The organism is Shinella zoogloeoides (assembly GCF_022682305.1).
Taxonomy (GTDB): Bacteria; Pseudomonadota; Alphaproteobacteria; order Rhizobiales; family Rhizobiaceae; genus Shinella; species Shinella zoogloeoides_B.
In genome coordinates this window covers 4,134,875-4,244,045 of record NZ_CP093528.1, presented here as the reverse complement: position 1 = coordinate 4,244,045, position 109,171 = coordinate 4,134,875, and the positions used below count along the sequence as shown (strand labels likewise).

The window sequence follows — 109,171 nt, the reverse complement described above, 5'->3', positions numbered from 1 at the left end:
GCGCCGCTTGGTGAGCATCTGGTGTTCAAGGGCGGCACATCGCTGTCGAAAGCCTATCAGGTCATCCATCGGTTTTCCGAAGATGTCGATCTGACCTACGACATCCGAGCGATTGCGCCCGACCTGGTCGGGGACAATGGCGAGGCCCTGCCGAAAACGCGAAGCGAGGAAAAGCGCTGGTCCAGCGAGGTTCGTCGCCGGCTGCCGGAATGGGTCGCCGCTGTCGTGCAGCCGGTGATCGCTGACGCCCTGGCAACGGAAGGTTTGGCTGCGGCGATCCGCGTCGAAGGTGATCGGCTCTTTATCGACTACGAACCGACCGCAACCGGATCAGGCTATGTCGCCCCCAGTGTCATGCTGGAGTTCGGCGCGCGGTCGACGGGCGAGCCGGCCAGTTTGCGCGATGTCGTCTGCGATGCCTCTGGCCTGATCGATGGCCTGATATTCCCGACAGCGCGTCCGCGCGTCATGCACGCCGAGCGGACGTTCTGGGAGAAGGCGACCGCCATCCATGTCTTCTGCCACCAGGACCGGCTGCGTGGGGACCGCTTCGCCCGGCACTGGCATGATGTCGCCCGGCTCGATGAAGCCGGTCTTGCGGACGCTGCCTTCGCGGATCGCGAACTGGCGAACGCGGTTGCCCGCCACAAGTCGATGTTCTTCGCTGAAAAGGCCGCTGACCGCACGTCGATCGACTATGGCGCAGCCGTCAATGGCGGCTTGCAACTGGTCCCCGCCGGCGATGGCGCCAAGGCGCTGGAGGAAGACTATGTGCGCATGGTCGAGGATGGGCTGCTCTTCGATGATGCCGAGCCGTTCGAGGTTTTGATCGAGCGATGCGCGGACATCGCCGAACGCGCAAATCGCTCGGCGACATAAGGAATGCAGGGGAAAGTATGGGGCTGTCTCACGACACCAAGGTGAGCGCCGCCCCGCCCGTGGCCGCCAATAGTACGACAACCCATGGCGGAGCTTTCCAGACCATCAGCGCCACAAAGCAAATCAGGGCCAGTGCGAAGTCCGGCATGCCGCCGATCGCGCTGGTGAAGACGGGCGAATAGAGCGCCGCTCCGAGAATGCCGACGACGGCGGCATTCGCGCCCTGCATGGCCGATTGCGCCCATATCGTGCGGCGCAACTGATCCCAGAAGGGCAGCGCGCCGATCAGGATCAGGAAGCCCGGCAGGAAGAGGGCAACCAGAGCGATTGCCGCACCGGCAGCACCATTGGGGGCGGGCCCCATGATCGCCCCGAGCCAGGCGGCGAAGGTGAAGAGCGGTCCTGGCACCGCCTGCGCCACGCCATAGCCTGCGAGAAAGGCGCCATTGGAGACCCATCCTGGTGTGACGGTTTCGGCCTGCAACAACGGCAGCACCACGTGACCGCCACCAAAGACCAGTGAACCGGCGCGATAGAAGCTGTCGGCGAGCGCCCATCCTTGCGCTTGCCCCGCCAGGACCGGCAGGCCAATCAGCAAGGCGACGAACAGCGCGAAGGCCGCCAGGCCAGCTTTGCGTGAGACCGGGACCGGCAGATGGTCGCCGATCGTGACCTGTCCCTTGCCGAGGGCCAACCCCGCGATTACGCCCAGCAGTATGGCGGCCATCATTCCGATGGCGCTTGGCGCCCAGGCAAGCAGAAGCACGGCCACGACCGCGATGGTGGCGCGCTCCTTGTCGGGGCAGAGGTTTTTCGCCATGCCCCACACGGCTTGCGCCACGATAGCGACGGCGACGATCTTGAGTCCATGCAGGACGCCTAGCGCAAGCGGGCTTTCCAGCCGCGTTGCCGTCATGGCGAGCGCGAGGAGGATCAGAGCCGATGGCAGGGTGAAGGCGAGGAAAGCGGCAAACGCGCCGCCCCAACCCGCCCGTGTCAGGCCGAGCGCAAAGCCGACCTGGCTGGAGGCGGGTCCGGGCAGGAACTGACATAGCGCCACCAGATCGGCATAGGCGCTTTCGCTCAGCCACTTTCGCCGCGTCACCAGCTCGTCGCGGAAATAGCCCAGATGCGCGATCGGGCCTCCGAAGGAGGTGAGCCCTAGCTTCAGGAAGACGCGGAATACCTCGGAGACGCTTGCCTTTGACTGCTCTGGGCTGTGATCCATTCAGGAGACCTCATTGGCTGGGTCATTTCGCGGGCGATGACGCCAGATCGTTAGATGGTTCAGGTCGCGGCGGTCAGATTGACCCGCCGCATCAGGGCTTCGCCGCTCTCCTTGCGTTCGGAATAGCGGTCGGTGAGGTAGGTAGAGACATCGCGCGTCAGCAGCGTGAACTTGATCAGTTCCTCCATCACGTCGACCACCCGGTCATAGAAGGCGGAGGGTTTCATCCGACCAGCCTCGTTGAACTCTTGGAACGCTTTGGCGACAGAGGACTGGTTGGGGATCGTCACCATGCGCATCCAGCGGCCGAGCACCCGCATCTGGTTGACGGCATTGAAGCTCTGCGAGCCGCCCGACACCTGCATGACGGCGAGTGTGCGGCCCTGCGTCGGCCGCACCGCGCCGACCGAGAGTGGAATCCAGTCGATCTGCGCCTTCATCACTCCGCTCATCGCGCCGTGTCGCTCCGGGCTGGTCCAGACCTGACCTTCCGACCAGAGGGAGAGCTCGCGTAATTCCTGGACCTTCGGATGGTTGACCTCGGCGCCGTCCGGCAGTGGCAGGCCCTGCGGATTGAAGATGCGCGTTTCAGCGCCGAAGTGATTGAGCAGGCGCTCGGCTTCTTGCGTGAGGAAGCGGCTGTAGGAGCGCTCGCGCAGGGAGCCGTAGAGCAAGAGGATACGCGGCGGATGGGTCGAAGGCGCAGCCCGGAGCCGGTCGATTGTCGGCACGTCTAGGCATGCGCCATCGATGTTGGGCAGATCGCGCAGCATCAGCGCTTCGCCTCGGCCACGGCCCTGGGCTTCTCTCCGCGCTCATACCAGCCTTTCGAGCGGTTCACGATCCAGACGACGGAGAGCATCACCGGCACCTCGATCAGCACGCCGACCACGGTGGCGAGCGCCGCGCCCGACTGAAAGCCGAACAGGCTGATGGCGGCCGCGACCGCCAGCTCGAAGAAGTTCGATGCCCCGATCAAAGCCGACGGTCCCGCGACGCAATGCTGTTCGCCGGCCAGCCGGTTGAGGAGATAGGCGAGACCAGAGTTGAAATAGACCTGGATCAGGATCGGCACGGCGAGCAGCGCGATCACGAGCGGCTGGGCAAGAATCTGTTCGCCCTGAAAGCCGAACAGCAACACGAGCGTGGCGAGCAGCGCCACCAGCGAAAGCGGCTGAAGGAGATCGAGGAAGCGCTTCAGCGCCGGTTCGCCTCCATTGGCGAGTATCCGGCGGCGCAGTACCTGCGCGGCGATCACCGGCACGACGATATAGAGCGCGACGGACAGGACCAGCGTATCCCACGGCACGGAGATGGCTGAGAGACCCAGCAACAGCCCGACGACGGGCGCGAAGGCGAACACCATGATGGTGTCGTTGAGCGCAACCTGGCTGAGCGTGAAATGCGGCTCGCCCTTGGTCAGGTTCGACCAGACGAAGACCATCGCCGTACAAGGTGCGGCGGCAAGAATGATGAGGCCGGCGATATAGGAGCCGATTTGCTCGGCCGGCAGGTAGGGTCGGAAGAGATAGCCGACGAACAGCCAGCCGAGCGCCGCCATCGAGAAGGGCTTCACCGCCCAGTTGACGAAGAGCGTGACGCCGATGCCGCGCCAATGCTCCTTGACCTGACCGAGCGCGGCGAAGTCGATCTTGACCAGCATCGGCACGATCATGAGCCAGATCAGCGCTGCGACAGACAGATTGACCTTGGCGATTTCGGCCGCGCCGATGGCGTGGAAGACGCCCGGTATGAGGTGGCCGAGCGCAATGCCGGCTACGATGCACAGGGCGACCCAAAGGGTGAGATAGCGTTCGAAGGTGGACATAGTCTTCCTCAAGCCGCCGCGACGCGGCGGCCGTGTTCGTCGATCACCCGCTCGCCGTCTTCCTTGACGAAGGCCCCGCGCTGCGGCGGCAGCAGGTCCAGCACTTCCTCGGATGGCCGGCACAGCCTCACCCCTTCTGGCGTGACCACGATCGGACGATTGATGAGGATGGGATGCGCCATCATAGCGTCGAGAAGCTGACCGTCAGTCAGAGCCGCGTCGCCAAGGCCAAGCTCGGCATAGGGTGTGCCCTTCTCGCGTAGCAAAGCACGAGCGGAGATACCCATGCGTGCGATGAGCTGCTCAAGCATGGTCCGGCTCGGCGGCGTCTTGAGATATTCGATGACATGCGGCTCGACACCGGCATTGCGGATCAAGCCAAGCGTGTTGCGCGAGGTGCCGCAATCGGGGTTGTGATAGATGATGACGTCCATGACTGGCCTCACGCGACGTCAGGGCGTGGAGACGTTGCGCCTTCGCTGCGGCCGATCTCGCGCAGCTTGGTGCCAAGCGCGGCCTTGTCGAGGCTTGCCACGGGCAGAGCCGTAAAGACGGCAATCCGGTTTCGCATGTAGCGGAAGGCGGCGACGAACGCCTTTTCCTTTTCGATGTCCGGCCCCTCAACGGCAGCGGGGTCTTCGATGCCCCAATGCGCGGTCATCGGCTGGCCCGGCCAGACCGGGCAGGCCTCGCCGGCGGCGCTGTCGCAGACGGTGAAGACGAAATCCATGATAGGCGCGTCGGGCTGGGCGAATTCCTCCCAGCTCTTCGAACGAAAGCCTTCGGTCGGATACTCGAAGCTTCCGAGCACCTTCAGGGCGAACGGGTTGACCGCGCCCTTCGGCTGGCTCCCGGCCGAGAAGGCGCGGAAGCGGCCTGCGCCGTCTTTGGTCAGGATGCTCTCGGCGAGAATCGAGCGGGCCGAATTCCCCGTGCAGAGGAAGAGGACGTTGTAGATGCGGTCAGTCATGGGCGGCCTCCTTGGCGGCGAGGGATTGCGGCGGGCAACAGGGGGAAAGGTCAGCGATCAGCGGCGCGCAGAGTTCGGGGCGACCGCCGCAGCAATCCTTGACCAGGAAGCTGGTGAGCGCATGCACGGCCTCGAGCCTTGCCCGATAGATGATCGACCGGCTGTGGCGCTCGGCGTCGATCAGGCCGGCGCGCGTCAGCGTCGCCAGATGCGTGGACATGGTGTTGTGCGGGACATCCAGCCTACGGGCAATCTCGCCTGCGGGTACTCCGTCCGGTCCGTGCTCCATCAGGAGACGGAACACGTCGAGACGGGTCGATTGCGCGAGCGCGGCGAAAGCGAGGATGGCGGCATCTGATTCCATGTGTCGAGACTAATCGACATGTTGGCCGTAGTCTAGCCCGGTGCGACCCAAGGGTTCCGCCTTGGCGCACAACCGCGTCCCCAAAATGAGAATATGTCGCGGACGCAAGGTGCGCTTTTGGTAGGCGATAGGAGACGGAATAAGCGCCCGGTGAGCCATTCCTGAAACGGGCTGCAAGTTCGGCCAGCGTCACCGGCACTGGTTCATTGGAAGGCTCGGAGGTGACAGTCGGCCTTCACGATGATAGGGTCACAGCGCGAGATCGGCGGAATGCACGGATCGAGTCGGATTGTTTCCTGCGTTCCTCGCTTGACGATAGATCCCGAAAGTACGGTTTTTCGGGGTATCCCGGAAAAATCCAATAATTTCAAAAGCCAGCCGTTTTGGCGGAATGGCTGACGGTATATTGCCGCGAAAAATATTTTTAATGACGATATTTCAAGGCGTTATGATCCCAATCAATAATCGAGTGGGAGTGAGCGCGCTGCGCTCCCCATGAAGCAATCCGAAAGCCCCGGTGCCCGCACCGGGGCTTTTGCGTTTCCGGGACCCGAAGCGCAGTGTACTTTCGGCACGTGAGCACCGGATGTCCGGAAGAGTGCCATTTGCAGGTCGGCATGGGCTGAACGGCGGTCGGTCCTAAAATCCGAACGATTGCTGCGCCGGTTCCGGCGGGGCGAAGGAGATGCCTTCGAGCGCCAGCATCCTCACCTTCGAGGACGCCCCGCCCGGCGCGGAGAAGCCGCCGACCTTGTTGCCGGCCGCAAGCACGCGGTGGCAGGGGATGATGAGGGCGACGGGGTTCTTCGCCATGGCCTGCCCCACCTCGCGGGCCATTTCCGGGCCGGCGCCGAGATCGCGCGCGAGCGTGCCGTAGGTCGTCGTCTCACCCCAATGCACGCGCCGCGCCGCATCGTAAACCGACAGGAAGAAATCGCTCTGGCCGGCAAGGTCGAGCGGGATATCGGTGAAATCGGCCTCCTCGCCCGCGAAATAGCGTTGCGCAGCCTGGACAGCGCGCACGACCGGCGGCGGCGGCTCGGCCGCTTCCGCCTCTGGCAGATGGCGCAGCAGCAGGCGGCGCGTGGTGGCGGCGTCCTCGCCGGGGAGCTGGAAGCGCACGACGCCGGCCGCCGTCCAGGCGATGCCGCAGGGGCCGCCCACGGTGTCGAAGATCAGATAATGGGTCTTGCCGGTCATTTTCGGCTCCTGTTCCCGTTTCGTCACAAGATCGGGCTTTGCCCGCGCGCTTTCAACCCGTTTCTTGCCGGGGCTTGCGCCTTGCCCCGCCAATTCGCATAAACGCCGCAAACCACCTGAGGAGAAGCGACGTGGAGCGTTCCGAGATCATCATCAGCGGCGATACGGCAGGCAGCGAATGGCGCGTGCCGGTCTTCCGCTTCGCGGGCAGTGACAAGGCGGCGCCCTCGGTCTATATCCAGGCCGCGCTGCATGCCAACGAGCTGCCCGGCACGGCGCTCCTCCACTTCCTCCTCGAGCGGCTGCGCAAGGCGGATGCCGAGGGTGCGATCCGCGGCGACATCACCGTCGTGCCGCAGGCCAATGCCATCGGTCTCGCCCAGTACCATTTCGGCGAGATGGGTGGCCGGTTCGACCTTGCCTCGCGCACCAATTTCAACCGTGATTTCCCGCTGGTCGCCCTTGCCGGGCGGGAAACGCTGCTGGAAAACCTCGACCGCCGCAGCGCCGCCGACCAGTTGAAGCGCTCTCTGCTGCACATGGCGCTCGGCGCGGATCTCATGCTGGACCTGCACTGCGACGACGAATCCCTGCAATATGCCTATATCGACGAGGCCTTCTGGCCGGAGGCCGCCGACCTTGCGGGCGAACTCAACATGGAGGCCGTGTTCCTCTCGGATGGCGAAAGCACCGCCTTCGAAGAGGCGGTCGGCCATGCCTTCAAGCACCAGGGCGGCGAGAAGCTGAAGAGCGTGCCGGGCCGTCTTGCCGTCACCGTCGAGCTGCGCGGCCGTCGCGACGTCTATCCCGCGATGGCAGAGCGCGACGCAGGCGGCCTCTGGGCCTTCCTCGCCGGGCGCGGCGTCGTTTCCGACCCGGCGCACAAGGCGAAGGCCTATACCGGTCCCGCCGTGCCGCTCGACAATATCGAGATGGTGAGGGCGCCCGCGCCGGGTGTCGTGCTCTTCCACCGCGATATCGGCGAGACCGTGAAGGCGGGCGATCTTCTGGCGACACTCATCGCCCGGCCGGGCGAGCCGGACGGTGCAATAGAGGTCAAGGCCGGCCATGACGGGCTGATCGCCACCCGCGCCTCCGCCCGCTATGCGCGGCGCGGCGAGGACCTGATGAAACTTGCCTGCCACGAGGCGACGCGCAAGGACCGCAAGCCCGGCACGCTGGAAGATTAAAATCTTTCGCGAGGGGGACTATCCTCCCCCTCGCATTCGTATCATCCAGAGCAATATATAAAGGCAGCAAAAGCGTTTGCCGCCTTGGGATGGTCCGCACACATCATGTTTGAGACGCTCTCCACCTATTGGCCGCATATCCTCGTCGCCCTGTCGATCGTCCTCGGCGTGCCGGCCGCCATCCACGCGACCATGACGAAGGAGGAGGTGCGGGCCGCCATCGGCTGGGTCGGCGTCATCATGCTGTCGCCGGTCGTCGGCCCCCTCATCTATGCCGTCGGTGGCGTGAACCGCATCCGCCGCAAGACGCTGAACCTCAGCCGCGAGGGCTTGCTTGCCGCCGGCTGGCACCATATGGCGGAATACGACGTCTCCAACGAGCATGTGCAGGTTGCCTATGGCGGGGCGCTCGCTGCCATGCAGCGCCTCGGCGATGCCGTCGGCCGCTGCAAGCTCACCTCCGGCAACCGCATCGCGCTGCTTTCGACCGGCGACGAAGCCTATGCCGCCATGCTCGCCGCCATCGACACGGCCGAGCGCTCCATTCTCATGGAGACCTACATCTTCGACCGCGACGGCGCGGGCGAGCGCTTCGTGGCGGCGCTTTCGGCAGCCGTCGCGCGCGGCGTGGCGGTGCGCGTGCTGATCGATGCGGTCGGCGCGCGCTATTCCATTCCGTCCATCGTCTCGGACCTCAGGCAGGCAAACGTGCCCGTCGACGTCTTCAACGGCAATATCGTCATGGGTCTGCGCCTGCCCTATGCGAACCTGCGCACCCACCGCAAGATCCTCATCGTCGACGGCAGCGTCGCCTTTACCGGCGGCCTCAATATCCGTGCCGGCTTCTGCACGGAGTTCTCCGGCGAGGCGGCGGCGCTCGACACGCATTTCCGCCTCACAGGCCCCGTCGTCAGCGATCTCTTCCGCATCGCCTGCGAGGACTGGCGCTTTTCCGGCGGCGACAACCTCTCCGGCGAGACCTGGCAGATCGCCCCGCCGCCGGACGCGCCCGACAGCGGCATGCTCGCCCGCGTCGTGCCCTCCGGGCCGGACAAGAGCCTTGAGACGAACCACCGCATGCTGATGGGCGCGGTCTCCGTCGCCAAGCGGCATATCCGCATCATGTCGCCCTATTTCCTGCCCGACCGCGAGCTGATCAGCGCCATCGTCACCGCCGCGCGGCGCGGGGTGGAGATCGACATCGTCGTACCCTCCGCCAATAACCTCAAGCTCGTCGATCTCGCCATGACGGCGCAGTTCGACCAGCTTCTGAAATACGGCTGCCGCATCTGGCGGGCCTCCGGCGCCTTCAACCATTCCAAGCTCACGGTCGTCGATGGCGCCTGGTCCTATGTCGGCTCGTCGAACATCGACCCGCGTTCGCTGCGGCTGAATTTCGAGGTGGATATCGAGGTGGTGGATCCGGACTTCGCCGACCTCATCGGCAATCGCATCGACGCCGCCCTTTCGCAGGCGAGGGAAGTGAAGCTCGAAGACCTCACGGCGCGGCCCTTCGCCCAGCGCCTCGTCGAGCGCATCACATGGCTTGGCTCACCCTATCTATAGAACGCTCGGAAGCGACCTTGAGATCGATATGCGCCTTGATCGGCAGGTGATCGGAGGCGATGCGGGCGAGCGGCGTGTCGTGCACCTCGACGGAGGTGACAAGATCGTGCGGATGGCCGAGCGCCCGGTCGAGCGCCAGAACCGGAAAGCGGGACGGGAAGCTCGGCACCGCGCCGGAGGCCGGATCGAAGGTCGGCTGGAGGCGCGATAGCGAGGAGCGGCGGCCGACCCGCCATTCATTGAGATCGCCGACGAGCAGCGTCGGCATGTCCTCTTCCTCCGCGACAGAGGCGAGGATCGCCATCGCCTGCTGCTCGCGCGAACGCTTCAGGAGGCCGAAATGCGCGGCGACGAGCCGCAGCTTGCCAAGCGGCAGGTCGAGCGTCACGACCAGCGCGCCGCGCGGCTCGACGCCCGGCAGCTTGAGCTGCCGCACGCCGCCGACGGCGCCCTTGCGGATCATGATCATGTTGCCGTGCCAGCCGTGGCCGGTGGAGGACAGCGCGGTGATGGGCACCGGCACGAGGCCGCAGTCGCGCTCCAGCACATCGAGATTGAGGAGGCCGGAGCGTTCGCCGAAGCGCTTGTCCGCTTCCTGGATGGCGATGATGTCGGCGTCTATCTCCGCGATCACGCTTGCCGTGCGTTCGGGATCGAAACGCCGGTCGACGCCCACGCATTTGTGCACGTTGTAGGACGCGATGACGGTGTCGCCCGGGCGATTGTTCTCCGGCGGCCGGTGGCCGCGGCGGTTGCGGATGGCCGCCAGCAGCGCGGCCGACATGACCTTGTCGTTCAGCTTCCTGTCCACTTGCCCTTCCTTCGTGGCGCAGCCCATCATATGGGCGCTTTACCTCCATCGGCAACCTCCGGCCGCCAAGAAAGGTTCCGCGAATATCTCAGGGAAGCGGGCTGTCCTGCATCTTCGGACTGTCGAGCAGGATGGTCGAGCGCAGCGTCTTGATCTCGCCCATGCGCTCGAATTCGCTCCACAGCAGCCGTCGGTAATCCGCGACGTCCTTCACCGCGATCTTGAGGAGGAAATCGAAATCGCCGGCGACCGTATGGCACTCCACCACCTCCGGCATGCGCCGCACGAGATCGATGAAGCGCTCGCCCACCTTCGGCGCCGTGCGCTCCAGCGTCACCTCCAGAAACGCCTGGAAACCGATGCCGGCCGCGCGCGGATCGACGATGACCGTGTGGCGGATCACGCCGCTCGCCTCCAGCCGCGCCAGCCGGCGCGAGAGCGGCGCGGGCGAGAGGCCGACCTTCTCCGCGAGCTGGTTGTTGGAGAGTCCGGCATCCTCGACGAGCAGGCGGATGATGCGCCGATCCGTCTGGTCCAGCACCGGCTCGCCGCCCGCTCTTTTCTCCATATTGTCCTCCACGCAAAAACCCATATCAATCTATCGATATGCAGCAATAAGACAAAAGCTTCTTGCGCTTTCCTCGCAATATCATAGTCGATTTTGCGAGCACTTTGTCCTACACCGCTGTCACACTCCACCCACACAGGAAACCGGCCATGTTCGACGCCCTCACCCGCCAGCCTGACGATCCGCTACTCGCCCTCATCGGCCTTTTCCGGGCGGACGAGCGCGCCGGCAAGGTGGACCTCGGTGTCGGCGTCTATCGCGACGAGACGGGCGCGACACCGATCTTCCGCGCGGTGAAGGAAGCCGAGCGCCGCCTCGTCGAAACGCAGCCGACCAAGGCCTATGTCGGCCCGGAAGGCGACCCGGTCTTCCTCGACCGCCTCTGGGCGCTGACGACGGGCGAGGCCGGCAAGGGCCGCGCCACCGCCGCTCTCCAGACGCCGGGCGGCTCCGGCGCGCTGCGCCTTGCCGCCGACCTGATGGCGCGCATGGGCACCAAGGGCATCTGGCTCGGCCTGCCGAGCTGGCCGAACCATGCCAGCATCTTCAAGGCCGCCGGCCTGGAGGTCATCACCTATCCCTTCTTCGACATCCCCTCGCAGGCCGTTCTCTTCGACCGCATGATGGAAGCGCTCGCGGGCGCGGCACCGGGCGATGCCGTGCTGCTGCATGCCAGCTGCCACAACCCGACGGGCGCAAACCTTTCGGCCGACCAGTGGCGCGCCGTTTCCGACCTCATCGCGGAAAAGGGCCTGCTGCCGCTGGTCGACATCGCCTATCAGGGCTACGGTCGCGGCCTCGACGAGGACGCCGCGGGCCTGCGCACGCTGCTCTCCACCGTGCCGGAAGCGCTCGTGTCCGTCTCCTGCTCGAAGTCCTTCGGACTCTACCGCGAGCGCACCGGCGCGATCTATGCCGTCTGCGGCAATCCCGACACCGCTCTTTCCGTGCGCAGCAACCTCGCCGCGCTCGCCCGCACCAGCTATTCCATGCCGCCGGACCATGGCGCGGCAATCGTCAGCACGATCCTCGGCGATGCGGCGCTCGCGGCCGACTGGAAGGCCGAAATTGAGACCATGCGCCTGCGCATCACCGCGATCCGCGAACGCCTTGCCGCTGGCCTTTCCGCCCGCTGGCAGGTGCTGACCGCCATCCGCGAGCAGGAGGGCATGTTCTCGCTGCTGCCGCTGGAAGAGGCCGACGTCCTGAAGCTGCGTGCCGAGCACGCCATCTACATGCCGACCTCCGGCCGCATCAACATTGCCGGTCTCAAGACGGCGGAAGTCGATGCCGTCATCGAGAAATTCCTGAGCCTCTGAGGGAAAGATGAGCGTCGAGACAGCAACCCAGCCCGAGCGCCATTCCGCCTACGAGGATATCATCGCCATCCTCGTCGGCACGATGTTCATGGCGCTCGGCGTGGTGATCTACACCAAGGCCGTGCTGCTCGCCGGCAGCACGGCGGGCCTCGCCCTGCTCCTGCAATATGCGACCGGTATCGGCTTCTGGTGGCTGTTCTTCGCCATCAACCTGCCCTTCTACATCCTTGCCGTGAAAAAGCTCGGCTGGGCCTTCACGCTGCGCACCTTTGCGGCGGTCACGCTGGTCTCGATCTTTAGCCGGCTCACATCAGAATTGATCTCGTTTTCCCATCTCGACCCGCTCTATGCGGCGATCATGGGTGGCGCGTTGTCGGGCACCGGCCTTCTCATCCTCTTCCGCCACCGCACGGGTCTCGGGGGCATCAATGTCGTGGCGATCTACCTGCAGGACCGTTTCGGCCTGCGCGCCGGCTATTTCCAGCTCGCCGTAGACCTTGCCATTCTCTCGGCCGCCTTCTTCGTCATTCCGCTCGACCGCCTCGCCCTGTCCGTGCTCGGCGCGGTCGTCGTCAACATGACGCTCGCCATCAACCATCGCCCCGGCCGCTATCTCGGGGTGACGTAAGGACGCCGGCGCTCTATGAAGGCGCTGGCAAAGCATGAGGAGACAGACGTGACGGTCACGCTCTACGGCATCAAGAACTGCGACACGATGAAGAAGGCCCGGACCTGGCTCGACGCAAGGGGCGTTGCCTACCGCCTCCATGACTACAAGGCGGAAGGCATCGACACGGAGAGCCTTGCGCGCTGGGTCGAGGCGCTCGGTTGGGAAACCGTGCTCAACCGCTCCGGCACCACCTTCCGCGCCCTTCCGGACGCCGACAAGCAGGACATCGACGCCGCGAAAGCCATCGCGCTGATGCACGCCCAGCCCTCGATGATCAAGCGCCCGATCCTCGACCGCGACGGCACGCTGACCGCCGGATTCAAGCCCGACACCTACGAGACGCTGTTTTAAACAGGACGGCGATAGCCCGTCGGCTGCTGGTAAAGGTAGCCGGTGCGCTCGATGGCGTCGGCGAGCGGCTCGCGCGCCACGCTCATCGTATGGCCGTTGGCGTGAATGATGGTCGCCTCGTCTTCCATGATGGCGACATGGCCCTTCCAGAACACCAGATCGCCGCGCCGCAGTTCTTCCCGCTCAATGGGCGTGCCGAGGCCGGCTGCCTGCATGTCGGAATCGCGCGGCGCGCTCTTTCCTGCCAGCATCATCGAGAGCTGCACGAGGGCCGAACAGTCGAGCCCGAAGCCGGAGCGGCCGCCCCACAGATAGGGCGTTTCAAGGAAACGGCCGGCAATGGCGACATAGTCGTCGCTCGCCGTCCCGCCGACCGGCAGGCAATGGCCGGCAACGACGGACTGCCCGCCTTCCAATGTGAAATAGCGCGTCCCGCGCGTCTCGCTATCGCCGACAACCGTTAGCCGGCTTCCGATAGAGAGCGCAAAGGCCGTGGGCGTGCGCAGGTCCGGGCCGGTATAGGCGAAGGTGCGCGGAACGGCGACCACGTGGGTCGCCGGGGTCACCGTGGCATCCAGCGCCGTTTCCGGCAGATAGCCGACATAACCGTCGAAATCCGATTTCACCCAGGCCCAGCCGTCCGCCCGGTCGAGCACGCGGACGCCCTCGCCGAACAGCACCTGCGTATCGATGCCGGCCGTCTCGTCCGGTCGGGGTCGAAGGGAGGCGACGGGGGCGGAAAGGCGCGCCGGCGTGCCGGCGACATAGTGTCCGGCCGTGACGGAGCCGCGCAGGGCCTCCTCGGCAAGATCGGGACGATAGGCGTGGAGGCGACGGTCTGGCTGGGCGTTCATGATCTTCTCGCGGAAACCTTCAGGAAGTCTGGCTGCGGCCTGTGGCGATTATAAGATCGCCGAGGCGTTCGAGGAAGAGGGCGCCTTCCACCGTGCGCTTGATGACGACGTTGCGCTTGTCGCGCTCGTCGCGCTGGCGGGTGACGAGGCCCTGTTCGCCCATCGTGTCGAGCGCCCGCGTGATGACCGGCTTGGTGACGCCGAGCTTGGCGGCGAGCCCCCGCACGGTATGCGGCGGCGGCACGAGATAGATTTCGAGCAGGATGGCAAGCTGGCGCAGCGTCAGGTCGCGCCCGTCGTGATGCACCTGCTGCAAGGTGACCGCGTGCCAGAGGCCGAGGGCCTGCGATGGGGACAGATCTACCGGCACGGCGGTTTCTCCCGGGCGAATGATTTCGTTACGCTACCGTATCATTCGCCCGAAGGGAAGCTTCGGGCTTACGCGGTGACGTTGCGCAGGTGATGGTAGAGCGCGCGGATCGCCTGCGCCTCGCCGCCGATAGGCGAATGCGGCCGCTCGGCCTGCGCCCAGCCGTAGATGTCGAAATGCGCCCAGCGCTTGTTGCGCGTCACGAAGCGCTTGAGGAAGAGCGCCGCCGTGATCGAGCCCGCCATGCCGCCCGAGGGAGCATTGGTGAGGTCGGCGATGCGGGCGGAGACATCCTTGTCGTAGCCCATGTAGAGCGGCATGCGCCACATCGGATCGTCCACCGCAAGGCTCGCCTCGGTGAGGTCGTGGGCAAGGTCCTCGTCGTCGGTGAAGAAGGGCGGAAGATCCGGGCCGAGCGCGACGCGGGCGGCGCCCGTCAGCGTCGCCATATCGATGATGAGATCGGCATCCTCCTCGTCCGCATAGGCGAGCGCATCGGCAAGGATCAGCCGGCCCTCGGCGTCCGTGTTGTCAATTTGCACCGTCAGGCCCTTGCGGCTCCTGTAGATGTCGCCGGGGCGGAAGGCATTGGCCGAGATGGAATTCTCCACCACCGGCAGCAGCACGCGCAGGTCCACCTTCAGCTTGGCATCCATGATCATCAGGGCAAGGCCCATGACATTCGCCGCGCCGCCCATGTCCTTCTTCATCAGCAGCATGGAGGAGGCCGGCTTGATGTCGAGGCCGCCGGTGTCGAAGCAGACGCCCTTGCCGACCAGCGTCACCCGCTTGCCGCCCTTCTTGCCCCAGCGCAGTTCGAGCAGGCGCGGGGCCTGCGCGGCGGCGCGCCCGACCGTGTGGATGAGCGGGAAGTTCTCCTTGAGGAGATCGTCGCCGGTGATGACCGAGACCTTCGCCTTGTAGTGCTCGCCCAGCGCGCGGAAGACATCCTCCATCACTTCCGGACCCATGTCGTTGGTCGGCGTGTTGATGAGGTCGCGGGCAAGGAAGACGCCGGCGAGCTGGCGCTTGATGTCCGTCGCGTCGGCATCGGTCGGAATGAGCAGGGTCGGCGCTTCTGAGGCGGACGCCTTGTAGCGCTCGAAGCGGTAGCTGCCGAGGCCGTAGCCGAGGGAGAGACGGTTCGCCGTCAGCGGCGCGGTCTCGATATGCCAGTCGCCAGCCGGGAGTGCGCGGGCGAGCTTGCCCGTCAGGAAGGGTGCGTCCGACGGGTTCTTGCCGAGGCCGAACAACGCGCCGCCGAGATGCCCGTCCTCCGTCGGCACCATCAGGAGCGCACCCGCTTCCGCCTTGAAACCGGCCTTCTTCGCCCAATCGAGCGCGATCGGATCGATCGTCCCGGTCTCGATATGGGCCGGGGTGATGGCGAAGATCGGCAGGGTCCTGCCGCCTTTCGTATTGAAAGGAGAGGGCCTGTCGATGAACTGGAAGGGGGCCATGGCGGAACCTTTGAAGCGAATCTCTGAACGAGGGCAATTAACACTCTGTTAGGGTTAACAGATTATTGCTGGAGCGGAGATTGCGGCGTGATTCCTTAACCGCCGCGGGATGCGGAAATCGCTTCGGGGACTGATCATGGCCGCTTGCCCTCCTTCATTTCGCTCGACGCTCCTGACCGGCGCGGCCCTCCTTGCCATCGGCATCACGGTCGCGGGCTGCGCCGGCAAGAGCAACATGACCACCGGCTCCATCCCGAACAGCGGAAAGCCGGTCGGCACGATGACCGCGACGGAGCTGCGCAGCGCCGCCGACAGCATCGGCCAGGCCTATGAGAAAAACCCCAAGGACCCGCAGGTCGGCATGAACTATGCCAGCGTCCTGCGCATGAACGGGCGCAACGACCAGGCGCTCGCCGTCATGCAGCAGGTCGCTATCAACAATCCCAACAACCGCGAGGTGCTCGCCGCCTACGGCAAGGCGCAGGCCGCCGCCGGCCAGCTCCAGCAGGCGCTGGACACGATCCTGCGCGCCCAGACCCCGGATCGGCCGGACTGGAAGCTGAAATCCGCCGAGGGCGCGATCCTCGACCAGCTCGGCCGCTCGGGCGAAGCGCGCCAGCGCTACCGCGAAGCGCTCGATATCCAGCCGAACGAGCCTTCGGTCCTGTCCAATCTCGGCATGTCCTATGTGCTCGCCCGCGACCTGAAGACTGCCGAGACCTATCTGCGCTCGGCCGCCCAGCAACCCGGCGCCGACAGCGGCGTGCGCCAGAACCTCGCGCTCGCCGTCGGCCTGCAGGGCCGCTTCCAGGAGGCCGAGACCATCGCCCGCCAGGAGCTGACCGCCGCGCAGGCCGAGGCCAATGTCGCGTATCTGCGCGCCATGCTGACCCAGCAGAACGCCTGGAAGAAGCTGGCGGCCGACGACAGCGGCGGCACGAACTGACAACCAAGCGTCCCTCCCAAGACGCAAACGCCCCGGCCGACAGAACGTCGACCGGGGCGTTTTCATGTCCGGAGGGTTAGAAGCGGTCGGAAACCTGGATGCCGGCGGGGCCGAGGATGACGGCGATCAGCACGGGCAGGAAGAACAGGATCATCGGCACGGTCAGCTTCGGCGGCAGGGCGGCGGCCTTCTTTTCCGCTTCGTTCATGCGCTGGTCGCGGCATTCCTGCGCCAGCACGCGCAGCGCCTGGGCGAGCGGCGTGCCGTAGCGCTCGGCCTGGATGAGGGCCTGCGTTACCGCTTTCACCGTGTCGAGACCGACGCGCGTGCCGAGATTCTCGTAGGCCTGCCGCCGTTCCTGCAGGAAGGAAAGCTCGGCCGTTGTGAGCACCAGCTCCTCGGCCAGCGCCGGCGAGGCCATGGCGATCTCGTCGGCGACGCGCTTGAAGGCCACTTCGATGGAAATGCCCGATTCCACGCAGATCAGCATGAGGTCGAGCGCATCCGGCCAGGCCCGGCGGATCGATTGCTGGCGCTTCGACACCTGGTTGGAAACGAATATATTCGGCGCATAGAAGCCGAGATAAGCGATCCCGATCGTTGCGAAAAGGCGCATAGGCAGCGGCTTGTCGCCGAGAAAGCCGAGATAGAAGATGTAGAAGACGGCGAGCGCCAGGAAAACGAAAGGCAGGATGAAGCGCGCGAAGAGGAAAACGTTGAGTGCGTTCTGGGAGCGGTAGCCCGCCTGCCGCAGACGGTTCATCGTATTGGCATCGACCAGCGCCTCACGCAGGTTCAGCCGCTCGACGACCTGACGGACCGAGGTGTTGTGCTGGGCGCGCAGCGAGGCCTTGTTCTGCACGGCTTCCGCATTGAGGCGGGCGCGCTCGCGCGCGCGCATCTGCTCGCGCTCCAGCGCCACCGACTTCATGCGCTTGTCGAGGTCGCCGCGTTCGAAATAGGGCGCAGCAAGCGTATAGAAGGTCGCCAGAATGGCGATCACCACGAAGGCCGGGAGAAGGAACGCTGGATCGGTGAGCAGGGCGACCATGACCGGATATCCTAGATGTCGAAATTGATCATGTTGCGCATCACGAAGATACCGATGGACATCCAGACCCCGGAAATGCCGAGGATGATATGGCCGCGCGGATCCGTGAACAGGACCATGATGTATTCCGGCGAGGTTAAGTAGACGAGCAGCGTCACGATAAACGGCAGGGCGCCGATGATGACCGCCGAGGCCTTGGCCTCCATCGAGAGCGCGCCGACCTTTTCGCGCATCTTGCGGCGTTCGCGCAGCACGCGGGAAAGATTGCCGAGCGCTTCGGAAAGGTTACCGCCCGCCTGACTCTGGATGGCGATGACGATGGCGAAGAAGTTGACTTCCGGCAGCGGGATGCTGGTGAACATGCGCGCGCAGGCCTCCGGCACACTGAGGCCCACCTGCTGGGATTCGACGACCTTGCGGAACTCCGTGCGCACCGGTTCCTGTCCCTCGGACGCGATGAGCCGAAGGGCGTCGGTAAGCGGCAGGCCCGACTTGATCGAGCGCACCATGACATCGAGCGAATTGGGGAATTCCTGAAGGAATTTTTTCAGCCGGCGCTTGATGAGGAAACCGACGAACCAGCGGGGAAAGCCCACTGCGGCGATGAAGGCAACACCGAGCGATATCAGAAGACCGGCGCCCGCCAGGAGCGTCAGCACGAAGGCGAAGAGACCGAAAACGGCGCTGAGCACGTAGAATTTCGTGGGCGTGGCCGATAGGCCCGCCTGCGCGAGCTTCGCCTTCAGCGTCGTCGCGACGCGCTTGGTCTGTTCCCGCTGCTTCTTCTCGAGATCCTTTAGGGATTCCTGTACCGACCGGCGGCGCTTGGAAAGCTCCTGCATGCGGTCGCGCGCGACCTTCGCGCGGGCCTGGTCCGTCTCGCTGGCCTGTACGCGGCGAACGCGGCTTTCCGCCTTCTTCTGCGCCTCGATGCGCGAGAAGAGCAGCCCGTAGGCGAGGCCCGCGGTGGAGAGCGCGGCCAACGCGAAAATCGCGACGATGGTGATATCCAGTCCGAACATCCCTGCCCCTTACGGCTTTTCCATCGCGTCGAGCGTCGCCGCCAGGCGCTTGTCCTCGTTGAAGTAGCGGGCGCGATCCCAGAAGTGCGGCTTGCCGATGCCCGTGCCCATATGCTGGCCGATGATCCGGCCGTTGGCGTCCTCGCCCTGCATCTCGAAGCGCATCAGGTCCTGCGTGACGATGACGTCGCCTTCCATGCCGACCACTTCGGTGATGTGGGTGATGCGGCGCGAGCCGTCGCGCAGGCGCGAGGCCTGGATGATGACGTCGATGGAGCCGGCGATGATCTCGCGCACGGTCTTGGCCGGCAGGGTATAGCCGCCCATGGCGATCATCGATTCCATACGGGAAAGGCATTCGCGCGGCGTGTTGGCGTGGATCGTGCCCATGGAGCCGTCGTGGCCAGTGTTCATCGCCTGCAGCAGGTCGAAGACCTCCGGGCCGCGCACTTCGCCGACGATGATACGTTCGGGACGCATGCGCAGGCAGTTCTTGATGAGGTCGCGCATGGTGATCTCGCCCTCGCCCTCGATGTTCGGCGGGCGGGTTTCGAGGCGCACGACATGCGGCTGCTGGAGCTGGAGTTCGGCCGAGTCCTCGCAGGTGATCACCCGCTCGTCCCGGTCGATATAGTTGGTGAGGCAGTTGAGCAGCGTCGTCTTGCCCGAGCCGGTACCGCCGGAGATGACGAGGTTGCAGCGCACGCGGCCGATGATCTGGAGGAGCGCCGCGCCTTCCGGCGTGATCGAGCCGAAGCGCACGAGCTGGTCGAGCGTCAGCTTGTCCTTCTTGAACTTGCGGATGGTGAGCGCGGTGCCGTCGATGGCGAGCGGCGGGGCGATGACGTTGACGCGCGAGCCATCGGGAAGGCGCGCGTCGCAGATCGGGCTGGATTCGTCGACGCGGCGGCCGACCTGGCTGACGATGCGCTGGCAGATCGAGAGAAGCTGGGCATTGTCGCGGAAGCGGATCTCCGATTCCTGCACCTTGCCGGCCACTTCGATATAGGTCTTGCCGGCGCCGTTCACCATGATATCGGCAATGTCGTCGCGCGCCAGCAGCGGCTCCAGCGGACCGTAGCCGAGAACGTCGTTGCAGATGTCGTCGAGCAGTTCCTCCTGCTCGGAGATCGACATCGCGAAGTTCTTGATCGTGATGATATCGTTAACGATATCGCGGATTTCCTCGCGCGCGCTTTCCGTGTCGAGCTTGGCGAGCTGCGACAGGTCGATCGTGTCGATGAGCGCGGAGAAGACCTGGCTTTTGGTGTCGTAGTAATCTTCCGTGCGCGCCACGCGGCGGCGCGTGGCCGCGGCCGGCGGCGGCGGCGCCGGCTCGAAGACGGGCTGCGCGGGCGCGGCGGCGACCGGCCGCTCGGCCGTTACCGTCGTGGCGGCCGCGGGCACGGCATGGGCTGCCTGACCCATCGTGCCGCTCTTGCCGGAACCTTCATTGCCGCGCTTGCCGAACATGCCGCTTCATCCAGTCTGTTGCATCGCCCCTATGGGCTACTTCCGTCCGAGCAGGCCGAGCATCTTGCCGAGGCCGGCCTTCTTTGGTTTCTTCACCGTCGCGCGTCCCGTCACCAGATGAGCGATCTGCGAGAAGGTCTCCGCCGTCGGCGACTTGCGATCCATCTCCGCGATCATCCGGCCGCTATTGGCCGCCGTACCGAAAAGCTGTGCGTCGAAGGGGATGATCGCAACCGGCTCGATGCCGAGCGGCTCGCAGAAATCCGCCGGGGCGATTTCCGGGCGCTTCGGCATGCCGACCTGGTTGAGGATCAGGTGCGGCGGCTTGTCGTTCGGCCGGAGCTTCTTCAGCGCGTCGATCATGTTCTTGGTGTTGCGCAGGTTCGCGAGGTCGGGCACGGCCGTTATGACCAGCTCGTCGACCTCCGACAGCAGGGTGCGCGTCCATTCCGACCAGGCGTGCGGCACGTCAAGCACCGTCACCGGCGCGCTGCGCTGGAGCACCTCGAGGACCGGCTGGAAGGCGCCGCGCTCGAGATCGTAGGCGCGGTCGAGCATGGAGGGGGCGGCGAGCAGCGAAAGATGCTCGGAGCACTTCGCCAGCAGGCGGTCGAGGAAGACCTCGTCGAGCCGTTCCGGCGCGAAGATCGCCTCGGAAAGGCCCTGCGGCGGATCCTGGTCGAAATCGATATTGGCCGTGCCGTAGGGCAGGTCCAGATCGGCGAGGATCACCTCGGTCTGGAACAGGCTGGAAATGTCGAAGGCGCAGTTATGCGCGATGGTCGAGGACCCGACCCCGCCCTTGGCGCCGATGAAGGCGATGGAGCGGCCAAGCGGCTCGGCGTCCGGGTCGATGAAGATCGCCGCCATGGCGTTCAGCACCTCGGCCATGCCGACCGGGCCGACCATATATTCGGAAATGCCGTTGCGGATCAGCTCGCGGTAGAGCGGGATATCGTTGTAGCGCCCGACGATGATCACCTTGGTGCTGGGGTCGCACACCTCGGCGAGCGGGGCCAGCTCGTCCATGATGTCGCCCGGCTGCGCCGAGGTTTCGAGGATCAGGAGATTGGGCGTCGGCGCGGAAGCGAACATGCTGGCCGCCGCCGCGATGCTGGCGCTGGAAACCTTCAGGCTCACCTTCGCCATGCGGCGGTCCTGCCCGCAGCGCTCCATCATGCGCAGCATCGCCTCGCTCTCGCAGAAGGCGTGCACGGAGATGCGCGGCAGCGGACGCAGGGCCTCGAGGTCCGCGGCGCGAACCGTCTCGTCCGCCGCGTCCTGCATACGCCCGTTGTCGAAGTCGTAATCAACCGTGCTCATGGCGTTACCCTGGCTTTGCTCGGGGAGTGGGAAGGCATCGTCACGATCCTCCCATGCTGGTATAGGCTTCGCGGTAACGCTCCAGCGCCTTGCCGCGCTGTGTGGCGTCTGCCGGCGTCATGCGGCGGGGGCCGAGAAGGTCGTTCGGATCGGCGATCTGGGCTGCGAGGTTGCTCTGCGTGGCGCAGCCGAAATTATAGTAATTCTTGTTCTCGAAGGTGTTGAACACCATATCCTCCGGCCACTGGCCGCAGGGCGCCGTCGAAGCGGCGATGGCGAAATAGCTGAGCCGGATCGGCGAGGCCTCCTCCGGATCGGGGGCGGAATAGCTTTCGATCAGCACCCGATTGGCCGGCACGCCCTGACGGGCGAGGACCTTACGGATCTGGCGGGCGGCCACCGTGGTCGCCGCGTCGTTGCGCGAGCCCTGCGGCACGACGATGCGGAACATGCCGGAGGATTCGTTGGAATAGCGGTCCGCGAAGCCGGCGATCACCTCGCTCTGGCCGCGGGTCAGCCGCGTCGCGCCCGTGGCGATCGGGATGTCGATCGTCCGCTCCTGCTCGCCGACGACGATCGGGTGGCGGGTGCGGTAGTCGTCCGGCAAGGCGCCGGTCGTCGTGCGGTCGGCATTGGCGCAACCGGAGGCGAGCGCGATGACGGCGGCCATGGCCAGGAGCGCGGCGTTGCGCCTCGGATTGCGGTTCATGCGGTCGTTCTTTCCGGTGCTGTGCATTTCGTTTGCCATTGGCTGGGCCCGTCCCTTCGTCACGTCGCACCCGATCATTTGTAGATGAACCCGACGCTGCCTTCGTAGCGCTGGGCCGGCAGCCCGTTCTTCCGGCCGTAGAGCCGGTTCACCTGGCCGAGGAAGACACTCGCCGCGTCGTTGGCCGCGCTGAAATTGTCATCCGGCCGCGAAAGCGCGTTGCGGTTGACCGGCTTGACCAGATAGGGCGTGGCGATGATCACCAGTTCCGTCTCGTTGCGCTCGATGGCCTTGTGGCGGAACAGCGCGCCGAGCACCGGAACCTTGGAGGCGACCGGCGTGCCGGATACGGATTGCTGCGTCTCGTCGCGGATGAGGCCCGCCAGCGCGATGGAACCGCCCGACGGAAGCTCGACGACGGTTTCGGCGTCGCGGCGGCGGTATTCGCCGACCGCGCCCTTCGAGTCCAGAACGGGTTCAGAAACCTTGGTCTTGATGCGCAGGCCGATACGGCCCGAGGAGAGCACCGTGGGCGTGAAGCCGAGCGAGATGCCGTACTGATAGGTCTCGATGCGGGTGCCGCCATCGCCGTCCGAGACGGAGTAAAGCCGCTCGCCACCGGAGTTGAAGGTGGCGGACTGGCCGGAAACCGCGGTCAGGGTCGGCTCGGCCAGCGTGCGGATGGCCTTTGCCTGTTCGAGCGCGCTGAGAGCGGTGTCTATGCCGAGCTTGCCGATATTGCCGACGACATTGCCAGCGACGCCGTTGCTGGCCGTATCGAAGATCAGTGTCTCGAGGCCGGAGCCGGAGGCGCCGGGAAGACGCTGGAACGTGTTGTCGAAACCGAGCTGCTTGAGGACTTCACGGCGGATTTCCGCGACGGTCACCTTCAGCGTGACCTGATCCTCGCCCTCGACGCGCAGCATGTTGACCACCTGGGATTCGCGGGAACCGCCCCTGATGGTGTTCTCACCGGACTTGTAGTCGAGCTTGCGGGTCGCCGCCTCGCCGCCCTTGAGGAAGATTTCCGCCAGATCGACCGCCTGGGTCGCGTCCTGCGGCGTGCGCACGGTGCCGCTGAGGACGATGTTGTCGGAGATGATCTCGACCTGGATGTCGGAATCGGGAATGAAGCGGCGCAGGTTCGCCTGAAGGCCGTCGACGTCGCGCTCCACATTCAGGTCGATGCTGACGATCTCCTCGCCATTCGGGCCGAAGACGAAGATGTTGGTCTGTCCGACTTCCTTGCCGAAGAGATAGATGCGGCGCGAGGTGCGCGTCACGGCGTCCGCCTTCACCGGGTCGGCGACGAGAATGTCGTGCGCGTCGCTCGGCAGGTCGATGACGATGGCCTTGTTGAGGCCGAGCCGGATCGCCTTGCGCGCGCCGGGGCCACTGTCCTGGATGCGGATGACCGACGACGTCGCCGCCGAGGCGGCGAGGCCGCCGTCATAAACGGCCGGCAGGCCGGAAAACGCCAGGCAGAAACTCAGTCCGCCTGCGACAGAAGCTCTAAAAGTCCTGGCAATACCAAACACGGGTCAGCTCCTGATCGTTTCTTACTCTGCGGCCGGCTTGGAGGAGCCGACGATTTCACCGGTCTTGATTATCTGGACCTGCGGCGCGCCGTCTTTTCCGCTAAGCAGGTAGTCGGCCGCGCTGTTGTCCGGCTCCTGCGCATCCGCAACGGAACGCAGCGCCAGCGACAGTCGCTCGGCCATTTCCTGGGCGACCATGATCACCCTGGTCTGGTCCGGGTTGAGTTCCAGCGTGGCCGTGTTGCCGACGACCGATTTCGAGCCGTCGGGCTTTTCCTGGATCTGCTGGTCGATCGCGAGGACCCGCACGTTGGACAGTACGGTCTCGGTCACGTAGCCGCCGGTATCACCCTTGCGCACCATGATGACGTCGACGCGGTCGTTCGGCAGCACGAAGCCGCCCGCGCCCGTCGCCACGGTAATCTCCGTCGCCACGGCGCGTTTGCCGGAGGGCAGCAGCGAGGACATGATCCGGTTCGACGAATCGGCGATCTTCTCCTGGCGGATCGGCTCGCCGTTGAAGATCGGCAGGCGCGTGATGGCTCCGTTCAGCGCTTCCACCGCGTCCGGCCGGTTCTGGTCGGTGATGAAGCCTTCGACGAGCGACCCCTTCGGCCAGGCCGCCCAGGCGACCGTGCTCGGGTTGAGGCGCGCGCCGACCGGCAGGCTTTCCTTGGCGACCAGCACGTTGATCGTCGGCTCGCGCTCGACGACGGTTTCGGTCCGCGACACCACGCGCCCGCCGCGGGCGACCTGCAGGGCAAGCAGCCCCGCGACGCCCGCCGAAACGACGGCTACTGCCAGAATGATGATTCGCGCCGGTTTCATGTGGTTGTTCCTGAGCTGCGGAGTCGCCTATCCGCCCACATTGACCGGCAATGGTGTAATTATGGTTAACAGTCGCCTTACATGTATGGTTAACGCCCGGTTGACGGCGCGATCCGCCGAAACGCGTTCAGGGCGGCCTTCCTGCCACCCGCCGGACGCGTAGCCGTTCGGAAAGAGTGCGTCAGCCGCCGAGAGCGGCGAGCATCAGCGGCGAGCCTGGATAGGCCATGAAGGCCGCGATACCGATGGCGATGCCGTAGGGAACCTTCTTCTCCAGCACGAGATGGCTCGGAATGGGCAGGCCGGAGGCGAGGATCGTGTTCGTATGGGCACGCAGCCTTATGATCGCAAGGCTCAGCACGCCACCGAAGAACGATACGAGGACGAGAAACTCGAAAAGCGAGAAGGTCAGCCCGAACCAGACGGCGCTCGCCGTCAGGAGCTTCGCATCGCCCCCGCCCATGACGTTAAGGGCGAAGAGCGCGAAGCAGACCGAAAAGACGATGAGGCCCGCACCCACATGCATGGCGATGTCGGTCAGGCCGAGGCCGGCGAGCGGCGCGACGATGAAGAAAGCGGCCAGCAGGATCGCCGGGACCCGGTTGGGAATGCGCATCGTGAAGAAATCGGAACAGGCTGCGACCGCGAGGCAGAGCGGAAATACGACGAAGATGATGGCCTGGGTCACGATGATCTCCTTTTATCGGACCGGATGATGCGCCAGATCCGTTTCGGAAAAGATAATGCCGGAAAGCAGAAAGCCGCCCGTGAGGGCGGCTTTCGCGTCGAGCTTGGCTCGAATTACTGGGTGCCGCCGCTAGCGGCGGGCATCGCTTCGTCAGCCACCAGTGGCGGGCATCGCGTCGTCAGCCGCATCCATCTGCTCCGAAAGACCCGTGAAGATGTTGTCCAGCGAGCCGCCGAGGGCGGTGGCGCCGGTGATCAGCGCGACGGAGATCAGGGCTGCGATCAGGCCGTATTCGATGGCGGTTGCGCCAGACTCATCCTTAAGAAGGCGAGCGAAAATCTTGGTCATGGTATTCTCCTAGCTCCACGATGTTGGTTCAGCACGTCCGCCAACTGTTGCCGTTGTTCGGATGACTGCAACCTACAGGCCGGCCATTTCCATCCGCTTAAGGAGTTCGGTTAACACAACCTTGCCACACCGTTGTCCGATTTATGGTTTCCCGTCGGTTAAAACCCTCGTAAAGCGCACTTGCGCACGCTTTTCCATTTTTTGGTCATCGATTCCGCGCGGCGCATGCGACAAGCGCCAGGGTTGAAACGAGACTGCCGCCCCTTCGGCTTAAAGCTTCATTCACCATTCCAGGCGATGCTGTCACCCAGTTACTTGCCGGGATGACTGTTTATGGGACGCGACTGGACCCTCGCTGCGGATGCAGCAAAGCTTGCGACGACCGCCTTCGTCCTGTTGGCGACGACTGTTGCCGCGAGTGCGGAGGAACCCTATCTGCGCGTTTATATGGACCACGCCCGCGTGCTGCGGCTCGACCGGCCCGTCAGCAAGGTGATCGTCGGCAACGCCAAGGTGGCCGATGCCACGGTGGCGGACGCCCAGACCATCGTGCTGACCGGCCGCAATTTCGGAACGACCAACCTCGTCCTCCTCGATGTCGACGGCAATGCGATTGTCGACGAGCGCATCCTCGTGTCCATCGACGAGGGCAATACCGTGCGCGTCTTCCGGCAGACGGACCGCTCCGTGCTGTCCTGCACGCCGAATTGCGAAGTGCACGCCCCCAAGGTCAACGGCGACTGACATCGGCCGCCGTAAACGGGAAACCCCTCGGCTTCCCGCAGTCGCGCACACGAAATATAAACGCTCTGTCCGCTACTGTCGGGACTTCCAGTATCCTCGGAACGGATCGCGATGTCGCCCGATCATGATGCAGCAAACCGCCGACGGCCGATGAACGGACTGTTCAGGCGTTTCCTCACCCGCCGCGATGGCGCGACGGCGATCGAATTCGCCCTGCTCGCCCTGCCCTTCTTCCTCATCGTCTTCGCCTCGCTCGAGACCTTCCTGGCATTCTCGGCGGAACAGCTCTTCGCCAACGCCAACGAGACCATGGCGCGCAGGATACGGACCGGCGTCATCAACTCCACCAATACGGACAGGGTCGCCTACCGTGAGGCCTTCTGCGAGGAGATCAAGCTCCTCATGCCCTGCTCGAATACCGAGGCGCAGACCGAGGACAGGCTCTTCATCCATGTGGAGAGCTTCGCGAGCTACGCCGACATCACCCCGGCGGTTTCCATCGTCGAGGACAATCTCGACACCGCCGCCTTCAAATTCGCACCGGGCGGCAAGAACTCCATCAACATCGTGCGCGCCTATTATCGCTGGGACATCATCACGGATATCGTGCGCCCCCTGCTCTCCAGCGTCACGGCGGCCGACGGCACGACCCGCAACTACCTGATGGTCGCAACGACCATCGTGCAGACTGAGGACTACAAATGATGTCCCGGCATGCCTCCAGCCCGCAGACCGGCAAGGGTCTCCTCCAGACGCTGCGCCGCTTCATCGCCGACCGCAGCGGTGTGGGCGCCATCGAATTCGTGATCGTCGCGCCGCTTCTCATCATGACCTATATCGGCGCCTTCGAGATCACCGTCGGCATTACGGTCGCGCGCAAGGTCGCCCGCGCCTCCAGCAACGTCTCCGACCTCCTCACGCGGGTCGAGAAGACGAACACGACGATGCTCTCCGCCATGAAGGAAGTCACCCGGAGCGTCGTCGCGCCGTTCGCGCAGAACGCCTACAGCCTGAAGATGACCGGCATCGCCATCGACGCTGGCGGCAACGCAAAGGTCGCCTGGTCGCGCGAATGGTCGCGCGCAAGCGGCGCGACCAACGAAAGCGAGGGGACGCCCTATACCAAGGGCGATGCCGTGACCCTGCCTGCGAACACCGTGGCGAAGGAAGGCTTCATCGTGCGCACGGAGTTCGAGATGCAACACCCGCTCCTGCTGATGGCGCCCAACCTGTCCTCGCGCGTCAATGAGATCACGCTGGGCAAGACGAGCTATTTCCGCGCGCGCATCGGCAAGAACATCACCTGCAGCAATTGCTGACGGAGCGCGATTTCGCTTGAACCCCTCGCCGCCGCCATGCCATTCCCTTGGGATGCGGACAGACGGCAGGTGATCCATGGCGCGAGCCTTTCTCTTCGTTCTCGATTCCTTCGGCATCGGCGGCGGGCCTGATGCGGAGAAATTCGGCGATCTTGGCGCCGATACGCTCGGCCATATTGCCGAATTCTGCGCGGCTGGCGCCGCCGACAGGCCTGGTCTGCGACAGGGGCCGCTGAAGCTTCCCAACATGTCGGCACTCGGCCTTCTGCATGCCGCCCGCGCCGCGACAGGGCATTTTCCGCAAGGCATGGATGTGCCGCAGCGCGTCTTCGGCTATCACGGCGCAGCGAGCGAGGTCTCGAACGGCAAGGACACACCGTCCGGTCACTGGGAGATAGCCGGCACGCCGGTTTCCTTCGACTGGGGCTATTTCCCCGCCGATGGCGACGCCTTCGAGCCGGAACTGGTGGAAGCAATCCGCAGCGCCGGCAACGTGCCCGGCATTCTCGGCAATTGCCACGCCTCCGGCACCGATATCATCGCCCGCCATGGCCTGGAGCATATCCGCACCGGCAAGCCCATCTGCTACACCTCTTCCGACTCCGTCTTCCAGATCGCCGCACACGAGGCGCATTTCGGCCTCGCCCGCCTCCTGGCCTTCTGCGAGACCGTGCGGAAAATCCTCGACGAGCGGCCGGGCGGGCGCATCGGCCGGGTCATCGCGCGACCCTTCCTCGGCGAAACACCCGAGACCTTCGAGCGCACCGGCAACCGCCGCGACTATTCCGTCCTGCCGCCCGAACCCACGCTGCTCGACCGGCTGGCGGAAGCCGGGCGCACCGTGCATGCCGTCGGCAAGATCGGCGATATCTTTGCCCATCAGGGAATAGGCACGCTCACCAAGGCAAACGGCAACATGGCGCTGTTCGACGCGACGCTGCGCGTGATGGACGAGGCCAGGGACGGCGATCTCGTCTTCACCAATTTCGTCGATTTCGACATGCTCTACGGCCACCGGCGCGACGTGCCCGGCTATGCCGCCGCGCTCGAAGCCTTCGACCGCCGCCTGCCGGAGGTGGACCGCAAGCTGAAGCCCGGCGATATCGTCATCCTCACCGCCGACCACGGCTGCGACCCCACCTGGCGCGGCACAGACCATACACGCGAGCGCGTGCCCATCCTCAGCTTCGGCCCGGGCCTGCGCTCGCGCCTCATCGAAACCCGCAATACCTTCGCCGATATCGGCGAGAGCATCGCCCGTCATCTCGGCATCCCGCAGGGGCCGCACGGAAGGAGTTTTTTGTGACGAAAACCATGCCCAAGGCGGAACTGCACTGCCATATTGAAGGTGCGACGCCCCCTGCCCTCGCCGCCGCCCAGGCAAAGCGCTACGGCATCGACACATCCGGCTTCATCAAGGACGGCGAATATTGCTGGCAGGACTTCACCAGCTTCGTGCAGAGCTATGACGCCACCGCCAACCTCTTCCGCACGGAGGAGGACTATGCGCTGCTCGCCGAAACGTACCTCACCGAGATCGCCGAGGCGGGCGTGATCTACAGCGAGCTGATCGCCTCGCCCGACCAGGGCGACGCGGTCGGCATCGGCGCGGACGCCTATATGCGCGGTCTTGCGGAAGGCGCCGAGCGCGCCAAGGCGAAGACCGGCATCGAGACGCGTCTTCTCGTCGTCGGCATTCGCCATTTCGGCCCGGAGCGCGTGGTAAGGGCAGCGGAATATGCCGCGCGCCGGCCGCATCCCCTGATCACCGGCTTCAACCTTGCCGGCGAGGAGCGCATGCACCGCGTTGCCGATTTCACCCGCGCTTTCGACATCGCCCGCGATGCCGGCCTCGGCATCACCATCCATGCCGGCGAGCTCTCCGGTGCCTTCAGCGTGCGCGATGCGCTCGACCATGTCCGCCCCGCGCGCATCAGCCATGGCGTGCGCGCCATCGAGGACGCGGACCTCGTCAAACGGCTGGCGGACGAGGGCGTGGTGCTGGAGGTCTGCCCCGGCTCGAATATCGCCCTCGGCGTCTTCCCGGATTTCCAGAGCCACCCGCTGCGGGCGCTGCATGAAGCCGGCGTGCGCGTCACGCTCAACTCCGACGACCCGCCCTTTTTTCACACCTCGCTCGCCCGCGAATACGAGATCGCCTCGACCGTCATGGGCTTCAGCGACGAAGACATCCTCGGCATGACGCGCACCGCCATCGAGGCCGCCTTCGTGGACGAGCCGACGCGCCAGCGGCTGCTTTCACGCCTCTAGAAACCGCAGCCGGCTGGGGATGTTGCCCTCCGCCGGCTCTCTTCTCTTGCGGCGGGCCGCCGTTCCGTGGAAAAAGAAGTCATCACTTACTTTCGGAAGGTTGGCCATGGACGGCGTTACAGTCATCGATCACCCGCTCGTGCAGCACAAGCTGACCATCATGCGCAAGAAGGAGACCTCCACGGGCAGCTTCCGCCGCCTGCTGCGGGAAATCTCCACGCTGCTCTGCTATGAAGTCACGCGTGACCTGGAACTTACCACGGCGCGCATCGAGACGCCGCTGGAAGTAATCGACGCACCTGTCCTCGAGGGCAAGAAGCTGGTCTTCGCCTCGATCCTGCGCGCCGGCAACGGCCTGCTCGAGGGCATGCTGGAGCTGGTGCCGTCGGCCCGCGTCTCCCATATCGGCGTCTACCGCGATCACGAGACGCTGGAAGCGGTCGAATATTTCTTCAAGGCCCCCGACAGCATCGACGAGCGCCTCGTCATCGTCGTCGACCCGATGCTGGCGACCGGCAATTCCGCCATCGCCGCCATCGACACGCTGAAGGCCCGCGGCGCGACCAATATCCGCTTCCTCTGCCTGCTCGCCGCGCCGGAAGGCATCAAGAGTTTCCGCGCCCACCACCCTGATGTGCCGGTCTACACCGCCTCCATCGACCGCCAGCTCAACGAGAAGGGCTATATCGTGCCCGGCCTCGGCGATGCCGGCGACCGCATGTACGGCACGAAGTGACGGGTTAACCCCGCCTTTACCAAGCGAAGCAAAGATCGTGGAGAGGGGCGCCTGAAAGCGCCCCTTTTGCCGTCCGTTAGCGAGGACCGTGCTATTTCGGGACAAATCCTCCCGGAGACCACCCCATGTTCGTTCGCAGCCTCGTCCTCGTCGTCGGTTCCGTCATCGCGGCCGCCACCTTCGTGCCGAATCTTGCGACCCGCTATCTTGCCGCAACCGGCAAGGCACCCGAAGAGGTCAAGGTCGAGAAGGTTTCCGTTCCGGCCGGTCAGGATGCGGCGCGCTACACCGGCAATCGCAGCGCCGTGATCGGCGGCGACGCCAGCGGCCATTTCACCGGCCTCTTCTCCATCAACGGCCGCAAGGAAGAGGGCATGGTGGATACGGGCGCCAGCATGGTCGCGCTCAATGTCTCGACGGCCCAGCGTATCGGCATCGACAAGGCCGACCTCGATTTCCGCTATGCGGTCGATACCGCCAACGGCAAGGCCCGCGCCGCCTATATCCGCCTCGACAGGATCGAGATCGGCCCGGTGCGCATCGAGAATGTCGGGGCCATGGTGCTTGAAGACAAGGCGCTCTCGGGCACGCTGATCGGCATGAGCTTCCTGAAGGCCCTCTCCTCCTACAAGGTCGAAGAGGGCAAGCTGCACCTCACGCGCTGATGCGCGTCAGGATATCCGCCGCAGCCGCCGGCGCTTCCGCACGCACGCGGTAAAGCGCGCCGAGCCGTTCCATCGCGCGGGCGGCATCGGCCTCGTTCACCGCATGCACGCGACCTATCTCCATGCCCTTCTCGACCCGGGTGCCGAGCGGCAGAAGGCGGTCGAAGCCGACGCGGTGGTCGATGACATCGTCCGGCCGGCTGCGTCCGCCGCCAAGCTCGATGACGGCAAGGCCGACGCCCCGCGTGTCGCAGGAGGCGAGGTAGCCACTTTCCGCCGCGAGGATGGGACGAATGACCGGGGCGGCGGCGAGATAGGCATCCGCCCGCTCGACGATATCGGCAGGCCCGCCGAGCGCATGCACCATGCGGCCGAAGACCTCGGCCGCCGCACCGCTTGCCAGCGCCCGCGCCGCCTTTGCCTCGGCGGCAGAAAGATCACTTTCCAGCCCCGACGAAACCAGCATTTCCGCCGCGAAGGCGAGCACGATGCGCTCCAGCCGCGTCCCGGCCTTATCGCCCTTGAGGAAGGCAATGCAATTGGCGATCTCGACGGCGTTGCCGGCCGCGTCCGCGAGCGGCTGGTTCATGTCGGTGATGAGGGCGGAGGTCTTCACGCCCGCGCCGTTCGCCACCTCGACCAGCGAGCGGGCCAGCATCTCGGCTTCGGCCGCATCCACCATGAAGGCGCCGTTGCCAACCTTAACGTCCAGCACCAGCGACTGGAGGCCCGCGGCGAGTTTCTTGGAGAGAATGGAAGCGGTGATCAGCGGCACCGAATCGACCGTCGCCGTGACGTCGCGGATGGCATAGATGCGCTTGTCGGCCGGCGCGAGCGCCGCCGTCTGGCCGATGATCGCGCAGCCGACATCCTTCACCGTGCGGCGGAAGAGGTCGGCGGACGGCATGATCGTATAGCCGGGGATCGATTCCAGCTTGTCCAGCGTGCCGCCGGTATGGCCGAGGCCGCGTCCGGAGATCATCGGCACGGCAAGGCCGCAGGCCGCGGCGATCGGCGCCAGCATCAGCGAGACATTGTCGCCGACGCCGCCGGTGGAGTGCTTGTCGGCGATCGGCCGGTCGATATCGGACCAGTCGAGAACGTCGCCCGAATCGCGCATCGCCAGCGTCAGCGCGACGGTCTCCTCGCGTGCCATGCCCTTGAACCAGATCGCCATGGCGAACGCCGCTACCTGCCCTTCGGAAACACTGCCATCGGTGATGCCGGCGATGAAGCGGGCGATCTCCTCGCGGGAAAGCGGTTCGCCGTTCCGCTTGCGGCGGATCGTCTCCTGCGGCAGCATTTCAGTAGCTCGCGGGCGCGGAGGGTGCCGCCTGGCCGCCGAGCACGGAAAGGATATCGCCAAGCAGGCCGGACGCGCCGAAACGGAAGGTCCTGGGCGTCGCCCAGCCCTCACCGAGGATCGAGGCGGCAAGGGCGAGATATTCGCCCGCATCGCCCACCGTGCGCACGCCGCCTGCCGGCTTGAAGCCGACCGGCTTGCCGCTCTCCTTGATCGCCGCCAGCATGACCCCGGCGGCTTCGAGCGTCGCGTTGACGGCGACCTTGCCCGTCGAGGTCTTGATGAAATCGCTACCGGCGGCGATGGCGAGGTCGGATGCCCGGCGGATCAGCGCCGCGTCCTTGATCTCGCCGGTCTCCAGAATGGTTTTCAGGATGACGGGCGGCGTGCAGGCGGCCTTCACCGCCGTCACCATCGCCGTCACCGCCGCTTCGTCGCCGGCCATGAAGGCGTGGTAGGGAATGACAAGGTCGATCTCGTCCGCGCCATCGGCAATCGCCTTGCGCGTTTCGGCAAGCACGTCCGCGACGGCAAGGTCACCGGAGGGGAAGTTGACGACCGTGGCGATCTTCACCGCATGGCCCGCACCGAGGATGCCGCGCGCCTGCGCGACGAAACGCGGCCAGATGCAGATGGCGGCGGTCGTGCCGAAGGGCGTCTGCGCCTGCCGGCAGAGTTTTTCGATGGCAGCCGCGTCGCAAGTGTCGGTCAGGTCCGTCAGGTCGAGCAGCGAGAGCGCCTTCTTTGCCGTTTCCTCAAGCATGGTCATTGCCTCCGCCCGCGATCATCTCGGCGAGGATCGCGGCAAGCCGCTTTCCGCCGATCGGGGCCATATCCTTCGTTTCGTGATGGCTGAGTTCGGCGCCCGTCATGCCGGCGCCGTAGTTGGTGATGACGGAGACCGCCGCGACCTTGAGGCCGAGATGGCGGGCGATCAGCACTTCCGGCACCGTCGACATGCCCACGGCATCCGCGCCGAAGACGCGCGCCATGCGGATTTCCGCCGGCGTTTCGAAGCTCGGACCGGAGAACCACATATAGACGCCGTTCGACAGGGGGATATCGAGCTTTGCCGCTGCCGCCTCCATGCGCGCGGCAAGGTCCGCGTCATAGGCGTTCGTCATGCCGACGAAGCGGTCGTCGCTCTCAAGGCCGATCAGCGGGTTCGTGCCGGAGAAATTGATGTGGTCGGAAATGCGCATCACCGAGCCGGGCGGCATGTCCTCGCGCAGCGAGCCCGCCGAATTGGTGAGGATCAGCGAGGTGACGCCGAGACCCTTCAGCACCTCGATGGGCGTGCGCATGGCGTTTGCATCGCCACGCTCGTAGAAATGCACGCGGCCGGAGAGCATGATGACGGGTACGCCGCCGAGCGTGCCGATGACCATCTCGCCGGCATGGCCGGAGACGGAACTGACCGGAAAGCTCGGCAGGTCCGAATAGGGAATGCGCAAGGGGTTCTCGACCGCCTCAACCAGCGTGCCGAGGCCGGAGCCGAGCACGATGCCGTAGCGCGGCGCAACGCCGCCGAGGCGCGAGAGCAGCAGGTCCGTGGTCGCGCCGCTCATCCGAGGATGTCCGTCGCGAAGCTGTGCGGCAGCAGCTCTTCCATGGTCATGGTCTTCTTCACGCCGGTCTCGTCGCAAAGATAGATCGGCGTCTTCGCCGTGGCGAATTCCGCGATCTTCTGCCGGCAGCCGCCGCAGGGCGGGCAGAGCGGCAGCTTTTCGGCGATGACGGCCATTTCGATGATCTTCTTGTTGCCGGCCATGATCATATGGCTGATCGCGGTCGGCTCGGCGCACCAGCCCTGCGGGAAGGACAGGTTCTCGATATTGGCGCCGGCATAGATCTTGCCGTCCTCGGCGCGGATGGCCGCGCCGACGGGGAACTTTGAATAGGGTGCATGCGCGAAGCTCATCGCCGCGCGTGCCGCCTCGAAGAGGTCGTGGGACATTCTATCGTTCCTTCACATAGGGCACGCCGCCGGCCTTCGGCGGGATGGCCTTGCCGATGAAGCCTGCAAGCAGGATCACCGTGAGGATATAGGGCAGCGCCTGCATGAGCTGTACCGGCACCTTGCCGATCAGCGGGAAGGCATAACCCTGGTAGCGGATCGCGAAGGCATCGAGGAAGCCGAAGAGCAGGCAGGCGAAGAGGATGTTCTTCGGCCGCCACTTGGCGAAGATCAGCGCGGCGAGCGCGATATAGCCCTTGCCGGCCGTCATGCCCTTGGTGAAGCCGGCATTGGCCGCCAGCGACAGATAGGCGCCGGCGATGCCGCACAGGATGCCGCAGCAGATGACGGCGCGGTAGCGCAGCCAGATGACCGAGATGCCGGCCGTGTCGACCGCGCCGGGATTCTCGCCGACGGCGCGAAGGCGAAGGCCGAAGCGCGTGCGGTAGAGGATCCACCAGCTCGCCGGCACCATCAGGAAGGCGAGATAGGTGAGCGGCGAATGGCCTGACAGCAGTCCCGAATAGATCTGGCCGAGGATCGGCACCTCGCGCACCGCATCGGCGAAGGGCAGCTTGATCGTGCCGAAGCGGCCATCGGCCGAAAGCGCGGGCGTGCGGCCGCCCTGGCGGAACCAGGCCTCGCCGAGGATGACCGTGGAGCCGGCGACGACGAAGTTGATGGCCACGCCCGAGACGATCTGGCTGCCGCGCTGGGTGATCGAGGCATAGCCGTGCACCAGCGCCAGCAACACCGAAACGAGGATGGCGGCGCCAAGGCCCATATAGACCGACTGGGTGATATAGGCGACCGAGCCGGCGGCGAAGGCCGCGCCCAGCATCTTGCCCTCGAGGCCGATGTCGAAGACGCCGGCCCGCTCGGTGAAGAGGCCGGCAAGGGCGGCGAGGATCAGCGGCGTCGAAAGGCGGACGGTCGACTGCGCGAGCTCGATGAAGACCTGAAAGAACTCCATGGATCAGGCTCCCTTGGTGGCGGCGACGTCGCGGGTCTTCGGCGATAGGCCGAGGATGATGCGCGTGATGGCGGGGCGGAACATGTGTTCGAGCGCACCGGCAAAGAGGATCACGAGACCCTGGATGATGACGATCATGTCGCGGGAGATGGAGGGCATCTCGAAGGAGATTTCCGCCCCGCCCTGGTAGAGCATGCCGAAGAGCAGCGCGGCGGGAATGATGCCCGCCGGATGCGAGCGGCCCATCAGCGCCACGGCGATGCCGACGAAGCCGGCGCCCTGCACGAAATCGAGCTGCATGCGGAACTGCTCGCCCATGATCGGGTTCAGCGCCATCATGCCGGCAAGGCCGCCCGAGATCATCATGGCGATGACGATGATGCGGGCTTCCTTGATGCCGGCGTAGCGCGCGGCGGCCGGGCTGTGGCCCATGGTGCGCATCTCGTAGCCGAGCTTCGTGCGCCAGATCAGCACCCAGACGCCGAAGGCGGCCAGAAGCGCCAGCAGGAAGGAGATGTTGAACGGCGCCGAGCCGACGGAAAGGCCGAAGATCGACATCAGCCAGTCGAGCTTGGGAAGCTGGCCACCCGTATCGAAGGTGCGGGTTTCCAGCGACATGTTGCCGAGCGGTTTGAATACCTTGTTGAGCAGGTAGTTCATCAGGCTCGCGGCGATGAAGTTGAACATAATCGTCGTGATGACGATATGGCTGCCGCGCTTGGCCTGCAGCCAGCCGGGAATCATCGCCCAGAGTGCGCCGAAGAAGGCGGCGCCCACGATGGCGATCGGGAAGACCAGATACCAGGGCAAGGTGCGGTCGAAGGCAAGGCAGGCCAGCGCCACGCCGATGCCGCCGATATAGGCCTGCCCCTCGCCGCCGATATTGAAGAGGCCGCAATGGAAGGCGACCGCCACGGCAAGGCCGGTGAAGATGAAGGTCGTCGTGTAGTAGAGCGTGAAGCCGATATATTCGCCGCGCCCGAATGCGCCGTTGATCATGTGATAGGCGGCTTCCAGCGGGCTTTCGCCGACGATGAGCACGACGAGACCGGAGATCAGGAAGGCGACGGCGAGGTTGACCAGCGGGATCAGGCCGTATTCGGCCCAGGCCGGCAGTTTCGCGTAGGGAACACTCATTCGGCGGCCTCCTTCGAGCCTTCCACGCCGGCCATCAGCAGGCCGAGTTCTCCTTCAGAGGCATCGGGAGCACGCTCGCCGACCACGCGGCCGGCGAACATCACCAGGATACGGTCGGACAGCGCGCGAATCTCGTCGAGTTCCACCGAGACGAGCAGAACGGCCTTGCCCTGGTCGCGCATCTCGATGATGCGGCGGTGGATGAATTCGATGGCGCCCACGTCGACGCCGCGCGTCGGCTGGCCGATGATCAGCACGTCGGGACTGCGCTCCATCTCGCGCGCCAGCACGATCTTCTGCTGGTTGCCGCCGGAGAAATTGGCGGTCTTCAGCCGCGGGTTCGGCGGGCGGATGTCGTAGGCGGCGATCTTCTCCTCAGCTTCAGCGCGGATGGCGTCGATATCGAGCAGCAGGCCCTTCCGGTATTTCGGATCGTCGTGATAACCGAGGATGGCGTTCTCGCTCTCCTCGAACTTCAGCACGAGGCCGACATGGTGCCGGTCTTCCGGCACATGGGCGAGACCGGACTTGCGCAGCTCCGCCGGGTCGGCATGGCCCGTCACGTCGATAGGCCGGCCGTTGAGCAGCACCGTGCCCGATGTCGCGCGATGGATGCCGGAGATCGCCTCCAGCAGCTCCGACTGGCCGTTGCCGGCGACACCCGCGATGCCGACGATCTCACCGGCCCGAATGTCGAAGGAGACGTCGTCGACCATGGTCACGCCGCGGCTGTCGCGCACCGTGAGGTTCTTGACGGATAGTTTTACGTCACCGGGCTTTGCCTCGCCCTTCTCGACGCGCAGGAGAACGCGGCGGCCGACCATCAGCTCGGCCAGCTCCTCGACGGAGGTGTCCTTCGTCGTGCGCGTCGCAACCATCTCGCCGCGCCGCATGACGGAGACCTCGTCGGTGATCGCCATGATCTCACGCAGCTTGTGGGTGATGAGGAGGACCGTCTTTCCCTCGTCCTTGAGCTGCCGGAGGATGCGGAAGAGGTGGTCGGCCTCGGCCGGCGTCAGCACGCCCGTCGGCTCGTCGAGAATGAGGATATCGGCCCTGCGATAGAGGGCTTTGAGGATTTCCACGCGCTGCTGGATACCGACCGGCAGCTCCTCGATCACCGCGTCGGGATCGACCTCCAGCGCATATTCCTTCTCCAGCCGCTTCAGCTCCGCGCGCGCCTTGGTGATGCCGGCATTGAGTATCTGGCTTTCCTCCGCGCCGAGCATGATGTTCTCGAGCACGGTGAAGTTCTCGACCAGCATGAAGTGCTGGTGCACCATGCCGATGCCGGCGGCGATGGCCGCATTGGGGTCACGGATATCGACCTTACGGCCGTCGATCAGGATGTCGCCATGGTCGGCCTGGTAGAAGCCGTAGAGGATCGACATGAGGGTGGATTTGCCGGCGCCGTTTTCGCCGATGATGCCGTGAATGGTGCCTTTTCGGACCTTCAGGTCGATGTTCCGGTTGGCGTGGACGAGGCCGAAGCTCTTGTCGATGCCCTTCAGTTCGATTGCCAATTCGCTCATGACGATCCACTCTTACGGGGATTTGGGGTCGAAGGGCCGCTCTCCCGGCCTATCCGCCCGCAGTCTTGTTGCTTCCGCTGCACTTGTCCAGTCCGATTGCGGGCGCGCCGCCGCACCGGTATAGCTCGTGCCGCCCGGCCCGGAGCCAAGAGGAAAGCCATGACCACGCCCGACCGCACCGACGACAATACCAAGGCCGAACGCATCGCCCGCCTTGAAGAGCATGTCGCCCATCAGGCCAACACGATCGAGGAGCTTTCCGACCAGCTCGCCGAACAGTGGCGGGTGGTCGAGCAGCTTCGCGCAAAGCTCGATGTGCTGACGGAACGGTTCCTAACGCTGGAAGCAGGCTCTCTGGAAGCCCCGGCGATTACCCGTCCCCCGCATTATTGAGCGTCGAGGACGGAAGCGGCCCGCCTGCTTTCGCAAACGGGCCGTTCTTTACCCTTAGTAGGGGCAGGTCTCGTCCGACATATAATCGTGGACCTTCACCGCGCCGGAGATGATGTCGGCGCGCGCCTTGTCGACGGCGGCCTTCATTTCAGGGGTGATGAGCGGGGCGTTGTTCTCGTCCATGGCGACGTCGACGCCGTTTTCCTTGAGACCGAGCACGTTGACGCCCGGCTGGAACTTGTCGTCCTTGGCCGACATGAAGGCGTCGTAGACGGCGACGTCCACGCGCTTGACCATCGAGGTCAGCACCTTGCCCGGCTGCAGACCGTTCTGGTTGGAATCGACGCCGATGCCGAGCTTGCCGGCGTCAGCCGCAGCCTGGAGAACGCCGACACCCGTGCCGCCAGCAGCGTGATAGACCACGTCGGAACCCTGGTCGAACTGGGACTTGGCGATTTCGCCGCCCTTGACCGGGTCGTTCCAGGCATCCGGCGTCGTGCCCGTATAGGCTTCGAGGACCTTGTAGTCCGGGCCGAGCGACTTGGCCCCGCCGATATAGCCGCAGGCGAACTTGTGGATCAGCGGGATGTCCATGCCGCCGACGAAGGAAACGGTCTTCGACTTGGAGGCCATGCCGGCCAGGATGCCGGCGAGCCAGCCGCCTTCTTCTTCCTTGAAGACGACCGAGCGGACGTTCGGCTTGTCGAGAACCATGTCGATGATGGCGAACTTGGTGTCCGGATATTCCGCGGCGACCTTCTCAAGCGCTGCGGACCAGGAGAAGCCGGCCATCACGATGGGGTTGTTGCCGTCGCCGGCGAAGCGGCGAAGGGCCTGCTCGCGCTGCGCATCGTTGGCGATCTCGAAGTCACGGTATTCGATACCGGTCTCTTTCTTGAACTGCTCCGCGCCGTTATAGGCCGCTTCGTTGAACGACTTGTCGAACTTGCCGCCGAGGTCGTAGATGATCGCCGGCTTGATGTCCGCGGCAAGCGCGCTTACCGACATGGCAGCGGTTGCAAGAAGGGTGAGAAGGGTTTTTTTCATTGTGCAGCCCTGTTCGCTATTGATCTTATAGGGACCTTCCGCGCGGCGCCTGCAAAAGCGCGCGACGGAGCCACCGACCCGTTCCCTTGGGTCAGGCTGGCGGCATCCTTGCACGCCGCCGGGAAAAATTCACCAGAAATTTTTCAGGTGGTAAAAAATGTGACCCGGCGTGAATGAAGTCGGACAACTTCGCTCACGCCGGGTCCAGTCCATTGAAAACAAAGGTCGTTCAGCCGATGGCGCAGGAAACGCCCGTGCCGCGCAGGCCGCAATAACCGCCCGGATTCTTGGCGAGATACTGCTGGTGCGCCTCCTCGGCGAAATAGAACGGACCGGCCTTCCCGATCTCGGTGGTGATGCGGTCCGTCCGCCCTGCCGCCGCCAGCGCCGCCTGGTAGACATCGCGCGCATGCCGGGCGACCTGCAGGTCCGCCTCGTCGTCGAGATAGATCGCCGAGCGGTAGGTCGTGCCGATATCGTTGCCCTGGCGCATGCCCTGCGTCGGGTCGTGCGCCTCGAAGAAGGCCTTCAACAGGGTTTCGAGCGCGACCGCCGCGGGATCGTAGACGACGAGCACCACTTCGGTATGCCCCGTCAGCCCCGTGGTCGTCTCGTGATAGGTGGGGTTAGGGGTAAATCCGCCGGAATAGCCCGAGGCGGTCACCCAGACACCGGGGATGTTCCACAAGAGCCGCTCGGCACCCCAGAAGCAGCCCATGCCGAGGAGCACGGTCTTGAAGCCCGCAGGATAGGGGCCTTTCAGCGGATTGCCGTTGATGAAGTGAACGGCGGAGGTGGGGATGGGCTCCGCGCGGCCGGGCAGCGCGGCCTCCGGTGCGGGCATCACGGTCTTCTTATTGAACATGTCGATCAGGAACATGGGCATCTCCTGCGGGATTTGAGGTCAGGCGGTGAAGCGGCCCGCGACGGGCGGGCGTCTGTAGGCAATCATCCAGAAGAACAGCGACACGGCGAGCAGCACCGCGAAGGCGGGCTGGGACAGCACCCAAAGCGCCGCCGGGTCCCAGGCATAGGGGAACTTGCGCATGATGCCGTCGGCGACGAGCGCAATCGTCTCGGGACTTGCCGTGCTCCAGGCGACGGCAAGCGGCGTCAGCACCGGCTCCGAAGCCGAGACCGACTGGATCGCATCGATCGTCCCGGCCATGACCGCGACGACGAGGGCGACGAGACTGATCGCCTTGAGGATGAACCGTACCATCGCACCCTCCCGGTGCCGTTCGGAGGCCGAATTCGACCCCACTTCATTGCCGACCATAGATAGGAAGACGGCCCGCCTTGCGCAATCCTTCGCCGCTTGCTGCATATCCTTCAAAAATCTGTCAGAAAGCGGTTGATCCTGCGTGAAACCTCGGTATATATCGCGCCGTCTCGCCGGAATGGAAACAGGAAAGCGACCCGCGCCGGACTAACCACCGGCAGCGAGCGGACGGACAGGTGGCCGAGTGGTTGAAGGCGCACGCCTGGAACGCGTGTATAGGGGAAACTCTATCGAGGGTTCGAATCCCTCTCTGTCCGCCATCCAATTCAACAAGATGTTGATTTTTCATCTTATTCGCCTTTCTCTTGTCCAACTTTTCGTTTCGGTTGGACAGAATTTGTTCGCTTTTTCTTCCCAGCGATGGCCTTCAGGCCCTTCTCTGCAAGGGCGGCCTGGTTGGCTGCGGCTGTATAGACCGAGACCTGTTTGAGATCGGTGTGGCCCGTGACGGCCTTGATGATGTCCGCGCTCATTTTTCCTTCTGCCATCCGACGAGCTGCCGCCTTTCGGAGGCCGTGAGCGGAGCAATGCGAAAGCCCAGCTTCGTTGCAGCGGTCGCGAAACCAGTTTCCGAAACCGGCCGGCGTGAACGGCTTCCCAAATTCGGTAGTCAGGAAAGTTGGTTTGTCGCGGGGAAGCGGCCGGATAGCGTCGGTGAGGGTCGGAAGCATGAACAAATCCAGCTCCGCCCCGGTCTTCACCTGCTTGACCTCGATGTATTTGCCCTTGATCTTCTCCCAGCCCATCGCAACCACATCGCTGCGGCGCTGCGCGGTGTAGAGAAGCAAGACGAGGGCGAGCCGGGCCTTGGTCCCTTCCGGGTGCCGCGCCTCATAGGCGGCGATTTCCGCCTCGATCCATGTGTGGAAGCCCTTCGTTTTCTTCGAGAAGCCCTTGACGCCCTGCGCCGGATTGACGGCAATCCAGCCGTTGTCTAGGCCGTGGTCGAGCATGATCTTGAGAAGCGACAGGAGGCGGTTCGCGGCCTGCGGCCGGTCCGCCATGTCGCCAATGATCGCCTTGACGTGCTCGCGCCGAAGATCGCGCATCATCCGCTTGCCGTGGTTCTCGCGGAAATTCTCGATGATCCGGCGATAGGTCTGCTTCGTGCTATCGCGAAGCCCCTGAAAATCCGGGGAACGATAATAGGATACGGCCAAGGCATCGAAGGAACCCGGCCGGGTCTTGCTCGCGCCGATATTGGCGCGCCACTCCGTAATTCCCGCCAGCGCGGCGGCATATGCCTTCTCGAATTCCGGTCCCAATGGGGGATAGGGAAGGTAGGTATCCACGCCTTTTGCACGGAACCGAACACGCTTTTTCTTGTGCCGGTCAGTGACCAGCGTGCAATAATCCGGCATTCCGTTGCGGCGCTTCCTCTTCATTTCAGTACGTCGTCCCAGCTATTGCTGACGGGGGAGGTGACGGCGCTCTCTGCGAGAGACGCCGCAGCTTCGATCCGGCCATCAGGGTGCAGCGTGATTTTTGCAGCCTCGAAGCCGGCTTCTAGCGCCGCCTTGAAAAGGCGCTTTGCATCCGCCTGCTTTATGGCCGCTTGCCTGTTCGCCATCTCACTATCCTCACGCCTAGCTGGCGAGCCTCACGGTCGCGGTGGTTGCTCCGGCGGCGGCGGCCTCGACGGCGTGGCCGATCATCGCATTGTCGGTGGCGGTGGCCGTCGCTTTCTTCGCGGTGGCGTCCCAATAGACCTTCTGGCCTTCGGTGAGCCCGCCGCCCGTCGCCTTCGGCAACGTGAACACGCCGTCGGCGGAGACCGCGACCTTCTGGCCCTCCGGCGCGGCCGTGGTGGCAATGCCGAACAGCGCGCCGAAGAGATGGCCCTGTCCGGAAGCGAGGCCGCCGGCGGGCGCGGTGAGGTTGACGATGTTGCCCGGCTGAATGTAGTTTTTCATGGCTAGTAACCTTTGCGTGCCTGAATGTTGAAGATGCGGGGAGCCGGATTATCCAGCTCCCGAAGTTCGCGCTTGATGGCGTTGATGCTGGCCTCGATCTCCGCGTCGCTCATGAACTCGACACTTTCGCGGGTGACGGGCGACTGAAGAGAGTAGCTTTTGACGCCGCCACGCTGCTCCTGAGCTTTTCGGAGCTGAGCAATCAGCTCCTCGCGGGTGTGAGCCTCCGCCATGGTCAGCCCCCGGCCGTGTGGTCGAGGCGGGTCCAGGACCGCCATTCCAGCCAGCCGAGCCCGAAGTCCTGCCGGATCTTGAAGTCGATATTGTCGGTATCGAAGTTCTGGCGGCTGTCGGTGAAGGGCGCTTCCTGCCCGCGCAGGTAAACGCGGGTGGCGCCATCCATCTTGGTGGGCTCGACCGCGAGCCAGCTTTTGGCCGCGTCGGTCAACCGGGGCTCGACGACAACCTGGAGCTTTCCGGCGAGCGGGTTCACGTCGGCGATGGTGCTGGCCGTCACGCTGGCGAGGATCCGGACGGCCGTTTCCTCGTAGTCCGAGTGCACCAGCCAGTGCGTCGGATACTCGCCGATCATCACGTCGCCCTTGCCCTTCCGCTTCGCCATCTTGGAACGGAAGCCCATAACCTTGGCGACGTAGGTTTCGGCGTCCTGGGCGAACGTTTCGATATTGCCCCGGCCGGCATGGAAGACAGCGGTATTGTCGGCCATCTTCGGGCCGGCAAAGCTGTCCTGCACGAGGAAGGCGACCTGCCGATCGGCAACGTCGGCGGCGAGGCGCTTACCGTACTTCTGGCCCATGTTGCCGAGGCGGGACCCGGCGTTGATGGAAAACTCGCGGCTGATCGCCGTCACCCCGCCGATGGTGTAGACGAAAACGGTCTCGCCGCTCTCATCGACATAGGAGGCGCGGTAGTGGCCGTTTTCCAGCTTGTCGCCGATGGCGAGCGTGGTCCAGTCCACCAGGCCGACCGTTTCCTTGTTGAAGCTGGAAACCGTCGTGCGGCCGAACAGGGCGGAGACCGGCGAGGACTGCGCTTCGTATTCCCGGCGCATGGAGAGGTTGAAGGTTGCGCCGGCAATGATCGCATAGTCGCTCGTGGCCGCCGCGTTGCGCTTCACCATGTCGTCGGAGAGGCCGATGATGTTCTCGCCGGCATTGCGCAGGAGGCGGCGGGCGAAGGCGGCCTCGCCATCGGCGAAGACCGCAGCGGCATTCCCGGCCGGCGCTTCCCCGCGATTGATGGCATCGAATGCCTCGACGGCGGCGCGGCGCAGCACCTGCGGATTTTCCAGCGTCTCGTCATTGTGGTTCGATGCGGTGCGCACGGTCGGCTTTGCGTTGAGCGTCGCCAGCATGGTCTGCATCTTCTGCTCGGTGGTGGCTTCGGTAGCGAGAACCGCATTGATCACGGTTTCCGCCACGCCCGCAGCCAGCGCGAGGCTGCGGAGCTGTATGTCATTGCTCTGGGAAACGTCTTCGTCTTCACCCGGAGCCGGGTTCGTCGTCGGCATGGAATTACTCCTAACTGTTGAGAGGGGATCGGCCGGCAGCATCACGAGCGAGCCTTCGAACATCCGTCCGGCCACGGCGGTTCGCACTTTCTTGCCCGTCACGGGATCGGTCCCGTTGACCCAGCGGGCAACCTGAAAGCCGACAGAGAAGCCGGTCTGCATGCCATCCTTGAGATTGGCGGCGAGAGCTTCGTTGTCGGCCCGGCTCGAAAGCGTGGCATCCGCCAGGACAGCGCGCGTGCCGTCCGGCAGAGTTTCCAGCCGGAAATTCGTCAAGCGCCCGATGGTGTCTCGGACGCTCGTGGAATGATCGGTCTGGAGCGGCAGGCTCTCGGGCAGGCCGGCCGCGAAGAAGCGGTCGATATCGACCACCTCAAAGTAAGCACCGCGGTCCACCTTGCCGCCGGTGATGGCGACGACGGTGAAGGTGCGGGTTTCGGGATCGTAGCTGTTCGGGCGGGCGGTCGCCTGAAAGCGGTGGACCGTCTGCGTCATGGCGCGTCGGCCTCCTTCTGTTCGGGTTTGGTGGAAGCGGATGCGGGCCGGAAGGTGTCAGCCTCGATTTCGGCATTGACCGCCGAAAAATCGCGGCCCCTGCCCTCGATGACTTCCTTGCGGGATTTCAGGCCGGCATTCACAAGAGCGATGTCGGCGTTCGCTTCCTTCTGGCGGTCGATTTCCGGCCAGGTGGGTTCGATCCACTTCGCCGGATCGCCAGCAATGGCGCGCCCCTTCAACTGCTCGATGGCGCGCCAGCGTTCGAAGACGGGAACCAGCAGCCCGTCGATCAGCAGGACCTTGCGGCGGGCCTCCGCCTTCCGGCGCGCGGTCAGCGCCCCGGCACGGTAGCTGGAATAGTTTACGCCGGAGAGGTCGCCGGTCAGGTCTTCATAGGTGCAGCCGATCGCGGCGGCGCACTGGTGGTAGATCAGCTTCAGGAACGCGGGGAGGTCGCCCGCGTCGCCGCCCTGGGCGCTGCGCACGTCCTCGCCGGGATTGAGCCGGATCAGCGCGCCGGGCTCCAGCGACGGCCGGGCATCGCCGCCGAACATGTCGCTGCCGTCCGGGGTCGTGAGGAAGGCGGTGAACAAGGCGGCCACCTGGAGCTTCTTCAGGCCGGCGTCGGTGGCGATGCTTGCCGTGTTGACGGCCGGCAGAACGGCGGTCAACGGCGAAATGCCGCGAACCTGCCCCGGAAACTCCCGCTCGAAGATGTGGATCACGTCGCGGGCGTCGAAACGCTGCGCCTGTGTGACCCGCATGAAAGGATCGTCGGGAGCCTGCGGCTGGAGCCAGTAGGCGCGAACGCGGTCATATGCATCCAGCTCGACGCCCGAAATGATCCGGTCCCCGTTTCCCAGATCCTCATTCTTGGACCGGTCGAGCTGTTCGGGATTGAGGAGGTGGACCGCGAAGCCGCCTTCGATGACAACCAGCAACGCCAGCGCCTCGCCCGAAACGACCCACGAACGAATCACCGCCTGTTCCAGCGCCGTCAGGGACAACCTGCGCGAGGGATCGAAGCGATAGCCGTTGAAATCCTCGTCGACCGCCTCGTCGGCGGTATTCAGGCGGGTGCCGATCCCGACGATCATGGAGACCAGCAGATCGACCGCGCTTGCGACGATGGGATCGTTCTTAGCAAGCCCGGCGACGCGCTGGCCGACGACTTGAGCGCTTGCCAGCACATCGCGGTTCGGCGACGGCATGCGCGGATCGTCGGGCCAAGCCGCCGCCGCGTTCATGCTACGGACAGGGTTTGCTTCGGTTTTGTTCGAACGGCGGAAAAAATTCGAGAGCGAAAGGCCCATGGTTAGATCATCCCCGCTTCCAGAAGGAACATTCGATTGACGGTTTGGGCGATCCGATAATCAACCTCCACCGTGATCCCGAAACTCAAGCGGATGCGCTCGTTGAAACGCCGGTACGTTTCGTCGTCGCACTCACCGAGTTTTTCCTTGAGGTCGGGTGATAGCTCGGCGAACGGGGTATCGGCCCTGTCATTATCGAGAAAGAAGAAATACTCGTTGCCGTGCCGGGTGATCGTCGCCCGCCTGAATTTGTCCATGTTTCCGGGGCGAAAGGGTATCCAGCGGCAACCATCAGTGCGGGTGATAACCTCTGGATTGCTATCGAGAAATTCGGCGGCGGCGTCCAGATAATCCTGCGCCATGTCCATGGCATTCGAGGGCGGAACCCCGAAATCGGTTGCCTTCTGCAGGAAGTCGAGGCCGATCACGCCGGCCGGAGTGTATTTGCGGCGCGAGCCTTTTCCCGGCTTCTGATCGCCGGCGTCCAGAATGCCGCGATCGCTCCAGTTCTGGAGTTGCTTGGCCTTGAGGGCCGGAAGCATCTTCAACACATCGCTCTGGGAGTAGAGAGGGGATTCGAGATCGATCAACATGGGAAAAGCCTCGCATGAGGCTTATAGAAAGTCAACGATAAACCTCACGTGGGGTTTCTTCGCTTGACGGCTATAAACCTATCTTCAGATCGCAAATGCTTAGCCGTAAGCTGATCTGAAGGCCAACGGTCCCCGCTGTCCTCATCATCGCAGTCATCAAGCTCCCGATCATAGCCGAAAAAATAGTGGTGCCGGTCGGCATCACCGTAGGCGTCGAGCTGAGATTGCACAGCGGTCCACCCCAATGAGGGTTCGTCATCACCGCCATCCTCATCCAGATCATCCGCCTCGCGATTTTCGTCACCATCGTAGAGGTCGAGCAGGGCAACCAGGCGCTCTATGGTTGCCTCAATCTCAAGCCGAAGTCTCGGCGTCATCTCGACAAGGCGCGTGAAATTCTCGTTGGAACGAAAGCGGCCACTCATGATCGGCCGCGCTCGCCATGGGGCCGTACCTTGTGTGATGGATAAATCGTCGTCAGCATCCGGTCGGCGGCAAGCAAAGGTTCACCGTCATCCAGAAAGACACGCGCGACGGGCGCTTTCCGATCCTCGATCGGATCGCCGACGATCAGCGCAAAGCCTTTGTCCGCATTGACGTTGAAGCCATAGAGGCGGGTCGCATCCAGCATCCCCATTGCTTCCACCAAGCGGCGCGCGTGATAGTCCGCGACCCAGAATGGGTCGGCGCTATCGAGCCAGTGCTGAAGATCGAAAGTCTTGCTGCTGGCGGTATCCGAAACTGATGCCGCGCCGATCCCCAGCGCACCCTTGGGGATTGCGCGGCGTGTAAGAGTGTGGGGTTCCTGCCTCCCGCCAGTATCTGAAGGGATCACCTGTGGGAAGGCATAGCTTTCCCGTTCGCAAAAATGGTCGCCCATCGCGTTGCTCCTATAGGGTGCTTCGTGCTATCTATTGCGCACCATGCCCAACATTGGGCTATAAGTCAACACGATGCACAACGTTGAGCATAATGCCAATTTCCCCTGCACAGTGCCGCGCTGCAAGAGCGCTCGTCGAAATGGATCAAGCGAAGCTGGCGGAGGCAGCGAACGTTTCGCGCAATACCGTCGTTGATTTTGAGAAAGGCCGGCGCACGCCGAACACGAACAATCTCCTTGCGCTACAGTCTGCACTTGAAGCTATGGGGGTTATTTTCGTACCCGAGAATGGCGAGGGGCCGGGAGTGAGGTTGAAGAAGTAATGGAAGACGTTGAAACAGAACGATTGGCCGCGCTGGCCGAGGCCCATATCGAGGAGCCCGAAAAATTCGCCGCCGGCTCCTACGGTTGCCACGAAGCCCTACACACGGCTTCGGTCATGGCGGACAACATCGGGCGCCACCTCCTTGAGCATCCTGCAATCCTGCTGGATGCTGAATTCTATGCTCTAGCCTCAAAGGCCCATTCAGCATTGTTCGATTTGTATCAAGTCATCGGCGCCAAGCACTTAAGGTAGGATCCAAGAATGCCAAAACTGACAGAATTTGAGGAGACTTTCATTCGAGCGACCACCCTACTCGATGATCCCAATGCTCCGGCATTGCGCTCTGAAATCGCTTCCCACCTAGACACGATGATTGATTATGCGGCCGACGACGATCAACGGCGCATTGCTCTTCAATTCAAGGCACTTGCGCTAAATCATGTGGATAGTATTGGCAGGGATCGCCCAGACGTGACCGAAACCAAGAGGATTCGGGCTTTGGAATACTCTCGGCAGGTGACTTTCAGCATCGAAAGTCGTCGGTAGCTTTGCGCTGTGGGTTCGCAAAGTTTGCGAACCCACTAGGCTTCGCCATCAACTGGTTTGTTATTAGGTTCATCGGCGCCGTCCTTTGCCTCTTCATTGGCATGCTGCGCACCATTGTTCAAATCCATGCCTAGCTGCTGTGCGAGCAACGTCGAGACGATGTGGTGAAGGGGTCCAAGGTCCGGCTCGCCACCCTCGGCGTATGTCTGGTCAGCATGCTGCAAAGCCGCGACGTAGGCGGGCCTATTCTGCCGGAGAAGTTCAGGAAGTATTGCGTCACCCGGCAACCACCGACCAGCCGAAATGCAGAGGATATAGTATGCCGCTGCTCGTGCCGTTCGCCCGTTTCCGTTGATAAATGGGTGGATGTAATTCAGCCTCCAAAGAGCATATGTGGCGAGCACAACAGGATCTGCCGTCTCCCAAGCGCGATTCAGGTCATTTATGAAATCATCCATGAGAGGGATGACTTGGAAAAAGGCTGGCGGCTCGTGATTGCCAACGGTTACTTGGCACGGTCTATACTCTCCAGCGTGCGTGTGCAGACACACGATTGCATGGAAATTGAGAGATTTGAGAATTTGCTGAGACAAAAAAGGCCGCCCCATTTCTATTGAGGCGACCACAATGGACCGAAGGAAATCGTAGTGCCGATTTCCGTTCTCGATCATTAGCTTTTGATAAACGGGATGCTCTTCAGTTCTCGTCAGTTCGAACAGAATCACTTAGGCGCTCTTGCGGCCCTCGAAGTTGGCGAGTACTTCAGTGACTTGGGCCCGCGTCACGGTACTGTTGTCGGATAGGGAGCCCATAATAAAAGATACGCGCTGCTTGTAAAGCTCGTCCTCGGTCAGCTTTCGGTTGCTGTCGGACTTGAGCCTGGTCAGAAGCTTTTCGTTGGTGCGAAGGTCGGTCATTGTCTCTCTCCAGGATTGTCTCGTTCAGATAAACGCCTGAATCCAAACAATCTTCTTATTCATTTTACATGAAATTAGGGCGCTTCGGACCACGTGTCAACGAAACGGATTGCCACATATGGTTAAGAAACGTTAACACGCTGATTTCCTTCAGAGGAAAATTCTCTTTTCATCTTGACATTCTAAAACTAACAGATCTTTACGACCTCAAGATGGCGCGGGGCTGACCCGCCGAAAATAGCTGGGCTGCCTTACTTTTTGCTCATCCAACTCGATTTCGTCGTGCTTGGCCGCGCTGCGATGATTGGCGGTAAGGCGCTGCACAATTCATCGGCGCGAACCATCCAGTTGATGTTGATCATCTGCCGCGCGGCAAAACCATAAACTACGCAATCGAGACCTTCCGCCTGCTTGCCCGGAATGCGCTCGAAACGCCGCGACGGCTGGCCGCGCGTGTAGCGTACCACGATGCGTTCGCTGGCGAGTTGTTCGAACCAAGAGGCCGGCAGATCCATCGCAAACCGTATTGTGTTGCCGCGCGTCAAGCGCGCGACCAAGTGGCTCTTGATGCCGTCCACGCCGATGATGAACAGCCGGCCGCGCTGGTTCTTCACCTTGCTCATCTCAATCCACGGCCGGTTGCCGGCCACGCCCTTGCCGGCGAGGATCTTGCGACGATAGCGCGGAAAGCAGAAGCCGTAGACCCGTTCCATCGTCTCACCGTCGCCACTGTCGACAACGGCCGCGTCGAGGCCGATCTTGCCGCCCAAGGCGTGAGGCCACCGTATCGACAGCACCGCGTCGAGTTCGCTCCACGTTTCGTCGTCGTGCGGATTGCCCCAGATAACGCGGTGCCCCAGCACGAAGCATTCGCCCGCTTCCGTCCAGCCGAGGAAGGTACATTCGAGGCGATCGCGCTGCACATCCACGCCGGCCGTGAGCGCCAGCACGTCGGCCGGCACGGCTTCCAGGCCGAATTTTTCACGCCGGCCGTAGAGCGTGCCCTCGTCAAGATCCTCGCCGGCCTCGTTCCACCCCTGCGCCAGGATGGTGTTCGTGAAAACCTGTAGCAAGGCGGGATCATCCTTGGCGGAGAGGAATTCGCGCGCCAGTTTTCCCCAAGACGCATTGGCCAGCAGCGACACCAGCGCATTCAGGCGGAATCCAGCGTGGCCGGCCACCTCCGGCCGCGTCGCGCGCCATCGCCCGGCCAACACCATCGCCGGCTTGTGTCGCTCATCGATGAGGCAACCGCAGTGCGGGCACGCATAGGCGGCGGCTTCCGGCTTGCCCTCCGGCCACTGAATATCACCCCAGCCGATTTCATTGAATTCGCCGCATTCAGGGCACGGGACCTCGAAAACGCGGCCATCCGAGAGCGCATAGGACCGAAGCACATGGCTCGTGTCGGCAAAAACCGGCGTCGATCCGACGACGATTTTCCGATCCGCGAACGACAGCGTGCGCCGCTCTGCGAGCAGGATCGGAGAACCTTCAGCCCCATTCTCCATCCCGTCCACCTCATCGCACAGGAGCACGCGAACATTGTGTCGGCGCAAATTACGCGGGGCCTTCGCGGCGACAATCTTCAGCGAGCCACCCGGAAAGCGGCGATGCAGTAGCGTGTTGCGGTCGCTCTCATCGTCTTCGCCGCGCCCCAGCAGGCCGGAAAGTGTCGGCGACGCCGCGAAGATCGGCTCGATATCCGAAACCATGTAGTCGCGGCAGTCCGCTTCGGTCGGCAGGAGGCAAAGGATCGGAGCAGGATCGTTCGCGACGGAACCCGCCAGCGCCGAGGTGAGCAACGTCGTGAAACCGACGCGCACCGGCTTGACCAGCGTCACCCGCTCGATAGCAGGGTCCCCGATTGCGTCGGCAATCTCGTGCTGAAACGGCCAGAGCTGTACCGGACCCGGCAATGCGGACACGTCGCTCGGCAGCAAGACGTGCTGTTCGATCCACTCGGAGAGCCTGCGCCGGGGCGGCGGAAGCAGCGCGGCCAACGCGTTGCGCCGGATCGTGGCGAGAATTTCAGCGGTCATGGGCGATTTCCTCCAGAGCGCGACGCAACTCGTTGTCGATAACGCTGGCATCGTGTGCAGTGAGGTGCGGGAGATGCTGGCGGACCCGCGAGGTGACGGCCAAGACGCCGGCGCGGACCTTCCGGAGCACGTCGGCCCATTCCCGCTCCACATCGCCAGCCTTCACCAGGTCGCCGCGAAGCACCTTGTTGCGCAGCTCGGCCGCGTCTGCCTGCTCCTTCGCCAGTCTGGTTTTCTCGGCCGTGAGGGAGCGGCGATGCGGTTCATCGGTGAAAGCAAAGGCGCTCTGCCCCTGGGCGGCGCTCCTGCCGACATCGACGTTCTCGTTGATCCAAAGCCGGCCACGCGCAACGTCGATCTTGCCATCGGCTTCGACCGGCAATCCCTTTGCGATCATCTGGGACACCCGTCCGGGCGAGACGTTGACAGCCTTTGCAAACCCGCTCTTCGAGAGTGAACGAGGTTCTCCGATCATCCCGCTAACCCCTTGCAAGCTATGCATTTTCGTCGTATCAAACTGCACTTTCCCAAAACCTTTTAGCTTTAAATCCGGCCCACACCGGGTAAAATCTCGGGCCGTTCTCCGCCCGCACCCCCTGCTGCCGGAAGGACCCGCCGCCCCTCATCGCCCGCCTGCGGCATGTGCTTTTTCCTGCATCATCGCTGCGATGAAGGCCAATCCTCCGCCCCTGCGTTGCATCTCGGCTTGTGTCGCCGCCTCGTGCCTGTCCTGCGTCATCCACTCCAGCACATCTGTCTCCGCCTTCACGCCGAGGTCATGAACCTGCATGTACCACCGCCGTTCGGCCGCCGCCCTTGCTGCATCCGCGTAGCTGGGGCTCTTCCCCCCGCTAATCGGCAAGAGCATGGCACGCTGCGCGGGCGGCTTTCTCCCTTTCAAGAGCCCATTCTGCGCGCTCGGCGAGTGGCAAGCCGGCGGTTTCTCCGGTGGATTTTCCGCGCGCTCCCCTTCGATGGGTTTATTCGAAGGGTTCCTTCGAAGGGTTTGTGTCGCATCCCTGCGACCTTTAACGTCGCATCCTTGCGACCTTGAACGTCGCACGCTTGCGACCTTGACTGCCGATTGCTTGGCAACAGTTCCGGTAGAATGGCATTGGGTATCGGGCGCATCGCCGGTCTTCATGCGTGCATCCCATTCTTCCACGATGGTGCGGAAGCGCTCCCAATTCGGTAGGTAGGCAGCACGATGGGCCTTGCCGCCATGGCTCACCTTCGTAACGAGGCCAAGCTCGTGAAGCTTGTCCGTGGCACGGATGACAGTCGCACGGTCGATGTCGAGCATCCGAGAGATCCGCTCTACGCCGGGATCGCATTGCCCATGGAGCTTGTTAAAATGATCGATGATCGCCCCGGCAACGCGTCTGGTCGCATCGGTGATGCCCGGCATGAGGTTGAGCGCCTTGTGGGCGAAAAGGACATCGTTCTGCTTGAGGATCGCCATCGTCACGCCCCCGGATATGCCAGGGCATGCGCCTGTTTGGTTACCTCGATAGCTTCGAGATTGGTAAGCTGGAAGCGCTCGCGCAGCTCCGGAATGACGGGTCGCGCCAGCGTGGTACGGTGCTTATGAAGCCAGAGAGCGGCAACCTTTACGCGGTTGGCCGATGCGTCGATTTCCTCAATCTTTTCAAAGTCGCATTTCTTGAGGTTGGACAAGTCAGCGGACTGATTTTCAAGGCTGCTCGCACAACCTCTCTGTCCGCCATCTTCCCCTCTCTTGTTGCTCTTTCAGCCGGTGTCGAAGCGTTGCGCTGCCGGCGCTCTTGCCAATCCCTGTGCCCGCCATACCTCCATTCTCGACAAGCGAAGAGGATTGGCCATGGGAACATTCAGCTCCATCAAAGACAGGCTGTTCGGCGGCGCGCCGGCGCGCAGGGCCTCGGCGTCCGAAACGCCCAGCCTCGAAAGCGAGGTGTCCGCGACGCTTGGAGGCGCGAATGCCGAGCCTCAATCCCTGATGCGCCCGGAACCCGTCGACGTGGCCGCCCTGCTGGACGCGGCGGCGGAAAGGAGCGGCCGACCGCTCGACTGGCGCCATTCGACCGCGGATCTGCTAACGGCTCTCGGCGTCGATTCCGGCCTTGCCGCGCGCGAGGATCTTGCGGGCGAGCTGGGTTATCCCGGCGACAGGCGCGATACCGCCACAATGGACATATGGCTTCGCAAGGCGTTGCTGAACGCGCTGGCCGAGAACGGCGGCAAGGTTCCCCGCGAACTTCTCGATTGATCCTTGCCAATCTGCGCCCGGAAGACGTCGCGGACTGCTCCGCAAGCGCGACGTCCTTAGCCGGGACTCAGGCGAGCCAGGCCGGCAGGCGGGGTGGCACGCGGCCGGTCAGCGCGGCCTCGATGCAATCGGCAAGATTGCCGAAGCGCACGGTGCGGCCGGAAAGGCCCGGGCCATAGTGGGCGTATTTGCCGGAATTGGTGATGAGCGTGCGCGTCTTCGGCGGGAAGACCGGCTCGGAGATCGAGCACCAGCACAGATCCGGCAGGACCTGGACGCCGCCCTCCCTCAGACGCGTGAGCACGTCGCCCGCTTCCGCCATGACATCGCGGCCCGCCGTGACGATGACGGCGACGCTTTCATGCCGCTTGCGGCCACCCAAGGCATCGGCCAGCGCGCGGCATTCCGAGGCGGAGGCATGCGGGCTGCCGATGGCGACCAGTTCCACTTCGGCCGGCCCGTCGTTGAACATCGTCCAGACCTCGACCATGTCGGCGCGGGTAATGGTGGTCCGGTCGGCATCGGCGGCGGCCGCCCCCTCCGCCTCGGGCGTCACGCCCTCGATATGCAGCATCGGCGCGGCGGAGGTGGTGCCGAAGGCGGCGCAGAGGGCCTTCAGGTCGTCACGCGTCGGCTTAGCGACGGCAAGGCCGGTGAGCAGCGGGATGCGGTCGGGCGCGGCGCGGCCGGCGAGATAGCCGACGAGCGGCCAGAAGGCGTCGTCCACATTCTCCGGCAATTCGACGTCGATGATGCGCTTCGCCTTGCGGTGCTGTTCGAGATAGACGCCCGAGAGCGGCGCGCGGCCGGTGAGCGCGATGCAGAGATCGAGGAAATCCGGGTGCTTGGCGGTGCGTGCGCCGAGCACGGTGTTGGCGAAGATCACGGCATTGGATTCCGCCCAGGCGATGGCCTCACCGGCTTTTGGCGCGCTGTCGAGGAGATAGGGGGAACAGGTGAAGGTCGGACGACAGCCCATGCGCACATAGGCGTCGGCAAGGCGGGCGGCCGGATCGCCGAAATCGTGCGGCACGCCCTGCTTCTCCCAATTCGCCCGGTCGACGGAAATGGCGTTCATCGTGGTCGGCACGCGCACCTTCGCGCCCATGTCGGCCATTTTTTCCGCGAAGGTGAGGTTAGCGGGGCTGGCATAGATGCAGCCGTCGATATGGCCCTGCACCACGTCGACAAGCTTCGTCGCGCCCTGCTGCGCGGCCATGGCGGCGGTGATGCGCAAGGCGAGCTGCACGGCGACGCCGTCGCGGCCGTCCAGCATGGCGCGGTCGTCTTCGGTGAGATCGAGCGCGGCGGTGGCCGGCGGGGCGACGGGGATCGTGAGGCCATCCGCCTCGATGGAGGTTTCGCCGATCCGCGCCGTCTTCGCGCGACAGAGCGCGTCGAAGGCCTCATGCGAGAGGCGCAGCACCGGCAGCTCCTTGCCGAACATTTCCGCGGCGATCAGCGCGCCGAGCGTCAGCACGTCCTCGGCCTCGCTGAAGACCAGCGCCGCCGGCGCGCGGCCGGTCAGCGCAAGGTCGAGCAGCACACCGGAGCCGGTGCAGGAACCGCGGCTCGACGGCATCATCAGGATACCGCCGGTGATCGTCCTGCCGTGCAGGGGATGGTGCACGTCGATGACCCGGCCCGTCGCCGGATCGACGCCGCCCCAGAAGCTCAGGGCCTCCCCGGCTGCAATGATCGGACCGGAGGCTGTTCCGGAAAGAATGCTGCGGGCGGAGAGGTTGGCCATGGAACTGCCCCTAGAAGCGTTGCGGCGAGAAGGAGGCGATGTCGATCGCCGTCCTGCCATCGGTGAGAAGTTCGGCGACGAGGCGGGCCGTGCCGGCCGCCTGGGTAAGGCCGAGATGACCATGACCGAAGGCATAGACGACATGCGGCGTCGCGCGGGCGCGGCCGATGGCCGGCAGGCTGTCCGGCAACGAGGGGCGGAAGCCCATCCACTGCACGCCGCCTTCGGGCTTCAGGCCGGGCAGGAAGCGCCGCGCCTTTTCCAGCATGGCTTCCGACCGGCGGAAGTTCGGCGGTAGCTTCAGTCCGCCAAGCTCCACCGCGCCGCCAACGCGGATGCCGGTCGAAAGCCGGGTGACGACGAAGCCATGGCCGCCGAAGGTGACCTGCGTGCGCAGGTCGAAGGCGTCGGCCGGCAGCGTCGTGTTGTAGCCGCGCTCGGTTTCGAGCGGGATGGTTTCACCGAGCGAACGGGCGACCTGATGCGAGAAGGCGCCGGCCGCGAGCACGACCTTTTGTGCCCGCAGCGTCCGGCCGTCCGTCGTGCGGATTTCCACGCCGCCCTCGATGGGGTTGAGGCTGGAAACCTCGGCGCGCTCGATCTTGCCGCCCCTGGCGCGGAAATGATCGGCCAGCGCCAGCGTGTAGAGCTTGGGATCGGCGATGGAATACCAGCCGGGCGTGAAAGTGCCGTGGGTGAAGCGCGGCGCAAGACCGGGCTGGATCGCCGCCATCTCGTCCGCGCCCATATGGCGGAACTCGATGCCGTGTTCCTCGCGCGCCTTCCAGCCGGGCAGGGCGGCGTTCAGCTCGGCCTGGCTTTCATAGACCTGGAGATTGCCTTCCTTGCGCAGCATGGCGGCCGTGCCGGTCTCTGCAAGGAACGGTTCCAGCTCGGCCTTGGACAGGTCCATGAGGGCGGTCTGCGCGGCGGTGGAATGGGCGACGCGGGCGGCCGAGCAGGCGCGCCAGAAGCGGAACATCCATGGCGCGATCTGCAGCGCATAGGACGGCGGCACGGAAAGCGGCCCGAGCGGATCGAGCAGCCATTTCGGCGCCTTCCTCAGGATGCCCGGCGAGGCGAGCGGCAGGATATCGGTGAAGGCGAAGGCGCCCGCGTTTCCTGCGGATGCGCCGGCCGCCGGCTCCTCCCGTTCGAGGACGGTGACGGAAAGGCCGCGGGCCTCGAGCGCGATGGCGGCGGAAAGGCCGACCACGCCGGCGCCGATGACGACGACGCCGGGTTCGATTTCAGTCTGCATCTTTACCTCAGTGGGTGGCGGCGAGGAACGCCTGCAGTTCCGGGTTCTTCGGCGCGCCGAAGAGTTCCTCCGGCGGAGAGATCTCGGCCATCACGCCCTTGTGGAAGAAGGCGACGCGGTCGGAGACTTCGCGGGCGAACTTCATTTCGTGCGTGACGCAGATCATCGTCATGCCTTCGGAAGCGAGCATGCGCAGCGTGTCGAGCACTTCGCCGACGAGCTGCGGATCGAGCGCCGAGGTCACTTCGTCGAACAGCATGTAGGCCGGCGACATGGCGAGCGCGCGGGCGATCGCCATGCGCTGCTGCTGGCCGCCCGACATGCGGCTCGGATAGACCTTGAGCTTGTCGCCGAGGCCGACATGGGTGAGCTGCTTGACGGCCATCGCCTCGGCTTCCGCCTTGGACTGGCCGAGCACCTTTACCGGGGCCAGCATGACGTTTTCCAGCACCGTCAGGTGCGGGAAGGCGTTGAACTGCTGGAACACGATGCCGAGCTTGCGGCGCAGCTTGTTGAGGTCGGTGCCCTTGGCATGGACATCCGTGCCGTCGACGACAATGCGGCCGGCATCGATGGTCTCCAGACCGTTGATGCAGGTGAGCAGCGTCGACTTGCCGGAGCCGGAGCCGCCGATGATGGTCAGCACCTCGCCCTTCTGGACGGTGAGGTTGATCCCCTTCAGGACTTCGAGCGTGCCGAAGGATTTGCGGACGTTTTCGATCTCAATCATTGGACCACCGTCTTTCGAGGTAACCGCCGAGCCGGGCGATTGGGAAGCTGATGATGAAGTAGATGGCACCGCAGATCAGCAGGATGAACAGCGGTTCCTGAAGGCGCGTGACGAGGATCTGCGAGGCGCGCAGAAGCTCGATGAGGCCGAGCCAGAGCACGAGGGCGGAGTCCTTCATGACGCCGAGCGTCAGACCGATCCAGGCGGGCAGCGAGACGCGGGTGGCGAGCGGGGCCACGATGTAGCGCATGTCCTGCCACCAGGTCAGCCCGAGCGATCGGGCCGCGCGGCGCGTGGTCGGCGGCACGGAGGAGATGCCGCCGCGCACGATCTCGGTGCAATAGGCCGCCGTATAGAGCGACAGCACCACGCAGGAGGTGGTGAAGGGCGCCCAGCCGAGCTTGAGGATCGATTGCAGCGCATTGCCGAGCACGAGCTGGATAAGCAGCGGCACGGAGCGGAAGATATCCAGCAGGAAGGTCAGCGGCAGCGACCAGTAGGTGCCGGCCTGGTTGCGGATGACGCCGAAGACGATGCCGAGGACGGTTCCCGCGATGACGGAGACGACGGTGACGGCAAGCGTCATGGCCGCGCCCTGCGCGAGGAAGCCGAGATCGGCCATGGTGAGAGCGGTATCGAACATGGCTTACCCCTCTCAGTAGCGGAACATGCGCGTGGCGGCGAGGCGCGCCGCCAGCGTCACGGCCTTGGCGATCAGGTAGTAGATGACCGCCGCGAGCGCGAAGAATTCGAAGGTGCGGAACGAACGGGCGTTCAGTTCCTGGGTGATGCCGGCGAGGTCCGTATTCATGCCGACGGTGACGCCGAGCGATGTCATCAGGATCGCCCAGACCATCTGGTTGGTGGCCGGCAGGAAGGCGACACGCAGCATCTGCGGCAGCACGATGTAGCGGAAGGCCTGCAACGAGGTCATGCCGAGTGAGCGGCCGGCCCGGGTCTGCGTCTCGGGGATCGCCTTCAGCGCGCCGCGGAAGTTCTCCGCGAGATAACCGGCATTGTTGAAGGCGATACCGACCAGGAGCGCCGTATAGGGGCTGAGGTGGATACCGAAATTACCGAGGCCGAAATGGGCCATGTAGATCTGGAAGAGAGCCGGCGTGTTGCGCGCGATCTCGACCCAGGCGGTGGCGAAGCCGCTGAGAATGCGGTTGCCCGACATGCGGAAGAGCGTCAGCGCCAGGGCGACCGCCAGACCGATGGCCATGGAGAGGATCGCGATCTGCAGCGTGACGAGCGCGCCCTCGAGCATCTGCGGCAGGGCCTTGAAGGCCTGATTCCAATGGAAAGTATAACTGAACATTGCCGTCTCACCCTTTGAAACGACCGACGGCGCGGGACGGAGGCCCCGCGCCGCCGGGCAAGCGGCAGATTAGCGATAAACGCCGTTCACGGACAGGTCCGGCACCTCGCCGCCAACCCACTTTTCGTAGAGTTCCTTGTAGCGGCCGGTACGGACCTGCTGGTTGACGAACAGGTTCAGGTAGTTGATCAGGCCGTATTCCTCACGGTTGGTGAAGAGCGCGACATAGTCGATGTCGTAGGGAGCCTTGGCGACGACCGAGATGCCCGGGAACTTGCCGGTCTTGACGTTCGACTGGGCGACCGTCGAGGTGGAGACCGTGGCGTCGATCTGGCCCTGGCTCAGCGCGAGGAAGACGTCGGCCTGGGTCTGGTACGGACGGAACTCGCCGACGCCCCATTCCTTGACCGTCTTTTCGAGCGCGATGGCCTCGAACGTGCCGGCGGTGGCGCCGACAGTCTTGCCCTTCATGTCCTCGAAGGTCTTGATGCCCGCCTTGTCGTTGGCCGTGACGGCCATTTCGAAGGCGAAGTAGGGGATCGACATGCCGACCGTCTTTGCGCGCTCCAGCGTGTCGGAGGTCGAGGCGACGCCGACGTCGACGCGGCCGGACATCAGGGCCGGGATACGTTCCGGGAAGGGAGTCTCGACGATCTCGGCCGTGACGCCGAGCGCCTTGGCGAGGTCGTTGCAATAATCGACGTCGAAGCCGATCGGGTTGTTGCTCTCGTCACGCGCGCCCATCGGCGGGAAGTCGAGAACGACGGCGCAGCGCAGCGTGCCGGACGAGATGATGTCGTCCAGCTTGTCGGCCTTGGCCGGGCTGGTCAGAGCGGTGGCGGCAACGAGGCCGAAGGCGAGGACCGAGGTCTTCTTCATTACTCTCTCCCTGGATTGATCTGGCAGTTCACGCGGGCGGAGGTCCGTCCTGCGCCGGAAGCGTAAACCGGATTTTTAAAATACAAGAAATATACAAAAAGTATATCCCTGATCGATAAAATAATGGGCCGGGCCTCCCTTTGGGAAGCCCGGCCCACCGGAAAATCAACAGATTGAATCAGTTGAGGAAATCTTCCGGCAGCAGGCCTTCCGGCATGTTCTGGTAGGAAACCGGGCGCAGGAAACGGCGGATCGACATCGTGCCGACGCTCGTCGCGCCGAAATTCGTCGAAGCCGGATACGGGCCGCCATGGACCATGGAATCCACCACTTCGACGCCGGTCGGGAAGCCGTTGACCAGAACGCGGCCGGCCTTGCGCTCGAGAACCGGGCGCAGGCGCTTTGCGTCTTCGAGATCGCCGGCATCCATGTGGATGGTCGCGGTGAGCTGGCCTTCGAAGTTGCGGGCCAGCTTTTCCATCTCGTCGACCGAGCCGACGCGCACGACGAGGCCAAGCGGACCGAAGACTTCCTCGGAGAGCGCATGGTCGGCGAGGAACTGCTCGCCCGAAATCTCGAAGAGGTTCGGCAGGGCGTCACGGCCAGTAGATTCGGTGGTGAAGAGCGGCTTGACGGTGTTGCGGCTCTCAAAGCGCGCCTGGCCGTCGTGATAGGCCTTGGCGATGCCGTCGGTCAGCATGGTCTGCGCGCCGACCTTGCCGAGCGCCTCGACGGCGGCGGCCGTGAAGCGGTCGGCATCCGGGCCGTCGGCGACAATGGCGATGCCCGGATTGGTGCAGAACTGGCCGGCGCCCATGGTCAGCGAGCCTGCCCAGCCCTGGCCGAGGCCTTCGGCGCGGGCCTTCATGGCTTCCGGCAGCAGGAACATCGGGTTGACCGAGCCGAGTTCGCCGAAGAACGGGATCGGCTCCGGACGGGCGGCGCAGAGGTTGAAGAGGGCGCGGCCGCCGGCCAGCGAGCCGGTAAAGCCGACGGCCTTGATCAGCGGATGCTGCACGACGGCTTCGCCGACCTGGCGGTTGCCGCCCTGGATGAGCGAGAAGACGCCCGGATGCACGCCGGTCTTCTGGATGGCGGCCAGCACGGCCTCGGCGACGATCTCGCCCGTGCCGGGATGGGCCGAGTGGCCCTTGACGACGACCGGGCAGCCGGCGGCCAGCGCGGCGGCGGTGTCACCGCCGGCCGTGGAGAAGGCGAGCGGGAAGTTGGAGGCGCCGAAGACGGCGACGGGGCCGATCGGCCGCTGAATCAGACGGATTTCCGGGCGCGGGGCCGGCTGGCGCTCCGGCAGGGCCGCGTCGAAGCGGCGGTCGAGATACTCGCCCTTCTCGACATGATCGGCGAAGAGACGGAGCTGGCCGGTCGTGCGGCCGCGCTCGCCCTGAAGGCGCGCGACCGGCAGGCCGGTTTCCTGCGTACCGATCTCGGTGATGGCGTCCGCACGGGCTTCGATCTCGTCGGCGATGGCGCGCAGGAAGGCGGCGCGGGTCGCACGCGACGAATAGCCGTAGCTCAGGAAGGCTTCTTCCGCGGCCTCGGCGGCGCGGTTCACCAGTTCCACCGTGCCGACGGCGAAGGCATGCGCCGGGCCATGGGCGGGCGCGGAGGTGAAGGTGCCGTTGCCATCGAGCCATTGTCCGGCGACGAGATGTTTACCGTTGGGGGTGAAAGCCATTTGACGTACCTTTCTTGCGGAATGATGCTCGCCGGATATAGGAAACGGCAGGGCGAATTGCACTTGTCGAAATCTTGTATACTCTATGTATGCAAATGTTCAATCGCCAACCTGCATGGGTCGGCACCAGCCTGAAGAGACGAAAGATGACGCAAACCACCACGTTGACGATTGCCGCGCTTCACGAGCGAGTCGAAGCCATCTTCCTGAAGGCTGGCCTGAACGGCGTGCAGGCCGGCGCGCTTGCCCGCGTCATCGTCGCCGGCGAGCGGGATGCCTGCAAGTCGCACGGCATCTACCGCATCGAGGGCGCGCTGCGCACGGTCAAGGCCGGCAAGGTCAAGCCGGACGCCGTGCCGGAACTCGACAGCAACGAGGGCTCGGCCATCGTCAAGGTCAATGCGAAGGGCGGCTTTGCCAATCCCGCCTTCGAGCTCGGCGTTCCCGCCCTTGCCGAACGTGCCCGCAAGCTGGGCATCGCCGCGCTCGTCATCAACGACTGCACCCATTTCTCCGCCCTCTGGCCGGAAGTCGAGGCCGTGACCAATGAAGGCCTTGCCGGCCTCGTCATGTGCCCGAGCTATGCGACGGTCGCGCCGACGGGCGGCAACAAGCCGCTGCTCGGCACCAATCCCTTCGCCTTCGGCTGGCCGCGCCCGAACGGCTCGCCCTATGTCTTCGACTTCGCCACCTCCGTCGCCGCCCGCGGCGAGATCGAACTGCACCGCCGCGCCGGCAAGCAGCTTCCCGAGGGCTGGGCGATCGACGCAGACGGCAACCCGACGACCGACCCGGAAGCCGCGCTCGCCGGCGCCATGCTGCCCTTCGGCGGGCACAAGGGCTCGGCCATCGGCACGATGATCGAGCTTCTCGCCGGCATCATGATCGGCGATCTGACCAGCCCTGAAGTGCTCGACTATCTCGGCACCACGACGCTCGCGCCCTTCCACGGCGAACTCATCATCGCGATGTCCCCGGAAGCCTTTGCCAAGGGCCGCCCCGGCGATCCCTTCGCCCGCGCCGAAACCCTCTTCGAAGCCATCGTCGGCCAGGGCGCGCGCCTGCCCTCCCAGCGCCGCTTTGTCGCCCGCAAGACCTCCGAGGCGAACGGCGTCACGCTGACCGCCGCCGAAATGGAACAGCTCGACCGCCTGCTCGCCAAGGGCCTCGACACGATCGCCTGATCGCAAAAACGTTCCTTAGCCGGCGAAACGGCTTTCACGACCAGCATCCCCGGGTCCGCCCCGGGGATGCATCACGTCCGCACCCCCTCGCTTCCCGAAAAACCGCACCCAAATTTTCCCCGCTCCCGCAAACCGTGCCTACAATCCCTCATCCCGCCGCGGATACACCGCAAGGCGTTGCGGCGAGGCGGGGTCGGCGCGGGGCTTGAGGGGTAGACGCGAAACCTCATGCACCGGGTCCGCGGAAAATGGTCTCCCTCCGGCGATCCGGGGGAAGCGGCGGGCATCGGACCGGTCCTGCCGTTTCACCCGATAAACTCGGCGGGCGTGCCTGTGTGGCACATAAAGGGGTGGAGTCGCGCCAGGGTGACGTCCGGGGCCGAAAGGCCCGGTTTACCCGAAGCAGTGGAAGACGGTGCCGACCGGCAGCCATGGCTGCGGCGCCGTAAGCCTGAGGGCGTGCATGGCCGCCTCGAAAGAGGGGCACGCTACTGTTCCCATGGATAGCCACCCTCCCAGAGAGACCGGAGTCGCGGGCAAAAACCGCCGAACGGGGCGCCGGAAGGGGCCATGTATAAACACTTCAGATGAGGCACCGCCGGCGCCCCGTCCGATGCTCTTTGACAAGCCACGGGCGGGCTTCCGCCGCGTGAACGAGGCCGCATGGCCACAAACGAAAAGGCCCTCCTTGCGGGAGGGCCTTTCGCATACGTCGTAAGCGGCCTGAAGATCAGGCCTTGTACTTCTGCACGGCGCCCGGCAGCTTGCTCCATTCGGCATACCAGGTGTCGAACAGCTTGAGCTGGGATTCGACATAGCCGCGCTGGCTGTCGGAGAGGGCATCGGTCTCGTTGAAGTGCAGCGTGTATTCCTTGTCGCCCTTCAGAACCATCATGTGCTTGAAGTAGAGAACGAGGTCCGGGCCTTCGTCGAAGGACGAGAGCACGGCGAGGGCCGATTCCAGTTCCAGCGCGCGCTGGCGGGCGTCCGGATCGCCGGCGGCGGCGGCCTGTGCGAGGGCGCACATGTGCAGCACTTCCTTCGGCAGCACGCAGCCGATGCCGGTGATCGCGCCGACGGCGCCGCAATCGACGAAGCCGGTGAAGACGCAGGTGTCGACGCCGATCATCAGCGAGACGTCATCGTCGCGGCTGGTGATGTTCTCGGCCGCATAGCGCATGTCGGCGGCGCCGCCGAATTCCTTGAAGCCGACGAGGTTCTTGTGGTCCTGACGCAGGGCGAAGAACAGGTCGGCGCGGGTGGCGAAGCCATAGTAGGGGCTGTTGTAGATGACGGCCGGCAGGTCCGGAGCAGCCGACAGGATCGCCTTGAAGTGGTTCTTCTGGGCAGCGACGACGGAGCCGCGGGACAGGACGCGCGGGATTACCATGAGGCCCTGCGCGCCGACCTTCTGGGCGTGGGCGGCATGGGCGACGGCCGAAGCCGTGTTGACGGCGCCGGTGCCGACGATGACCGGGATACCGGCCTTCACGAGGCGCTCGACGCCTTCCATGCGCTGCTCGTCCGTGAGCAGCGGCCAGTCACCCATGGAGCCGCAATAAACGACGGCGGACATGCCCTTGGCGATAAGCTCCTTGCCCTTGCGGACCAGCTGGTCGAAGTCCGGCGTGCGGTCGTCCTTGCAGGGGGTCATCAGGGCGGGAATGACACCGGAAAAAATCTTGGCCTTCATGTCGATCTCCTTTGGGCGGTTCTGGCGACGAGGCGGCCGGCACGATGCACGAACCCTCCCCCTCTCTCGATCATGGGTATAGCAGTTTGTATTTTATTTGTCGACAAGAAAAATACAGAAGCTCAAAGCGCGATGTCGAGCCTGTCGTTCCGGCTGAAAAGCTTCTGCACCTGCGCGACGATGGCCTCGGCATGGGCCTTGCCGAGCCGGTCCGCCTCCTCGATGTCGCGCGCCTCGATGGCGGCGATGATCGCGGCATGCTCGTCCACGAAGCGCTGCGGGAACTGTTCCTCGTAGGACTGGTAGTAAAGCTGCAGGATACGCCGCCCCTCGTCGAGCAGCCGGCGGAACAGGCCGGTGAAATAGGGATTGCGGCCGGCCTCGGCGATGGCCGCGTGGAAGGCGGCATTGGTGGCGATCATCGTCAGCGAATCCCGCCCCGTCAGCGCCGCCGCATAGTCCTCGTGGAAGCCGCGGATGATGGCGAGGTCTTCCGGCCGGTGGTTCTGCGCCGCAAGCCGCGTCGTCACGCGGTACATCAGCACCATCGCGTCGAAGAAGGTGTGGAGGTTCAGGAAGTCGATGTTCGACACCATGGTCGAGCGGTTCGGAAGGGTCTCGATCAGCCCCTCGCCGGCCAGCCGCACCAGGGCCTCGCGGATCGGCGTGCGCGACATCTTGAACCGCTCGGCGAGCTGCACCTCGTCGATCGGGCTGCCCGGTGCGAGTTTCAGGTCGAGAATCTCGTCGCGCAGCAGGTCGTAGACCATCTTGACGCCGGAGCCGCGCTTGCGCTCGGGCAGGGAACTGGAATCGGTGGCCGTCATGGAAAATCCTTTTGTCGACAAAAGAAATACAATTCTCTGGCCGCGCTATCAATCGGTTAAAAGGGCATTTTGATGAAAGCGGAGTCAAGGGGCCGGCAGGGCCGGCAACGGAGGGGCGGAGCCCCCACCGGCGCTTCAGCCTCGCTGCTCCCGCAGGAAGGCCATCAGCGACTTGCCCGCGTCGAGCACATGATCGCGGGTCAGCTGTGAGGCGAGGTCAGCGTCGCCCTTCTCGCAGGCGGCGAGGATCGCCTCGTGCTCGCGGCCGGCGCGCGGCACGCCGTCGGTGAAGGTGAGCTGGGCGCGAAGATAGCGGTCGATGCGGTCGAGCGAGGAGCGCACATTCTGCAGATAATAGGGACGGTGCGCGGCCTCATAGAGGCTCGTATGGAAATTACGGTTGATCTCGCCCCAGCGATGCGGGTCCATCTCCCGGTCGAAGGCGTCGCAATAGCGCCGCGCCCGGTCCAGCACCTCCCGGTCGAGATTGGGCACGGCAAGCCGCATCACCTCGGCCTCGATCAGGGCGCGGAACTCGAAGATCTCCTCGATCTCCTCGATGGAGAGGCCCGCGACGACAGCGCCCTTGTAGCGCTGGGTGGTGATGAGGCCGTGCTGCTCCAGCCGGGACAGCGCCTCGCGCACGGGGATGCGGCTGGTGTTGAACATCTGCGCGATCTCTTCCTGTCGAAGGCTCTCACCCTCGGCAAGTGCGCCCTCGATGATCGCCTTGCGCAGCGATTCATAGACGATGTCGGCCGCCGAGGCGGCCTGCCTGACATCGACGGCGGCAAATTTCATCACGTCCGACCCCTGACAATGGAGTTATGGTCATAGGTGGAATTCCGCAGCGGGGCAACATGCGGCCGCTGGCGGTGTCACCCGTAAAAAGCCAATTGTATATTGGATCCAATCTTTCTATGAAAGGGCCATCGCGTCGGTCGGGCTGTCCGCATCGCCGCCCCGCAACCTGAAACCGGAGGAAGCGCCATGCGCAGCAGCAAGGTCATCCATATCGTCTCCTGCCACGCCGAGGGCGAGGTGGGCGACGTCATCGTCGGAGGCGTCGCCCCGCCGCCCGGCAAGACGCTGTGGGAACAGCGCAAGTTCATCGCCGAGGACCAGGCGCTGCGCAACTTCGTGCTGAACGAGCCGCGCGGGGGTGTCTTCCGCCATATCAACCTGCTGGTTCCGCCGAAGGATCCGCGCGCCACGATGGGCTTCATCATCATGGAGCCGGAAGACACGCCGCCGATGTCCGGCTCCAACTCGATCTGCGTTTCCACCGTGCTGCTCGACAGCGGCATCGTGCCGATGGTCGAGCCGGAAACCCATATGGTGCTGGAAGCGCCGGGCGGGCTCGTCAATGTCGTGGCTGCCTGCCGCAACGGCAAGGCCGAGCGCATCACCGTCACCAACGTTCCCTCCTTCGCTGACAAGCTGGACGCCAAGCTTGAAGTGGAGGGCCTCGGCACGCTCACCGTCGACACCGCCTATGGCGGCGACAGCTTCGTCTTCGCCGACGCCCGCGCACTCGGCTTTTCCGTGACGCCGGACGAGGCCCGGGAACTGGCCGAGACCGGCATCCGCATCACCAAGGCGGCCAACGAGCAGCTCGGCTTCACCCATCCGGAAAATCCGGAGTGGAGCCATATCTCCTTCTGCCAGCTCACCCTGCCGGTCGAGGAGCGCGACGGCGCGCTGCATGGCCGCAACACGGTCGTCATCCAGCCGGCCAAGCTCGACCGCTCGCCCACCGGCACCGGCTGCTCGGCGCGCATGGCGGTGCTGCATGCCCGCGGCCGGATCAAGGTCGGCCAGCCCTTCTCCGGCTATTCGATCATCGATTCGCGCTTCGACTGCCGCATCGTCGGCGAAACCACCGTCGGTGGCCGCCCGGCCATCATTCCGGAAATCTCCGGCCGTGCCTGGATCACCGGCACCAGCCAGGTCATGCTCGACCCCGCCGATCCGTGGCCGGCCGGCTACCGCCTTGCCGACACGTGGCCGCGCAAGCAGTAACGGGCACATCCCGGCGGCGCACAAACGCCGCCGGGCGACGGAAAAGACTTTGACCTTCCCGCAAGGGTGCGATAATCACCAAGTCATCTGATGACTTGGTGATTATCCATGCACTCCCTCAGCAAGACCAATCTCGCGGACACCGCAGCCGAGGCGATCCGCGCCGAAATCCTCGCCCGCCGCTGGACGATCGGCGAAAAGCTGCCGAACGAGGCGACGCTTTCGACCATGCTGTCCGTCAGCCGCGGCACCGTGCGCGAGGCGGTGCGCGTCCTCGTCTCGCAGGGCATCCTCGAAACGCGGCAGGGGTCCGGCACCTATGTGCTGTCCACGGCCGACACCACACGTCCCCTCACCATGGCTCGCCGCGCCGGGCTGCGCGACCAGTTCGAGGCCCGCCTTGCGCTCGATGCGGAGGCGGCGCGCCTTGCGGCATTGCGCCGGACGCCGGCCGTGATCGCTGGCCTGCGCACGCTCCTTGCCGAGCGCGGCAACTACGAGGGCGGCGACAAGGCAGCCTTCATCGCCCGCGATTTCGCCTTTCATCAGGCCGTGATCGCCGCCTCGCAGAATGCCGTGCTCATCGGCATGTACGATTTCTTCTCCGCGCTGATCGCCGAAACCATCGAGGCGAGCCTGAGGGAAGACCTGCCCGAACCCGACATGGCGGCCCACGCCGCCATCGTCGACGCCATCGAAAGCGGCGATCCCGACACGGCGGATGCCGCCGTACGCCGATTCATGGCTCCCGTCCTTTCCACTCTCGACCGATTGCTTCTTTCATGACCCATGCCCTTTCCAACGACCCCGGCTCCATCGACCTGATCGACGCCGAGGCCGACAGCGTGCCCGCGCCCGAGCCACACCGGCCGAAGGGCCTTGCGCGCTTCCTGCTCGGCGCCAGCCTCGTGCTTATCGCCTTCAACCTGCGCCCCGTCTTTTCCAGCGCCTCCGCGCTGCTGCCGGAAATCCGCGACGTGCTCGGCCTGTCGCCCACCGGAGCGAGCCTGCTGACCACGCTTCCCGTCGTCTGCCTCGGCCTGTTCTCGCCACTCGCGCCGCGCCTTGCCCAGCGCATCGGCACCGAGCGCACGCTGCTCGCCGTCGTCTTCCTGCTGGCGCTCGGCACGGCGCTTCGCGGTCTCTCCTCCATTCCGCTGCTCTTCCTCGGCACGGCGCTGGCCGGCGGCAGCATCGCGGTCGGCAACGTGCTGCTGCCCGGCCTCGTCAAGCGCGACTTCCCGGACAAGGCCGCGATGATGACCGGCTTCTACACCATGGCGCTCTGCGCCGGCGCGGCCAGCGCCGCCGGGCTGACGCTGCCGGTCGAACATGCGCTGGGCGGCTCGCTCGATGGAGCGCTGGCGATCTGGGCGCTGCCCGCCCTTCTCGTCGGCCTGCTCTGGCTGCCGCAGGTCCTCGCCACCCGCTCGCAGCCCAAGCGCGCCGGCTTCCGCGTGGAAGGTCTCTGGCGCGACCGGCTCGCCTGGCACGTCACGCTCTTCATGGGCCTGCAGTCGGCGCTCGCCTATTGCGTCTTCGGCTGGCTGGTGCCGATCCTGCGCGAACGCGGACTGGACGGCGTGACGGCGGGCGCCATCGTCTCCGTCTCGGTCATGGTGCAGGCGGCCTCCTGCCTCGTCGCGCCGCATCTTGCCGTGCGCGGCAAGGACCAGCGGCTGATCAACGTCACGCTCTGCGGCTTCGCCGTCGTCGCCCTTCTCGGCCTGCTCTTCGCTCCCCTTTCGACCGTATGGTTCTGGGCCGTGCTGCAGGGCATCGGCCAGGGCGGGCTGATCGCGGTGGCGATGACCGTCATCGTGCTGCGCACGCGTGATCCGCATATGGCGGCGCATCTTTCCGGCATGGCGCAATGCGTCGGCTACCTGCTCGCCGCCATCGGCCCGCTGGTCGTCGGCCTCATTCGTGGCTGGACGGGGAGTTTTGCGTGGAGCGCCGTGCTGATCGTTCTGCTTGGCCTCGGGGCCGCCATCAACGGCTGGTTCGCCGGAAAGGCGCTCTACGTCAACGCGCGCACCGTGGAAACGTCCGCCTGAGGGCGGACGGTGCCGGTTTGCGTGACGATCAGGTCCATCGGGATATCGTGCGGCTGCGGATGGATCGTGGCGAGCCTCGCCGAGCTGTAGCCGATACCTATGACGCGCGGCCGTGCCGGCAGGGCGGCAAGCGTGCGGTCGAAGAACCCGCCGCCATAGCCGAGCCGGTAACAGGCCGGATCGTAGCCGACGACCGGCGAAATGACGACATCGGGCACGCATGGATGCCGCTGCGCGGGGATGGGGATGTTCCAGACCCCGCGCGACAGCGCGTCACCCGTCTGCCAGAGATGGAATTCCAGCGGCCGCCCCTTCTCGACCACGACCGGCAGGGCGGTCCGCCCGCCCCGCGCGGCGACCTCTTCCATGAAGGGGCGGAAATCCGGCTCACCGCGAAACGGCCAGTAGGCGCTGACGATACGGCCCGAAACATCGCCGATTTCCGCGAGCACGCCCGCCGCGATGGCCTCGCCCCAGCCGGCCCGCACCTGCGCCGGCACGGCGAGGCGCTCCGCGATCAGCCGCTCCCGCTCGGCCTTGCGCCAGCGGTTGACATCCGTCCAGGCAAGCGGCGCGGCGAGGCCGGAATAGGCCGGGTCGATCTCGTGCAGGAAACAGGCGGGAGAGGCGAAATCGTTCGTGTCGTCCTCGGCCATCGCACCCTCCCCGATCGGCTTCAGCAGGCCGAAAGGCCGGCTTCCAGCCCGGCCAGAAGATCGTCGACATGCTCCAGCCCGACGGAAAGCCGAAGCAGACCGTCGCTGATGCCGGCGCGGGCACGCGCTTCCGGTCCCATGTCGACATGCGTCATCGTCGCCGGATGGGCTACGAGGCTTTCAACCCCGCCAAGCGATTCGGCGAGCGTGATGACCTTGACCGCCCGCACGAAGCGCTGCACCGCCTCCACGCCGCCGGCAAGCTCGAAGCTCATCATGGCGCCGAAACCCTGCTGCTGGCGCCGGGCGAGCGCATGGTCCGGATGATCGGCAAGGCCGGGATAGTGCACGCGGGCGACAGCGGGATGGCCGACGAGCCGTTCGGCAATCGCCATCGCATTCTTCTCCTGTCCCGCCATGCGGGCGAAGAGGGTTCTAAGGCCCCGCAGCGTCAGCCAGGAATCGAAGGGCGCGGCGATGGCCCCCGTCACATTCGCCCAGTGGCGCAGCGCGCGGGCCTCGCCCCCGTCGGCGGCGATCACCGCCCCGGCGATGACGTCCGAATGGCCGTTCAGGAATTTCGTCGTCGAATGCAGCACATAGTCGGCACCGAGCGACAACGGCTTCTGCAGGGCCGGCGACAGGAAGGTATTGTCGACGACGACGCGCGCCCCGGCCGCCCGCGCGAGGGCGGAAAGGGCGGCGATGTCCACGACGCGCATCAGCGGATTGCTCGGCGTCTCGATCAGCACCAGCGCCGGCTTGCCGGAAAGCTCCGCCGTAAACGCCGCGTGGTCCGACTGATCGACCAGCGCGAGCCGGAGTTGACCCAGCCCGGCGCGCGCCTTCAGGAGCCGCATCGTGCCGCCGTAGCAATCGTGCGGCGCGAGCACGAGGCTGCCGACGGGCAGCCGGGTCAGGAGAATATCCACCGCCGCCATGCCGCTCGGCGTCAGCACCGCGCCGGCCCCGCCCTCCAGCTTGGTGATCGCCTCGGCCAGCAGGTCGCGCGTCGGGTTGCCGACGCGGCCGTAATCATAGGCGCGCGGCGTATCGAAATCGGCGAACTGATAGGTGCTGGACAGATAGAGCGGTGGCGCGATCGCGCCGAAGGCGGTATCGCTCGCCACGCCATGCGCCGCGGCAACGGTTTCCGGTTGAACTTCAATCGCCGTTCGCTCGGTCATCGATGCCACTCCTCATGTCGGTCAGATGAAAATTAACGGGGACGGTTCCCCCTGACAAATGAATTCTACCGCCGCCGGATGGCTTGCAACCGAAAGGCCTCAGGCCTTTTCCGCCAGGAAATCGGCAAGCACGGCGGCATGGTTGAACTCGCGGTTGCGCGAGCCGTAGAGCAACGTCACCCTCCCTGCCGCAACATGCGCGCGAAGCGCCTCCACCGCGGGATTACCCTGCAACTCGGCGCGATAGCGCTGCCTGAATTCGTCCCAGCGTTCCGGCCGGTGGTCGAACCACTTGCGCAGCTCGGAGGTCGGGGCGACCTCCTTCATCCATTCGTCGAACGCCGCCTTCTCCTTCGAGATGCCGCGCGGCCAGAGCCGGTCGACGAGGATGCGCTCGCCGTCGTCCGCCGCCGGTTCGTCATAGACGCGCTTGATCCTGACGGACATGGGCTAGCCTCCCCGGTTGCCGCGCACCGTGCATTTGAGATCAGAAAGCAGGCCGTCCTGCAAGCCGTAGACCCAGCCGTGGATCGATACGTCGCGGCCCGCCTGCCAGGCCGCCGTGAGGGTCGGCGTGCGGGCGAGGCGCTCGACCTGCGCGGCGACGGAGGCCTCGCAGAGCCGGTCGAGATCCGCATCGCTCCAGGAGCCGCATTCCCGGCATTCGAAACGCCGGTCCGCCACATCGCGCACGGGCTGGAGCCAATGGTCGATCAGCCCGAAACGCTCGCCGCTGACCGCGGCGCGGATGCCGCCGCAGCCATAGTGGCCGCAGATGATAATGTGCTTCACGCCGAGCTGATGCACGGCATATTCGACCACCGACAGCATGTTGAGGTCGGCGGGATGGATGAGATTTGCGACGTTGCGGTGGACGAAGACCTCGCCCGGTTCCAGTCCTGCGATCACATTGGCCGGCACGCGGCTGTCGGAACAGCCGATCCACAGGTACTCCGGCTGCTGAAGCGTCGAAAGGCGCTCGAAATAGTCCGCCTTCTCCGCCTTGCGCTCGGCGGACCACACCTTGTTCCTGGCAAAAAGATCGTCGATCATCGCAGGGCCTCACTCGTTCGGGATCAGCGAGCTATCCGCCCATAGTTGCCTTCTGTCAAACCGACAGGGCGTCGCAGGGGCGGCGTTCGGCCGCGCTGCCGCCCGCCACCCTTGACTTTACCTGTGCCCTCACCCCATCATAAGAGCATGATGACGACGCACGACCTTGCCCGATTCCTGAAACGGCTGTTTCCTCTCGCAGGACACTAGCCCCTCGGCTTGGTCGCGTCGCGCCCCGGCCGTGGGGCGATAGCGGTTCCGTCATTTTTCGGTAACCGCGTCAGGATTGCGCGACATCATTCCCCAGTTTTCCGACTTTCCACGCGCCCGCAGGGCCGCGTGAACCCGCGCGAGGTTCTCATGACCGCCACCAAGACCAAGGGCCGCCGGCCCGCCATCACCATCGCCCGCTCCGAGCACGCGCGCCTGTCCAACCTCGCCGACATGCTGGCCGAGCGCGATCCGCATGCCGCCGAGCAGCTTGCCGCAGAACTCGACCGCGCGAAGGTGGTGGACGACGCACGCATGGCCCCGGGCGTGATGCGCATCGGCTCCACCGCCGAATTCCAGATCGACGAGGAAGCGCCGCAGACCGCCGAGCTGGTCTTCCCCAAGGACGCCGACATCTCCCGCCAGCGCATCTCCGTGCTGACGCCGGTGGGCGCGGCGCTGCTCGGCCTTTCCGCCGGCCAGTCCATCGAATGGGCCGCGCGGGACGGGCGCGTGCGCCGTCTCCAGGTCATCGCCGTCCATGCAGGCGCGCCGGACACGGCCCGCGCCTCGTAAGGCTCCGCACCCATGAAATTCCTGTCCTTCTCCCAGACCGGGCGCATCGGAGGTTGCCTCGTCGCAGGATCGTGACCCCCTGCGCCGCATGCGCGGCCAGGGGGCTTCTCCACCACGGACCTTGATGCCCCGCCGCAAAGGGCGGGCAGGATGGAGAATGACGATGGGACGGGATCCCGGAATACTCACGACGAGAGACGGCTACGTGCTGGACAGGATGCTGCGCGACTGGCAACCGCTGGCGGAGGAATGGCTGGCGCTGCTGAAGCGCAAGCTTTCGGCGGACCGCCTGCCCATGGACGCCCCGGTACCGGCCGGCCTTGCGGTAATCGACGCGCGCGTCGCCTTCCGCTGCGCCAGCGGGCTGACCGACAGCCGCACCCTCTGCCTTCCCCGCGACCATGTGCCGGGCGGGGCCTTCCTGCCGATCACCACCTTCTACGGACTTGCCCTTCTGGGTCTGCGGGAAGGCGAGGCGCTCCACTTCGACAGGCCGGAGGGACGGCACGACTGGGTACGGCTGGAAAAGGTGCTGTACCGGCCGGCGGCCCCCGGAGCACCGGCGACCCAGCCAACCTTCCGGCTGATCGCGGGCGGCCTTGCCGGACGCGCCATCCCGGCCGCCAACGAAAACGGCCCCGGACCGGGTCCGGGGCCGTCTGCCGCCTGAGAAGGCGGGGTGCGGTCAGATCACGCCCTGTGCGCGCATGGCTTCCGCCACGCGGGTGAAGCCGGCGATGTTGGCGCCGAGCACGTAGTTGCCCTTGGCGCCATATTCCTCGGCCGTCTCGGCGCAACGGTTGTGGATGCCCGCCATGATCTGGCCGAGGCGGTCGCGAGCCGTCCCGAAGCTCCAGCTATCGCGGCTGGCGTTCTGCTGCATTTCCAGCGCCGAGGTGGCGACGCCGCCGGCATTGGCCGCCTTGCCGGGGCCGAAGAGCACGCCCGAATCCTGGAAGGCGCGTACGGCTTCCGGCGTCGAGGGCATGTTGGCGCCCTCGGCGACGGCGATGACGCCGTTCTTGATCAGCGTGCGGGCATCCTTGCCGGACAGCTCGTTCTGCGTGGCGCAAGGCAGCGCGACCTCGCAGGGCACATCCCAGATGGAACCCTTGCCGGTCGCGATGAAATGCGAACCGGCCTTCGCCTTGGCATATTCCGACATGCGCTCGCGGCGCACTTCCTTGATCTCCTTGACGAGATCGAGATCGATACCCGCGTCGTCGACGATGTAGCCGCTGCTGTCCGAGCAGGCGACGACCTTGGCGCCGTAGGCAATCGCCTGTTCCATGGCGTAGATCGCGACATTGCCCGAGCCCGAGACCGTGACGCGCTTGCCGGAGAAGTCCGTGCCCTTGGTGGAGAGCATGGCCTGGGTGAAGTAGACCGCGCCGTAGCCGGTCGCCTCCTTGCGCACCAGCGAGCCACCGTAGCTGAGGCCCTTGCCGGTGAAGACGCCGGCTTCGAAGCGATTGGTCAGGCGCTTGTACTGGCCGAACATCCAGCCGATCTCGCGGCCGCTGACGCCGATATCGCCGGCCGGCACGTCGGTATGCTCGCCGAGATGGCGGTGCAGCTCGGTCATGAAGGACTGGCAGAAGCGCATGATCTCCAGGTCGGACTTGCCCTTGGGGTCGAAGTCCGAGCCGCCCTTGCCGCCGCCGATCGGCAGGCCCGTCAACGCGTTCTTGAAGATCTGCTCGAAGCCGAGGAACTTGATGATGCCGAGATTGACCGAGGGGTGGAAGCGCAGGCCGCCCTTGTAGGGGCCGAGCGCCGAATTGAACTGAACGCGGAAGCCGCGGTTGATCTGGACCTGCCCCTTGTCGTCGACCCACGGCACGCGGAAGATGATCTGGCGTTCCGGCTCGCAGATGCGCTCGATCAGCGCGTCCGTCAGATAGCCGGGGTGTTTGGAGACGACCTGGCCGAGGCTTTCCAGCACTTCGCGCACCGCCTGGTGGAATTCCGGTTCCGCCGGGTTGCGCTGCAGCACCTGGGCAAGGATGGGTTCAAGCTTCTCGTCGACGGTCGCCATGACGACACTCCTTTCGTCTCTCGGTCTCACATTCTTCGGATGGGGCCGCCGGCTTGTCGCCGGGCGGCGGGGTGACATCGTCCGGCCATGGTCAGATCCCCTGCCCGTGGCCGCCCATCAGGACGGTCCGGCCGGTCTGGGAGAGGCTTTTCGCCAGCGTCGCCAGAAGATCGGTCTGGGAGATGACGCCGATGGCGCGGCGCGCCTCGTCGATCACCACCACGGCATGAATCGAGCCGTCCGTCAGGCGCGGGATGAGGCCGATCGCCGGGTCGGAGGGGCTTGCGGTCGCCGCCTGGGAGATCGGCAGATGCGCAGCCGGCGCCATGGCGGCCAGCTCGCGCAGACCCACGGTGCCGACAAGCCGCCCCTCGCCGTCGAGCACCGGCAGCGTGCGGATGTCGTGGTCGAGAAGCTGCGCGCGCGCCACATCCGCCGTCGCATCCGCCTGCACCGTCACCACGTCGCGCGACATGATATCGGCGCAGGTCAGTTCGCCGCGCTCGCGCAGCAGCGCCTGCAACTCGACCTGCCGCAGCAGGGCGTCGAGGTCGGCGCGGCTGATGTCCAACGTCTCGTTGAGGCTGGCGACGGCGGCGTCGATATCCTCGGTATTGAAGCCGACGCGGAAGGCGGCGGGCGGATCGGCCGTCTTGTGCGTATTGACCGGCGCGACCGCCTGCCGATGCGGATATTGCCGGCCGGACAGGCGGTGGAACACGATGCCGAGGGCGACGAGGATCATCGAATTGACGGCGACCGGCATGAGCGGGAACCAGAAGCCGGCCCGCGTGACCGCCGCCCCGCCGATGACCGCCGTGAGCGCGGCCGCGCCGCCCGGCGGATGCAGCGAGCGGGTAAGCGACATGGCGAGGATCGCGAGCGCCACGGCAAGGCCGATGGCGATTGCCGGATCCTTGACGAGCGTCAGCACCGTAACGCCGACAAACGCCGAAATGGTGTTGCCGCCGACGATCGACCAGGGCTGGGCCAGCGGACTGGCGGGGACCGCAAAGAGCAGCACGGCCGATGCGCCGATGGGCGCGACGATGAGCGGCAGATGGACGTCGTTGCCCATGAAGAAGCCGCAGACGAGGCCGGTGAGGCAAATGCCGATCAAGGCCCCGAGGCAGCCGATGAGGCGTTCCTTGAGCGTGGCGCCGGCCAGAATAGGTGTGAACAGCCGGAATTTGGACAGAATGCCCGCTTTTCGGGCATCGTGTTGAGGTGGGGCCACGATAATCCTGATGACAAAAGGCAAATGATTATTTTCTAGGCTTATGTGCCTATCGCGCCATGGACGCAAGGGTGCGCGAGGAAGATTCTGTTTCGCCGGGACCGGAAGAAAAGCGGGGTGTCGCAGGCAACAAAAAAGCCCGGCTAAGCCGGGCTTTTTTGATATATCCGGATGAACCGGATCGGGAATTTGGTGCCCAGAAGAGGACTCGAACCTCCACACCCTTTCGAGTACCAGCACCTGAAGCTGGCGCGTCTACCAATTCCGCCATCTGGGCGACGGAGAGCCATGTAGAAGGCCCGCTCGCCGGTGTCAACAGGCTTTTTGAAGTTTTTGCAACGGCTTGGCGAAAAGCCTGTTTATCGGCTCGCCGCCCATTCGCGAATGCGCCCGAGACCGGCCTGCAGAAGCCGCGTGGCGGCGGCCTCATCGGCGGCTTCCACGTAGCAGCGCATTTCCGGCGCATTGCCGGAGGGGCGGAAATGGACGACGCTTCCATCCTCCAGCGTCACACGCAGACCGTCGATATCGCTCGTCTTCTGCGGCACGCCGATGGGCGCGAGGAAGGCCGCAAGCGGGCCGGGGCCCGAACGCAGCTCAGCCATCAACGCCGCGCTGGTCTCGACCGGGAAATTCTCCAGCCGGTCGCTCGCGGCGGCCGGCAGGGCGAAGCCTGCCGCGATCTCCGACAGCGGGCGCTTTTCGGCTGCGGCGAGCGCCAGAACGGCGAGCACCGGCATCAGGCTGTCGCGAGTCGGCAGCGGGGCGAGGACATGGCCGTTCACCGGGAAGGGCGTGGCGGTCAGCGTGCCGCCATTCGCCTCGAAGCCGGCAACGGCCGTTTCGCCGGCGGCAACCGCCTCGTTCATCGCCGCGATCACATAGGGCGAGCCGACCCTCGTGCGCAGCACCGCGCCGCCGACGGCCGCCTCGATGCCGGAATTGGAGGTGACGGGCGTAGCGATGGCGCTTGCGCCGAGGAAGCGGCAGGCGATGAGGCCGACGAGGTCGCCGCGGATCGGCGTGCCGGTCTCATCGGTGATCAGCGGCCGGTCACCGTCGCCGTCGGCGGAGATGATGGCATGCAATCCATGTTCGGCCGCCCATCCCTGAAGGAGGGCGACGGTCTGCGGAGAGACTGCCTCCGTATCGACCGGAATGAAGGTTTCAGAACGGCCGAGCGCGACGACATCCGCGCCATAATGCGCGAGCACCGAGACGAAGAGGTCGCGCGCCACGGTCGAATGCTGGTAGACGCCGACGCGCAGGCCGGCAAGGCTGCCGTCCGGCAGGAGTTGGCGGTTGCGCGCGCCGTAGAGCGCCATGGCCGCCGCACCAAGGTCCTCCGCCGTCTCCCGCGCTGCGTCGAAAACCGTACCTTCGGCGCGGATCGCCTCTGCGGCGGCGGTGATGGCGGCCTCGTCGGTCTTGTCGATCTCGCCGTCCGGCCTGTAGAACTTGATGCCGTTGCGGTCGGCGGGAATGTGCGAGCCGGTCACCATCAGGCAGGCAGCCTTGCGCGCAAGGCCGAGAAGGGCAAGGGCCGGGGTCGGCAGTTCGCCGCAATCGCGGGGGGCAAGGCCGGCCTTGCGCAGCGCGGCGATGGCGATGGCCGAGATGGCGGGGCTGGACGCACGGAAATCGCGGCCGACCAGGATCTCGTCACCCGGCTGCGCATGGCCCGCCGCCAGCAGGTGGCGCGCGAAAGCCGTGGCGTAGAGCGCGCTCGCCGGCCCTTCGAGGTCCACCGAAAGCCCTCTCAGGCCGCTGGTTCCGAATTTCAGGCTCATGCGTTCACCCCTGCCTCTTGCGGATCGAAAATCCGGCGATACATCCCGTCCATGCGCGGTCGCGATCATCAATAAAACAAAATGCGTGAATGGAATGCAAAGCAGGGACGTGACAGGGAGAATTCCCGCCAGAACCAGTGAGGATCACATGACAAGGATTCGAAATCTCGTTTTCGGGTACACGATGGCTATCGCATCGGCAATCGCGCCCATGGGGGCGGCCGGAGCCGCCCCACTCGCCGTGCCGGACATGAAGGCGCAGGCGAAGCGCGACGTTACCAAGGCGCAGGTGGAATTCTGCATCGGCGACGACTGCGGCTGGGAGCGTCCGCGCTACTATCGCCGCCACCACCGCCCGTACTACAATTATGACCGCCCCTATTACCGCCCGCGCTACGAGCGGCCGCGCTACTATGGCGGCGGGCGCAACGCCCATGTGCGCTGGTGCCTCAACCGCTACCGCACCTACGACCCCTATACCAACCGCTACCATGCCGGCGGCGGCGTCTACCGGGTCTGCTATTCGCCCTACCGCTAGGGCCGGGGCGAACCTTCGAACGGACGGCGGGTCACGGCCCGCCGTCTTCGCATCAGCCGGCGGCGCCGTCCGTCCTGTCGGTATGGCCGAGATCGCGGCCCGGCTCGATGATGTCGCGCACGCGCTGCTTCAATTCCTTCGGCCCCGGAAAGCCGCCATCGCGCTTGCGTTCCCAGACGAGCGCATCGCCGACGCGAATTTCGAAATTGCCGCCGGTGCCCGGAATGAGGGCGACCTCGCCGAGCGTGTCGGAAAAGGTCGAAAGCAGCTCCTGCGCCATCCAGCCGGCCCGCAGCAGCCAGTTGCATTGCGTACAGTAGAGAATGGAAACGCGCGGCTTCTGCCCGGACATGACGGCCTCCTTCATCGGCGCCCACAGCATATAGCAGCGGACGCGGCTTGGCACGCGCCCGGCCGCGCCAGAGTCTTTCCGGCAGGAGTGCGTCGCGGGTTTGCGTCCGGGACCATGAAAAACCAAAGCGATAGAGCGTTTCCACGTTTCGAGGAAAAGCGGAAACGCTCCAGCCTCACGGAAATGTCACCTTGATTTGTCAAGTTTTTCCAGGCGACCATCTTGTCGTTGCGCGATTCGTGAAACAGAGGTGGCGCATCGCAACATTCCGACAGGAGACCGCCATGACCGAGCCTGCCAACAGCCGCCCCCGCCTTATCATCCCCAGGCTCGGCAGCCTGTATGCAGCGCTGCACGAAAGCGCGGAAACGCTGCTGCGCGTCGCCGCCGGAGCGCTGCTCGCCACGCACGGCTACGGCAAGATCCTCGATCCCTTCGGGATGACCAGCATGGTCGAGCATCTCGGCTTCTATCCGGGCGTCTTCTGGTCGCCGCTGCTCGCGGTCACCGAATTCTTCGGCGGCATCCTGATTGCGATCGGCCTCTTCACGCGCCCGGCCGCCTTCGCCGCGATGATCGTTCTCGCCGTCACCGCCCATTTCCATGGCATCGTGCGGAGCGAGGGCCTGGCCGGCGCGGAAAAGTCGATCCTCTGGATGCTGGTCATGCTCTTCTTCGTCATCCGCGGCGCAAACCGCCATTCGGTGGACGCGAAGCTCGGCCGCCAGTTCTGACGGCCGCCTCCAGCCTTCAGGCGACGTCCCAGTGGAGCGGGAACATCGGGTCGAACACCGTCACCGGCCCCGCTCCCGTCTCGATCTTCGCGGGGAAGGCCACGGCCTCCTCGCGCCTGACGAGGCGGATGGTTTCCTCATTCGCCGGCAGGCCGTACCAGGCCGGGCCGTTCAGCGAGGCGAAAGCCTCGAGCCTGTCGAGCGCACCGTCCTGCTCGAAGACATGGGCAAGGCAGCTCATCGTGTTGATCGACGTATAGACGCCGGCGCAGCCGCAGGCGCATTCCTTCAGCGGATCGACATGCGGCGCGCTATCCGTGCCGAGGAAGAAGCGCCTGTCGCCGGAGGTGGCGGCGGCGCGCAGCGCCAGCCGGTGCTCCTCGCGCTTGGCGACGGGCAGGCAGTAATAATGCGGCTTGATGCCGCCGACGAGAATGGCGTTGCGGTTGATGATCAGGTGGTGCGTGGTGATCGAGCCGGCGAGGTTCTCCTTCGCCGCCTTGATGTAGTCGACGCCGTTCCTCGTCGTCACATGCTCCATGGTCACGCGCAGCTCGGGCAGACGCTTGCGCAGCGGATCCAGCACCGTCTCGATGAACACCGCCTCGCGGTCGAAGATGTCAACCTCGGGCGTCGTGACCTCGCCATGCACGCAGAGCGTCAGGCCGATCTTCGCCATGCGCTCCAGCACCGGCATCGCCTTGTCCATGTCACGTACGCCGCCATGGGAATTGGTCGTCGCGCCGGCAGGGTACAGCTTTACCGCGCGGATGAGGCCGCTTCTGTAGCCGGCCTCGACGTCGTCGGGATTGGTGTGCTCGGTGAGATAGAGCGTCATCAAAGGCTCGAAGCGGTCGCCCTTCGGCACGGCGGCGAGGATACGGTCGCGGTAGGCCGTGGCATCGGCGGTAGTGACGACCGGCGGCACGAGGTTTGGCATGATGATGGCGCGGGCAAAATGGCGGCTGGTGTCGCCGATCACGCCTTCGAGCATGGCGCCGTCGCGCAGGTGCAGGTGCCAGTCGTCAGGCCGGCGGATGGTGATTTCGGTGGTCATCGGCGTGTCTCCAGTCTCTGGAGTTGCGATAGCACCCGGAGAGACGACCGACAATTCCTCAAAAAAGGTCGATATGGAGATCGGCGGGGCGGGAATTCTCCAGGATGCGCTTTCCGTTCGGCAGGTCGTTGCCGTAGAGCTTCCAGCCGATCTGGTCCTCGGGCAGCGCATAGCCCCGCCAGCGCTGGCGCAGCCGCTCCTCCAGCACCGCATAGGGCGGGCCGACGAAGACGGTGAAATCGAAGACGCCGTCGAGCCTGTCCCACGGCGCATCCTTGAAGAGCAGGTAGTTGCCTTCGGCGAGGATGAAGCGGGTCTCCTGCGGAATGGCGCGAGCCGCATTGATGGCGATCTCGCGCGAGCGGTCGAAGACCGGGACCAGCACCTCGCCTTCCGCCTGCTTCAGCGCATGGACGATATCGACGAAGCCGCGCGCGTCGAAGGTCTCCGGCGCGCCCTTGCGTGGCAGGAGGCCCCGCGCCGCGAGGATGCCGTCGTCCATGTGAAAGCCGTCCATCGGCAGGATTTCGGCGCTCTCGCCCCGGGCGAGCAGGCCATCGCGCAGGGCTTCGGCCAGCGTCGACTTGCCGGCCGCCGGCGGGCCGGCGAGACCGACGAGGAAGCGGCGCGCGTCTCCCGCGCGCCGCAACAGTGCATCCACGATCGTGGCAGGCGAAATCATGCTGCAACGGCCTCCGGCACCTTCGCCCCCGTCATGAAGGCGACGGCGTCAGACATGGTGTAGTCCTTGGGGTTGATGACGGTCAATCGGCGGCCGAGGCGGTGGATATGGATGCGGTCCGCCACCTCGAAGACATGCGGCATGTTGTGCGAGATGAGCACGATCGGAATGCCGCGCCGGCGCACGTCGAGGATGAGTTCCAGCACGCGCCGGCTCTCCTTGACGCCGAGCGCCGCCGTCGGCTCGTCGAGGATGATGACCTTGGAGCCGAAGGCCGCCGCGCGGGCCACGGCCACGCCTTGGCGCTGGCCGCCCGAGAGCGTTTCCACCGCCTGGTTGATGTTCTGGATCGTCATAAGGCCGAGTTCGGAGAGCTTGTCGCGGGCGAACTTCTCCATCGCGCCGCGGTCGAGCTTGCGGAAGACGCTGCCCATGACGCCCGGCGAGCGGATCTCGCGGCCGAGGAACATGTTGTCGGCGATCGAGAGCGCCGGCGAGAGCGCGAGGTTCTGGTAGACGGTCTCGATGCCGGCGCTGCGCGCCTCGATGGGCGAGCGGAAGGTGACGGGCTTGCCCTCCAGCCTGATCTCGCCCTCGTCCGGCGTAATGGCGCCGGAAATGGCCTTGATCATCGAGGACTTGCCCGCGCCGTTGTCGCCGATCACGGCGAGGATCTCGCCGGGATAGAGGTCGAAATCGGCATTGTCGAGGGCGGTGACGCGGCCGTAGCGCTTGACCAAACCGCGTGCGGTGAGAATGGGTTCGAGAGCCATCAGCCTGCTACCTTTCTGATCCACTGGTCGATTGCGACTGCCGAGATGATGAGGACGCCGATCAGGAGATAGGTCCATTGCGGGTCCGTGCCGATGAGGCGAAGGCCGAGCGAGAAGACGCCGACGATGAGTGCCCCGAAGATCATGCCGAGGATCGAACCGCGCCCGCCGAAGAGGGAGAGGCCGCCGATCACCACGGCGGTGATGGATTCGATATTGGCGAACTGGCCGGCGGTGGGCGAGACCGAGCCGATGCGGCCGATGAGCGCCCAGCCGGCGAGCGCGCAGATGAGGCCGGACAGCGTATAGACCGAGACCAGCATGCGCTTGACGTTGACGCCGGCAAGCTCCGCCGCGTCCGGATCGTCGCCGACGGCGTAGACATGGCGGCCCCAGGCGGTGTGGTTGAGCACGTACCAGAGGACGGCGACGAGCAGCACCATGGCGATGACGCCATAGGTGAAGACGGCGCTGCCGAGCTTCAGGTTGTTGCCGAAGAACTGCAGCAGCGGCGCGTTCGCGGCGATATCCTGCGAGCGGATCGTCTCGTTGGCCGAATAGAGGAAGTTCGAGGCGAGGATGATCTGCCACATGCCGAGTGTGACGATGAAGGGCGGCAGCTTCATGCGGGCGACGAGCAGGCCGTTGATATAGCCGCAGAGCGCGCCGCAGGCGAGGCCGCAGGCAACCGCCACCACCGGCGGCAGGCCGTAGCGGAAGGTGAACTGGCCCATGACGACGGAGGAGAGCACCATGATCGCGCCGACCGAAAGGTCGATACCGGCGGTCAGGATCACCAGCGTCTGCGCCGCGCCGACGATGCCGACGATGGCCACCTGCTGGAGAATGAGCGTCAGGGTGAAGGCGGAGAAGAACTTGCCGCCGAGAATGACGCCGAAGATCGCGACCGAAAGCACGAGAACGATCAGGGGCACGGCAGAGGGGCTGCCGTGGAGGAAATGCTGGAATTTCTGGATGGGCGTCTTGTCGCTCGTGTCGAAGGATGCGACCTGCGTCGAGCTGCCCGATAGCACCTTCTCGAATTCCTGCGAGGGTTGCGAACCCTGCGGGGGTTGCGAACCCTGCGGGGGCTGCGACCCGTGCGAGGCCGTCGTTGTTTCACTCATGATCCTGTCCTCCCTTCCGTGTGCCGACCGTCGCGGCATTGCCGGATGAAATCATGCATGGACGCATCGAGACGCCAGATGCCTGTCTGCCGCCCGCATGAACGTCTCTCCTCCGTCAGCGGTCATGACACATCACCGCCGTCCCCGAAGGAAAGGTGCTCACGTCTCTTTGAGATTGTCAAAAGTTCCGGGCGCGTCCTGCGCTGCCCGATCCGTCCATGGCGGATGGCCGGCCCGGTCATGCCGGGCCGGCGCGGGACCTTAGCCCCAGCACTTGTCCTTGCCGGCCTTGGTGTCGATGGATTCGACGCCCGGAGCCGGCTTGTCGGTGACGAGCGCGACGCCCGTATCGAAGAAGTCCTTGCCTTCGGTTGCCTTCGGCTTTTCACCCGTATCGGCGAACTTCTTGATCGCCTCGATGCCGAGGGAAGCCATCATCAGCGGATACTGCTGCGAGGTCGCGCCGATGACGCCGTCGATGACGTTCTGCACGCCCGGGCAACCGCCGTCGACCGACACGATCAGCACGTCCTTCTCCTTGCCGACGGCCTTCAGCGCTTCATAGGCGCCGGCAGCGGCCGGTTCGTTGATGGTGTGCACGACGTTGATGGACGGGTCCTTCTGCAGGAGGTTTTCCATGGCGGTGCGGCCGCCTTCCTCGTTGCCGTTGGTCACGTCATGGCCGACGATGCGCGGGTCATCCTCGTCGCCGATCTTGGTGATGTCCTTCACGTCGATGCCGAAGCCCTTCATGAAGCCCTGGTTGCGCAGGACGTCGACCGACGGCTGCGAGGGCGTCAGGTTCAGGAAGGCGATCCGCGCATCCTTCGCGCCATCGCCGAGCGTGGCGGCGGCCCACTTGCCGATCAGTTCGCCGGCCAAGAGGTTGTCGGTGGCAAACGTCATGTCGGCGGCGTCGAGCGGCTCGAGCGGCGTGTCGAGGGCGATGACGAGGAGGCCCGCATCACGCGCCTTCTGGACGGAGGGAACGATGCCCTTGGTGTCCGAAGCGGTGATCAGGATGCCCTTCGCGCCGTCCGCGATGCAGGTCTCGATGGCCGCGACCTGGCTTTCCGAGTCGCCGTCGATCTTGCCGGCATAGGACTTCAGCGTAACGCCGAGTTCCTTGGCTTTCGCTTCGGCGCCTTCCTTCATCTTGACGAAGAAGGGATTGGTGTCGGTCTTGGTGATCAGGCAGGCGGTGACGTCTGCGGCAGCGGCCGGGGACGAGAAGGCCACGCCAAGCGCAAGCGCGCCGAGAGCGGCGGAAACGATCGTCTTCTTCATGTAATCCTCCCAAGGACGAAACGGGATGCGCCCCTCTCCTGGGGCCATCCGGTCGCAGGAGCCGGGGTTCCTCCGCCGGCCGCCTTGCTTCCGTGACGAAGAAGAACACCAAAAGAAAAACCTGTCAATAAATAAATCGAATTGAATTATTAATTCGATGTGTCATGCTTCGGCAAAGAGCGGGCGAAGGCCCCGGCTGTATCGTTTCCGGTGGAAGAGCGGAACGCCAGCTTATAAGAGGACCGGAAGCGACGTTTTTCGCCACGACCGGCACGGGAGGAGACGATGACAGAGAATGCCGCGCCGGCACCCGCGTCGCCGGCCGAAATCCTCGATCCGAGCGGAGGCGCCAACCAGGTGCGCGTACGCGCCTATAACGAGCGCCTCGTCATGTCGCTGGTGCGCCGGCACGGCAGCCTTTCCAAGGCGGAGATCGCCCGGCGCAGCGGGCTTTCCGCCCAGACCGTGACCGTCATCATGCGCGCGCTGGAGGCCGAAGGGCTTTTGATGCGCGGCGCGCCGATGCGCGGCAAGGTGGGCCAGCCCTCCGTTCCCATGCTGCTCAACCCCGACGCCGTCTACTCCTTCGGCCTGAAGATCGGCCGGCGCAGCGCCGATCTCGTGATGATGGATTTCGTCGGCGGCATTCGGCGCGAGGTTCGCCGCACCTATCCCTATCCCATGCCCGGCCCGCTGCTTTCCTTCGTGGAGGAAGGCCTTGCGGAACTGGAGGCCATGATCACGCCCGCCGAGCGCACCCGCATAACCGGCTTCGGCGTCGCCGCACCCTTCGAGCTGTGGAGCTGGGCGCGCGAGGTGGGCGCGCCGCAGGAGGACATGGACCAGTGGCGCGGCGTCGATCTCGAAGCCGAGATCGCCCGGCGCGTGCCCTACCCGGTCATGTTGCAGAACGACGCCACCAGCGCCTGCGCCGCCGAGCTCGTCTTCGGCCTCGGCCCGCAATATCCCGACTTCCTTTATCTGTTCATCGGCTCCTTCATCGGCGGCGGCGTGGTGCTCAATTCCGCGCTCTTCACCGGGCGCACCGGCACGGCCGGCGCGATCGGCCCGCTGCCCGTGCAGGGGCGCAACGGCGAGACGGTGCAGCTCCTCAAGATCGCCTCGATCTACCGGCTGGAGAACCTTCTTCGCGAGCATGGCATCGATCCCAGCCCGCTCTGGTATTCGCCCGACGGCTGGGTCGATTTCGGCGCGCCGCTCGACATCTGGATCGAGGACATGGCGGCCGCGCTCGCCCAGGCGGTCGTCGCCTCGGCCTCCGTCATCGACTTTTCTGCCGTCGTCATCGACGGAGGCTTTCCGGGCTGGGTGCGCACACGCGTCGTCGCCGAGACCCGGGCCGCCATCGACCGGCTCGACCTGCAGGGTGTCACCCTACCCGAGATCGTCGAGGGCGCCGTCGGCAGCAGTGCCCGCTCGATCGGCGGGGCGAGCCTGCCGCTCTTCTCCCGTTACCTGCCGGACCAGAATGTCCTCTTCAAGGAGCTTGCCTGAATGCTGAAAGGCCTCGACCCCATCCTCAGCCCCGAACTGCTCTCGACCCTGCGCGCCATGGGCCATGGCGACGAGATCGCGATCGTCGACGGCAACTATCCCGGCGTCGAGCACGCCCGCCGGCTGGTGCGCCTCGACGGCGTGGCGCTGATCCCCGCCCTCAACGCCGTGCTCTCGGTGATGCCCGTCGACGATTTCGTGGAAGAGGCGATCTTCCGCTCCACCTATCGGCAGGAGCGCGACAGGCTGGAACCGGTGCATCGCGAGATCATCGACTGCTGCGCGTCGCATGAGCCGGAGCGCGCGGTCGTGCCGCTGGTCGGCGCGGACTTCTACAATCGCGTGCGCGCCGCCCATACGCTGGTGCAGACCAGCGAGCCGCGGCTCTATGCCAATGTCATCCTGCGCAAGGGCGTCATCTATCCCTGAGACGGCTTGAAAGAACCGGGCCGGCGTGATTGTCTCGCGCGACATTGAAGGCGGGCAAGGCGGGAGTATCGCATGCGGGTTCTGGTGGTGGAAAACGACAAGGTGACCTTGCTCGGGCAGGTCGGCGTGGCGCTTGAGGAAGCGGGGGCCGCGCTCGACATCTGCCGCCCCCATGCCGGCGACGCCCTTCCCGCGGATGACGGCGGATACGACGCCATCGTCGTCATGGGCGGCCCCCAGAACGCCCTCGACGACGCGCGCCATGCCTATCTGCCGGCGCTGGCCGCGCTGATGCGGCGGTTCGGCGAGGCGGACAAGTCCGTGCTCGGCGTCTGCCTCGGCAGCCAGCTTCTCGCCCGGGCCTACGGCGCGGAAAACCACATCGGCACCGCGCCGGAATTCGGCTGGTGCACGGTATCGACGACGCAGGAAGGCGCGGCCGATCCGGTGCTTTCCGCCGCCGCCGGCGCGTTCCCGATCTTCCAGTGGCACAGCGACACCTTCACGCTGCCGGAAGGGGCGGTGCGGCTCGCCACCAACGGCGCCGCCGAGAACCAGGCCTTCCGCATCGGCCGCGCCAGCTACGGCACGCAGTTCCACTTCGAGGCGAACCGGCAGGTCGTCACTGAATGGGCGGCCATCTTTCCCGATGTCATCGAGGGCAATGCGCCCGGTTGGCTGCAACGCCACGCCACGCTTGCCGCCGAAAGCGGGCCGGATGCCGACGCGACCGGGCTTGCCCTTGCGCGTGCCTTCGTGGCGACCATCAGGGCGGCCGATGACGCCCGCCGGGTCGCTTAGCCGATCATCGCTGCAAAGCGCCGGGCGGCGGCATTCAGCACCTCCCGCGCAAAGCCTGAAAAACCGATCACGAGGCCCTGCCGCGGCGGGTTGGTGACGGCCATGGCCGAGAGGGCGCGGGCACCGAGGCCCGCCTGGCGGGCGATCTCGACGGCCTCGATATCGTCAAGCGACTCCGGCAGACCGGCGACAAGGTGAAGGCCCTGATCCGGCACCGCGACCGTAAGGTTCCTCGCCCCGGCAAGCCCGGCCACCAGCGCATCTCGCGCGGCCTCGGCGTGTCGGCGGGCACGGCGGAGATGGGCGGCGAAATGGCCTTCGCGGATAAGGTCTGTGAGGGCGGCTTCCGCCAGCGTCGGCGGGCTGCGGTCGGAGCGGCTGCGCAGCGACACCATGGTATCCAGCAACGGATCGGGAATCACCGCATAGCCGAGGCGCAGGCCCGGGAAGAGCACCTTGGAGAAGGTGCCGAGATAGATCACGCGGCCGCTGTCGTCCATGCCCTGCATGGCGGCGAGCGGCGGGCCGGCGAAGCGGAACTCGCTGTCGTAATCGTCCTCAAGGATCCAGCCGCCGGTTTGCCGCGCCCAGTCGATGAGGGCGAGGCGGCGGCGCATGCTCATGGTCACGCCGAGCGGGAACTGGTGCGAGGGCGTGACATAAACGGCGCGGGCGCCCGGCGCGGCGAGCGCTATATCCGCTCCCTCCCCGTCCACGGCAAGGCCGGTGAGCTGCAGGCCATTGCCGGCAAAGGCGGCGCGGGCGCTGGGATAGCAGGGATCCTCGATCATCACCCGATCGCCCGGCGACAGCGCGCTGCGAATGAATAGGTCGATGCCCTGCTGGGTACCCGTCGTGATGACGATGGAGCGCGCCTCGCAGCGCACGCCGCGCGCCTGCCGCAGATAGGCGGCGATCGCCTGACGCAGCGCCGCCCCGCCGCGCGGGTCGCCGTATTGGAAATGTTCCGGGCCGGGGCGGGTGAGATGACGCGACAGCAGCGTGCGGAAAAGGTTCAGGGTACGCGTATCCGCCATGGCGACGCCAAGCGTGCCGGGCAGCGGCATTTTCGGCGCGATCGCCTCCGCCTCCACTGGGAGGGCCGGCCTCAGCATCGGCACACGGTCGGCGACGAAGGTGCCGGCGCCGGTGCGCGCAACCGCGTAGCCTTCGGCGATCAGCGTCTCGAAGGCGGCGACCACGCTGCCGCGCGAGGTCTTCAGCCGCCGGGCCAGATCGCGCGAGGGCGGCAGCTTGCTGCCGGGCGGGATGTCGCCCGCCTCGATCAGGCGGCGCAGTTCCCGGTAAAGCGCCGGGGTCCGCCGGCCCGCCGGCGGCAGGACGGGAATGAGCGCGGACCAATCCGGCGGATTGGTCCTGCTTTTTTCCTCTGAATTGGTGCTTTTTCGATCCAATGCCATGGCGCACCATGGCGGCATCGTCGTCGAAAGGCAATATATCCATGAGCATCCCCATGAGCGCAGAGACCGCTTCCTACCCCGTGACCCCACGCAACCGCGTCAAGCGCATGCACGAGCGCGCCAGCTACGACCGCGAAGCCGTGTACGCGATCCTCGATACCGCGATGCTCTGTCAGGTGGCCTATGTCATCGACCGCCAGCCCTATGCGACGCCGACGCTGTTCTGGCGCAGGGGCGACACGCTCTACTGGCACGGCTCCTCCGCCAGCCGCATGCTGCGGCACCTGAAGGCCGGCACGCCCGCCTGCCTCACCGTCGCCCATCTCGACGGGCTGGTGCTCGCCCGCTCCGGTTTCAACCATTCGGCCAACTACCGCTCCGCCATGTGCTTCGGCACCGCGCGGCTGGTGGAGGACCCCGAAGAGAAGATCGAGGCGATGCGCGACGTCGTCGACCGCTTCTACCCGGAGCGCAGCGCGCTGCTGCGCCCCATCACCGTGCAGGAGGCGAAGGCGACCACAATCATCGCCATGCCCATCGAAGAGGCCGCAGCCAAGGTGCGCGCCAAGGGCGTGGGCGACGACGAGGAGGATTTTGCCCTACCGATCTGGGCCGGTGTCATCCCCGTCACCACGGTGCTCGGCGCGGCCGAGACCTGTCACCGGCTGGTGCCGGGCGTCGAGAAGCCGCAGACGCTGTCGCTCTTCCCCGAGGGCGGGCGGCTGGATACGGCGCTGCGGGAGGGTCAGCGGCTTTACGAGGGCGGCTGAAGCCGCCCGCGCGGAGGGCTACACCGTCTCCCAGCCGTCCTTCTCGCTGGCGCGGTAGATGGCGTCGATGAGCTTCTGGTTGTTCACCGAGCTTTCCAGCGTCACCACCTCCTCGTTCTCGCCGAGCGCGGCGCGGGTGAAGGCTTCGGCCTGGCGCTTGTACTGGCGGGCGTCCTGGAAGCGGAAATGCTGGCTTTCGCTGTGGCTCTGGTTGGCCAGCTCGATCTCCTCCGCACCGTAGCGGTCGGCATTGAAGGGGGACTTCACCTCGATGAAGCCCTTGTCGCCGTGGAAGACCATGACCTGGCGATGGGCGAGCTGGGTGGAGATGTAGAAGGAAAGCTCGAAATCGCCGAAATCGGCGCGCACGCTGGAATAGATGTCCGTGCCGAATTCCGGATCGCGGTCGGTGCTCGCCTGCACGCGCAGCGGCTCCTTGCCGGTGACGAAGCGGGTGGAGATGGTCGGGTAGACGCCGATATCCGGCAGGCCGCCGCCGCCGAGCGCCGGCACGTTGCGCATGTTGCCGGGATCGCGGTTGAAATAGGTGAAGGCCCCCTGCACATGGCGCAGCCGGCCGATGGCGCCTTCGGCCAGAAGCGAACGGACCTTGCGCCAGACGGGGCTGTAGGTGACCATGTAGGCCTCGGCGATCAGCACCCTGTTGCGGTCGCGCGCCTCGATCAATGCGCCGATCTCGCCGGCATCGAGCGCGATCGGCTTTTCGCACAGCACATGCTTGCCGGCATCGGCCGCCTTGATCGACCATTCCACATGCTGGGAGGTGGGCAGCGGGATATAGACCGCGTCGACAAGGTCGGAGGCCAGCATCTCCTCATAGGAGCCGAAGGCATGCGGCACGGAGAAACGGTCCGCCATGGCGCGGGCCTTGGCAAGGTCGCGGCTGGCGATGGCGGTGACGACGCAGTTCTCCGCATCCTGAATGGCCGGCACGACGAGCTCGCGGCCGATCTTGGCCGTCGAGAGGATTCCGAAACGCAGCATGGTGAGCTCTCCCTGATTGCGCGGGGAGACTATTCGCGAGGCGGACTCCCCGCAAGCATCCGAAGCTGCAAAAAATCGGGACGCCACGCCGGCTTCAGGCGGACGCGCGATAGCGGAAGAAATCCACGAAGGCGCGCAGCGCCGGGCGCATCTGGCGGCGCGTCGGATAGTAGATCGAAAAGCCGTCGAAGGGCGGGCACCAGTCCTCCAGCACGGGCACGAGGCTGCCGTCCGCGATATCCCCGGCGACGCGCTGGTCGAAGATATAGGCAAGGCCCGCGCCGTCCATCGCGGCGGCGCGCATGAGCCGCTGGTCGGAGACGATGAGCGGGCCGTTGACGTCGACCGTGACCTGCCGCCCGTCCTTTTCAAGCTCCCAGCGGTAAAGGAGGCCGCTGGAAAAACGGCGGCGGATGCAGCGGTGCTGCATGAGATCGCGCGGCTGGAGGGGTTTGGGATGCCGTTCGAAATAGGAGGGCGCGCCGACGATGAGGCCACGCCAGGGGCCGCTGACACGCGCGGCCACCATATCCGCCTCCAGATGCTCGCCGAGGCGCAGGCCCGCGTCGAACCCCTTTTCGACGATATCCTCGAAGCGGTCGTCAGTGCGAAGCTCCAGCTCGATCTCGGGATAGGCCAGCAGGAAGGCGCCGAGGCGCGGCATGACGATCTCCTCCGCGGCGATCAGCGGCATGGTGATCCGCAGCGGACCGGCGGGGCGACCCTGCCGGTCGGCAAGCGCCTCCATGACATTGCCGATGTCGGACAGCGCCGGAGCCAGCGTATCGAGCAGCAGCCGGCCCTCCTCGGTCGGCGCGACGGAGCGGGTGGTGCGGGCGAGGAGCCGCACGCCGAGGCTCGCCTCGAGCGCCGAGACGGCATGGCTGACGGCCGACGGCGCGACGGCGAGTTCGGCCGCCGCCTTGCGGAAGGAACGCGCCTCCGCAACGACGGCAAGCACGGCGAGTTGGGAAAGCTGGGTGCGGTTCATTGTTCCAACAGATAGAACAAGCTGTTGGCTTTTGCAGCAATTTTCAGACGAAGCGTCGCGCTCTAGATTGTACCTTACCGGACGACGGCGGACTGACGCCCCCCCCCCGGCCTGGACCTCTCCCGGTCCCGAGCAAAAGGATTTTGCCATGAAACACAGACAACTCGGCAGCCTCGACGTTTCGGCCCTCGGCCTCGGCTGCATGGGCATGAGCCATGCCTATGGTCCCTCCAGCGACGAGACGGCGGCGATCAGGACGCTGCACCGCGCCATCGATCTCGGCATCACCCTGTTCGACACGGCCGAAGTCTACGGTCCGTACAAGAACGAAATCCTCGTCGGCAGGGCGCTGAAGCCGGTGCGCGACAAGGTGGCGATCGCGACGAAATTCGGCTTCCGCATCGACGACACGAAGCCGTCCGCCGAGATGATCGCGGGCACGGACAGCCGACCGGAAAATGTGAAGGCCGTCGCCGAGGCTTCGCTGAAGCGGCTCGGCGTGGAGGTGATCGATCTCTTCTATCAACACCGCGTCGATCCGGCCGTGCCGATCGAGGAGACGGTGGGCGCGATGGCCGAGCTGGTGCGCGAAGGCAAGGTGAAGGCGCTCGGCCTTTCTGAAGCCGGCGCGGAGACAATCCGCCGGGCGCATGCCGTGCACCCCATCGCCGCCGTGCAGAGCGAATATTCGCTGTGGACCCGCGAGGTCGAGGAGAACGGCGTGCTCGACATCTGCCGGGACCTCGGCATCGGCTTCGTGCCCTTCAGCCCACTCGGGCGCGGCGTGCTGACCGGCGCGCTGAAGAAGCTCGACGGCCTTTCCGCCGATGACTTCCGCCGTTCGCTGCCGCGTTTTGCGGCGGAGAACTTCGACGCCAACCTGGCGCTTGTGGCCCTGCTGGAGGAGATGGCGCAGGAGAAGGGCGTAGCGCCAGCGCAACTTGCGCTCGCCTGGGTGCTGGCGCAGGGCGACTTCATCGTGCCGATCCCCGGCGCGAGCAAGGTGCCGCATCTGGAGCAGAATGCGGCGGCAGCCGATGTGGCCCTGACGAAGGAAGAGGCGGGCAGGCTCGGCGAGCTGCTTTCGCCGGCGCGGGTTGCCGGCGGGCGCTATTCGCAGCGCATGGCCGCGATGGCGAACCGCTGATCAGTCCCGTTTGATCGCGGCGAGGACCGTCCAGAGGTCCGCGCCGGTCTCGAAGGACGCGGCATTGGCGCGAAAGCCGATATCGGCGGAGATGAGGTCCAGCATGTCCTCCGCCGGGTCGCGCTGAGCGGCCGCGGGGTTGGCGATGTTCCGCGCCGCCCGCTCGGCCCGCGCGGTCTCGCTCGCCATGCCCTGGAGGGCGGTGTTCATGATGCCGGCAATCTGCATGGCGGGTCGCCTCGTTGATCCGGCCTCCTTCTACAGCACGGTTCTTTCCATCGCATGAACGCCGCCCTGCACCGTTTCGGCACAGGGCGCGTCACCGATCCGCTTGTAGAAGAAGGTCGTCGCGCAGTAGCGGCCGTCCGGGTAGAGCGCATAGTCCGGGATGACGCCGGCGCGCTGCCAGCCGAGGCGCTCATAGACCGTCTCCGCCGGACTGCCGGTCGCCGTGTCGAGCACCAGCACGGTCTTGCCGCGTCGGGCCGCCTCCGCCTCCGCAAGCGCCATCAGCGCGCGGGCAAGGCCGCGGCCGCGCTCGCTTTCCATGACGAGCAGCTTCTTCACATCCGCCCGGTGCGGCTGGTTCGGCATCTGGCGGATGCCGACCTGCACCGTACCGACGATCCGGCCCGCCCGCTCCGCGGCGAAGAGCAGCGTCGCCTCCTCGCCGACCGCCGTCGCCACACCTTCCCAGAAGGGCAGCGCATCGGCCGGCCCATAGGGCGCCATGAAGCCGACGGAGGCGCCGCCGGCAACGCAATCGGCCAGCACGTCGGCAAGCTCGCCCATGCGGGCGCGGGTTTCGATCTCGTCGAGCAGCCTGATCTCGCTCATCTTTTCCTGCCTCAATTGCGGCCTCGATCCAGCAGCACGGCGTAATGCGCCGTCGTGCTGCCGGGGTTCTCGAAGACGTGTCCCTCGGTGATGCTCATGTAGAGGCAGTCACCAGGGCGAAGGTCGTGCACGGTTTCGCCGACCGTCATGCGCAATGCGCCGGAGAACAGCCAGACGTGCTGCGTCATGCCCGCCTTGGCCGTTTCCGGCGGATAGGCGATGCGCGCGCCGGCCGGGAACGCCACGTCGATCACCTCGACCCGCGAGGCCGTGTTCGGGGCCGAGACGGCGCGGCGCTGGTAGCCGGTCTCGGGGTCGCGCCAGACGGTCTGCGCCTCGCGGCGCGACAGCGGATCGCCCGCCCCTTCGGAAAAGGCGAAGAAGGCGGAGAGCGTCAGGTCCAGCGCGGCGCAGAGCCGCGACAGGAGCTGCGCCGTGGGACTGGCCTCGCCGCGCTCGATGCGCGAGATCATCGCCCGGCTGACGCCGGAGGCGCCGGCCAGATCGTCGAGGGTCTGACCGTGCGCCACGCGTAGCAGCCGGAGACGCTCGCCGATGGCGCTTTCCAGGGGATCGGTTTCATTTTCCATGATAAGAGAATATTTATCCCTTATAATGGAGTCAATGCGCATCGTGCCCGCCCGAAAATAAATCCGGCCCATGCCGCTCCGGCGACAATGCGCCATGGCGGCGACGGATATGGTGGCCCGGCAGAATCAGGAGGGCGGACGGATGACAGGTGAAGCGCAGCGGGCATCCTCGCTCTTTTCCATCACCGCCATCGTCGTATCGATGACCCTTGTGGCCATCGGCAACGGGGTCATGCTCGCCTATGTGCCCTATGTGCTGTCGCAGACCGGCGCACCATCCTGGACACCGGGCGCGACCGTCACGACCATGGCCTTCGGCGGGCTGATCGGCTGCGTCATCGCCGGGCCGGTCATCCGCCGCGTCGGCCATGCCCGGGCCTTCTCCTGCTCGCTGGCGCTGGTCATCATCGCCGCCTTCCTCGTGGCGCTCGGCGTCACCCCCCTGCTCTGGGTGCTGGCGCGCGGCATCTACGGCATCGCGGGCAACGGCAATTTCATCATCGCCCAGAGTTGGCTGAACCATGCGAGCGACAACCGCTGGCGCGGCAAGGCCATGTCGTTCTTCTACATGGCCTATGTGCTCGGCCTTGGCGTCGGCGCGTGGATTTTCGGCCGGATGCCGGCGGACGGCAACCTCGCCCCGCTCGTCACCATCTTCGTGACCACCGTCGCGCTGCTGCCGATCGGCCTGACCCGGCTGCCCAATCCGCCGCCGCCCGCCCGCGTCAATCTCGACTTCGCCATGGCCTGGCGCAATTCGCCGGTCGCGCTCATCGGGGTGCTCGCCTCGGGCGGGCTTTCCATGGTCGTGCAGGGCTTCACGCCGATCTATGCCGCCACCAACAATGCCGGCCAGACGGACGTCGCCCTCCTGATGTTCGTCATGCAGTTCGGCCTCATCTTCGTGCAGTACCCGCTCGGCACGCTTTCCGACCGCATCGACCGGCGCATCGTACTGATCTTCACCTGCCTGCTGATCACCGGCGCGGCGGTGGCCGCGCTCTTCGTGTCCTTCAGCGCCTTCGTGCTGCTGATGGTCGTCTTCGCGTTGTGGGCCGGCGCGGTGGAGAGCGTCTATTCCATCGCCAACGCCCATGCCAACGACCGCACGGACCCCGAGGATTTCGTGCCGCTGGCCTCCACGCTGCTCGTCGCCTGGTCCACCTCCGCGACCATCGTTCCGCTCGGCGTGACGGCGCTGACGCCGGTCTTCGGCCCGCAGACCTTCATCTATGCGGTCATAGGCGTGGCGATGCTCTATGCCGCCTTCGTCGCCGGCCGGTTGCGGCGGCGCGAGACCGTGCCGCCGGAGGCGCGGGAGAATTTCGAGATCCGCAGCGCGCAGGTGCCGAATGCCGGCGCGCTGGTGGAAGGCCAGAAAGCCCCGGAATAGCGGCGCTTGCGGCGAAGAAACGGTTCATTTACCGCTTTCCGCGAGTCGTGCGCGCTGCTATATGGCGCGCATGAGCACCAATAATTCGACGCCCCTCGACCATATCCGCAACTTCTCGATCGTGGCCCATATCGACCACGGCAAGTCGACGCTCGCCGACCGGCTGATCCAGTCGACCGGCGGCCTTGCCGATCGCGAGATGTCGGAACAGGTTCTCGACAACATGGATATCGAGCGCGAGCGCGGCATCACCATCAAGGCCCAGACGGTGCGCCTGCACTACAAGGCCAATGACGGCGAGACCTATGTGCTGAACCTCATCGACACGCCCGGCCACGTCGACTTCGCCTACGAGGTCTCGCGCTCGCTGTCGGCCTGCGAAGGCTCGCTGCTGGTGGTCGACGCTTCCCAGGGCGTGGAAGCCCAGACGCTCGCCAACGTCTACCAGGCGATCGACAACAACCACGAACTGGTCACCGTCCTCAACAAGATCGACCTGCCGGCGGCCGAACCGGACCGCATCAAGGAGCAGATCGAGGAAGTGATCGGCATCGACGCCTCCGACGCCGTGCTCATCTCGGCCAAGACGGGCCTCGGCATTCCCGACGTGCTGGAAGCCATCGTCCAGCGCCTGCCCGCGCCGAAGAGCGAGGGCGGCGAGAAGGCACCGCTGAAGGCGCTGCTGGTCGACAGCTGGTACGACACCTATCTCGGCGTCATGGTTCTCGTGCGCGTCATCGAGGGCCGGCTTTCCAAGGGCCAGACCGTGCGCATGATGGGCACGGACGCGAAATACACCGTCGAGCGCGTCGGCGTGCTGACGCCGAAGATGGTGGCGATGGATTCGCTCGGCCCGGGAGAGATCGGCTTCATCACCGCCTCGATCAAGGAAGTGGCCGATACCCGCGTCGGCGACACGATCACCGAGGACAAGCGCCCGACCGCCAAGGCCCTGCCGGGCTTCAAGCCGGCCCAGCCGGTCGTCTTCTGCGGCCTCTTCCCGGTCGATGCGGCCGATTTCGAGGACCTGCGCTCGGCGATGGGCAAGCTGCGCCTCAACGACGCCTCGTTCTCCTTCGAGATGGAAAGCTCGGCGGCGCTCGGCTTCGGCTTCCGCTGCGGCTTCCTCGGCCTCCTGCATCTCGAAATCATCCAGGAGCGCCTGGAGCGCGAATTCGACCTCGACCTGATCGCGACCGCACCTTCGGTCGTCTATCAGCTCTACATGACCGACGGCTCGATGCGCGAGCTGCACAACCCGGCCGACATGCCCGACGTCGTGAAGATCTCGGAAATCCACGAGCCGTGGATCCGTGCAACGATCCTGACGCCGGACGACTATCTCGGCGGCATCCTCAAGCTCTGCCAGGACCGCCGCGGCATCCAGGTCGAACTGACCTATGTCGGCACGCGCGCCATGCTGACCTACGACCTGCCGCTCAACGAAGTCGTCTTCGACTTCTACGACCGCCTGAAGTCGATTTCCAAGGGCTACGCCTCCTTCGACTACCAGATCACCGACCACCAGGAAGGCCATCTGGTGAAGATGTCGATCCTCGTCAACGGCGAGCCGGTCGACGCGCTTTCCATGATGGTGCACCGCATGGCCGCCGAAAAGCGTGGCCGCGACATGTGCGAGAAGCTCAAGGAGCTGATCCCGAAGCACATGTTCAAGATCCCGATCCAGGCCGCCATCGGCGGCAACGTGATCGCCCGCGAGACCATCTCGGCGCTGCGCAAGGACGTGACCGCCAAGTGCTACGGCGGCGACGCCACCCGCAAGCGCAAGCTGCTCGACAAGCAGAAGGCCGGCAAGAAGCGCATGCGCCAGTTCGGCAAGGTGGAAATCCCGCAGGAAGCCTTCATCGCGGCGCTCAAGATGGGCGACGAATAAGGGGCAGCCCCACTACAGAGACGGAAAAGGCCGCGGATCGCTCCGCGGCCTTTTTCATATTCCATGATGCAACCTGCTTACTGGCCGACCGACGAAACCATGACGGCGTCGCCGTTTTCGATCGAGACCCAGCGGCCGGCGTGGAACGACGCCTGGCGCTTCAGGTAGCGATAGGGCGTCTCGGTCCACAGCTTCACCTCGTTGTTGAGGTTGTCGAGGATGTAGTCGCCCTGGGCGGTACGCAGGGTCAGGACGGCATGGCCTTCACCGTCGGGCTTGCGCACGACGGTGATCAGGAGATCGCCGGCGGCAAAGCCCTTTTCCATCAGCATCCGGCGCTTGAGGAGCACGAAGTCCTCGCAGTCGCCGGCGCCGTCCGGATAGGACCAGATCTCATCGACGCCGTGCAATTCCTTGTCGGTCATCGGGGTGATGTCGCGATTCACTCTGGCATTGATCTCGCGCACGATGGACCAGCCGAAATCCGTGACCTTGGCGGGCGCGGTGCGCACACCGGCGCGGCATTCGGACTTGTGGGTCTGACAGAATTCGTAATGGCCGATCGGCTGCGAGGTGACGCCGCCCACCTTCATGGACAGCGCCGATGCCGGTGCGGTGAAAGCCGAGGAAGAAGAAACGAGAACTGCGAGAACCGCCGCAATCCCAGCCTTCGCACCAATCATTCGTGCCATGGAACGTCCCCTAATCGTTAACAAAGAGTTAACGGTGAGAAGGACCTTTCGTCAATCATCAGAATTCGCGAAGCTGGATTATGGTTAAAATGCGACCGATCCGGCGCGCCCGCGCCTTACGCTCCGCGGGCGAGGGTCTCCGCGGCCTCGAGGATCTTCGCGATATCCTGCGGGCGCGACAGGCGATGGTCGCCGTCGCGGATCATGGTCAGCACGACGTCGTCGCCGGAAAGATGCTCCATCAGGCGCACGGCATGGGCATAGGGCACGTCGGGATCGGCCATGCCCTGCAGGATATGCACGGGGCAACCGGTCTCGATGATGCCGGTCAGCACGCGGTTCGCCCTTCCGTCCTCGATGAGCTTCAGCGTGTAGATGTTCGGATCGGGGCCATAGGGCGTCGGCTCCTCGAACTGGCCGCGCTCGGCAAGCGCCGTGCGCTCGGCCTCCGTCAGGTTCGGCTCGATCAGCTCGGAGGTGAAATCCGGCGCGGGGGCGATGAGGACGAGACCGGCGACCTCGATGCCGTTCCTGCCGGCAAGTTCCGCGACGGCGCGCAGCGCGATCCAGCCGCCCATGGACGAACCGACGAGGACGAGGCGGCGCGACCCGATGGTTTTGGCGGCATGATCGATCACGGCGAGCGACTCTTCCAGCCAGCGTGAGATGGTGCCGTCGACGAAGGCGCCGCCGGAAACGCCGTGGCCCGAATAGTCGAAGCGCACGCAGCCGGTGCCGAGGCGGGCGGCAAGGGCAGCAAGCTCCACGGCCTTGGTGCCGGACATGTCGGAGCGATAGCCGCCGAGCCAGACGAAATGGGCGAGCGCATTGCCGGAAGCCGGCGCCTCAAGCGAGACGGCGATGCGCCGTGCGTCATCCCCCTCGCCGACCGTGATGAAATCCGCCGCCGCGCCATTACCGTTCGCCATCGTCATACATATCTCCTTTTCGTGCGCCCACCGGCGGAAAACCGCGTGCCGACCGGCCTTTTGCCGAGAGCTAGACCAGATTCGCCCTCGCAAGGACAGGTGGTGATTTTTTCCGCGGGGCATGCTATTGACTTCCCAAGCGCGATCAACACATTGCCGACAAACGCCGCATTTCGGGCGAAACGGCCCGATCGTCGCACAGATTCATACCCGTCGAAACAGTCGAGGAGACCACGACCATTCGCAGACCTTTCAAAGCGGAAGCCCCCGTCAAAGACGGCCCGCGTTCCAACAGGGAAATCCGGATTCCCCGCGTCCAGCTCATCGATGCCGAAGGCACCAACCACGGCACCGTTCCGACAGATCAGGCACTTCGCATGGCCGAAGAAGCCGGCCTCGATCTCGTTGAGATCTCGCCGAACTCCGAACCGCCTGTCTGCAAGATCCTTGACCTTGGCAAGCTGAAATACGCCAACCAGAAGAAGGCGGCCGAAGCGCGCAAGAAGCAGAAGATCGTCGAGATCAAGGAAATCAAGATGCGCCCGAACATCGACACCCATGACTATGAGGTGAAGATGAAGGCCATGAACCGCTTCTTCGACGAAGGCGACAAGGTCAAGGTGACGCTGAAGTTCCGCGGCCGCGAAATGGCCCACCAGGAACTCGGCATGAAGCTGCTGCTGCAGGTGAAGGAAGACACCCTGGCCATCGCCAAGGTCGAAGCCGAGCCGAAGCTCGAAGGCCGCCAGATGATGATGGTGCTCGCTCCCAAGTGAGCCCCGTCGCCGGCGCCATGCACTGAACGGATCAAGCCGTCCTCCGGGGCGGCTTTTCCATTTCCGGCCGGAATCCACGCTTTCCGAGGAATCCGGTTGCGCTTTTCGGGGACATCGGTTACAAGCCGCCGTCCGAACGGTCCGGCAGGGCATGCCGTGGCCGTTCTTTACGCTGGAGAGGCGCCTTCGTCAGTGCCTCTCGAATTCAAGAAGAATGGAGTAGCAAAATGCCCAAGATGAAGACGAAGTCGTCTGCCAAGAAGCGGTTCAAGATCACCGCGACCGGCAAGGTCGTCGCTGCCGCTGCCGGCAAGCGCCACGGCATGATCAAGCGTACCAACAAGTTCATTCGCGACGCCCGCGGCACCATGGTGCTGGCTGAGCCCGATGGCAAGAAGGTCATCAAGAACTACCTGCCGAACGGTCTCTGAGACTCATCGCGCAATTGATACGTTAAGGAGATCATGACATGGCACGTGTAAAACGCGGCGTTACTTCCCACGCCAAGCACAAGAAGACGCTGAAGGCAGCCAAGGGTTTCTACGGCCGCCGCAAGAACACCATCCGCGCCGCCAAGGCTGCGGTTGATCGTTCCAAGCAGTTCGCCTACCGCGACCGCAAGGTCAACAAGCGCAACTTCCGCGCTCTCTGGATCCAGCGCATCAACGCTGCCGTCCGCGAGCACGGCCTGACCTACGGCCGCTTCATCGACGGCCTGAACAAGGCTGGCATCGAAGTCGACCGCAAGGTGCTTTCGGACATGGCGATCCATGAGACCGCAGCTTTCGGCGCGCTCGTCGCAGCCGCCAAGAAGGCTCTGGAATACCTCAAGGATTCCGGCACGAAGAACGAGTTTGAGGCGGCCGTCAACTAACCGGCGCTCACAACAAATCTTCGCTTCGTTGTGAAACCCGCGCCGGGGAACCGGTGCGGGTTTTTGTTTGGATTTCGGAACTGAACCATGGACGGCACGCTGACCGACCTCAACGCGATCCCCGACATGACCGACGGCGACGTCGAGAGGCTGCTGGCCGCGCTGACGCGCGAGACCCGCCGGGTCGAGCGCGTGGAGCTTTCCTTCGGCGCCGTCTGGATCAAGCGCTACGGCACGGAGCGTCCTCCGATCTGGACGAAGGCGCAGACGACACTTGCCCGCCTCTTCGGCCAGCCGTTCCTGCGCCCCTCGCCCTCTCTCGACGGCAAGGGCATGATCGCGCGGGAAATCCGCCGTATCGGGGCCTTCGCCGCCCAAGGCGTGCCCGTTCCGAAGGTGCTTTATTCTTCCGGCTCCGCGCTCGTGCTTTCCGACGTCGCGCCGACCGTGACCGCCCGCCTCGACGTGCTGCACGATACGGAACCTGCCGCCCATGACGCCCTGCTCGTCGCCTGCGCCGCCCATCTCGGCGCGCTGCACGGCAAGGGCCTCTGCCATGGCCGCCCGCATCCGCGCGACTTCTTCGTGGCCGGCGAACGCAGTATCGGCTTCATGGATTTCGAGGAGGAGCCGGAGGCTGCCATGCCGCTCGCCACCGCCCAGGCGCGCGACCTCTGGCTGCTCTTCCTCCAGCTTACCGACCGCGCCCGCCTCGGCGAAGCGACGGCTCAGAAAGCCTATGCCGCCTGGCGCACCAACGCGCCGCCCGCCGCCGAGGCGGAACTGAGAGAAATGCTCCGGTTCCTCGGCAAGTTTTTGTCGCCAACCCGATTGATCGGGCGCGTGCACATGGGTAGTGATCTGCGACGCTTCCTCGCCGCAACCCGCTATCTCCAGGGGGTTCTTCTGCCTCCCCGCCCGGCCGACGCAAGCAAAGCAGGTAAAGATGACTGAACTCGACACACTGGAACTTAGGCTCCTTTCCGACGTCGCCGCGGCCTCCGACGAGGCGGCGATCGAAGCCGTGCGCGTCGGCGCGCTCGGCAAGAAAGGCTCCGTCTCGGAACTCCTGAAGACGCTCGGCACCATGTCGCCGGAAGAGCGCCAGACGCGCGGCGCGGCAATCAACGCCATGAAGACGCGCGTGACCGACGCCATTGGCGAGCGCAAGAGCGCGCTGCGCGACGCCGCCATCGAGGCCCGCCTTGCGGCCGAGACGGTCGATGTCAGCCTGCCGGTCCGCTCCTCGCCCGCCGAGCGCGGCCGCATCCATCCGATCAGCCAGATCGTCGACGAGATCACCGCGATCTTCGGCGACATGGGCTTCTCGATTGCCGAAGGCCCGGATGTCGAGACGGACTACTACAACTTCACGGCGCTGAACTTCCCCGAGGGTCACCCGGCCCGCGAGATGCACGACACGTTCTTCTTCCCCGCGGACGAGAACGGCGAGCGCAAGGTGCTGCGCACGCACACCTCGCCCGTGCAGGTGCGTACCATGGAGGCGCAGAAGCCGCCGATCCGCATCATCATCCCCGGCAAGACCTACCGGCAGGACAGTGACGCGACCCATTCGCCGATGTTCCACCAGGTGGAAGGCCTCGTGGTCGACAAGACTGCGAATGTCGCCAACATGCGCTGGGTGCTGGAAGAGTTCTGCAAGGCCTTCTTCGAGGTCGACAGCGTCACCATGCGCTTCCGCCCGTCCTTCTTCCCCTTCACCGAGCCGTCCTTCGAAGTCGACATCCAGTGCGACCGCTCGTCGGGCCCGATCGTCAAGTTCGGCGAAGGCACGGACTGGATGGAAATCCTCGGCTGCGGCATGGTCCACCCGAACGTGCTGCGTGCCGGTGGCCTCGACCCGGACGAATATCAGGGCTTTGCCTGGGGCATGGGCCTCGACCGCATCGCCATGCTGAAATACGGCATGCCGGACCTGCGCGACTTCTTCAACGCCGACGTCCGCTGGCTGAGCCACTACGGCTTCCGCCCGCTCGACATGCCGACCCTGTTCGGCGGCCTCAGCGCGTAACCGGCATCCAAGGAGAAAGACAATGAAATTCACGCTCTCCTGGCTGAAGGATCACCTCGACACCGACGCCTCGCTGGAGGAAATCTGCGCGAAGCTGACGGCGATCGGCCTTGAAGTGGAGGAGGTCGACGACAAGGCGGCCTTCAAGCCCTTCGTCATCGCCAAGGTGGTTTCCGCCGAGCAGCACCCGAACGCGGACAAGCTACGCGTGCTGATGGTCGATACCGGCAAGGGCGACCCGATCCAGGTCGTCTGCGGCGCGCCGAATGCGCGCGCCGGCCTTATCGGCGCGTTTGCCGCACCCGGCACCTATGTGCCCGGCATCGACGTGACGCTCGCCGTCGGCATCATCCGCGGCGTCGAGAGCCGCGGCATGATGTGCTCGGAGAAGGAACTGGAAATCTCCGACAACCATGACGGCATCATCGACCTTCCGGCCGATGCGCCCGTGGGTACGAGCTATGCGGCCTATGCCGGCATCGACGACCCGGTCATCGAGATCAACCTGACGCCGAACCGTCCGGACTGCACGAGCATCTACGGCATTGCCCGCGACCTCGCTGCCTCCGGCCTCGGCACGCTGAAGACCCCGAAGGCTCCCTCCTTCAAGGTGGAAGGCGAGACGCCGGTCAAGGTGAAGCTGGAGCTTGGCGGCGACGATCATCTGTGCCCGGGCTTCGCGCTCCGCCTCGTGCGCGGCGTGAAGAACGGCCCCAGCCCGCGCTGGATGCAGCAGCGGCTTCTGGCCATCGGCCTTCGCCCGATCAACGCGCTCGTCGACATCACCAACTATATGACCTTCGACCAGGGCCGTCCGCTGCACGTCTTCGACGCGGCCAAGGTGAAGGGCGACCTCGTCGTGCGCCGCGCGGCCGAGGGCGAGACGGTGCTGGCGCTCGATACGCGCGAATACACGCTGAACCCGTCCAATATCGTCATCGCCGACGATAACGGCGTCGAATCCATCGGCGGCATCATGGGCGGCGAACATTCGGGCTGCGACGAGAACACCGTCGACGTGCTGATCGAATCGGCGCTCTGGGATCCGATGAACGTCGCCAAGACCGGCCGCGCGCACGGCATCATCACCGATGCGCGCTATCGCTTCGAGCGTGGCGTGGACCCGGAATACATGGTTGCGGGCCTCGAGCGCGCGACGGAACTGGTGCTGGAGCTTTGCGGCGGCACGCCGGCCAAGACCGACGTCGTCGGCTACAAGGACTTTAACGCCAAGATCGTCGATTTCCCGTTCTCGGAAGTGCGCCGCCTGACGGGCGTCGACGTCTCCGAGGCTGAAAGCACGAATATCCTGACCCGCCTCGGCTTCACCGTCACGGGTTCGGGCGAGCGCGTCTCCGTCGCGGTTCCCTCCTGGCGTCCCGATGTGGACGGCAAGGCGGACCTCGTGGAAGAGGTCATGCGCATCCACGGCGTCGACAATATCAAGCCCGCGCCGCTGGAAAGCCACGGCTCGGTCAACGGCCGCATCCTCACCACGCTGCAGATCCGCTCGCGGCTGGCCCGGCGTGCACTTGCCTCGCGCGGCATGATGGAGGCCGTCACCTGGTCCTTCATCCCGAAGGCGCATGCCGAGCTCTTCGGCGGCGGCGCGGCCTCGCTGGCGCTGTCGAACCCGATCGCGGCCGACATGTCCGACATGCGCCCCTCGCTGCTGCCGGGCCTCCTGGCGGCCGCACAGCGCAATGCCGACAAAGGCTATGGCGACGTCGCGATCTTCGAAGTCTCCGGCACCTATGAGAACGACCGGCCCGAAGGACAGCGCCGCGTTGCCGGCGGCGTTCGCCGTGGCACCGCCTCGCTTTCGGGTTCCGGCCGTCTCTGGTCGAACGCGGTCAAGGGCGGCGGCAAGCCGGTCGACGTCTATGACGCCAAGGCCGATGCGCTCGCCGTGATCGAGGCCTGCGGCCTGCCGATGGGCAATGTGCAGATCGAGCCGGGCGCACCCTCCTGGTACCATCCGGGCCGCTCCGGCACGATCAAGATGGGTCCGAAGATCGTTCTCGGCTACTTCGGCGAGTTCCATCCGAAGGCGCTCGGCGCGCTCGACGTCTCCGGCGCGCTCTGCGGCTTCGAGATCTTCGTCGACGCCATGCCGGAGCCGAAGAAGAAGGCGACCCGCACCAAGGCGGCGCTCGACCTCTCGCCCTTCCAGGCGGTGAAGCGCGACTTCGCCTTCGTGGTCGACAAGACGGTGGAAGCCGGCGCCATCGTGCGCGCGGCCACCGGCGCCGACCGCAAGCTGATCACGGCCGTCAACGTCTTCGACGTGTTCGAAGGCGCTTCGCTCGGCGAGGGCAAGAAGTCCATCGCCATCGAGGTCGTTATCCAGCCGGTCGACAAGACGCTGACGGACGAGGACTTCGAGGCGCTGACGGGCAAGATCGTCGGCAATGTGGTGAAGACCACCGGCGCCACGCTGCGCGCCTGATGAGGATCGAAGCGGGGCGGTAACGCCCCGCTTTCCGTTTTGTGAACGGTTTGTCACCGGCCTGCATGTTGCAAATTGGTTAACGAGACCTTAACTCCCGCTCCGGGAGGGCATTTGAGGTCGAAATGGATACTGCTGCCAATCTCCTGCCTGTCGCCATCATGGGCGTCGGCGTCTATATCTTCTTCCGCTGGGTGGTGCGCGACATGAACCGCCCGACGCGGCGCTAGAGCACCCTCTCCCCCTTATGCGTTCCCGATCAGCACGCCCGCGGCCAGCACGAGGCTGCCGCCGAGCACGACCTGCATCACGGCGCGGAAGAACGGCGTTTCCATGTAGCGGTTCTGGATGAAGGCGATGGCCCAGAGCTCGATGAAGACGACGACGACGGCAATGGTGGTCGCCAGCATGAAATTCGGAATGAGATAGGGCAGCGCGTGGCCGAGGCCGCCGAGCGCCGTCATGATGCCCGAGGCAAGGCCGCGCTTGACCGGCGATCCACGTCCCGAAAGCTTGCCGTCGTCATGGGCCGCTTCCGTGAAGCCCATCGAGATACCCGCACCCACGGAGGCCGACAGGCCGACGAGGAAGGTCTGCCAGGTATCCTGCGTGGCGAAGGCGGCCGCGAAGATCGGCGCGAGCGTCGAGACCGAGCCGTCCATCAGGCCGGCAAGGCCGGGCTGCACATAGGTCAGGAGGAACTGCCGCCGCGCCGTCTCGTCCTCCTCCGCCTTCACATCGACGGGCGTGTGCTCCTCGCCGAGCCGGCGGGCAAGAGATTCGTGCGACTTCTCCGCCAGCGCGAGATCGCCGAGCAGCTTGCGCGTGGCGGCGTCGCCCGTGCGCGCGGCGGCGGTGAGATAGAAGCGGTGCGCCGCTTCCTCCATCGCCTCGGCCTGCTCGCGGATCTTCTCGATCGACATGTTGCCGATCAACCAGTCCGGCTTCCTCTCGGGAAAATCGCGCACATATTCGCGCCGGACGAGCGGGATACGGTCACCGAAGCGGGCAATGTGACGGTCGATCAGCATCTGGCGATGATGGCTTTCCTCCTCCGCCATCTCCTCGAAGACGCGGGCCGAATGGGGATAGGCATCGCGCAGCGCATCGGCATAGGCGAGGTAGATGCGGCCGTCATCCTCCTCGGAGGAAATGGCGAGCGCCAGGACCTCCTGTTCGCTGAGGGATTCGAGGCTGCGTTTGCCGGGACGGAGAAGGCGGGAGAGCATCGGCTGAAATCCATTTTAGAATTATTCTAAATATAGGAGCATGACCGATTGCGTCAAGCTCGACAGGACGTCGCGGCTAAGGCTAGAGTGGCGTCACAGGATACCCATGAAGGACGAGACGTGACCGCTGCCTTGAAGCCGCTTTCCGCAAGCCGCGACACGCTGCTGGACCGCCTCGGCCGCCGCCTCGCCGACCGGCTGCAAGGCCAGACCTCCGGCTACGAGCCCTATACGCCTTCCGATCCCGAGACCCTGGCGCGCACGCTGCGGCCCGGCGATATCCTGCTCGTCGAGGGCAACCAGAAGGTCTCGGCGGCGATCAAGTACCTGACGCAATCCACCTGGTCCCATGCCGCGCTCTTCGTGGGCGAGGCCGCGCCGCTGACGCTCGACCAGGCGGCGCTGCCGGCGACGGAGCGGCCGCAGCTCATCGAGGTCAATCTCGGCGAAGGGTGCGTCGCCGTGCCCCTTACCAAGTACCGGACCTACAATACGCGCATCTGCCGGCCCATCGGCCTGACGCCGGAGGACCGGGATACGGTGCTCACCTTCATGGTCTCCCGGCTCGGGCTGAAATACGACATGAAGAACATCACCGACATGCTGCGCTATTTCCTGCCGACGCCGCCCATTCCGGTGCGCTGGCGGCGGCGGATGATCGCCTTCGGCTCAGGCGACCCGACGCGGGCGATCTGCTCCACGCTGATCGCCGAGGCCTTCGAGGCGATCCGCTATCCCATCCTGCCCGACATTACCCGCGCCCCCGGCCACGCGGCGGCGACCTCGACCTATTCGCGCCAGGAGATCCTGCATATCCGCCACCATTCGCTCTATACGCCGCGCGACTTCGACCTCTCCCCCTATTTCGAGATCGTCAAGCCGACGCTGAAATACGGCTTCGACTACAAGCGGCTGGAATGGGCGCCGGGCCGGGAAGGCCCATAGGCTGCCTGCGGCGATCGGCCGGATTGCGGGCGCGGCGCGACCGCCCTATCCTTGCGCCATGACCGATCCCGAACGCCTCTCCCATTTCGCCGCCATCCGCACCCGCGCGGAAGCGGAGATGCACGCCATCGGCGTTACCGCCGATTTCATCCCGCTGCTGGTGGAGACCTTCTACGGCCGCGTGCAGGCGCATCCCGAGCTTGGCCCGGTCTTCGACGGCCGGCTGCGAGGGCGCTGGCCGGAGCATATGGAGACGATGAAGCGCTTCTGGTCCGCCGTCGCCTTCAAGGACGGCGGCTATGGCGGCAAGCCGGTAATGGCGCATCAGGGCGTTCAGGGCATCAACCCGCCGCTGTTCGAGACCTGGCTCGGCCTCTTCTCCGCCACGCTTGACGACATCGCGCCCTCGCCGGAGGCGAAGGCGTGGTTCATGGCGACGGCAGAGCGGATCGCGAAGAGCCTGGTGCTCTCCCTCTTCTACAACCCGGCCGACGACGATCCGGCGCGAAACCGCGCCTGAGCGGCTGTATCAGCCCTGCCTGAGCGGCGAGATCGCGATTTCGACGCGGCGGTTCTGCGCGCGTCCGGCTTCCGTCGCATTGGAGGCGATGGGACGCTCCAGGCCGTAGCCGACGGCGGACATGCGGCGCTGGTCGATCCCGCGCGAGGCGAGATGGTTGGCGACCGAATTGGCGCGGCGTTCGGAAAGGTCCTGGTTGAAGGCCGCGTTGCCGACCGAATCGGTATGGCCATCCACGTCGATCAGCGTGCGGTCGAACTTGCGCAGCACGATGGCGACGGAATCGAGCGTCGGATAGAAGTCCGGGCTGACCCGGTCGTCGCCTGTCGCAAAGGTGACGTTCGACGGCATGTTGAGGATGATGCGGTCGCCCGCACGCGTGACCGAGACACCGGTGCCCTGGAGCTGCGCGCGCAGTTCCGCTTCCTGCGTGTCCATGTAATTGCCGACGGCGCCGCCGGCCAGCGCGCCGACACCCGCGCCGATGAGGGCCGCGTTGCGGCGCTGCACCGGATTGTTGCCGATCAGCAGGCCCGCCACCGCGCCCATGCCGGCGCCGATGGCCGCGCCGCCGGCCGTGTTGGAGACCTTCTGCTCGCCCGTATAGGGATCGGTCGTCGTGCAGGCGGAGAGATAGGTCGCGGCCAGCGCGACGATCACGGCTTTCTTGTACATGTATGGTCCCCGGATATATCGATGCGTCTGCTTCAACCTAGCGATTGCGGCAGCAACATGAAAGGGCCTCGCCTTTTGCTAGGTCTTCCCGTTTCCGCTGGTAGTGACACCGGCGCTCGCCGCGACCACCAGCGCCGTACCGAGCATCTGCAGCGGCGTCATCGGCTGGCTCAGCACGAGGAAACCGGCCAGCGCGCCGAGCGCCGGCTCCAGGCTCATCAGGATGCCGAAGGCCGACATGGGCATGCGGCGCAGCGCCGTCATCTCCAGCGCATAGGGAAGCAGCGGCACCAGAAGGGCAAGGCCGAACATCATGGCCAGCCCCTCCGGGTTCATCGCCTCGCCCGCGCGCGGCAGACCGAAGGGCGCGGCGACGACCGCCGCCACGATCAGCGACATGGAAAGGCCCTCTAGGCCGCGGAAGGCTTTGCCCGCCTTCTTCATGAGGACGATATAGGCGCCCCAGCCGACACCGGAGCCACAGGCGAAGAGCACCCCGACCGGATCGCCGATCCAGCCCTCGCCGTCATGGGAGAGCAGCGCGACGCCGACGAAGGCCGCCAGCGGCCAGACCAGCCGCCACCCGCCGCCGAGCGAAAAGGTGGCGACGGCGAGCGGCCCGAGGAACTCGATCGCCACGGCAAGGCCGAGCGGAATCCGGTCGATGGCAGCGAAGAAGAACAGGGTCATCGCCGCCATGGTCGCGCCGAGCAGGAGAGCGCTCTTCCATTGCTCGCGGCTGTAGGAGCGCATGGGCGGGCGCACGATCAGCGCCAGCACCGCCGCCGCCATGACGAGGCGCAGGAAGGTCGTGGCCGACG

General features: G+C 65.2%; 122 protein-coding genes and 2 tRNA genes (2 of these 124 cut by a window edge). 43 read left to right on the top strand and 81 right to left on the bottom strand.

From position 1 onward, the window contains the following. Positions 1-879 carry the 3' portion of a nucleotidyl transferase AbiEii/AbiGii toxin family protein gene (locus MOE34_RS21040; RefSeq protein WP_242219531.1) on the top strand. 138 nt of this gene lie to the left of the window's left edge, so only the last 879 of its 1,017 coding nucleotides appear in the window; the start codon falls outside the window, past its left edge; its stop codon occupies positions 877-879. 28 nt (positions 880-907) lie between these two features. Here MOE34_RS21040 and chrA read toward each other — a convergent pair whose 3' ends face one another. The 7 genes from chrA to MOE34_RS21005 form a co-directional block, all read right to left on the bottom strand. Continuing rightward, a complete protein-coding gene (gene chrA / locus MOE34_RS21035; protein ID WP_242219529.1) occupies positions 908-2,107 on the bottom strand; it encodes a chromate efflux transporter in 1,200 nt (399 codons plus the stop codon). A 59-nt stretch (positions 2,108-2,166) separates the two neighbouring features. Continuing rightward, a complete protein-coding gene (gene arsH, locus MOE34_RS21030; RefSeq protein WP_242219526.1) occupies positions 2,167-2,880 on the bottom strand; it encodes an arsenical resistance protein ArsH in 714 nt (237 codons plus the stop codon). Further along, the gene (arsB, locus tag MOE34_RS21025; RefSeq protein ID WP_242219525.1) at positions 2,880-3,935 is read right to left on the bottom strand and encodes an ACR3 family arsenite efflux transporter; all 1,056 of its coding nucleotides are present in this window, start codon (positions 3,933-3,935) and stop codon (positions 2,880-2,882) included. The genes arsH and arsB overlap by 1 nt, the downstream gene beginning before the upstream one ends. 8 nt (positions 3,936-3,943) lie before the next feature. Beyond that, positions 3,944-4,369, bottom strand: a complete 426-nt coding sequence (gene arsC, locus MOE34_RS21020; RefSeq protein ID WP_242219523.1) for an arsenate reductase (glutaredoxin) — start codon at positions 4,367-4,369, stop codon at positions 3,944-3,946. A gap of 8 nt (positions 4,370-4,377) precedes the next feature. Beyond that, positions 4,378-4,905: an arsenate reductase ArsC gene (locus tag MOE34_RS21015; RefSeq protein WP_242219521.1), complete on the bottom strand. Its 528-nt coding sequence runs from the start codon at positions 4,903-4,905 to the stop codon at positions 4,378-4,380. Next, positions 4,898-5,269 carry an ArsR/SmtB family transcription factor gene (locus MOE34_RS21010; RefSeq protein ID WP_242219519.1) on the bottom strand — a complete coding sequence of 124 codons (372 nt, stop codon included), beginning with the start codon at positions 5,267-5,269 and terminating at the stop codon, positions 4,898-4,900. The genes MOE34_RS21015 and MOE34_RS21010 overlap by 8 nt, the downstream gene beginning before the upstream one ends. A gap of 639 nt (positions 5,270-5,908) precedes the next feature. Beyond that, the gene (locus MOE34_RS21005; RefSeq protein ID WP_242219517.1) at positions 5,909-6,469 is read right to left on the bottom strand and encodes a methylated-DNA--[protein]-cysteine S-methyltransferase; all 561 of its coding nucleotides are present in this window, start codon (positions 6,467-6,469) and stop codon (positions 5,909-5,911) included. A 131-nt stretch (positions 6,470-6,600) separates the two neighbouring features. Here MOE34_RS21005 and MOE34_RS21000 point away from each other — a divergent pair, with 131 nt between their 5' ends. Further along, positions 6,601-7,659, top strand: coding sequence for a succinylglutamate desuccinylase/aspartoacylase domain-containing protein (locus MOE34_RS21000; RefSeq protein ID WP_242219515.1), 1,059 nt, complete (start codon positions 6,601-6,603; stop codon positions 7,657-7,659). A 105-nt stretch (positions 7,660-7,764) separates the two neighbouring features. Further along, entirely contained in the window at positions 7,765-9,225 is a 1,461-nt protein-coding gene (locus MOE34_RS20995) for a phospholipase D-like domain-containing protein (RefSeq protein WP_242219513.1), read from the top strand. Here MOE34_RS20995 and MOE34_RS20990 read toward each other — a convergent pair. Further along, positions 9,197-10,009 carry an endonuclease/exonuclease/phosphatase family protein gene (locus MOE34_RS20990; RefSeq protein WP_242224173.1) on the bottom strand — a complete coding sequence of 271 codons (813 nt, stop codon included), beginning with the start codon at positions 10,007-10,009 and terminating at the stop codon, positions 9,197-9,199. The genes MOE34_RS20995 and MOE34_RS20990 overlap by 29 nt on opposite strands. A gap of 115 nt (positions 10,010-10,124) precedes the next feature. Beyond that, positions 10,125-10,604, bottom strand: coding sequence for an Lrp/AsnC family transcriptional regulator (locus tag MOE34_RS20985; RefSeq protein WP_242219512.1), 480 nt, complete (start codon positions 10,602-10,604; stop codon positions 10,125-10,127). A 149-nt stretch (positions 10,605-10,753) separates the two neighbouring features. On the opposite strand from MOE34_RS20985, the gene MOE34_RS20980 reads away from it, so the two are divergent. Genes MOE34_RS20980 through MOE34_RS20970 form a run of 3 tightly spaced genes read left to right on the top strand, consistent with a single transcriptional unit; the run spans position 10,754 to position 12,944 of the window. Continuing rightward, positions 10,754-11,923 carry an amino acid aminotransferase gene (locus MOE34_RS20980; protein ID WP_242219510.1) on the top strand — a complete coding sequence of 390 codons (1,170 nt, stop codon included), beginning with the start codon at positions 10,754-10,756 and terminating at the stop codon, positions 11,921-11,923. Between the two features lie 7 nt (positions 11,924-11,930). After that, entirely contained in the window at positions 11,931-12,551 is a 621-nt protein-coding gene (locus MOE34_RS20975; RefSeq protein WP_242219508.1) for a YitT family protein, read from the top strand. 48 nt (positions 12,552-12,599) lie between these two features. Next, on the top strand, positions 12,600-12,944 hold the full coding sequence (locus MOE34_RS20970) for an ArsC family reductase (RefSeq protein WP_242224170.1): 345 nt from the start codon (positions 12,600-12,602) through the stop codon (positions 12,942-12,944). On the opposite strand, the gene MOE34_RS20965 is transcribed toward MOE34_RS20970, so the two are convergent. The 3 genes from MOE34_RS20965 to MOE34_RS20955 all read right to left on the bottom strand — a co-directional run bounded on the left by MOE34_RS20965 (position 12,941) and on the right by MOE34_RS20955 (position 15,628). After that, positions 12,941-13,798 carry an NlpC/P60 family protein gene (locus MOE34_RS20965; protein WP_242219507.1) on the bottom strand — a complete coding sequence of 286 codons (858 nt, stop codon included), beginning with the start codon at positions 13,796-13,798 and terminating at the stop codon, positions 12,941-12,943. The two genes, MOE34_RS20970 and MOE34_RS20965, sit on opposite strands and share 4 nt — an antisense overlap. A 19-nt stretch (positions 13,799-13,817) precedes the next feature. Beyond that, positions 13,818-14,168: a MarR family transcriptional regulator gene (locus MOE34_RS20960; protein WP_242219504.1), complete on the bottom strand. Its 351-nt coding sequence runs from the start codon at positions 14,166-14,168 to the stop codon at positions 13,818-13,820. A 68-nt stretch (positions 14,169-14,236) separates the two neighbouring features. Further along, the gene (locus MOE34_RS20955; RefSeq protein ID WP_242219502.1) at positions 14,237-15,628 is read right to left on the bottom strand and encodes a leucyl aminopeptidase family protein; all 1,392 of its coding nucleotides are present in this window, start codon (positions 15,626-15,628) and stop codon (positions 14,237-14,239) included. 136 nt (positions 15,629-15,764) lie between these two features. Here MOE34_RS20955 and MOE34_RS20950 point away from each other — a divergent pair, with 136 nt between their 5' ends. Beyond that, positions 15,765-16,574, top strand: a complete 810-nt coding sequence (locus MOE34_RS20950) for a tetratricopeptide repeat protein (RefSeq protein WP_242219500.1) — start codon at positions 15,765-15,767, stop codon at positions 16,572-16,574. A 76-nt stretch (positions 16,575-16,650) separates the two neighbouring features. Here the strand turns inward: MOE34_RS20950 and MOE34_RS20945 are convergent, their stop codons facing one another. From MOE34_RS20945 to MOE34_RS20905, 9 genes are all read right to left on the bottom strand, one after another. After that, positions 16,651-17,625, bottom strand: coding sequence for a type II secretion system F family protein (locus MOE34_RS20945; protein ID WP_242219499.1), 975 nt, complete (start codon positions 17,623-17,625; stop codon positions 16,651-16,653). Positions 17,626-17,636: 11 nt separating this feature from the next. Continuing rightward, positions 17,637-18,647, bottom strand: coding sequence for a type II secretion system F family protein (locus tag MOE34_RS20940; protein WP_242219497.1), 1,011 nt, complete (start codon positions 18,645-18,647; stop codon positions 17,637-17,639). Between the two features lie 9 nt (positions 18,648-18,656). After that, entirely contained in the window at positions 18,657-20,120 is a 1,464-nt protein-coding gene (locus MOE34_RS20935; protein WP_242219495.1) for a CpaF family protein, read from the bottom strand. A 36-nt stretch (positions 20,121-20,156) separates the two neighbouring features. Further along, the gene (locus tag MOE34_RS20930; protein ID WP_242219493.1) at positions 20,157-21,443 is read right to left on the bottom strand and encodes an AAA family ATPase; all 1,287 of its coding nucleotides are present in this window, start codon (positions 21,441-21,443) and stop codon (positions 20,157-20,159) included. Positions 21,444-21,483: 40 nt separating this feature from the next. Further along, entirely contained in the window at positions 21,484-22,179 is a 696-nt protein-coding gene (locus MOE34_RS20925; protein ID WP_242219491.1) for a CpaD family pilus assembly protein, read from the bottom strand. Between the two features lie 47 nt (positions 22,180-22,226). Continuing rightward, entirely contained in the window at positions 22,227-23,690 is a 1,464-nt protein-coding gene (locus MOE34_RS20920; RefSeq protein WP_431522399.1) for a type II and III secretion system protein family protein, read from the bottom strand. Positions 23,691-23,711: 21 nt separating this feature from the next. Continuing rightward, the gene (gene cpaB / locus MOE34_RS20915; protein ID WP_242219488.1) at positions 23,712-24,518 is read right to left on the bottom strand and encodes a Flp pilus assembly protein CpaB; all 807 of its coding nucleotides are present in this window, start codon (positions 24,516-24,518) and stop codon (positions 23,712-23,714) included. Between the two features lie 181 nt (positions 24,519-24,699). After that, on the bottom strand, positions 24,700-25,206 hold the full coding sequence (locus MOE34_RS20910) for an A24 family peptidase (protein ID WP_242219486.1): 507 nt from the start codon (positions 25,204-25,206) through the stop codon (positions 24,700-24,702). Between the two features lie 150 nt (positions 25,207-25,356). Then, positions 25,357-25,554, bottom strand: coding sequence for a Flp family type IVb pilin (locus MOE34_RS20905; protein ID WP_242219484.1), 198 nt, complete (start codon positions 25,552-25,554; stop codon positions 25,357-25,359). A gap of 333 nt (positions 25,555-25,887) precedes the next feature. Here MOE34_RS20905 and MOE34_RS20900 point away from each other — a divergent pair, with 333 nt between their 5' ends. The 7 genes from MOE34_RS20900 to MOE34_RS20870 all read left to right on the top strand — a co-directional run bounded on the left by MOE34_RS20900 (position 25,888) and on the right by MOE34_RS20870 (position 31,289). Then, positions 25,888-26,298, top strand: a complete 411-nt coding sequence (locus MOE34_RS20900; RefSeq protein WP_242219481.1) for a pilus assembly protein N-terminal domain-containing protein — start codon at positions 25,888-25,890, stop codon at positions 26,296-26,298. Between the two features lie 111 nt (positions 26,299-26,409). Beyond that, positions 26,410-27,003, top strand: coding sequence for a TadE/TadG family type IV pilus assembly protein (locus MOE34_RS20895; RefSeq protein ID WP_242219479.1), 594 nt, complete (start codon positions 26,410-26,412; stop codon positions 27,001-27,003). Next, positions 27,000-27,617, top strand: coding sequence for a TadE/TadG family type IV pilus assembly protein (locus MOE34_RS20890; protein WP_242219477.1), 618 nt, complete (start codon positions 27,000-27,002; stop codon positions 27,615-27,617). The genes MOE34_RS20895 and MOE34_RS20890 overlap by 4 nt, the downstream gene beginning before the upstream one ends. Positions 27,618-27,693: 76 nt before the next feature. Beyond that, positions 27,694-28,923, top strand: coding sequence for a phosphopentomutase (locus MOE34_RS20885; RefSeq protein WP_242219475.1), 1,230 nt, complete (start codon positions 27,694-27,696; stop codon positions 28,921-28,923). Between the two features lie 8 nt (positions 28,924-28,931). Then, positions 28,932-29,888 (top strand): adenosine deaminase, encoded by a 957-nt coding sequence (locus MOE34_RS20880; RefSeq protein ID WP_431522450.1) that lies wholly within the window; start codon positions 28,932-28,934, stop codon positions 29,886-29,888. A 106-nt stretch (positions 29,889-29,994) separates the two neighbouring features. After that, positions 29,995-30,624: a uracil phosphoribosyltransferase gene (gene upp / locus MOE34_RS20875; protein WP_160787286.1), complete on the top strand. Its 630-nt coding sequence runs from the start codon at positions 29,995-29,997 to the stop codon at positions 30,622-30,624. Positions 30,625-30,749: 125 nt separating this feature from the next. Beyond that, positions 30,750-31,289 carry a TIGR02281 family clan AA aspartic protease gene (locus tag MOE34_RS20870; protein ID WP_242219471.1) on the top strand — a complete coding sequence of 180 codons (540 nt, stop codon included), beginning with the start codon at positions 30,750-30,752 and terminating at the stop codon, positions 31,287-31,289. On the opposite strand, the gene deoA is transcribed toward MOE34_RS20870, so the two are convergent. From deoA to MOE34_RS20835, 7 genes are read right to left on the bottom strand one after another with little or no spacing between them, the layout of a single operon-like run. After that, positions 31,279-32,592 (bottom strand): thymidine phosphorylase, encoded by a 1,314-nt coding sequence (deoA, locus tag MOE34_RS20865; RefSeq protein ID WP_242219469.1) that lies wholly within the window; start codon positions 32,590-32,592, stop codon positions 31,279-31,281. The two genes, MOE34_RS20870 and deoA, sit on opposite strands and share 11 nt — an antisense overlap. A gap of 1 nt (position 32,593) precedes the next feature. Beyond that, the gene (gene deoC, locus MOE34_RS20860; protein ID WP_431522398.1) at positions 32,594-33,355 is read right to left on the bottom strand and encodes a deoxyribose-phosphate aldolase; all 762 of its coding nucleotides are present in this window, start codon (positions 33,353-33,355) and stop codon (positions 32,594-32,596) included. After that, complete coding sequence (locus tag MOE34_RS20855) at positions 33,348-34,160, bottom strand: purine-nucleoside phosphorylase (RefSeq protein WP_242219465.1); 813 nt, start codon at positions 34,158-34,160, stop codon at positions 33,348-33,350. The genes deoC and MOE34_RS20855 overlap by 8 nt, the downstream gene beginning before the upstream one ends. Continuing rightward, a complete protein-coding gene (locus tag MOE34_RS20850; protein WP_242219463.1) occupies positions 34,157-34,549 on the bottom strand; it encodes a cytidine deaminase in 393 nt (130 codons plus the stop codon). The genes MOE34_RS20855 and MOE34_RS20850 overlap by 4 nt, the downstream gene beginning before the upstream one ends. Position 34,550: 1 nt before the next feature. Further along, the gene (locus tag MOE34_RS20845) at positions 34,551-35,522 is read right to left on the bottom strand and encodes an ABC transporter permease (protein WP_242219461.1); all 972 of its coding nucleotides are present in this window, start codon (positions 35,520-35,522) and stop codon (positions 34,551-34,553) included. A 3-nt stretch (positions 35,523-35,525) separates the two neighbouring features. Further along, the gene (locus MOE34_RS20840; protein ID WP_242219459.1) at positions 35,526-36,659 is read right to left on the bottom strand and encodes an ABC transporter permease; all 1,134 of its coding nucleotides are present in this window, start codon (positions 36,657-36,659) and stop codon (positions 35,526-35,528) included. After that, entirely contained in the window at positions 36,656-38,191 is a 1,536-nt protein-coding gene (locus tag MOE34_RS20835) for an ABC transporter ATP-binding protein (RefSeq protein WP_242219456.1), read from the bottom strand. Before MOE34_RS20835 ends, MOE34_RS20840 begins: the two co-directional genes overlap by 4 nt. 159 nt (positions 38,192-38,350) lie before the next feature. Here MOE34_RS20835 and MOE34_RS20830 point away from each other — a divergent pair, with 159 nt between their 5' ends. Further along, positions 38,351-38,584, top strand: coding sequence for a SlyX family protein (locus MOE34_RS20830; protein ID WP_242219454.1), 234 nt, complete (start codon positions 38,351-38,353; stop codon positions 38,582-38,584). 54 nt (positions 38,585-38,638) lie between these two features. Here MOE34_RS20830 and MOE34_RS20825 read toward each other — a convergent pair whose 3' ends face one another. The 3 genes from MOE34_RS20825 to MOE34_RS20815 all read right to left on the bottom strand — a co-directional run bounded on the left by MOE34_RS20825 (position 38,639) and on the right by MOE34_RS20815 (position 40,853). Beyond that, the gene (locus MOE34_RS20825; protein ID WP_242219452.1) at positions 38,639-39,631 is read right to left on the bottom strand and encodes a BMP family lipoprotein; all 993 of its coding nucleotides are present in this window, start codon (positions 39,629-39,631) and stop codon (positions 38,639-38,641) included. Positions 39,632-39,860: 229 nt separating this feature from the next. Further along, on the bottom strand, positions 39,861-40,511 hold the full coding sequence (gene msrA, locus MOE34_RS20820) for a peptide-methionine (S)-S-oxide reductase MsrA (RefSeq protein WP_242219450.1): 651 nt from the start codon (positions 40,509-40,511) through the stop codon (positions 39,861-39,863). Positions 40,512-40,535: 24 nt separating this feature from the next. Beyond that, a complete protein-coding gene (locus MOE34_RS20815) occupies positions 40,536-40,853 on the bottom strand; it encodes a hypothetical protein (RefSeq protein WP_242219449.1) in 318 nt (105 codons plus the stop codon). Positions 40,854-41,083: 230 nt separating this feature from the next. On the opposite strand from MOE34_RS20815, the gene MOE34_RS20810 reads away from it, so the two are divergent. Continuing rightward, positions 41,084-41,173: transfer RNA gene (locus tag MOE34_RS20810), tRNA-Ser, on the top strand. Between the two features lie 30 nt (positions 41,174-41,203). On the opposite strand, the gene MOE34_RS20805 is transcribed toward MOE34_RS20810, so the two are convergent. The 9 genes from MOE34_RS20805 to MOE34_RS20765 all read right to left on the bottom strand — a co-directional run bounded on the left by MOE34_RS20805 (position 41,204) and on the right by MOE34_RS20765 (position 47,641). After that, the gene (locus MOE34_RS20805; RefSeq protein ID WP_242219447.1) at positions 41,204-42,298 is read right to left on the bottom strand and encodes a tyrosine-type recombinase/integrase; all 1,095 of its coding nucleotides are present in this window, start codon (positions 42,296-42,298) and stop codon (positions 41,204-41,206) included. Next, on the bottom strand, positions 42,295-42,483 hold the full coding sequence (locus MOE34_RS20800) for a hypothetical protein (RefSeq protein ID WP_242219446.1): 189 nt from the start codon (positions 42,481-42,483) through the stop codon (positions 42,295-42,297). The genes MOE34_RS20805 and MOE34_RS20800 overlap by 4 nt, the downstream gene beginning before the upstream one ends. A 16-nt stretch (positions 42,484-42,499) precedes the next feature. Continuing rightward, the gene (locus MOE34_RS20795) at positions 42,500-42,826 is read right to left on the bottom strand and encodes a DUF2190 family protein (RefSeq protein ID WP_242219443.1); all 327 of its coding nucleotides are present in this window, start codon (positions 42,824-42,826) and stop codon (positions 42,500-42,502) included. Positions 42,827-42,828: 2 nt separating this feature from the next. Then, positions 42,829-43,059, bottom strand: a complete 231-nt coding sequence (locus tag MOE34_RS20790; protein WP_242219442.1) for a hypothetical protein — start codon at positions 43,057-43,059, stop codon at positions 42,829-42,831. Positions 43,060-43,061: 2 nt separating this feature from the next. Continuing rightward, positions 43,062-44,852 (bottom strand): hypothetical protein, encoded by a 1,791-nt coding sequence (locus MOE34_RS20785; protein WP_242219440.1) that lies wholly within the window; start codon positions 44,850-44,852, stop codon positions 43,062-43,064. Next, the gene (locus tag MOE34_RS20780) at positions 44,849-46,066 is read right to left on the bottom strand and encodes a phage portal protein (protein WP_242219438.1); all 1,218 of its coding nucleotides are present in this window, start codon (positions 46,064-46,066) and stop codon (positions 44,849-44,851) included. The genes MOE34_RS20785 and MOE34_RS20780 overlap by 4 nt, the downstream gene beginning before the upstream one ends. A gap of 104 nt (positions 46,067-46,170) precedes the next feature. Further along, entirely contained in the window at positions 46,171-46,761 is a 591-nt protein-coding gene (locus MOE34_RS20775) for a hypothetical protein (RefSeq protein ID WP_242219436.1), read from the bottom strand. Positions 46,762-46,805: 44 nt separating this feature from the next. Then, positions 46,806-47,186 (bottom strand): hypothetical protein, encoded by a 381-nt coding sequence (locus MOE34_RS20770; protein WP_242219434.1) that lies wholly within the window; start codon positions 47,184-47,186, stop codon positions 46,806-46,808. Further along, positions 47,183-47,641: a hypothetical protein gene (locus tag MOE34_RS20765; protein ID WP_242219432.1), complete on the bottom strand. Its 459-nt coding sequence runs from the start codon at positions 47,639-47,641 to the stop codon at positions 47,183-47,185. Before MOE34_RS20765 ends, MOE34_RS20770 begins: the two co-directional genes overlap by 4 nt. A 92-nt stretch (positions 47,642-47,733) precedes the next feature. Here MOE34_RS20765 and MOE34_RS20760 point away from each other — a divergent pair, with 92 nt between their 5' ends. From MOE34_RS20760 to MOE34_RS20750, 3 genes are read left to right on the top strand one after another with little or no spacing between them, the layout of a single operon-like run. After that, a complete protein-coding gene (locus MOE34_RS20760) occupies positions 47,734-47,964 on the top strand; it encodes a helix-turn-helix transcriptional regulator (RefSeq protein ID WP_242219430.1) in 231 nt (76 codons plus the stop codon). Beyond that, positions 47,964-48,218 (top strand): hypothetical protein, encoded by a 255-nt coding sequence (locus tag MOE34_RS20755; RefSeq protein ID WP_242219429.1) that lies wholly within the window; start codon positions 47,964-47,966, stop codon positions 48,216-48,218. Before MOE34_RS20760 ends, MOE34_RS20755 begins: the two co-directional genes overlap by 1 nt. A 9-nt stretch (positions 48,219-48,227) precedes the next feature. Next, entirely contained in the window at positions 48,228-48,512 is a 285-nt protein-coding gene (locus tag MOE34_RS20750; protein ID WP_242219427.1) for a hypothetical protein, read from the top strand. Positions 48,513-48,547: 35 nt separating this feature from the next. On the opposite strand, the gene MOE34_RS20745 is transcribed toward MOE34_RS20750, so the two are convergent. The 6 genes from MOE34_RS20745 to MOE34_RS20720 form a co-directional block, all read right to left on the bottom strand. Continuing rightward, positions 48,548-49,237, bottom strand: a complete 690-nt coding sequence (locus MOE34_RS20745; RefSeq protein ID WP_242219426.1) for a Fic family protein — start codon at positions 49,235-49,237, stop codon at positions 48,548-48,550. Then, a complete protein-coding gene (locus MOE34_RS20740) occupies positions 49,238-49,429 on the bottom strand; it encodes a hypothetical protein (protein WP_242219425.1) in 192 nt (63 codons plus the stop codon). A gap of 251 nt (positions 49,430-49,680) precedes the next feature. Next, entirely contained in the window at positions 49,681-51,471 is a 1,791-nt protein-coding gene (locus MOE34_RS20735) for a phage terminase large subunit family protein (RefSeq protein WP_242219424.1), read from the bottom strand. Further along, positions 51,461-51,994: a DNA packaging protein gene (locus tag MOE34_RS20730; protein ID WP_242219422.1), complete on the bottom strand. Its 534-nt coding sequence runs from the start codon at positions 51,992-51,994 to the stop codon at positions 51,461-51,463. The genes MOE34_RS20735 and MOE34_RS20730 overlap by 11 nt, the downstream gene beginning before the upstream one ends. A 99-nt stretch (positions 51,995-52,093) precedes the next feature. Further along, a complete protein-coding gene (locus MOE34_RS20725; protein ID WP_242219420.1) occupies positions 52,094-52,933 on the bottom strand; it encodes a hypothetical protein in 840 nt (279 codons plus the stop codon). 2 nt (positions 52,934-52,935) lie between these two features. After that, positions 52,936-53,148, bottom strand: coding sequence for a hypothetical protein (locus tag MOE34_RS20720; RefSeq protein ID WP_242219418.1), 213 nt, complete (start codon positions 53,146-53,148; stop codon positions 52,936-52,938). 163 nt (positions 53,149-53,311) lie between these two features. Here MOE34_RS20720 and MOE34_RS20715 point away from each other — a divergent pair, with 163 nt between their 5' ends. Further along, on the top strand, positions 53,312-53,719 hold the full coding sequence (locus MOE34_RS20715; RefSeq protein WP_242219416.1) for a DUF3597 domain-containing protein: 408 nt from the start codon (positions 53,312-53,314) through the stop codon (positions 53,717-53,719). Between the two features lie 67 nt (positions 53,720-53,786). Here MOE34_RS20715 and MOE34_RS20710 read toward each other — a convergent pair whose 3' ends face one another. The 7 genes from MOE34_RS20710 to MOE34_RS20680 all read right to left on the bottom strand — a co-directional run bounded on the left by MOE34_RS20710 (position 53,787) and on the right by MOE34_RS20680 (position 61,356). After that, the gene (locus MOE34_RS20710) at positions 53,787-55,469 is read right to left on the bottom strand and encodes an aconitase X (RefSeq protein ID WP_242219414.1); all 1,683 of its coding nucleotides are present in this window, start codon (positions 55,467-55,469) and stop codon (positions 53,787-53,789) included. 10 nt (positions 55,470-55,479) lie between these two features. Beyond that, a complete protein-coding gene (locus MOE34_RS20705) occupies positions 55,480-56,730 on the bottom strand; it encodes an NAD(P)/FAD-dependent oxidoreductase (RefSeq protein ID WP_242219412.1) in 1,251 nt (416 codons plus the stop codon). A 7-nt stretch (positions 56,731-56,737) separates the two neighbouring features. Further along, positions 56,738-57,460, bottom strand: a complete 723-nt coding sequence (locus MOE34_RS20700) for an amino acid ABC transporter ATP-binding protein (RefSeq protein ID WP_242219410.1) — start codon at positions 57,458-57,460, stop codon at positions 56,738-56,740. Continuing rightward, positions 57,453-58,103: an amino acid ABC transporter permease gene (locus MOE34_RS20695; RefSeq protein WP_242219408.1), complete on the bottom strand. Its 651-nt coding sequence runs from the start codon at positions 58,101-58,103 to the stop codon at positions 57,453-57,455. The genes MOE34_RS20700 and MOE34_RS20695 overlap by 8 nt, the downstream gene beginning before the upstream one ends. Before the next feature lie 12 nt (positions 58,104-58,115). Then, the gene (locus tag MOE34_RS20690) at positions 58,116-58,781 is read right to left on the bottom strand and encodes an amino acid ABC transporter permease (RefSeq protein ID WP_242219406.1); all 666 of its coding nucleotides are present in this window, start codon (positions 58,779-58,781) and stop codon (positions 58,116-58,118) included. A gap of 69 nt (positions 58,782-58,850) precedes the next feature. After that, on the bottom strand, positions 58,851-59,660 hold the full coding sequence (locus MOE34_RS20685) for a transporter substrate-binding domain-containing protein (RefSeq protein WP_242219404.1): 810 nt from the start codon (positions 59,658-59,660) through the stop codon (positions 58,851-58,853). Between the two features lie 178 nt (positions 59,661-59,838). After that, positions 59,839-61,356, bottom strand: a complete 1,518-nt coding sequence (locus tag MOE34_RS20680) for an aldehyde dehydrogenase (NADP(+)) (RefSeq protein ID WP_242219403.1) — start codon at positions 61,354-61,356, stop codon at positions 59,839-59,841. 146 nt (positions 61,357-61,502) lie between these two features. Between MOE34_RS20680 and MOE34_RS20675 the strand changes: the two genes are divergently transcribed. Continuing rightward, positions 61,503-62,540, top strand: coding sequence for an Ldh family oxidoreductase (locus MOE34_RS20675; protein ID WP_242219401.1), 1,038 nt, complete (start codon positions 61,503-61,505; stop codon positions 62,538-62,540). Positions 62,541-63,270: 730 nt separating this feature from the next. Here the strand turns inward: MOE34_RS20675 and MOE34_RS20670 are convergent. The 3 genes from MOE34_RS20670 to MOE34_RS20660 all read right to left on the bottom strand — a co-directional run bounded on the left by MOE34_RS20670 (position 63,271) and on the right by MOE34_RS20660 (position 65,861). Beyond that, the gene (locus MOE34_RS20670) at positions 63,271-64,233 is read right to left on the bottom strand and encodes a dihydrodipicolinate synthase family protein (RefSeq protein ID WP_242219399.1); all 963 of its coding nucleotides are present in this window, start codon (positions 64,231-64,233) and stop codon (positions 63,271-63,273) included. Positions 64,234-64,355: 122 nt separating this feature from the next. Beyond that, complete coding sequence (locus MOE34_RS20665) at positions 64,356-65,060, bottom strand: GntR family transcriptional regulator (protein WP_242219385.1); 705 nt, start codon at positions 65,058-65,060, stop codon at positions 64,356-64,358. A gap of 135 nt (positions 65,061-65,195) precedes the next feature. Further along, positions 65,196-65,861 carry a GntR family transcriptional regulator gene (locus MOE34_RS20660; protein ID WP_242224166.1) on the bottom strand — a complete coding sequence of 222 codons (666 nt, stop codon included), beginning with the start codon at positions 65,859-65,861 and terminating at the stop codon, positions 65,196-65,198. Positions 65,862-66,050: 189 nt separating this feature from the next. Between MOE34_RS20660 and MOE34_RS20655 the strand changes: the two genes are divergently transcribed. The 3 genes from MOE34_RS20655 to MOE34_RS20645 all read left to right on the top strand — a co-directional run bounded on the left by MOE34_RS20655 (position 66,051) and on the right by MOE34_RS20645 (position 69,139). After that, entirely contained in the window at positions 66,051-67,082 is a 1,032-nt protein-coding gene (locus tag MOE34_RS20655; protein WP_242219382.1) for a trans-3-hydroxy-L-proline dehydratase, read from the top strand. Between the two features lie 108 nt (positions 67,083-67,190). After that, the gene (locus MOE34_RS20650) at positions 67,191-67,868 is read left to right on the top strand and encodes a FadR/GntR family transcriptional regulator (protein WP_242219381.1); all 678 of its coding nucleotides are present in this window, start codon (positions 67,191-67,193) and stop codon (positions 67,866-67,868) included. Next, positions 67,865-69,139, top strand: coding sequence for a CynX/NimT family MFS transporter (locus MOE34_RS20645; RefSeq protein ID WP_242219380.1), 1,275 nt, complete (start codon positions 67,865-67,867; stop codon positions 69,137-69,139). The genes MOE34_RS20650 and MOE34_RS20645 overlap by 4 nt, the downstream gene beginning before the upstream one ends. Here MOE34_RS20645 and MOE34_RS20640 read toward each other — a convergent pair. The 4 genes from MOE34_RS20640 to MOE34_RS20625 form a co-directional block, all read right to left on the bottom strand. After that, positions 69,103-69,795: a 5-formyltetrahydrofolate cyclo-ligase gene (locus MOE34_RS20640; RefSeq protein ID WP_242219378.1), complete on the bottom strand. Its 693-nt coding sequence runs from the start codon at positions 69,793-69,795 to the stop codon at positions 69,103-69,105. The genes MOE34_RS20645 and MOE34_RS20640 overlap by 37 nt on opposite strands. Before the next feature lie 20 nt (positions 69,796-69,815). Next, positions 69,816-70,982: a cystathionine gamma-synthase gene (metB, locus tag MOE34_RS20635; RefSeq protein ID WP_242219376.1), complete on the bottom strand. Its 1,167-nt coding sequence runs from the start codon at positions 70,980-70,982 to the stop codon at positions 69,816-69,818. Positions 70,983-71,081: 99 nt separating this feature from the next. Further along, on the bottom strand, positions 71,082-71,429 hold the full coding sequence (locus MOE34_RS20630; RefSeq protein WP_242219375.1) for a DUF488 domain-containing protein: 348 nt from the start codon (positions 71,427-71,429) through the stop codon (positions 71,082-71,084). A gap of 3 nt (positions 71,430-71,432) precedes the next feature. Next, positions 71,433-72,035, bottom strand: coding sequence for a carbonic anhydrase (locus MOE34_RS20625; protein ID WP_242219374.1), 603 nt, complete (start codon positions 72,033-72,035; stop codon positions 71,433-71,435). A gap of 360 nt (positions 72,036-72,395) precedes the next feature. Here MOE34_RS20625 and rnk point away from each other — a divergent pair, with 360 nt between their 5' ends. Both rnk and MOE34_RS20615 read left to right on the top strand, forming a co-directional pair. Continuing rightward, on the top strand, positions 72,396-72,821 hold the full coding sequence (rnk, locus tag MOE34_RS20620) for a nucleoside diphosphate kinase regulator (protein ID WP_160787257.1): 426 nt from the start codon (positions 72,396-72,398) through the stop codon (positions 72,819-72,821). Positions 72,822-72,978: 157 nt separating this feature from the next. Next, positions 72,979-73,491 carry a hypothetical protein gene (locus tag MOE34_RS20615; protein ID WP_242219372.1) on the top strand — a complete coding sequence of 171 codons (513 nt, stop codon included), beginning with the start codon at positions 72,979-72,981 and terminating at the stop codon, positions 73,489-73,491. A gap of 15 nt (positions 73,492-73,506) precedes the next feature. Here MOE34_RS20615 and gdhA read toward each other — a convergent pair whose 3' ends face one another. From gdhA to MOE34_RS20595, 4 genes are all read right to left on the bottom strand, one after another. Further along, positions 73,507-74,859, bottom strand: a complete 1,353-nt coding sequence (gene gdhA, locus MOE34_RS20610) for an NADP-specific glutamate dehydrogenase (RefSeq protein ID WP_242219371.1) — start codon at positions 74,857-74,859, stop codon at positions 73,507-73,509. A 91-nt stretch (positions 74,860-74,950) separates the two neighbouring features. Continuing rightward, positions 74,951-76,102: an HPP family protein gene (locus tag MOE34_RS20605; RefSeq protein WP_242224164.1), complete on the bottom strand. Its 1,152-nt coding sequence runs from the start codon at positions 76,100-76,102 to the stop codon at positions 74,951-74,953. Positions 76,103-76,286: 184 nt separating this feature from the next. Next, positions 76,287-76,373: transfer RNA gene (locus MOE34_RS20600), tRNA-Leu, on the bottom strand. Positions 76,374-76,455: 82 nt separating this feature from the next. Beyond that, positions 76,456-77,886 (bottom strand): phosphomannomutase, encoded by a 1,431-nt coding sequence (locus MOE34_RS20595; RefSeq protein WP_242219369.1) that lies wholly within the window; start codon positions 77,884-77,886, stop codon positions 76,456-76,458. 184 nt (positions 77,887-78,070) lie between these two features. Here MOE34_RS20595 and MOE34_RS20590 point away from each other — a divergent pair, with 184 nt between their 5' ends. Beyond that, positions 78,071-78,424 carry a BA14K family protein gene (locus MOE34_RS20590; protein ID WP_242219367.1) on the top strand — a complete coding sequence of 118 codons (354 nt, stop codon included), beginning with the start codon at positions 78,071-78,073 and terminating at the stop codon, positions 78,422-78,424. Positions 78,425-78,476: 52 nt separating this feature from the next. Here MOE34_RS20590 and MOE34_RS20585 read toward each other — a convergent pair whose 3' ends face one another. After that, a complete protein-coding gene (locus tag MOE34_RS20585) occupies positions 78,477-78,776 on the bottom strand; it encodes a SelT/SelW/SelH family protein (RefSeq protein WP_242219366.1) in 300 nt (99 codons plus the stop codon). 284 nt (positions 78,777-79,060) lie between these two features. On the opposite strand from MOE34_RS20585, the gene MOE34_RS20580 reads away from it, so the two are divergent. Beyond that, on the top strand, positions 79,061-79,510 hold the full coding sequence (locus tag MOE34_RS20580) for a DoxX family protein (RefSeq protein ID WP_242219364.1): 450 nt from the start codon (positions 79,061-79,063) through the stop codon (positions 79,508-79,510). Positions 79,511-79,526: 16 nt separating this feature from the next. On the opposite strand, the gene pyrC is transcribed toward MOE34_RS20580, so the two are convergent. The 5 genes from pyrC to MOE34_RS20555 all read right to left on the bottom strand — a co-directional run bounded on the left by pyrC (position 79,527) and on the right by MOE34_RS20555 (position 84,436). Further along, positions 79,527-80,567 (bottom strand): dihydroorotase, encoded by a 1,041-nt coding sequence (pyrC, locus tag MOE34_RS20575; RefSeq protein WP_242219363.1) that lies wholly within the window; start codon positions 80,565-80,567, stop codon positions 79,527-79,529. A 58-nt stretch (positions 80,568-80,625) separates the two neighbouring features. Then, on the bottom strand, positions 80,626-81,249 hold the full coding sequence (locus MOE34_RS20570) for a nucleoside triphosphate hydrolase (RefSeq protein ID WP_242219361.1): 624 nt from the start codon (positions 81,247-81,249) through the stop codon (positions 80,626-80,628). Further along, positions 81,246-82,022, bottom strand: coding sequence for an ATP-binding cassette domain-containing protein (locus MOE34_RS20565; protein ID WP_242219359.1), 777 nt, complete (start codon positions 82,020-82,022; stop codon positions 81,246-81,248). Before MOE34_RS20565 ends, MOE34_RS20570 begins: the two co-directional genes overlap by 4 nt. Further along, positions 82,022-83,149, bottom strand: coding sequence for an ABC transporter permease (locus tag MOE34_RS20560; RefSeq protein ID WP_242219358.1), 1,128 nt, complete (start codon positions 83,147-83,149; stop codon positions 82,022-82,024). Before MOE34_RS20560 ends, MOE34_RS20565 begins: the two co-directional genes overlap by 1 nt. 261 nt (positions 83,150-83,410) lie before the next feature. Further along, on the bottom strand, positions 83,411-84,436 hold the full coding sequence (locus tag MOE34_RS20555) for a sugar ABC transporter substrate-binding protein (RefSeq protein WP_242219356.1): 1,026 nt from the start codon (positions 84,434-84,436) through the stop codon (positions 83,411-83,413). A gap of 285 nt (positions 84,437-84,721) precedes the next feature. On the opposite strand from MOE34_RS20555, the gene MOE34_RS20550 reads away from it, so the two are divergent. From MOE34_RS20550 to MOE34_RS20540, 3 genes are all read left to right on the top strand, one after another. Then, positions 84,722-85,951 (top strand): ROK family transcriptional regulator, encoded by a 1,230-nt coding sequence (locus MOE34_RS20550; protein ID WP_242219354.1) that lies wholly within the window; start codon positions 84,722-84,724, stop codon positions 85,949-85,951. Further along, positions 85,952-86,380 carry an RbsD/FucU family protein gene (locus tag MOE34_RS20545; RefSeq protein WP_242219352.1) on the top strand — a complete coding sequence of 143 codons (429 nt, stop codon included), beginning with the start codon at positions 85,952-85,954 and terminating at the stop codon, positions 86,378-86,380. 72 nt (positions 86,381-86,452) lie between these two features. After that, positions 86,453-87,181, top strand: coding sequence for a type 1 glutamine amidotransferase (locus tag MOE34_RS20540; RefSeq protein WP_242219350.1), 729 nt, complete (start codon positions 86,453-86,455; stop codon positions 87,179-87,181). Here the strand turns inward: MOE34_RS20540 and MOE34_RS20535 are convergent. Further along, entirely contained in the window at positions 87,178-88,602 is a 1,425-nt protein-coding gene (locus tag MOE34_RS20535; RefSeq protein WP_242219348.1) for a PLP-dependent aminotransferase family protein, read from the bottom strand. The two genes, MOE34_RS20540 and MOE34_RS20535, sit on opposite strands and share 4 nt — an antisense overlap. 53 nt (positions 88,603-88,655) lie before the next feature. On the opposite strand from MOE34_RS20535, the gene MOE34_RS20530 reads away from it, so the two are divergent. Further along, the gene (locus MOE34_RS20530; protein ID WP_242219346.1) at positions 88,656-89,372 is read left to right on the top strand and encodes a pyridoxamine 5'-phosphate oxidase family protein; all 717 of its coding nucleotides are present in this window, start codon (positions 88,656-88,658) and stop codon (positions 89,370-89,372) included. A gap of 18 nt (positions 89,373-89,390) precedes the next feature. Here MOE34_RS20530 and MOE34_RS20525 read toward each other — a convergent pair whose 3' ends face one another. Together MOE34_RS20525 and MOE34_RS20520 are read right to left on the bottom strand one after the other, a co-directional pair. Further along, a complete protein-coding gene (locus tag MOE34_RS20525) occupies positions 89,391-90,377 on the bottom strand; it encodes a Gfo/Idh/MocA family protein (protein WP_242219344.1) in 987 nt (328 codons plus the stop codon). Between the two features lie 94 nt (positions 90,378-90,471). After that, positions 90,472-91,368 (bottom strand): LysR family transcriptional regulator, encoded by an 897-nt coding sequence (locus tag MOE34_RS20520; RefSeq protein WP_242219342.1) that lies wholly within the window; start codon positions 91,366-91,368, stop codon positions 90,472-90,474. Between the two features lie 148 nt (positions 91,369-91,516). Between MOE34_RS20520 and MOE34_RS20515 the strand changes: the two genes are divergently transcribed. Continuing rightward, positions 91,517-92,515, top strand: coding sequence for an aldo/keto reductase (locus MOE34_RS20515; protein ID WP_242219339.1), 999 nt, complete (start codon positions 91,517-91,519; stop codon positions 92,513-92,515). Here MOE34_RS20515 and MOE34_RS20510 read toward each other — a convergent pair whose 3' ends face one another. From MOE34_RS20510 to MOE34_RS20500, 3 genes are read right to left on the bottom strand one after another with little or no spacing between them, the layout of a single operon-like run. After that, positions 92,516-92,743, bottom strand: coding sequence for a hypothetical protein (locus tag MOE34_RS20510; protein ID WP_242219337.1), 228 nt, complete (start codon positions 92,741-92,743; stop codon positions 92,516-92,518). Between the two features lie 30 nt (positions 92,744-92,773). Beyond that, entirely contained in the window at positions 92,774-93,352 is a 579-nt protein-coding gene (locus MOE34_RS20505) for a GNAT family N-acetyltransferase (RefSeq protein WP_242219335.1), read from the bottom strand. Between the two features lie 11 nt (positions 93,353-93,363). Then, a complete protein-coding gene (locus MOE34_RS20500; RefSeq protein ID WP_242219334.1) occupies positions 93,364-93,942 on the bottom strand; it encodes a helix-turn-helix domain-containing protein in 579 nt (192 codons plus the stop codon). Positions 93,943-94,084: 142 nt separating this feature from the next. Here MOE34_RS20500 and MOE34_RS20495 point away from each other — a divergent pair, with 142 nt between their 5' ends. Further along, positions 94,085-95,335, top strand: coding sequence for an MFS transporter (locus tag MOE34_RS20495; RefSeq protein WP_242219332.1), 1,251 nt, complete (start codon positions 94,085-94,087; stop codon positions 95,333-95,335). Positions 95,336-95,396: 61 nt separating this feature from the next. After that, a complete protein-coding gene (lepA, locus tag MOE34_RS20490) occupies positions 95,397-97,229 on the top strand; it encodes a translation elongation factor 4 (protein WP_242219329.1) in 1,833 nt (610 codons plus the stop codon). Between the two features lie 77 nt (positions 97,230-97,306). Here lepA and MOE34_RS20485 read toward each other — a convergent pair whose 3' ends face one another. Beyond that, entirely contained in the window at positions 97,307-97,921 is a 615-nt protein-coding gene (locus MOE34_RS20485) for a transglutaminase-like cysteine peptidase (protein ID WP_242219327.1), read from the bottom strand. Between the two features lie 116 nt (positions 97,922-98,037). Beyond that, positions 98,038-98,856 (bottom strand): alpha/beta hydrolase, encoded by an 819-nt coding sequence (locus MOE34_RS20480; RefSeq protein WP_431522397.1) that lies wholly within the window; start codon positions 98,854-98,856, stop codon positions 98,038-98,040. A 233-nt stretch (positions 98,857-99,089) separates the two neighbouring features. Here MOE34_RS20480 and infC point away from each other — a divergent pair, with 233 nt between their 5' ends. The 6 genes from infC (at position 99,090) to pheT (ending at position 104,981) form a co-directional block, all read left to right on the top strand. Continuing rightward, on the top strand, positions 99,090-99,626 hold the full coding sequence (infC, locus tag MOE34_RS20475; protein ID WP_242224162.1) for a translation initiation factor IF-3: 537 nt from the start codon (positions 99,090-99,092) through the stop codon (positions 99,624-99,626). A gap of 227 nt (positions 99,627-99,853) precedes the next feature. Next, positions 99,854-100,057 (top strand): 50S ribosomal protein L35, encoded by a 204-nt coding sequence (gene rpmI / locus MOE34_RS20470; protein ID WP_024270153.1) that lies wholly within the window; start codon positions 99,854-99,856, stop codon positions 100,055-100,057. A 38-nt stretch (positions 100,058-100,095) separates the two neighbouring features. Next, positions 100,096-100,500 carry a 50S ribosomal protein L20 gene (rplT, locus tag MOE34_RS20465; protein WP_242219325.1) on the top strand — a complete coding sequence of 135 codons (405 nt, stop codon included), beginning with the start codon at positions 100,096-100,098 and terminating at the stop codon, positions 100,498-100,500. A gap of 87 nt (positions 100,501-100,587) precedes the next feature. Further along, positions 100,588-101,454 carry a lipopolysaccharide kinase InaA family protein gene (locus MOE34_RS20460; RefSeq protein ID WP_242219323.1) on the top strand — a complete coding sequence of 289 codons (867 nt, stop codon included), beginning with the start codon at positions 100,588-100,590 and terminating at the stop codon, positions 101,452-101,454. Continuing rightward, positions 101,447-102,532, top strand: coding sequence for a phenylalanine--tRNA ligase subunit alpha (pheS, locus tag MOE34_RS20455; protein ID WP_242219321.1), 1,086 nt, complete (start codon positions 101,447-101,449; stop codon positions 102,530-102,532). Before MOE34_RS20460 ends, pheS begins: the two co-directional genes overlap by 8 nt. A gap of 22 nt (positions 102,533-102,554) precedes the next feature. Further along, entirely contained in the window at positions 102,555-104,981 is a 2,427-nt protein-coding gene (pheT, locus tag MOE34_RS20450) for a phenylalanine--tRNA ligase subunit beta (protein ID WP_242219318.1), read from the top strand. Positions 104,982-105,226: 245 nt separating this feature from the next. On the opposite strand, the gene mbfA is transcribed toward pheT, so the two are convergent. Next, complete coding sequence (mbfA, locus tag MOE34_RS20445) at positions 105,227-106,210, bottom strand: iron exporter MbfA (RefSeq protein ID WP_242219316.1); 984 nt, start codon at positions 106,208-106,210, stop codon at positions 105,227-105,229. Between the two features lie 120 nt (positions 106,211-106,330). Here mbfA and MOE34_RS20440 point away from each other — a divergent pair, with 120 nt between their 5' ends. Beyond that, positions 106,331-107,155, top strand: a complete 825-nt coding sequence (locus MOE34_RS20440) for a lipo-like protein (RefSeq protein WP_242219314.1) — start codon at positions 106,331-106,333, stop codon at positions 107,153-107,155. A gap of 58 nt (positions 107,156-107,213) precedes the next feature. Further along, entirely contained in the window at positions 107,214-107,675 is a 462-nt protein-coding gene (locus tag MOE34_RS20435) for a group III truncated hemoglobin (protein WP_242219312.1), read from the top strand. A gap of 9 nt (positions 107,676-107,684) precedes the next feature. Here the strand turns inward: MOE34_RS20435 and MOE34_RS20430 are convergent, their stop codons facing one another. Together MOE34_RS20430 and MOE34_RS20425 are read right to left on the bottom strand one after the other, a co-directional pair. Continuing rightward, positions 107,685-108,350, bottom strand: coding sequence for an OmpA family protein (locus MOE34_RS20430; RefSeq protein ID WP_242219309.1), 666 nt, complete (start codon positions 108,348-108,350; stop codon positions 107,685-107,687). 78 nt (positions 108,351-108,428) lie between these two features. Further along, a protein-coding gene (locus MOE34_RS20425) for an EamA family transporter (RefSeq protein WP_242219307.1) crosses the window boundary here: on the bottom strand, positions 108,429-109,171 show its 3' portion. 133 nt of this gene lie beyond the right edge of the window; 743 of the gene's 876 nt are visible here — the last part of the coding sequence; its start codon lies beyond the right edge, outside the window; the stop codon is at positions 108,429-108,431.

Coding starts and splice junctions, on each gene's coding strand:
- MOE34_RS20595 (WP_242219369.1), bottom strand. CDS start 77,886: ATGAGCCTGAAATTCGGAACCAGCGGCCTGAGAGGGCTTTCGGTGGAC.
- MOE34_RS20545 (WP_242219352.1), top strand. CDS start 85,952: ATGCTGAAAGGCCTCGACCCCATCCTCAGCCCCGAACTGCTCTCGACC.
- MOE34_RS20975 (WP_242219508.1), top strand. CDS start 11,931: ATGAGCGTCGAGACAGCAACCCAGCCCGAGCGCCATTCCGCCTACGAG.
- rpmI (WP_024270153.1), top strand. CDS start 99,854: ATGCCCAAGATGAAGACGAAGTCGTCTGCCAAGAAGCGGTTCAAGATC.
- MOE34_RS20625 (WP_242219374.1), bottom strand. CDS start 72,035: ATGATCGACGATCTTTTTGCCAGGAACAAGGTGTGGTCCGCCGAGCGC.
- MOE34_RS20800 (WP_242219446.1), bottom strand. CDS start 42,483: ATGGCGAACAGGCAAGCGGCCATAAAGCAGGCGGATGCAAAGCGCCTT.
- upp (WP_160787286.1), top strand. CDS start 29,995: ATGGACGGCGTTACAGTCATCGATCACCCGCTCGTGCAGCACAAGCTG.
- pheS (WP_242219321.1), top strand. CDS start 101,447: ATGACTGAACTCGACACACTGGAACTTAGGCTCCTTTCCGACGTCGCC.
- MOE34_RS20945 (WP_242219499.1), bottom strand. CDS start 17,625: ATGGTCGCCCTGCTCACCGATCCAGCGTTCCTTCTCCCGGCCTTCGTG.
- MOE34_RS20565 (WP_242219359.1), bottom strand. CDS start 82,022: ATGGCTCTCGAACCCATTCTCACCGCACGCGGTTTGGTCAAGCGCTAC.
- MOE34_RS20840 (WP_242219459.1), bottom strand. CDS start 36,659: ATGAGTGTTCCCTACGCGAAACTGCCGGCCTGGGCCGAATACGGCCTG.
- MOE34_RS21005 (WP_242219517.1), bottom strand. CDS start 6,469: ATGACCGGCAAGACCCATTATCTGATCTTCGACACCGTGGGCGGCCCC.
- MOE34_RS20580 (WP_242219364.1), top strand. CDS start 79,061: ATGACCGAGCCTGCCAACAGCCGCCCCCGCCTTATCATCCCCAGGCTC.
- MOE34_RS20430 (WP_242219309.1), bottom strand. CDS start 108,350: ATGTACAAGAAAGCCGTGATCGTCGCGCTGGCCGCGACCTATCTCTCC.
- MOE34_RS20570 (WP_242219361.1), bottom strand. CDS start 81,249: ATGATTTCGCCTGCCACGATCGTGGATGCACTGTTGCGGCGCGCGGGA.
- MOE34_RS20715 (WP_242219416.1), top strand. CDS start 53,312: ATGGGAACATTCAGCTCCATCAAAGACAGGCTGTTCGGCGGCGCGCCG.
- deoC (WP_431522398.1), bottom strand. CDS start 33,355: ATGCTTGAGGAAACGGCAAAGAAGGCGCTCTCGCTGCTCGACCTGACG.
- pyrC (WP_242219363.1), bottom strand. CDS start 80,567: ATGACCACCGAAATCACCATCCGCCGGCCTGACGACTGGCACCTGCAC.
- MOE34_RS20785 (WP_242219440.1), bottom strand. CDS start 44,852: ATGACGCAGACGGTCCACCGCTTTCAGGCGACCGCCCGCCCGAACAGC.
- MOE34_RS20660 (WP_242224166.1), bottom strand. CDS start 65,861: ATGAAATTTGCCGCCGTCGATGTCAGGCAGGCCGCCTCGGCGGCCGAC.
- MOE34_RS20990 (WP_242224173.1), bottom strand. CDS start 10,009: ATGTCGGCCGCGCTGCTGGCGGCCATCCGCAACCGCCGCGGCCACCGG.
- MOE34_RS20995 (WP_242219513.1), top strand. CDS start 7,765: ATGTTTGAGACGCTCTCCACCTATTGGCCGCATATCCTCGTCGCCCTG.
- MOE34_RS20760 (WP_242219430.1), top strand. CDS start 47,734: ATGCCAATTTCCCCTGCACAGTGCCGCGCTGCAAGAGCGCTCGTCGAA.
- MOE34_RS20930 (WP_242219493.1), bottom strand. CDS start 21,443: ATGAGCACGGTTGATTACGACTTCGACAACGGGCGTATGCAGGACGCG.
- lepA (WP_242219329.1), top strand. CDS start 95,397: ATGGCGCGCATGAGCACCAATAATTCGACGCCCCTCGACCATATCCGC.
- MOE34_RS20520 (WP_242219342.1), bottom strand. CDS start 91,368: ATGAACCGCACCCAGCTTTCCCAACTCGCCGTGCTTGCCGTCGTTGCG.
- MOE34_RS20830 (WP_242219454.1), top strand. CDS start 38,351: ATGACCACGCCCGACCGCACCGACGACAATACCAAGGCCGAACGCATC.
- MOE34_RS20710 (WP_242219414.1), bottom strand. CDS start 55,469: ATGGCCAACCTCTCCGCCCGCAGCATTCTTTCCGGAACAGCCTCCGGT.
- cpaB (WP_242219488.1), bottom strand. CDS start 24,518: ATGAAACCGGCGCGAATCATCATTCTGGCAGTAGCCGTCGTTTCGGCG.
- MOE34_RS20870 (WP_242219471.1), top strand. CDS start 30,750: ATGTTCGTTCGCAGCCTCGTCCTCGTCGTCGGTTCCGTCATCGCGGCC.
- MOE34_RS20630 (WP_242219375.1), bottom strand. CDS start 71,429: ATGTCCGTCAGGATCAAGCGCGTCTATGACGAACCGGCGGCGGACGAC.
- MOE34_RS20755 (WP_242219429.1), top strand. CDS start 47,964: ATGGAAGACGTTGAAACAGAACGATTGGCCGCGCTGGCCGAGGCCCAT.
- MOE34_RS20775 (WP_242219436.1), bottom strand. CDS start 46,761: ATGTTGATCGATCTCGAATCCCCTCTCTACTCCCAGAGCGATGTGTTG.
- MOE34_RS20480 (WP_431522397.1), bottom strand. CDS start 98,856: ATGACGATGGCGAACGGTAATGGCGCGGCGGCGGATTTCATCACGGTC.
- MOE34_RS20950 (WP_242219500.1), top strand. CDS start 15,765: ATGGCCGCTTGCCCTCCTTCATTTCGCTCGACGCTCCTGACCGGCGCG.
- MOE34_RS20770 (WP_242219434.1), bottom strand. CDS start 47,186: ATGAGTGGCCGCTTTCGTTCCAACGAGAATTTCACGCGCCTTGTCGAG.
- MOE34_RS20765 (WP_242219432.1), bottom strand. CDS start 47,641: ATGGGCGACCATTTTTGCGAACGGGAAAGCTATGCCTTCCCACAGGTG.
- MOE34_RS20965 (WP_242219507.1), bottom strand. CDS start 13,798: ATGAACGCCCAGCCAGACCGTCGCCTCCACGCCTATCGTCCCGATCTT.
- msrA (WP_242219450.1), bottom strand. CDS start 40,511: ATGTTCCTGATCGACATGTTCAATAAGAAGACCGTGATGCCCGCACCG.
- MOE34_RS20460 (WP_242219323.1), top strand. CDS start 100,588: ATGGACGGCACGCTGACCGACCTCAACGCGATCCCCGACATGACCGAC.
- MOE34_RS20655 (WP_242219382.1), top strand. CDS start 66,051: ATGCGCAGCAGCAAGGTCATCCATATCGTCTCCTGCCACGCCGAGGGC.
- MOE34_RS20550 (WP_242219354.1), top strand. CDS start 84,722: ATGACAGAGAATGCCGCGCCGGCACCCGCGTCGCCGGCCGAAATCCTC.
- MOE34_RS20825 (WP_242219452.1), bottom strand. CDS start 39,631: ATGAAAAAAACCCTTCTCACCCTTCTTGCAACCGCTGCCATGTCGGTA.
- MOE34_RS20485 (WP_242219327.1), bottom strand. CDS start 97,921: ATGGCACGAATGATTGGTGCGAAGGCTGGGATTGCGGCGGTTCTCGCA.
- MOE34_RS20985 (WP_242219512.1), bottom strand. CDS start 10,604: ATGGAGAAAAGAGCGGGCGGCGAGCCGGTGCTGGACCAGACGGATCGG.
- MOE34_RS20670 (WP_242219399.1), bottom strand. CDS start 64,233: ATGAAGGCCAAGATTTTTTCCGGTGTCATTCCCGCCCTGATGACCCCC.
- MOE34_RS20885 (WP_242219475.1), top strand. CDS start 27,694: ATGGCGCGAGCCTTTCTCTTCGTTCTCGATTCCTTCGGCATCGGCGGC.
- MOE34_RS20685 (WP_242219404.1), bottom strand. CDS start 59,660: ATGAAGAAGACCTCGGTCCTCGCCTTCGGCCTCGTTGCCGCCACCGCT.
- MOE34_RS20700 (WP_242219410.1), bottom strand. CDS start 57,460: ATGATTGAGATCGAAAACGTCCGCAAATCCTTCGGCACGCTCGAAGTC.
- rplT (WP_242219325.1), top strand. CDS start 100,096: ATGGCACGTGTAAAACGCGGCGTTACTTCCCACGCCAAGCACAAGAAG.
- MOE34_RS20510 (WP_242219337.1), bottom strand. CDS start 92,743: ATGCAGATTGCCGGCATCATGAACACCGCCCTCCAGGGCATGGCGAGC.
- MOE34_RS20540 (WP_242219350.1), top strand. CDS start 86,453: ATGCGGGTTCTGGTGGTGGAAAACGACAAGGTGACCTTGCTCGGGCAG.
- MOE34_RS20505 (WP_242219335.1), bottom strand. CDS start 93,352: ATGAGCGAGATCAGGCTGCTCGACGAGATCGAAACCCGCGCCCGCATG.
- MOE34_RS20495 (WP_242219332.1), top strand. CDS start 94,085: ATGACAGGTGAAGCGCAGCGGGCATCCTCGCTCTTTTCCATCACCGCC.
- MOE34_RS20850 (WP_242219463.1), bottom strand. CDS start 34,549: ATGTCCCACGACCTCTTCGAGGCGGCACGCGCGGCGATGAGCTTCGCG.
- MOE34_RS20500 (WP_242219334.1), bottom strand. CDS start 93,942: ATGGAAAATGAAACCGATCCCCTGGAAAGCGCCATCGGCGAGCGTCTC.
- MOE34_RS20815 (WP_242219449.1), bottom strand. CDS start 40,853: ATGGTACGGTTCATCCTCAAGGCGATCAGTCTCGTCGCCCTCGTCGTC.
- MOE34_RS20895 (WP_242219479.1), top strand. CDS start 26,410: ATGTCGCCCGATCATGATGCAGCAAACCGCCGACGGCCGATGAACGGA.
- MOE34_RS20940 (WP_242219497.1), bottom strand. CDS start 18,647: ATGTTCGGACTGGATATCACCATCGTCGCGATTTTCGCGTTGGCCGCG.
- gdhA (WP_242219371.1), bottom strand. CDS start 74,859: ATGGCGACCGTCGACGAGAAGCTTGAACCCATCCTTGCCCAGGTGCTG.
- MOE34_RS20725 (WP_242219420.1), bottom strand. CDS start 52,933: ATGGCGATCCTCAAGCAGAACGATGTCCTTTTCGCCCACAAGGCGCTC.
- MOE34_RS20690 (WP_242219406.1), bottom strand. CDS start 58,781: ATGTTCAGTTATACTTTCCATTGGAATCAGGCCTTCAAGGCCCTGCCG.
- mbfA (WP_242219316.1), bottom strand. CDS start 106,210: ATGCTCTCCCGCCTTCTCCGTCCCGGCAAACGCAGCCTCGAATCCCTC.
- pheT (WP_242219318.1), top strand. CDS start 102,555: ATGAAATTCACGCTCTCCTGGCTGAAGGATCACCTCGACACCGACGCC.
- MOE34_RS20525 (WP_242219344.1), bottom strand. CDS start 90,377: ATGCTGCGTTTCGGAATCCTCTCGACGGCCAAGATCGGCCGCGAGCTC.
- MOE34_RS20845 (WP_242219461.1), bottom strand. CDS start 35,522: ATGGAGTTCTTTCAGGTCTTCATCGAGCTCGCGCAGTCGACCGTCCGC.
- MOE34_RS20835 (WP_242219456.1), bottom strand. CDS start 38,191: ATGAGCGAATTGGCAATCGAACTGAAGGGCATCGACAAGAGCTTCGGC.
- MOE34_RS20905 (WP_242219484.1), bottom strand. CDS start 25,554: ATGACCAAGATTTTCGCTCGCCTTCTTAAGGATGAGTCTGGCGCAACC.
- rnk (WP_160787257.1), top strand. CDS start 72,396: ATGACCGCCACCAAGACCAAGGGCCGCCGGCCCGCCATCACCATCGCC.
- MOE34_RS20675 (WP_242219401.1), top strand. CDS start 61,503: ATGACGCAAACCACCACGTTGACGATTGCCGCGCTTCACGAGCGAGTC.
- MOE34_RS21010 (WP_242219519.1), bottom strand. CDS start 5,269: ATGGAATCAGATGCCGCCATCCTCGCTTTCGCCGCGCTCGCGCAATCG.
- MOE34_RS20780 (WP_242219438.1), bottom strand. CDS start 46,066: ATGCCGTCGCCGAACCGCGATGTGCTGGCAAGCGCTCAAGTCGTCGGC.
- MOE34_RS20665 (WP_242219385.1), bottom strand. CDS start 65,060: ATGACGGCCACCGATTCCAGTTCCCTGCCCGAGCGCAAGCGCGGCTCC.
- MOE34_RS20515 (WP_242219339.1), top strand. CDS start 91,517: ATGAAACACAGACAACTCGGCAGCCTCGACGTTTCGGCCCTCGGCCTC.
- MOE34_RS20590 (WP_242219367.1), top strand. CDS start 78,071: ATGGCTATCGCATCGGCAATCGCGCCCATGGGGGCGGCCGGAGCCGCC.
- deoA (WP_242219469.1), bottom strand. CDS start 32,592: ATGCTGCCGCAGGAGACGATCCGCCGCAAGCGGAACGGCGAACCGCTT.
- MOE34_RS20805 (WP_242219447.1), bottom strand. CDS start 42,298: ATGAAGAGGAAGCGCCGCAACGGAATGCCGGATTATTGCACGCTGGTC.
- MOE34_RS20735 (WP_242219424.1), bottom strand. CDS start 51,471: ATGACCGCTGAAATTCTCGCCACGATCCGGCGCAACGCGTTGGCCGCG.
- MOE34_RS20740 (WP_242219425.1), bottom strand. CDS start 49,429: ATGACCGACCTTCGCACCAACGAAAAGCTTCTGACCAGGCTCAAGTCC.
- MOE34_RS20680 (WP_242219403.1), bottom strand. CDS start 61,356: ATGGCTTTCACCCCCAACGGTAAACATCTCGTCGCCGGACAATGGCTC.
- MOE34_RS20750 (WP_242219427.1), top strand. CDS start 48,228: ATGCCAAAACTGACAGAATTTGAGGAGACTTTCATTCGAGCGACCACC.
- MOE34_RS20695 (WP_242219408.1), bottom strand. CDS start 58,103: ATGTTCGATACCGCTCTCACCATGGCCGATCTCGGCTTCCTCGCGCAG.
- MOE34_RS20535 (WP_242219348.1), bottom strand. CDS start 88,602: ATGGCATTGGATCGAAAAAGCACCAATTCAGAGGAAAAAAGCAGGACC.
- MOE34_RS20585 (WP_242219366.1), bottom strand. CDS start 78,776: ATGTCCGGGCAGAAGCCGCGCGTTTCCATTCTCTACTGTACGCAATGC.
- MOE34_RS20925 (WP_242219491.1), bottom strand. CDS start 22,179: ATGCACAGCACCGGAAAGAACGACCGCATGAACCGCAATCCGAGGCGC.
- MOE34_RS20560 (WP_242219358.1), bottom strand. CDS start 83,149: ATGAGTGAAACAACGACGGCCTCGCACGGGTCGCAGCCCCCGCAGGGT.
- MOE34_RS20880 (WP_431522450.1), top strand. CDS start 28,932: ATGCCCAAGGCGGAACTGCACTGCCATATTGAAGGTGCGACGCCCCCT.
- MOE34_RS20555 (WP_242219356.1), bottom strand. CDS start 84,436: ATGAAGAAGACGATCGTTTCCGCCGCTCTCGGCGCGCTTGCGCTTGGC.
- MOE34_RS20980 (WP_242219510.1), top strand. CDS start 10,754: ATGTTCGACGCCCTCACCCGCCAGCCTGACGATCCGCTACTCGCCCTC.
- MOE34_RS21015 (WP_242219521.1), bottom strand. CDS start 4,905: ATGACTGACCGCATCTACAACGTCCTCTTCCTCTGCACGGGGAATTCG.
- metB (WP_242219376.1), bottom strand. CDS start 70,982: ATGACCGAGCGAACGGCGATTGAAGTTCAACCGGAAACCGTTGCCGCG.
- chrA (WP_242219529.1), bottom strand. CDS start 2,107: ATGGATCACAGCCCAGAGCAGTCAAAGGCAAGCGTCTCCGAGGTATTC.
- MOE34_RS20645 (WP_242219380.1), top strand. CDS start 67,865: ATGACCCATGCCCTTTCCAACGACCCCGGCTCCATCGACCTGATCGAC.
- MOE34_RS20795 (WP_242219443.1), bottom strand. CDS start 42,826: ATGAAAAACTACATTCAGCCGGGCAACATCGTCAACCTCACCGCGCCC.
- MOE34_RS20435 (WP_242219312.1), top strand. CDS start 107,214: ATGACCGATCCCGAACGCCTCTCCCATTTCGCCGCCATCCGCACCCGC.
- MOE34_RS20900 (WP_242219481.1), top strand. CDS start 25,888: ATGGGACGCGACTGGACCCTCGCTGCGGATGCAGCAAAGCTTGCGACG.
- MOE34_RS20640 (WP_242219378.1), bottom strand. CDS start 69,795: ATGGCCGAGGACGACACGAACGATTTCGCCTCTCCCGCCTGTTTCCTG.
- MOE34_RS20530 (WP_242219346.1), top strand. CDS start 88,656: ATGAGCGCAGAGACCGCTTCCTACCCCGTGACCCCACGCAACCGCGTC.
- MOE34_RS20855 (WP_242219465.1), bottom strand. CDS start 34,160: ATGAGCGGCGCGACCACGGACCTGCTGCTCTCGCGCCTCGGCGGCGTT.
- MOE34_RS20890 (WP_242219477.1), top strand. CDS start 27,000: ATGATGTCCCGGCATGCCTCCAGCCCGCAGACCGGCAAGGGTCTCCTC.
- arsC (WP_242219523.1), bottom strand. CDS start 4,369: ATGGACGTCATCATCTATCACAACCCCGATTGCGGCACCTCGCGCAAC.
- MOE34_RS20935 (WP_242219495.1), bottom strand. CDS start 20,120: ATGTTCGGCAAGCGCGGCAATGAAGGTTCCGGCAAGAGCGGCACGATG.
- MOE34_RS20615 (WP_242219372.1), top strand. CDS start 72,979: ATGACGATGGGACGGGATCCCGGAATACTCACGACGAGAGACGGCTAC.
- MOE34_RS20955 (WP_242219502.1), bottom strand. CDS start 15,628: ATGGCCCCCTTCCAGTTCATCGACAGGCCCTCTCCTTTCAATACGAAA.
- MOE34_RS20790 (WP_242219442.1), bottom strand. CDS start 43,059: ATGGCGGAGGCTCACACCCGCGAGGAGCTGATTGCTCAGCTCCGAAAA.
- MOE34_RS20705 (WP_242219412.1), bottom strand. CDS start 56,730: ATGCAGACTGAAATCGAACCCGGCGTCGTCGTCATCGGCGCCGGCGTG.
- MOE34_RS20650 (WP_242219381.1), top strand. CDS start 67,191: ATGCACTCCCTCAGCAAGACCAATCTCGCGGACACCGCAGCCGAGGCG.
- arsH (WP_242219526.1), bottom strand. CDS start 2,880: ATGCTGCGCGATCTGCCCAACATCGATGGCGCATGCCTAGACGTGCCG.
- arsB (WP_242219525.1), bottom strand. CDS start 3,935: ATGTCCACCTTCGAACGCTATCTCACCCTTTGGGTCGCCCTGTGCATC.